The sequence below is a fragment of the Actinoplanes campanulatus genome (assembly GCF_014647795.1).
In the GTDB taxonomy this organism is placed as follows: domain Bacteria; phylum Actinomycetota; class Actinomycetes; order Mycobacteriales; family Micromonosporaceae; genus Actinoplanes; species Actinoplanes campanulatus.
In genome coordinates, this window is the sequence record NZ_BMPW01000015.1 from 173,014 (window position 1) to 271,277 (window position 98,264).

A 98,264-nucleotide genomic window follows, 5' to 3' on the forward strand; every position below is an offset into this window, starting at 1 on the left:
GTACAACAGCCCCGCCGTGCGGAACAGAAACATCTCCCAGTACAACAGCCCCGCCGTCCAGAACAGAAACATCTCCCGGTACGACGGCCGCGGCGCCCGGAACGGAAACGGCTTCGGGTGCGGCGGGTTCGGGGGTGATCTCGTCCAGCACGGAAGCGAGCGCGGCGACCGTACGACATCGGTAGACAACCGTGGGTCGCGGCAGTGAGGCCCGGTGTTCCGCCAGGCTCGCGAAAAGCTCGAGCACCCCGATCGAGTCGCCGCCGAGGGCGAAGAAGTCGTCGTCGCGGCCGACCGGTGTGACGCCGAGCTGCTTCTCCCAGAGGGACGCGAGCAGACGCTCGGTTTCGGTGACCGGCGGCGGGCTCGCCGTCCGGGCCAGCGACGCCCGGTCGATCTTGCCGGTCGCGGTCAGCGGCAGGTCGGCCATCACCTCGATCCGGGCCGGTACAAGGTACGCCGGAAGCAGCCCACCCAGATGGGAACGCAACTCGTCACCGGAGACCGTCGACCGCACCCAGGCGAGCAGGCGGCCGCCCTCGACCCGTACCGCCGCCCGGTCCACCGCCGGATGTGCCCGCAGCACCGCCTCGACCTCGCCCGGCTCGACCCGGTACCCGTGCAGTTTCACCTGGTCGTCGACCCGCCCGCGGAACCACAGCAGCCCGTCGGCGTCGCGGACCGCCCGGTCGCCGCTGCGGTACCAGCGCCGCCCGTCCCGCTCCACGAACACCGCGGCCGTCTGCTCCGGGTCGTCGAGATAGCCGTCGGCCAGCCCGATCCCGCCGATGTACAGCTCACCGACCACACCGTCGCGGCACGGCAGCCCGTCCTCGCCGATCACCTCGACGACCGCCCCGCCGACCGGCCGCCCGATCGGCAGATGGGTGGCGTCGCCGGCGGGCCGCGAAGTGATCGGATGCCAGGTGGCGTTGATCGTCGTCTCGGTGGGGCCGTACAGGTTGGTGATCCGCTGCCCCGGCCCGAACCGGTCGAACCATCGCCGCACGTGTGCCGGCGACAGCTCCTCACCGCCGACGTGCACCCAGCGCAGCCGCAGGTCGGCGGTGCTCTTCTCGGCGGCGGTCAGCAGCCGCTCCCACAGCGTCGGCACCGAGCTCCAGACCGTCACCCGGTCCCGGGCGAGCCGATCCACGAGCAGTTCGGGATCGCGGACCGTGTCCCGATCCCAGGCCACCACCGTCGCCCCGGTCAACAGCGGCGCGAGCAACTGTCGGACCGACGCGTCGAAGCAGATCGACGCGGTCTGCGCGAGCCTGTCACCCGCCCGGTAGCCGAAGGTCGCGATCGACCAGTCCAGGTAGTTCATCATCGAACGATGCGTGACGGCCACGCCCTTCGGGCGGCCGGTCGACCCCGAGGTGAAGATGACGTACGCGGTGTCGCCCGGCTCGACGTCCCGGCCCGGCGCCGATCCGCTCTCGCCGACGTCCACCAGCGTGAACGCGTACCCGTCGAGCATCGTCCGGTGCTCCGCGCCGCAGACCACGACGTCCGCCCCGGCCCGGGTGAGCTGGCCGGCCAGCCGGGCGGGCGGATGCGAGCCGTCCAACGGCACCCAGGCCGCACCGGCCTTGAGGATGCCGACCAGCCCGATCACGGTGTCCGCGCCAGGCCCGGTGAGCAGGCCGATCCGCCGCGCCCCGGTCTCCGCAAGCCGCCCGGCCAGCCGGTCCGACGCGAGGTCCAGCTCCCGATAGCTGAGCGGCGCGCCGTCACTCAACACGGCGATTCCCTCAGGGGTACGCGCGCACTGCGCCCGAATCCGCACCACGATCGACCCCGAGCCCGCAGCCACGTCAACTCCACCCGCGCCATCCACGTTGACTGCAGAGCCCGCGTTGACTGCAGAGCCCGCGTTGAGTGCACCGCCCGCGTTGCCTGCGGCGGTCGCATTGACTGCACCGCCCACATTGACCACGCCACCCGCGTTGACTGCACCACCCACGTTGACTGCACCGCCCACGTTCAGTACACCGCCCACATTGGCCGCGCTGCCCACGTTGACTGCACCGCCGACATTGAGTGCACCGCTCGCGTTGACTGCACCGCTCGCATTGAGCGCACCGCTCGCGTTGAGTGCACCGCTCATGTTGACTGCACCGCTCATGTTGACTGCACCGCTCGCATTGAGTGCACCGCTCGCATTGAGTGCACCGCTCATGTTGGGGGCATCGCCCACGTTGACTGCACCGCCCACGTTCAGTACACCGCTCGCATTGAGTGCACCGCTCATGTTGGGGGCATCGCCCACGTTGACTGCACCGCCCACGTTCAGTACACCGCCCACATTGGCCGCGCTGCCCATGTCGACTGTCGTCGCCGCAAGCTGCTTCCAGTCCTCAGCCGTCGCCGCCTCCGCTATGGCTGTGATCTCCGCCAGGTGCTCCGTGGCGAGGCGTTCCACGGTGGCCGCTTCGAACAGGGTCTCGGGGTAGTTCCAGGAGAAGTGCAGCGCGCCCCGCGACTCGAAGCAGACCAGGCCGAGCCGCGTGGCCGCCGATGCGCTGCCGGCCGTCACGGCGACCACGTTCGCTCCGGTGACGCCCGCGTTCGGGAACCGCGCGAAACTGAAACCGGCCGGGCTCGCCGTTCGTGGCCCGGCGCCGTCCGCCGTCAGCATCCGGGCCAGATCCACGGTTGACACCGATCCGTGCCGCTCGGCGTCGAGCCAGACGTCCCGCAGCCGCGCCGCCAGCCCGGCCGCCGACTCCCCGGCACGCACCTCGGCGAGCACCGGCAGGCTGTCCGCGAACGGTCCCACCATCCGCTCCACACCGGCCAGCCGCGCGGCCCGCCCGGCCCGCGCCACCGATACCGGAACCGCCGACTGCCCACTCCATCGCGCCAGACACCGGACATATCCGGCCAGGAGAAGATGAAAAACGGACACCCCGGCTTCCCGGGCCCGCGCGGTCAGGCGTCGGCTGAGTGCCTCTTCCAAGACCTTCTGGCGTACGGCGTAAGCACCCCGTGGCTCCCCATCCGCATCCCCGTCGAACGGCAGGGCCAGTCGCGGATACCCGGCGAGCGCGTCCCGCCAATAGGCGAGGTCCTCTCGGCTCGGTCCGTCCCGCCGTACCTCATGATCGGCGAAAGTGGCCGTCGGCGCCGGCGCGACCGCTCCCCCGCCGTAGAGTTCCCACAGCTCATCCCCGAGAACGGCAATGCTGTACCCATCCGCGGCCGCATGGTGCACCACCAGAATCACATGCGCCCGCTCCGCGCTCTCCACGGCGAGCACCGCCCGAACCGGCGCCTCCCGCCCCAGATCGAACGGCCGATTCCGCAGCTCGCCGTCAACCCTCTCCAGCGCCACCCGAAGTCCCGCCGCCGCGTCCCCACCACCGGCCATCACCTCTCCGCCGATGCCCGCGCCTGCGTCAAGTGCCGCTCCAGCGTCACCGCCGGTCCCGCTGCCTGCGCGAATCGTCGCTCCGGCCGCACCGCCCGCGTATAGGCCTGCGTCAACCGTCGACCCGAACTCGCCGCTGGCGCCTGCCCCGGTCGTCGCACCGGCACCACCGCCCGCATACAGACCTCCGTCAACCGTCGACCCGAACTCGCCGCTGGCGCCTGCGCCGGTCGTCTCCTCGGCACCGCCGCTGGTCTTGGAGAGGTTGGTGACCGTGAACCATTTCGGTCGCCCGGAGCCGGGTGTGGTGAAGCGCTGGCCGTCCGGCCCGAACCGCACCCGCAGCATCGGATGCCGCCGCTCCAACTCGGCGAAGGCCTGGCCCAGCCGCTCCACGTCGACCGGCCCGCGCAGGGTCTGCCGCACATATGCGTAGGCGGGCACCTCCGGATACAGCCGCCCGGTGGTGACGAAGGCTCGCTGCACCGGGCTGAACGGGAATTCGACCGGCCCCGCGAGTCGTGCCGTCAGTTCGTCGATGGTTCGGTTCTCGAAGAACAGGGTCGTGGACAGGGTCCGGCCAAGCCGCCGCTCCAACTCTTTGACCAGGTCGACGGCGGTGAGCGAGTCCAGGCCGAGCGCCAGGAACGGCTCATCGGTCCCGATCGTCTCCGGCTCCCGCCCCAGCGGCGCGGCCAGGAGCTCCCGCACCACCGCGACTAGTTCGTCCCGGCCCGGTCCGGTCACCCCGTTTTCCGCGCGCCCGGCTCCGAACGAGTCGCCGGACCGGACCCGTGCGCCTGTCGCGCCTCCGGTACCCGGCAACCCACCGCGCCACGGCAGAGCGTGCTCCGTGCCGTCGGCTGCCGGCATCTCGCCGCGCCAGGGTGGTGTGCTTTGGGCGTACCCCTCCTGGTTTTGCATTGATCCATGTGTGATCGGCTCGGTGCTGGTTGTCGGCGCCGGGGTGACCAGGACCTGGGCGGCGCCGAGTGCCATCGCCTCCCAGAGGGTTTCCGGGAGTTGCTCGATCGGCAGGCCGGCGCCGGCGGACAGGCCGTGGCTCGTGGCCAGACCGCCGCCGGTCAGCGGTGGGAGATTCACCGATACGAAACGCCGGCCGGCGGTCGTCTCGGCGGCGGCCAGGGCGTCCAGGTAGAGGTTGCCCGCGACGTAGTCGCCGAGTGCGCCGGCCAGCCCGGGAATCACCGCCGAGACCGAGGACAGGGCCACCACCGGCGGCCGGCGATCGCCCAGGGCTTGCAGGAGCAGGCGGGTACCGTCCATCTTGGCGGCCAGACCGGCGACCACCTCGTCCGGGGTCTTCGCGCGCAGGCTGCCCGGTTGGACCACCCCGGCCGCCTGCACGATCAGGTCGAACTCCCGCCCGGCTACCAGCTCGGCCACGTCGGTGGGGACGGTCAGGTCCGCTGTACGGTATTCGGCCCGCGCGCCGAGCCCCCGCAATTCGGCCAGCAGCGCCTGTGGCTCGGCGGACCGGCCCGCGAGGAGCAGCCTCGGCCCACGGCGTTCCCGATGTGCGGATCCGGTGGCCGGCCGCCGGGCCAGGTACCGGGCGATCTCCGCGCCGACCGCCCCGGCCCCACCGATGATGAGATAGCTTCCGTCCGGCGGTGGGATCAGCGGCTCGCCCGCCCGCGCCGGGGTGAACAACCTGGCCAGCCGCCGTCCACCCCGCCAGGCGACGATCTCCGCTGGCCCGGCGGCCGGTGGTGCGGCCGTCTCCCGGTCGATGGCGGCGCGCTGGGTTTGCGGCGGGTCGTCCGAGCAGAGGTCCACGATCCGGACCCCGGCGCGGGGGTTCTCGTCGGCGAACGCCATCGCCAGCCCGGCCCATACCGCGTGTTCCGGATTCGGGCGTTCCGCGCCGGTGGCGTAGAGGTCTCGGGTGATCAGAAGCAGACTCGCCGCGGAGGGGACGGCGGTGATCGCCCGCAGTGCGTCCGCTGCCGCTTCGCCTTCGGCTATGACGACCGTGACCCCGCCCGGGGTTCGATCGCCGGCCGGGCCGCTGGCACCTTCCGCGGCCCTGGCTGACTCTGAGGGCTGTCTCGTGGACGGCGAAACAGCACTGGTGGCCAGCTGCGGAGACGTGGCTCGGGTTGACGGCGGCTTCGGGGGTGAGGAGACAGCGCTGGGAGACGGCTGGGTGGGAGCGGCTGGCGGTGGGGCTGCGGTCCAGGCGGGGGTTGCGAGGGTGGGTGACGGTGGGTCGGCCACCCAGTAGCGGCGCCGCTGGAACGGGTAGGTGGGAAGGTCGACCCGGCGGGTTCCGGCGTCGAGGTGGGTGCGGTCGAGTGCGGCGCCGCGCAGCCACAACTGTCCGGCGGTGGTCAGGACGGCGGCCGCGTCAAGGCCAGCGTGCAGGACGGCGGCTGCGTCGAGACCGGCGTGCGGGAGGGCGGCTGCGGCGGGGGCGGCGTGTGGGGCGGCGTTTCTCCGTACGAAAGAAGAGAGAGTGACCGAAGCGCCCAGCTCGACCATGGTGTCGTAGCCGGCCGCGCGAAGCCGGCCGACCGCCGTCGCGAAACGCACCGGCCGCACCGCGTGATCCACCAGGTAGGCGGCGTCGAAGGCCGCGCCCCACTCCCCCGTCACCGTGCTGACCTGCGGGATCGTGGTCGGCCGGGCGCTCGGGGCGAGGCGGGCGAGCGGGGCGGTGACCGGTTCCATGGACGGCGAATGGAAGGCGTGCGAGACGGCGAGTCGGCGGGTGGTCACCCCGCGCGCAGCCAGGCCCGCCTCGGCCCGGTCGATGGCGTCGTGCGGTCCGGCCAGGACGATCCGGTCGGCGGCGTTCTCGGCGGCGACGACCACCCCCGAAGGCAGCGGCCCGATCGCTCCGGGAGACAGCGGCCCGATCACCCCGGGAGACAGCGACCCGATTGCCCCGGACGGCAGCGGCTCGACGTCGCCGGACAGCAGCGGTCCGATGTCGCCGGCGGCGGCTGCCACGGCCAGCATCGCGCCCGGCTCGGCCAGATCGGCGGTGAGGCGGCCGCGTTCGGCGGCCAGGACGACGGCCTCGACGGCGGTCAACCGGCCCGCGGAGACGGCCGCGGCGAACTCGCCGACGCTGTGGCCGGTGACCGCGTCCGGCCGGATCCCGTAGGCGGCGAGCTGGGCGGCCTGCGCCACGGCGAACGCGACGACCAGCGGTTGGGTGACCTCGGTGCGGGCGAGTTCGGCGGCGGGGACGTTCGGGTCGGTGCACCATTCGGTCAGGGTTCGGCCGGCGATCAGCCCGGCCGCGGCCGACACCTCGTCGAGGACGGCGCGGAAGACCGGGGCGGTCGCGTAGAGTTCCGCGCCCTGGCCGGGACGCTGCGTGCCCTGGCCGCCGAAGAGGAACGCCACCCGGGCGGGCCGGGCCAGCGGCGGGCCGGGCTCCACTGCGGCCAGTCGCTCGGCGAGATCACTTCCGGTCACCACCGCGATCCGGTACGCCCCCTCGTCCCGTGCGCTGGAAGCGGTGGCACAGACGTCGCCGAGGGGTAGCCCGGGATGCGCCCGTAGGTGGGCCGCGAGTTCGGCGGCCGCCGCCCGAAGCCCGGCCGCCGATCGCGCCGAGAGCGTCAGCAGCCGTGGCTCGGGGGCGGCGGGCGCGAGAGGGCGGGAGTGGTGCGGGATGGGGGCGGCGAGGATGACGTGGGCGTTCGTGCCGCCGAAGCCGAAACCGTTGACGCCGGCGACCAGCGGTCCGGTCCACGGGCGGCGGGTGGTGGCCACCTCGAAGCCGGCCGCGGACAGGTCGAAACGTGGGGACGGGCGGTCGTGGTGCAGTGCCGGGGGGATCTCCCGGTGCTGGAGGGCGAGGATCACCTTCACCAGCGCGGGCAGGCCCGCCACGTTGAGCAGGTGGCCGATGTTGGTCTTGACCGAGCCGACCAGGCGGGGACGGCCGTCGCCGCGGGGCGGGAAGGCGTGGGCGAGCGACCGGGCCTCGATCGGGTCGCCGACCGGGGTGCCGGTGCCGTGCGCCTCCACATAGGTGACGTCGGCCGGGTCGATGCCGCTGTGGCGGTAGGCGTCGGCGATCACCTCCTGCTGGAGCAGCGGGTTCGGGGCCATCAGGCTCAGTGAACGGCCGTCGTTGTTGACCGCGGTTCCGCACACGACGGCCAGGACCCGGTCGTCGTGTACGTCGGCGAGACGGGTCAGGACCAGCGCGGCACCGCCCTCGCCCGGCACGAACCCGTCGGCGTCCGCCGCGAACGCCCGGCACCGGCCGGTCGGCGACAGCGCCCGGGCGTCGCCGAGCAGGGTCTCGGCGGTGGCCGTCAGGTTGAGGTTGACGCCGCCGACCACGGCGATGTCGCAGTCGCCGGCGGCCAGGCTGAGGCGGGCCAGGTGCAGGGCGACCAGCGCCGAGGAACAGGCGGTGTCCACGGCGAGTGCGGGTCCGCGCAGGTCGAGCAGGTGGGAGACGCGGGCGGCGATCAGGTTGCGCAGGGTGCCGGTGAGCGCGTGCGGGCCGTCGGCGCCGGTCATGAGTTCGGGATAGCCACTCTCGCCGACGGCCGCGAAGACCCCGATCCGGCGTCCCCGGCGGCGCGGTCCGGCGTATCCGGCGCGTTCGAGTGCCTCGTGGGCCAGTTCCAGGAAGATCCGGGCGTGCGGGTCCAGCAGCCGCGCCTCCTGGTCGTCGATTCCGAAATATCCGGCGTCGAACAGGGCCGGATCGTCGAGGAACGCTCCGTGGCCGCCGCCGGCCCACCGGCTCACCGGGGTGACGCTGTCCCGTCCGTCGAGCAGGTTCGCCCAGAACTGCTCGGGCGTGTCCGCGTCCGGGAACCGGCACGCCATCCCGATCACCGCGAGCCGGTCCGCGTCGTGGGTGGTCGGCGCCGCTGGTCCGGCCTCGACCATGGAGTGCCGGAGCAGGCGGTCGGCGAGTGCGGGCACGGTGGCGCAGTCACGCAACGTCGCCGGGTCGAGGGTCCGGCCGAGCACGTCCTCCAGCCCGGCCAGCACCTCCATGGCCGCCAGCGAGGATCCGCCGATCGCCAGGAATCGGTCCTCCGGCCCGATGGTCTCCGCCGGGACACGCAGTACCCGAGCCCATACGGCACGGATGAGCGCCTCCATAGCCGGCCGCGACGAAGGAGCCGGCCCGGACGACGACGCCGACCCGGACGACGACGCCGGCCCGGACGACGGCACCGGCTTCGGTGGCGGGACCGGGTGTGAGGCAGGGGAGGCCGAGGCGGGCGCGGGTCGGGTGATGCGGTCGCGGAGGGCCTGGCGTCGCAGCTTTCCGCTGGTGGTGCGGGCGAAAGCGCCGTTCGGCACGACCTCCGCGCGAACGCCGTCGTAGGCCAGGGCCTCGGCCACCCGGGCCCGGACCTGGGCGGTGAGCGCGGCGTCGGCCCGGACGGACGGCGCGGACAGGAACACCACGACCTGCTCGCGGCCGTCGGCCGGGTCGGTCGCGCCGACGACGGCGATCGGGCCGGGTTTCAGACCGGGGGTCGCGGCCGCGACCTCCTCCAGGTCGGCGGCGTGGAAGGTCCGCCCGTTCACGAACAGCACGTCCTTGTGCCGCCCGGTGACGACGAGGCGCCCGCCGCGCAGGAAGCCGAGATCACCGGTACGCAGCCAGGATCCGTCACGCCCGGCCGCCGTGGCGTCCTCGTCCCGGTGGTAGCCACGGCTGACGTTCGGGCCGCGCGCCTGGACGTGGCCGACCAGGCATTCCTCCAGTTCGGCGCCCTCGTCGTCGACGATCCGCAGCTCGCATCCATGCATGGGGAACCCGACGTCCATCAGCTCGACGACGGTCCGCTTGCCGTCATCCGCCGTCGCGGCGGGTGGGTTGTCGGAGAGGGAAAGGGGAGGGGGGAGGGCGACGCCGCGGGAGAGGGCGGCCCGGCTGAGGCGCAGCGGGACGGCGGGGACGCCGAGGGGCGGGCAGGTGACGGCGACGGTGGCCTCGGCCAGGCCGTACACCGGTTGCATGGCTCCGGGGGCGAGGCCCGCCCGGCCGAGCCGCGCCGCGAAGGTGCTCCAGACGGCCGGGGAGATGGGTTCGGCGCCGACCATGAGCAGGCGGACGCTGCTCAGGTCGAGTTCGTCGAGGACGGAGTCCGGCACCCGGCGGTTGACCAGGGCCAGGGCGAAGTTGGCCGCGGACAGCACGGTGCCCCGGTGGCGGGCCGTCTCGCGCAGCCACGTCTCGGGGCGTTTCGCGAAGGCCAGCGGGCTGATCCGGATCTGGCGGCAGCGGGCGTGGAGCGGGGCCAGGTGGGTGCCGATCAGGCCCATGTCGTGGAAGTAGGGCATCCAGGTGACGACCACGTCGTCGGCGGTCACCGACCCGGCCCGGGTGGCCTGGGCGAGGTTGGCGACCACGTTGGCGTGGGTGAGTTCGACACCTTTCGGGGTGCCGGTGCTGCCGGAGGAGAACTGGAGGAAGGCGAGGTCGTCCGCGCGTACCGGAACGGGGGTGGAAAGCGGGGACGCGTCGCGGAGGTCGCGTGCGGAGAGCAGGGTCGCGCCGGGCGTGGCGACATCGCCCGCCAATGGCGGGCGGTCCAGGTGACGCCAGACGGCGGCCAGGCGGTGCGGTTCCGGCGGCAGAGGCACCGGTACGACGCCCGCGTACACCGCTCCCCAGAAGAGCCCGAGGAAGTCGGCGCTGTCGTCGGCGATCACCGGCAGTGGGTCGCCGGTGGTGAGCCCGGACGCGCGGAGGCCCCCGGCGATGCGGAGGGCGTCGGCGTGCAGTTCGGCGAACGCGGTGAACCGGTCGTCCTCGCCGACGTGGACGATGCCCTGATCGGGAGCTTCGGCCGCGGCCCGGACCAGTACATCGGTCAGCGTCATGATCGAACCCTACCGAGAGATGACATCTGTCATGGCGGACTGCTGACGGCGGCGACTGCCGTCGATCCGCGTGCTCGCGAACCATGGTGGACATGAGCACGCAGACACTGACCCACACCGATACCGCCGTCGAGGTGGCCGGACTGCGCCAGAGCTACGGCGAGTTCGAGGCGGTCAAGGGCATCGATTTCACCGTCCCGTCCGGGGGCCTGTTCGCGCTGCTCGGCACGAACGGGGCCGGCAAGACGACCACCATCGAGGTGCTGGAGGGGTTCCGGCCGGCAGCCGGGGGCACGGTGCGGTTGCTCGGGCTGGATCCGTACCGGTCGCGGAAGGCGCTGCGCCCCCGGGTCGGGATCATGCTCCAGGAGAGTGGCCTGATCGGCGATCTGACCGTGGCCGAGACCGTGGACCTGTGGCGCGACCTGCACGTCCGGCCGATGGAGCGGGTGGCGGCGCTGGCGCTGGTCGGGTTGACCGACAAGTCGGGCGTACGCGTGCGGCAGCTCTCCGGTGGCCAGAAGCGCCGCCTGGACCTGGCCCTGGCCGTGGTCGGCCGCCCCGAGGTGCTGTTCCTCGACGAGCCGACCACCGGCATGGACCCGGAGGCGCGGATCGCCACCTGGCGGCTGATCCAGGATCTGGTCGCGGCCGGCACCACGGTGCTGCTGACCACCCACTACCTGGAGGAGGCGGAACGCCTCGCCGACCGGGTCGCGATCATGCACCGGGGTGAGATCCGGATCGCCGGGACGGTGCCCGAGGTGGTGGCCGGTCACGGTGACCGGGTCGCGTTCCTGGTGCCGGCCGAGGCGCCGATCGACTCGCTGCCCCGGATCGACGGGGCCGCCCCGGAGATCGTGGTGGACGACGGACGGCCGACCGCCCGGTACACGGTGACCGGCGGCGAACCGGACGGCCGCGCCCACCGGACCGTGGCCACGCTGCTGGCCTGGGCCACCTCCCGCAACGTCACCCTGAACCGGCTGTCGGTCCGCCCGGCCTCGCTGGAGGACGTCTTCCTGACCATCGTGGAGGAGAACCGATGACCACCGACCTCAAGCACACCGTCCGGCTGGCCCGGGTCGACATCCTGCTGATCATGCGGAACCGGTCGGCGCTCACCAACGCCGTCCTGATGCCGCTGCTGGTCGCCGGTTTCCTGATCTTCACGGCCCGGGCGCAGGCCGCCGACCAGGTCCCGTTCATGCTGACCGGGCAGGTGGCCACGCTGGCGCTGTTCGCCCCGCTGGTCAACCTGGCCGGCTTCTACACCACCCGCCGGGAGGAGCTGATCCTGAAGCGGCTGCTCGGCGGCCCCGCCTCGGCGACCGCGATCCTGGGCGGCAGCGCGGCCGGCGCGACCGCCGTCTACCTGCTCCAGGTGGTCGCATTGTGCGTGGCCGCGGTGCCGCTCGGCGTCGGCCTGCCGGAGAATCCGCTGCTGCTCCTGGCCGGGGTGCTCGGCGCGGCGGCCCTGTTCAGCCTGGTCTCGATGGTGATCTCCGGGTTCAGCTCGACCGGGGAGCTGGCGCAGATCGCGACCGTGCCGTTCATGTTCCTCTGCCTGTTCCTGTCGCCGGCGATCGTGCCGTTGGACGCGCTGCCGGAGCAGCTCGGCCGGATCGCCGAGTACCTGCCGATGACCCCGGTGACCGAGCTGATCCGCACCGGTTTCCTGGGAGACGAAGGCGAGGGTGGCGGCGTGCTGCCGAACCTGGGCCTGCTGGCGGCATGGGTGGCGGTCGCCGCGGTGGTGGCCCGGCGCTGGTTCCGCTGGGATCCACGACGTGGCTGAAAGCTAGGGTGTCCGCCATGACCGCCGCAGTACACCGCGCCCGCCGGCTGACCATGTGGAGTCTGGCGTTCACCCTGGTGCTGGCCTGGTTCGGTGCTCTCGCCGGGGTCGTCCTGCACATCTCGGAGGGCCGGGCCGACCCGGTGCGGTTCGCCGTCGCCGGCGTCGCGCTGGTCGTCTTCAACTGGTACGTCTGGCGCTTCATCCGGGCGGTGTCGGTGGGCTGGCCGGAGGAGGCCCGGGAGAGCCGCCGCTACGCGCTGTACTCCGGTATCGCGGTCCTGGTGATCCTGCTGGTGCAGGACGCCGACCCGTCCGGCTTCGGCATGATCGCGATCGCCTGGGTGAGCGTGGTGACGGTCCGGGCCGGGCGGCTGGCGAGCATTCTGCTGGCGGCCGGCACCGCCGTGTTCTGTGTGCTCTGGCTGTCGCTGAACCCCGGCATCCAGGAGCTCCCGGTCGAGGTGGCGGCGATCGTCTACGGGATCATGTGCCTGACCGTGCCGTACGCGAACAAGCTCTGGATCTGGATCCTGGATCTGGGTGAACAGGCGCACGCCAGCAAGGACGCCGAGGCCCGGCTGGCGGTCACCGAGGAGCGGCTGCGGTTCGCCCGTGACCTGCATGATCTGGTCGGCCACAGCCTGTCGGTGATCGCCGTGAAGAGCGAGCTGGCCGGCAAGCTCACCACCATCGACGCGGCCCGCGCCGCGGAGGAGATGGCGGTGGTCCGCGGTCTGGCGCAGGACAGCCTGCGCCAGATCCGGGAGGCGGTCCGCGGTTACCGGGTCCTGGACCTGGCCTCCGAACTGGACAGTGTCCGCGCGATCCTGGAGGCCGACGGGGTGCGCTGCGAGATCGACCTGCCGCCGGGAGCCGTCGACCCGGAGACGGCCGCCCCGTTCGCCTGGGTGGTGCGCGAGAGCGCCACCAACATCCTGCGGCACAGCTCGGCCACCTGGTGCCGGGTGTCGTTGCGGGCGGCCGACGGCTCGGCGGTCCTCGAGGTGGTCAACGACGGCGCGACGACCGGTTCCGATCCGGCCGGCACCGGGCTGGCCGGGCTGGGCGAGCGCCTGGCCGCGATCGGCGGCTCGCTCACCGCACAGCCCACCGGCGACGGCCGTTTCCTGGTCCGCGCCACCGCCCCGACCGGAGTCGCCGCGTGATCCGTGTCCTGCTGGCCGATGATCAGCATCTGATCCGCGAGGCCCTGGCGATGATGCTGGAGTTCGAGGAGGACCTGACCGTGGTCGCCCAGTGCGGCCGCGGCGACGAGGTGCTCACCGCGGTCGACGCCCACGATCCGGACGTGCTCGTCCTGGACATCGAGATGCCCGGCCTCGACGGGCTCAGCGTCGCCGAGCGGCTGCCGGGCCGGGCCGTGCTCATCCTGAGCACCTTCGCCCGCCCCGGCCACCTGCGCCGGGCCATCGCGGCCGGGGTGCGCGGCTTCATCCCGAAGGACTCCTCCAGCGCCGAGCTGGCGGACGCCATCCGCCGCATCCACGCCGGTGGCCGCTACCTCGATCCGGAGCTGGCCGCCTCGGCCATGATGGCCGGCGAGAACCCGCTCACCGACCGGGAACGCGACGCCCTGGCCCTGGCCGCGGCGGGCGCCTCGGTCGCCGAGATCGCCGGGCGGCTGCATCTGAGCGAGGGCACGGTGCGGAACTACCTGTCCAACGCGATCACCAAGCTGGGCGCCGCCAACCGGATCACCGCGATCCGTCACGCTCAGCGGATGGGCTGGATCTAGGCCGGCTTCAGCTCGACCGGGATCCCGTTGAGGACGCTGTTCCCGGACAGCGGGTCGATCACCAGCTCGTCGGTGAGAAGGTTGGAGTTGACGCCGGGACGCTCGGCCGCGACCGCCATCCGGGTGCCCGGCAGGTCGTGCCCCCAGCCGTGCGGCAGGCTCACCACGCCGGGCATCACCCGGTCGGTGACCTCGGCGCGGGCCACCAGACCGCCGGCCCGGGAGGTGACCTGCACGGCCTCCCCGTCGGCGACCGCGAGCCGCTCGGCGTCGGCCGGATGGATCTGGAGCGTGCACCGGTCGCGCCCCTTCACCAGCGCCGGGACGTTGTGCATCCAGCTGTTGTTCGACCGCAGATGCCGCCGTCCGACCAGGACCAGCCCGCCGCGCTCCCGGTCGAGGGCCTTCCGCAGCCGTTCCGCCTCGGCGGCCAGCTCGGGCACGCACAGTTCGACCGTGCCGGAGGCGGTCCGCAGCGCGGCCGGGATCCGGGGCCGCAGCGGCCCGAGGTCGATGCCGTGGGGTGCGGCCTTCAGCCGGTCGAGGGTCAGCCCGTCCGGGTTCTCGCCGAAGCCGTCCCCGTACGCCCCGGCGCGCAACGCCACGTCGAGCAGCCGCTCGGCCGGATGGTCGCCGGTGACCAGGCCGTGCCGCTCCTCCGGGACCCGGCGCAGCGCCTGCCGCAGCAGCTCGTCGTGCACGACGGCGGGGTCTTCGCCATCTTGGCCGAGAACGATCAGCATGAGCCGGGCCAGGATGTCGCACTCGTCCGGGACGGCCGGGTCGGGCGGCAGCACCGGCGGCGAGTAGGCCGCGAAGTTGCGCACCGACAGCGCCAGGAAGCTGAAGTCGTAGTGGCCCTTGCGCACCGAGTCGGTCGGCGGCAGCACCACGTCGGCGTGCCGGGTCGTCTCGTTCAGGTACGGGTCCACGCTCACCATGAAGTCGAGCCCGGACAGTGCCCGGTCCAGGCGCCCGCTGTTCGGTGTGGACAGCACCGGGTTCCCGGCGATCGTGATCAGTGCCCGGACCTGCTCGTCGCCGGGTGTCTCGATCTCGTCGGCCAGGGTGGCGACCGGCAGCTCGCCCTTCACCTCGGGCAGCCCGCGGACCCGGCTGTGCCAGCGCCCGGTCCGGAATCCCTTCCCGGGCTTGGCGGCGCCGGACAGGTGCGGGGCGAGCGGGAACATCACGCCGCCCGGCCGGTCCAGGTTCCCGGTGAGGATGTTGACCACGTCGATCAGCCAGCTGGTGACCGTGCCGAACTCGACGGTGCAGGTGCCGATCCGCCCGTACACCGCGGCGGTCGGGGCGGCGGCCAGCTCCCGGGCCAGGCCGCGGATCCGCTCGGCCGGGATCCCGCAGACGTCGGCGACCCGCTCGGGCGGGAAATCCCCGGCCAGCTCACGGACCGGCTCGACGCGGCTCACGTACTCCGGGATCGTGGCCAGGTCCTCGGCGAAGAGCGTGTGCACGATGCCGAACAGCAGGTACGCGTCGGTGCCCGGCCGGATCCAGAGGTGCTCGTCGGCGTGCTCGGCGGTCCGTGTCCGCCGTGGATCCACCACCACGAACCGCCCGCCGCGCGCCTGGATCGCCTTGAGCCGTCCCGGGAAGTCGGCGGCCGTGGCGAGGCTGCCGTTGGACTCCCACGGGTTGGCGCCGAGCATCAGCAGGAAGTCGGTCCGGTCCAGGTCGGGCACCGGGATGGTCAGCGGATTGCCGAACAGGTAGCCGCAGGACACGTGCTTGGGCATCTGGTCGACGGTGCTCGCCGAGTAGACGTTGCGGCTGCCCAGCGACCGGATCAGCGGTGTCACGTAGAGGCCGCCGGACATGGTGTGGGCGTTCGGGTTGCCCAGGTAGAGGGCGACGGCCTGGGCGCCGTACCGCTCGATGATCGGCCGCAACCCGGCACGGACCGCGGCGAACGCCTCCGCCCAGCTCACCTCGACGCCCTTGACCAGGGGCCGGCGAAGCCGGTCGGGATCGTCGGTGAGCTGCCCGAACGTGGCGCCCTTGGGGCAGACGAAGCCGTGACTGAACACGTGCTCACGATCGCCGCGGGCCGCGACGACCCGGTCGGCGTCGATGGTGAGCTCCAGGCCGCAGGCGGCCTCACAGAGCGGGCAGGTCCGGTACGCGGTCCGCATGGCCGTCTCCCAACGCTGGGTTACTGGTCGGTATCCTGCCACGCCCGACCCCGGATCGGACAGGTTGAAAGACTGACCGGGCTGCCGGACATGTGCGGAGGTGGACCTCGTGAACTCCGACCCACGCCGGGCCCGGTTCGAGCGGCTGGCCCCCACGGTGATCGACGCCGTGCGCCGCTACCTGGCCCGGCGCACCGATCCGGCGACCGCCGACGACGTGCTCTCCGAGACGCTGCTGATCTGCTGGCGGCGCCTCGACGAGATGCCGGGGGAACACCTGCCCTGGGCGTACGCGGTGGCCCGCAACTGCCTCGCCAACGCCGAACGCGCGCACCGCCGCCGGTTCCGGCTGCTCGCCCGGATCTCCCGGCTCGACCCACCGCCGACCGTGGTCGACGGTCCCTCCCCACCCGACGGTGACCTGACCGGGGCGTTGTCCCGGATGCGCCCCGGGGACGCCGAACTGCTACGGCTCTGGGCCTGGGAGGACCTCACCCCGGCCGGGATCGCCGTGGTCCTCGGCATCACCGCGAACGCCGCGTCGATCCGCCTGCACCGGGCCCGGCAGCGGCTGCGCGACGAACTGACCGGAAAGACCGGCCCCGCCGCCGGACATGACAGGTCGACAGAGGGGAGCCGGACATGACCGACGACGATCTCCGGGAACGCCTGCGCCGCGCCGACCCGGCCGCGCGGCTGGAACCGTCCTCCCCCGCCCAGGTCGAGTACCTCGTGGAGGAAGCCATGTCCCGTATTCCCGTCCGCCGATGGGCGGCGCCCGTCGCCGCGGCCCTCGTGCTGCTCGCCGGCGGGACCGCCTGGGCGGCCCTGCGCCCGGACCCGAAGCCGCTGGTTTCTCCCGCGATCATCGCGGCCACGCCCGTCCCGTCGGTCCAGGTCCCGTCCGGTGGGCCGGCGAAGTGCGCCGAGCAGAAGCCGGAGCTGCTGGACGAGCAAGCCTTCTTCGCCTTCGCCGGCAAGGTGACGAAGATCGACGACGGCGACGTCACCATGAAGGTCACCCACAACTACCGGAATATGGAGGGCCCGGGCGTCACGATCCCGCAGCCTGAGGGCAGCTCCGAGACGATGCCCGGCAGTGGGCGGTTCGAGTTCGGCAAGGAGTACCTGGTGGCGGCCACCGGCAACGGAGACATGCTGCTCTGCGGCTACAGCGGCGAGGTCGACACGCCCGGCCTGCGCGAGCTCTACGAAGCGGCCTTCTGAGCCGGGTCGACCACGACCGGGTGACGCAGACCGGGGTGGTCCGCCGGCAGGCTGCGGCGGATCACCCACCAGCTCACCGCCAGACACCCGGCGATCAGCGGCCCGGACAGCCCGAGCCGGGCCGCGGCCAGCGCCTCGGTCCAGCCCGCCTGGTAGAGCGGCAGGAACACGGCGACCCGGATGACGTACTGCATCACCCACACCCAACTGCCCCGCGAATAGGCCCGCAGCAGCGCCGGATCCCGCCGCCAGCGCGTCCGCTGCCCCAGCACGGTGCCGACCACCAGCCCGAGCAGCGGCCACCGGATCACGATGCTGATGATCCAGGCGAGCGCGCTGGCCGCGTTGCTGAGCAACTGGAGCAGGAAGAAGTCCTCGGCCTTTCCGGTGTAGAGCGCGATCAGGGCGGCCACACACACCAGGAACAGCCCGATCAGCACGGCCCGCGGCTTGTCACCCTTGCGCAGCCGCCACCAGGACACGCCGATCGCCGACACCACGGCCGCGATCGCCCCGGCCCAGATCGACTCCCCGAAGACCAGCCACCCGGCCACGAACCCGACCGCGGGCAGCGACGCGTCGACCGCGGCCCGCCGCCCGTTGAGCAACTCCGCCAGCGATTCCGGCTGCGCCATCTCCACCCGCCCTGTGAGGTTAGGCCACCCTAACCCTTCGCCACCCCCAAACCGAACCCAGGGCGGGGTCTTCGCGCAGGCGATTCGCTCCACCCCGTACCCCTGAAGGTTTTATCGAAGGGTGAGCCTCGGCAGCTCATAGATCTGGCTGGGGTCGTTGAGTGGGTCCACGTGCCAGAGCAGCACGGGGATGGTCGGGTCGCGCAGGATTCCCTGGTCGACGGCGGCGCGCACCCCCGTGGCCATGGTCAGGCCGGGAAGCGAGAGACCGCCGAGATACTCGGCGGGCGGCCGGCCCGCGGCGCCGTCGAGCGGCACGAGCGCGTCGGCGAGCAGAACGGCATCCCAGGCCGGGACCAGGAATCCACCGAGGTCGTTGGGGTGGCAGGGTTGGCTGGTCATCTTGATCGCGGCGTCCAGGGTGCAGGCGTCGCGCAGCACGCCGCCGGACACCCCCGGGGCACGGTCGGCACAGCTGAACGTCTCGCCCTTCGCCAGCCCGGTCAGGTCGTGGAAGTGTTCGATCTGCCGGGTGAGGATCTCCACCGACGCGGGGGTGAGGGAGGAGCAGCCGGGGCCGCCCACGTAGTAGTCGACCGGCCAGTCCGCGGCGCTGACCGCGCGGAGCTGATAGTTGGCCATGAACCGGCTGACCGAGCCGTCGGCGATGACCAGATGCGGCCGGGAATGACCGCACACCTCCTTGATCCGCTGGACGAAGTCGGCGAACCGGGTCCAGCGGTCGGCGAAGAACACCACGGTCGGCTCAGGCGCACTCGCGCAGATCGACTCGTCCACGCGGTCGAGGGCGGCGACGTGCCGGGCGGAGGCGCCGTCGACCTTCCTTACCTCGGCGAGCAGATCGTTGAGGAGCGACGTCGTGTACTGGTCGGTGGGGCTCGGATGCTGGTAGACGTCGAGCCGGAAACCGTTCTCGAACAGCCGGCTCAACCGGTGCACCGTGTCGGCGGCGTAGGCCAGATTGGCCGGCGCGAGCTGGAGGTATCCGGCCCGGTCGACGAACGGGCGGCCGGGCGCGCCGAGGTCGGCCAGCAGGTTCGGGGCGAGGAACGGGATGCCGGCGTCGAGGATCCGATTGATCGCCCGCTGGGTGGTGTCCCGGCTGTCGCCACCGCCGACGACCGCGACCCGCGGCCCGAACGTCTCCCGCTTCTCGACGATCATCTTGGCGATGTCGTCGATGTGCGCGACGTCCTGGGTGGCGTCCGCGATCACCACGTGCAGCCGGTGTTCGGTGGTCTCGTCGATGTGCCGCTGAGCGAAGAGCAACGCCCGAAGCTGGTCACGCTCGGACGGGTAGTCACGCCCGTCGGCGCAGCGGGTCGCGTCCCCGGGCGCCGGATCACAGGAGAGCGCGCCCAGCCAGACCACGGTGAGGTCGCCGGGCCCGAGCGTCTCGTTGTTCCCCAGAATCTTGCGCTGGAGCGCCACGGTGTCCGGGTCCCGGCCGAACGCGGTGGCCGCGAAGACCCCGGCGTCGGCCGTGTCGAGCAGCCCGTAACACCGCTTGCCGTCGGCGGTGGCCCGCAGCATCGTGATACCGGTCGAGGTGGGCAGCGTGTAGCACTCGTGCATGACGCCGGGCAGCCAGTCGGCCCGGGTCCAGCCGAGAAAGCCGAGCAGCAGGGTGAGCACGGCGAGGCCGGCCTGGTGGGCGGTGGTCAGCGCCGGCTGCCGGAAAAGACCGACCAGCTTCTCCGAGACCAGCACCGGCAGCACCACGGCGGCCAGCGAGACGGCCAGCGCGCGGGCCTCGGAACTGCCCCGGAAGAACGTCGCCACGAAGACGGTGGCGGCCGCGAAGACCACCGCCGTGGTGCCGAGCACCAGCACGAGGCGGATGTTCGGGCTGAGCAGGGTGGCGATGGCGGCCAGCACGAGCGCCACCAGGATCGTCCAGATGCCGACGTACCCGGTGATCGCGGCGTGCACCACGAGCACCAGCAGCGCCAGCACCGCGGCGAGCCGGGAACGCGGCCGGTCGGCGACGAACGACGGCAGCCGGGCGCCCTCGGGGACCGCCCCGCTCAGCAGCCCCCGGGCCCGCGTGCCCAGCCGGACCGCCGCCCACAGCGCCGCCGCCGAGGCCAGGACCAGCGCGATCGACCCGAACCCGGCGGCGCCGGCGAACAGCACCCGGACCACGATCAGCACGGCCAGCGCGACGGCCGCCAGCCGGAGCAGCACGTCCGCGGTCAGCAGGGAACGCAGCAGACGACCGCGGTCGGACATCGACTCTCCTCGCTCTCATCGGTGAGCCCGATGGTAGGAGGGTCAGGCCAGGCGGGACCGCTCCGCCCCGATCGTGGTGTCCTCGCCGTGCCCGGTGTGCACCACCGTCCCGTCCGGCAGTGCGAACAGCTTCTCCCGGATCGACTCGACGATCAGCCCGGCGTCGGAGTAGGACCGGCCGGTGGCGCCGGGCCCCCCGTTGAACAGGGTGTCGCCGGTGAAGACGCAGTTCAGGTCGGGGACGTGGAGGCAGACGGCGCCGGGCGCGTGACCGGGCGTGTGCAGCACCTCCAGCACCGACCCGCCCACCTCGATCCGGGCGCCGTCGGCCAGGTCGATGTTCCACCACACGCCGTCGCCGTGGGTCAGCTCCCACAGCGGCCACTCGGCGGGATGCAGCAGGATCGGGGCGCCGGTGCGGTCGCGCAGCCCGGGGGCGACGCGGACGTGGTCGTCGTGGGCGTGCGTACAGATGATCGCCCGCACCTGCCGGTCCCCCACCACCGCGAGGATCGCCTCCACGTCGTGCGGCGCGTCGATCACCACGCACTCGTCGTCGTCGCCGACCACCCAGATGTTGTTGTCGACGTCGAAGGTCTGGCCGTCCAGGCTGAAGGTGCCCGTGACGACACCGTGATCCACTCGCAGCATCCTCGGATTGTCCGTGAAATTCCCGGGCGTCGCTAAGCACTCGCCGGACCGGGAGCGTTACAGGAGCATGACTTTCGAGGAGTTCGTGGTGGCACGGCTGGGTGCCCTGCTGCGCTATGCGACCGCGCTCACCTGCGATCCACACCAGGCCGACGACATCTCGGGGAGGTGATGGTCCGGGCCAACGGGCGGTGGCGGCGCATCGCGGCGATGGAACAACCCGAGGCGTACGTGAAACGCATGGTCCTCAACGAGTTCCTGTCCGTGCGGCGGCGCTGGGCCCGGGTTCACCGGCAGCGGCGAGGGCTGTTGGTGGCCGCCGCCGCGGTGGCCGGGACGACCGCGGGCCTGCGGCGCCGTCGTAGTGCCACCCCGTCAGCGCTACCTTGCGGCCGCTGCGGCGCAGCAGCGTGTCGTCGACGGCGATGACGATCGGCGCGTCAGCCGGGATGAGATGGGTGACGACCAGGCGAAACAGGGCCAGACCGACCTCGTCGGTGTTCCAGCGGGCCCGGCTGAGGAACCAGTGGGCCTTGGCGTGGTGCCATACCCCGGCCAGCCCGGCTGCGGTCAGCATCCCGCACACCGTGTGCCGGCCCGGCTGCGCGATCATCCCGGCCAGCAGCGCACTGAACGTGCGAAACGACGGTGCGGTGAAACACGACCGGAACGAGCGAAGCATCCCGGCCAGCGACGGCGGTAGGGTCTCGTACTGAAGCATCGGCGGTCCACACCTTCTGCCCGAAGATAGTGAACCGCCGATGCTTCATCTCTTCTGAGATCCCCTCACCGCGCCACGCCGCACACCCACGCTCAACCACCCAAAAGTGCGAAAGTCGAGCGGTGGTCAATCGTCCAAGATCTATGCGCGAGGGCAGCGGAGGCGCGCGATCAGCCGCGGGCGTGAGGTGCGACCGCGAGCTACGCCCGATCAGTCGTCGCCGCCGCCGTGATCGTCGCCAGCGTCGTCACGGCTCTTGTCGTCAACTCGATCGTCACGGCCACTGTCCTCACTCCGGGCACGGCCACTGTCGTCGGCGCGGCCCTTCTCGTCCCGGTCATCACCGGTTCGGTGGCGGGTGATCTCGCCAGTGGCGGCGTCCACCTCGATGTCGTGCTCGACGCCGCCGGCGATCACGTCGATCTCCCAGACGATCCGGCCGTGCTCCGTATCCCGCTCGACCGATTCGATGACGCCACCCGGGACGGCACGCAACGCGATGGCCCGGGCTTCACCGGCGGTGAAGCCCGGCACAGTGGAACTCACGGATCCGCTGGAACTGGGCAAATCGCTCGGGTCGACCGCCTCACTCGCCGTAACCGACGGCGAGGCGACCGCCCTCGGCCGTACGTCATCCGACCCCTCCGCCAGCGCGGCGCCCCCGAAACCCAGCACGACCAGCGATCCTGCGGCGACCATCGCCACGGTTACCTCTTGTTCACGGCTTCCCCTCCTGTCGGTCAGAACGGGTCAACCCTCCCGCGAAGATCACTATGGGCACGCTGTGTGAACGTTAAGGCCGGGATAAGGACGCGAAGTCAGGCGACGCCCTCCGCGACGAGCACCCCATCGACGTACGCATGGACCGGCTGATCCCGCAGCCCGGCGAAGAGCAACTTCCGATGGTGCTCGATCGTCACGAAGTGCTGTTCCCGCGTACCAACCACAAGGTTGTACCTTTTGACCAGCTTCAAAGAGGCTATCCGTACGGTGTTGACGACCTCGTAACCGTCCACCGTGATGGACAGGCCACCCCAGAACTTGTTGAACGAGAACACCACCGTGTGGCGCTCCTCGGCACCTACATCGAAGCTCATCCGCATCCCTGTCACTGTAGAAAGCTGTGTCACCGGCTGAGGGGTAAGCGGATCCGGCTCGCCGGCGCGTCCTGAAGATTGACGGAGCGAGCGACGGCGGGGAGTGCCAGTGCTGAGCGGGTTCGAGGAGTTCGTGCGGGATCGGGGTGACTCGCTGAGACGGTTCGCCTATCTGATCTGCGGCGATCGGCACCTCGGCGAGGATCTGGTGCAAGAGGTGCTGGTCAAGGCATATCGACGATGGCCAAAGATCGAAACAGACCAACCCGATCGGTACGTGCGGACCGCCATCGTTCGATCGCACGTCTCGTGGCTGCGCCGCCGGTCCAGCGGGGAGCGGCCGGGTGTCGTGCCGGACGCGCCCGTCGGCGGTGACTTCACCGAGGGTCAGGCACTGCGTGACGAGATCTGGTCCCGGCTCGGCACTCTCACCCGGGCTCAGCGGGCGGTCATGGTGCTGCGGTACTACGAGGATCTCGACGACCGGCAGATCGCTGAAGTGCTGCGCTGTTCGCCCAGCACGGTGCGGGTTCATGCCGCTCGTGCTCTGGCCCGGTTGCGGGCCGGCCTGGCGCAGGCCACGAAAGAGGATTCGAACCCATGAGTGAGAAGAGCACAGAGGTGCCGGCATGAGCTTCGAGGACGACCTTCGGATCACCCTGCGGGACCGGGCCTCGGAGACGATGCCGCCGGCCGATCTGCTGACCGAGACCAATAAAGGGGTACGACGTGATCAGCGCCGCCGTCGGTGGCTGGCGACCGGGGTTGCCGTGGTGGCGGCCGGGGCAATCCTCGCCGTACCGCTGGCGATCCGGGGCGACGGTGGTCTGTCGCCGCGTCTTCCGGCGGCGCCGGTCACCTCGCTGCCCGACGTGGCGGGTCTCGGGCCCTGGGAGCCGATAGTCACCTTCGATCTGCGACCAGGCTGGGTTCCGGATGGAGTGGGCCCGCCCACGCTGGAGCTGATGGGCCCCAACCAGGTCCTCCGGTACGAGAAGGACACTCAGATCCTGGCCGCCGAGTTCGGTCCACTCGAACCGGAGTGGGAGGTGGAGGCGACTGCCGAGAGTTCCACGACGATCGGTGACCGTCCCGCGATCGTGCACACCGCCGACGACTACGACGGCGCGGCTCCCGGTCACCGGTATGTGGCCGTTCGCTGGAAAACCGCCGAGGACAAGTGGGTTCAGGTGACGAGCCTCGCGCCGTACAGCGAGGAGGCGGTCCTCCGGTTCGCCCGGGAACTGGGCAGCGAGCCCGGCGTGGTTCCACCGGTGCCGCCCACGTTCACGTTCGCCGAGCACATGGCCGGCATGGCCCCGCAGTACGTGGGGCCGACCATGGTCTGCCAGGTTCCGCAGGAGATGTCCGGCAGGCAGCGGCAGCCCGAGGGGTTGTGCGTCTACACCCTGGAGGAGAAGTTCGCGCCCGGGCCACACGGGGAGCGGCTGCTCATCGGGGGTAGGCCGGCGTACCTGTATCTCGACGGCGGGATCTTCGACATCGACCTGAGTGGCGGTCGCACCCTGCGGATCGAGTGGGATCAGCAGACGATTCCGCTGGGCCGGGAGCGCATCCTGAGGTTTGCCGCGGGGATCACCTACCGGGGCTGACGCTGGCAGGATGATCAGGTGAGCACTCTGATCGAACCGTGGCCGCGCCCGGCGTTCCGCCCCACCGGCCGCCCGGCGTCGACCATGTTCGTCGCCTTCGCCGAACGGGACGTGCTGAGCGGCCTCGACCTCAAGGTCGGCGCCCCGCCGTCGGCGCCGCTCGCCGCGCTGGACCTGCGTCAGCACCGGTATTCCGACGACCCGGACTGGTTCGACGGCTGGCGTTCGGGGCCGCTGCGGCAGGTGGCCGCCCAGGAGCTGCCCGACCCGGAGCGCCTGGACGCCGCGACGTGGTGCTATTCGATCCGGCTGATCGTGGACGACCCGTCCGACCTGACCCATCTACAGCTCGGCTGGGCGGTGGCCGGGCTGCTGGCCGAGGCGGGGGCGTTCGCGGTGTTGGACGTGTACACGCACACCTGGCACCCGGGTGACGAGGTCGCCGGGCTGGACGCGCACCGGCCGTTCGTCATCCAGCGGGATGTCGGGCTGGTCGCGGAGACCGACAGCCGTCCCGGATTCGGGCATCCGGTGCACACCCGAGGCATGATCAAATTCGGTCGCCCGGATCTGATCTCCGGGGTCCCACCGGAGCGGATCGAGCAGACCGCCATGATCCTCAACCACCTGGCCCGAATGCTGGCCGAGGGCCACGCTTTCGAGATCGGCCAGCTCTTCCGTGTCGACGGCGAGCGAACCTTGCAGGTCGCCCCCTACGAGGGCGACCCCGACGTAGGCCTAATCGGCGACGGCCTACTACTGACCGACGTCTAACAACATCCACATCCCAACCACCACCCCCACACACCTCACACCCCTCGCGCCCCGCACACCTCGCACCCCGCACACCTCGCACCCCGCATACCTCGCGCATCTCGGGCACCTTGCGCCCCGCGCACCTCGCGCACCTCGCGCACCTCGCGCACCTCGCGCACCTCGCGCATCTCGGGCACCTTGCGCCCGCGCACCTCGCATCTAGCGCCCCGCGTCCCCGCGTCCCCGCGTCCCCGCGTCCCCGCGTCCCCGCGTCCCCGCGCACTCGCGCACTCTGCACCCCGCGCATCTCAAGCACTTGCGCCCCGCGCGCCCCGCGCATCTCGGGCACCTTGCGCCCCGCGGACACCTGGAGCACCTCGGGCACCTCGCCCCGCGGGCCCCGCGCCCTCGCGCCTCCGCGCCCCGCGCACTCGCGCACTCGCGCACTCGCGCACTCGCGCACTCGCGCACTCGCGCACTCGCGCACCTTGCACCCCGCGCACCTTGCCCCGCGGGCCCCGCGCACCTCGTGGCCTCGCACCCGCACCCGCTCCCGCTCCCGTCGAACGCACCGTCCCGTTCGGCTTCTACACCCAGACCATCGTCATCTGCTGGTACACCCTGCACGGCCACACCAGCTACACCGTCACCCAACGCCGCACCGCCGCACCCTGGTACCCGACCAAACCCAGCCGTCCTACCAAGACATGATCACCAAACTCCGCCGCACCCTCATCGCCACCCGAATTCTTGGCACATCCCCAGCTCAACCAACCGCCGAAGAACTCCACACCCCCCGACTGACCTGGGCCGAAGAAGCCGCCTAACACCCCACAACTACGAAAGTCGAGCGGTAAACCAACGCCCAAGATCCGCACGAGGTGCACAGTCCACCCCCGCAACGGCTCAGGCTCCTCCGATTGCGGCGACCTTGGACGCTTGCCCACCGATGGCGGTGGGCGAACGCCCAAGATCGGGACGAGGCATGGGAACAGGCACGAGGCACCAGTACGGGCGCGAGGGCGAGACGCCAGGACAAGACGTGAGGGCGAGACGTGAGGGCGGGTGACGGGGTGAGTGGGGTGGGTGGGGCGGGGCCGGAGAGGTGGCGGGGCGGGTGGGGTGGCTGAGGGGTTGGTGGTGCTCGTTACTCGTACCGGGGATGGGGTTTTATCCATCGGTGGAGCAGGACCGCGGCGAGCAGGCCCGCGCCGCCCACCGTGATCGCGGCGGCCGTCAGGGAGGCGATTGCGGTGACCGCGCCGATCAGGAGTGGGCCGCCGCCCTGGCCGATGTCGGAGCAGAGACGCCAAGCGCCGAGGAACTCGGCGCGCCCGGCCGCGGGGGACGCGTCCGCGCCGAGCGTCATGACGAGGCCCGCGCTGAGGCCGTTGCCGAGGCCCATGAGCAGCGCCGCCGCGGTGAGGCCGAACGCGCCCGTGGCCAGCGGCAGCAGGGCGTGTGCCGCACCGAGCAGGGCCATCGCGGGGACCGCGGCCCACCGCCGGCCGTAGCGGTCCATGAGTTTGCCGGCCGGATAGAACAGCAGCATGTCGATGCCGCCGGAGACGCCGTAGATCAGGCCGATGGTGGCCGGGTCGAGGCCGAGCGACACGCCCCACAGCGGGACGATGGTCTGGCGGGAGGCCCGCAGCGCGCCGACCAGCAGCACGCCGACGCCCAGGGTGCGCAGGGTGTGCCGGTTGGCGCGGATGACCGCCCACAGTCCGGGGCGTTCGGCCCCGGCCGGTACGGCGCGGTCGTGCGGGACCGGCGGTGACACGATCAGCACTACGGTGGCCAGGCCGACTCCGGTGATGGCGACCAGGTACGCCCCGTCGAGCCCGGCCAGGTGCATGGCGGCGGCGCCGAGGAACGGGCCGGTGAACGTGCCGATCCGGCCGACGCCGCCGAGGGTGGACATGGCGCGGGCGCGCAGTTCGGGGCGGACCGCCTCGGTGAGGTAGGCGTGGCGGGACAGCGCCCACGCCGAGCCGCACACTCCCAGGAGGGCGACCGCCGCTCCTAGGAGCAGCACGTTCGGGGCGAGCATGCAGCAGATCAGGGCGGGGATGGCGAACACGGCGGCGGTGAGCATGGTGCGCCGCTCCCCCACCCGGGAGATCAGCACGCCGGCCGGCAGGGAGCCGCTGATCTGGCCCAGGCCGAGCAGCCCGGCGACGATCGCGGCGACCGCGGGGGACGCGCCGAGGCCGGTGGCGGTCAGCACGATCACCGGAGCGACCGCCCCGATGCCGGTGGAGTAGACCGCCGACGGCAGGTAGACGGTCGGTCCGAGTTGGCGCAGCGTCTGGCCCTGGGCGGCGGTGGTCTCGGTCACCCGGGAACGGTAGCCCGCCCCCGGACACCGCCATGCGCGACACTTCGTAATATTTACAACCATGAAAAGCTGGCGAAGCAATCTCGCCCTTGCGCTGTCGGCCCTCAGTCTGCTGATCGTTCTCGGTCAGTTCGCCGAAGACTTCGCCACCGGCCTACAGTCCGAACCGGAACTCGCCACCGCCTCCCAGGTGGAGGCCGTCGCCCACGTCACGCTGCCGCCGGGGACGGTCCTGCTGTCCGCCGTCTACAGCAACGGCCTGGAGACGCGGCTGGTCGCGAAGTTCCGGATGCCGCGCGCCGCGCTCGACGGGTTCGTGGCGTCCGGGAAGTTCACCGCCCAGCCGGTCGACGGTCTGCGACCGGTAACGGACAAGGACGACCTCGGCGGCGGTGGCCTGTGGAAGCCGGAGGAGTCGATCAAGGTCGCCGGCATCGACGAGGCGGAGGCGCCCGGGCCCGATGGCACCTACCGCAGCGTCCTGTTCGGCCTCGACGACCCGGACAGTGTCCTGGTCCACCTGGCCGCGACCAAGAACTGAGGGCCGCCGGCCATCCGCGCACCCAACCCTTCCGGGTCGCCTCCACCCCGGCCTGGAACCGAGCACCAAGGCCATCTGGCTCTACAAGGGCAACGGCAGCTTCGAATTCGGCGAGCAGAAGGAGATCTGGACCGGCTGGGGCGTCTTCGACATGATCGTCTGACCCACCCAACGCGCACCACAAGCCGTCACCCGCTCACACCGAGCGGGTGACGGCAGCGTCGCGTCGGCGGGCACCGATAACCGGTTGAGCCCGATGCGACGATGGCGCCATGCAGAAGATCCCCACGCTGTTCCAGCGTGACCCGCAGGACCGTAAGCGCGTGCTGCCCGAGGCCAACCCCGTCTGCCAGTGGGTTCTCGACGGCGAGGGGATCGCCACCCGGAAATACGACGGCACCTGTGTGCTGCTCGACGCCGACGGCACGTGGTGGGCGCGCCGCGAGGTCCGCCCGAGCCGGACCCGTCCGCCGGGTTACCGGCCGGTGATGACCGACGAGGTCACCGGCAAGACGGTGGGCTGGGAGCCGATCGCCCAGTCGGCCTACGCGAGATATCACGCCGAGGCCGCCACGTCGTTCTCCGGCGATCCGGGCACCTACGAGCTGATCGGCGAGAAGATCAACGGCAACCCCGAGGGGGTACGCGGACACGCGCTCGTGGCGCACGCGAAGGCCGACCGGCTGGACGTGCCCCGCGACCTGGACGGGCTGCGCACCTGGCTGCTGGCGCACCCGAAGTTCGAGGGCATCGTCTGGCATCACCCGGACGGCCGCCGAGCCAAGATCAAGTACCGCGATTTCGCATAGGCCCGAAGAGAATCAGGCGAGGATCTGTTCGCGCAGGATGTCCGCGTGCCCGCAGTGCTGCGCGAACTCCCGCAGCACGTGCAGGTAGATCCAGCGCAGCGGCAGCGGCCCGCGCCGGTTGCCGGTCACCACGTCGTCCAACAGATGCGCCGCGGTCGCCTTCCGGGAGGCCTCGCAGGTCTCCCGATAGGCCGCCCGCACACTGTCGATGGTGTCCTCACCGGTCAGGATGAACGACTCGTCCGGTGTCGCCGGGATCCCGATCTCGTCCCGGGACCGCCCGGTGATCGCCTCGTCGAACCACACCTTCTCGACGAACGTGGCGTGCTTGACCAGCCCGAGCAGCGTGGTCCGGGACGGCACCAGGCTCCGCCGGGCCTGCTCCTCGGTGAGGCCGTCGAGGCAGTCGTGCAGCGCCGCCCGGTGTTCGTCGAGGAAGAACTCCCACTGCTCGCGCAGCGGCCTGTCGATCACGTCGTCCATCGAAGACATGCACTCACGCTATCCGGCGGATCGCCAGGTACGAGAGCCAGCCCAGGCCGATGATGAAGCCCAGCGTGATGAGCCGGTAGAGGACCACCGCGGCGATGGCGATCTCGGTGGTCATGCCGCCGGTGATCAGGCCGAGGATGAGAGCGCCGTCGATGATGCCGAGCCCGCCGGGCACGATCGGCAGGCTGCCGGCGGCCATCCCGGCACAGAACGCCAGCAGCAACTGTCCGGTGCTGATCGTGCCGCCACCGACCGCGACGCAGCACAGCCACAGGCAGAGCGCGTCGAGCAGCCAGTTGAGCAGGGCGAAGATGATCGCCGCGGCGCCGTGGCCGGGGGTGAGCCGGGCGACCCGCAGCTGTTCGAGGAAGTCCTGGACGCGGTCGCGGCCGTGGTCGGCGGGCCGCTGGCGCAGCCGGTTCACCACGGTGAGCAGCGCGGCCAGGCGGCCCGGGTGCCGGGCCAGCCGGCGCACCCCGAGGGTGGCCAGGACGACGGCCACGGCCAGGGCGGCCAGCGTGTGCCAGTCGGCGGTGTCGCCGGCGGTGGCCGTGCTGAACAGGGTGATCGCGGCGAGGGCGGCAGCGGAGAGGATGCCGGAGAGGGCGATGCACCAGGAGGCGATCGCCGGTGAGGCCCCGAAACGGCGCATCTGCCGGTAGTTGAGGGCGGTGGAGAAGGCCGGGCCGCCGGGCAGGCTCACGCTGAGCGAGTGGGCGGCGTAGGCGAGCGCGACGTGCCGCCGCAACGGCACCCGGACGCCGGCGGAGCGCAGCAGGCGGCGCTGCATCCGGGCGTAGGCCTGCATGGCGGCGGTCTCGGCGAGCAGCGCGGCGGCCAGCCAGCCGAGGTGCGGGGCGCGCAGGTGGGCGAGCGCGCCGAGCAGCGATTGCCAGCCCAGGAGCAGTTCGGCGCCGAGGATCGCGGCGACCACGGCGACGACTGTCCAGCCGGCGCCACGCCGTTTGGTCGGCACCTCGACGAGGGTGGTCATTCCTGCATCCGGCCTCTAGTAAACAACTGTTGACTTCAAAACCGTACCGGCGTACGGCATAGGGGTCAACAGCCGTTTTCGTCACAGGAGCAGGGTGGCTAAGCTGGCGTAACTGACCGGAAGGACCGCTGTGACCACAGGGGAGACCGCGACGCCGCCACGGCGCCGGGATGCCGCGAAGACCCGGCGGCTGCTGCTCGACGCGGCGATCCAGCGGTTCACCCGGGACGGTTATGCGGCCACCACGGTCCGCGACATCGCCGACGACGCGGGCGTCAACGTGGCGCTGATCAGCCGCTACTTCCGGTCCAAGGAGGGCCTCTTCGAGGCCTGCCTCACCAGCAGCGTCGACGAGCTGCGGCGCAACACCGGGGAGGCCCCCCTCAGCCGCACGCCGGAGGCGATCGCCCGGCAGATCGCCGGCCCGTGCGCGGACGGTCTGCCCTACCATCTCGTGCTGCTGCTGCGCTCGTCCGGCGACGAGGGAGCCGACCGGATCCGGCTCGGGCTGCTCCAGTCCTACAGCGAGCGGCTGGCCGCGGTGGCCGGCTGGTCACCCGGCTCCCCCGAAGGCGACGACCTGCTGTTGCGCGCCCAGGTGGTGCTGGCCGCCGCCGCCGGGATCGCGCTCCTGCGTACCAAGACCGGTCTGGGGCCGTTGGCTCAGGCCACCGAGGAGGACCTCGTCCCGCCGCTGCGCGACCTGGTCGAGGCCCTCCTCAAGAACGACTGACGAAGTGCGACCGGCTGGCTCTCAGTGCTGTTCAACGGCCTCGAGACAGCGCTGAGAGCCAGCCGTGAAGATCCGGTCAGGCGCGGCGCCGGGACGACGGCACGAGCAGGGACGCCAGCACGGCCAGCGCCGCGACCGCCGCGCAGATCCAGAAGCCCTTGGTGAAGGCGGCGTCCGACGGGATGCCCCGCGGCCCGGTCTCGGAGGCGATCACCGCGGCGATCACGGCCGTGCCGATGCTGCTGCCGACCGACCGGGCGATCGCGTTGACGCTGGTCGCCTCGCCGGTGTTGGCCGCCGGGACGGCCGCGATGATGGCGTTCGACATCGACGCGAAGGACAGCCCGATGCCCATGCCGGTGAGGCAGCCGGACGCCAGGATCTGCCAGATCTCGCCGTGCCCGACGGCCGGCAGCGCGAAGGCGGCGACGACCGCGACGGCACCGACCACCAGCGGGATCTTCGGGCCGTACTTCCGGTCCAGGAACCCGGCGAGCGGGCCGAAGACCAGCATCATGAGGGTGGTCGGCAGCAGGTAGAAGCCCGCCTCGGAGACCGTCTTGCCGAAGCCGTAGCCGAGGGCGGTGGGGAGCTGGAGCAGGATCGGGATCAGCAGGAAGCTGCCGAACATCGCGAAGCCCAGGATCAGCGCCACCAGGTCGGCGGTCCACACACCCCGCTTGGTGAGCAGCCGCATGTTGATCAGCGGCTCCGCCATGCGCAGCTCGACCAGGACGAACACCACGAGCGCGACCAGGCCGAAGCCGAGCAGGCCGAGCGTCTTGGCGGAGGTCCAGCCCCAGTCGTCGCCGTCGCTGATGGCCAGCAGGATCGAGACCAGCGAGACGGACAGGATGCCCGCGCCGAGCAGGTCGAGCCGGCCCGGGGTGCGGCTGGTCGACTCGGGCACTCCGAAGATCGCGCCGACCAGCGCGATCATGACGATGACCAGGGGGAACCAGAACAGCCAGTGCCAGGACAGGTGGTCGACGATCGGGCCGGCCGCGACGATGCCGACGCCCGCGCCGATGCCGAAGATCGCGGAGAGGCCGCCGACGGTCACGCTGACCTTCTCCGGCGGCAGCACGTCCCGGACGATGCCGATGGAGAGCGGCATGATCGCGCCGGCCGCGCCCTGCAGGGTCCGGGCCAGGATGAGCACGGTGAGGTTGGGCGCGAGCGCGGCGAGCAGGGTGCCGGCGGCGAGCAGCACCAGGACCGCGAGCAGGACCCTGCGCTTGCCGACCATGTCACCCAGCCGGCCCAGGATCGGGGTCAGGACCGAGGCGGAGAGCAGGTACGCGGTCAGGATCCAGCTGATCTCCCCGGTGTCGACCTGGAACTCCCGGGCGATCACCGGCAGCGCCGGCGCGACCAGCGACTGGAGCACGGCGAAGGCGAGCCCGCCCAGCGACAGGAAGAGCACCACGAGCGTGGTGTTCGCGTGCCTTCCCGGAGCGGCGCCGGACTTGACCGGCTCGGCGATGGTTTGCGTCATCAGATCCCCGGAAACAGAAGTAAACATTCGCTGACTTACCCAAGTTAGGGTCCACTCGCAGTCAGGTCAACGGACGTTTACATCACACGAGCTTCCCGGGGCTCACATAGGCGTACGAAAGCTAGGGTTTTGAAAGAAAGATCTCGTCGACGGCGCCGTGGAACTGGTCGTTGTCGCCGTGCGCGCTCTTGCCGCCGACGTTGAGGGACATGGCGTTGTCGACGCGCAGCGTCGCGGGGATGCGGACGGCGGCGTGCGGCGAGCCGTCGACGAACAGGATCAGATCGGTACGGGTCCGGCGGCACTCGAGCCGGTGCCAGGTCCCGTCGGCCACCCCGAACGGCGCGACGGCCACGTGGATGACGCGGGAGTCCTCGCCGCGGATGACGCAGCTCGGCTGCCCGGGCCGGCCGTCGATCTGGAGTTTGTACTGGCTGCCCTCGGCCGAGTAGCCCTTCTGGAGCACGTTCTGCCCGTCCGTGGTGTGCCGCGCGGCCAGCCGGACGGTGGCGCCGTAGCTGAACGGCGCGTCACCCGGGTTGAGGTCCGGGCGGCTGAGCGCGCGCAGGATGAGCCGTCGGCACGGCTCCCGCTCGCACGGCGGCGGGAACTGCACCGCCCGGCCGGCGTCGTGCGGGACGCTGCGGGGGCGGGCCCGGTTGCCGCCGAACGGGGTCAGATGGTGGCCGAACCGGGAGGCGTCGTCCCACGGCCGCGGACCGTCGAAGTCGTAGCGGGCCAGCATCAGCGGCGGCGGCGCCGGCGGTGACGTGGGGGTGACCCAGACGGCCGGCGCGGGGCCGGACGGGCGGAAGACGATCGCGGCGGCGAGGACGGCGAGCGGCACCAGCGCCAGCAGGGCGATCACCGCGGCTCGGCGGCGGGTCAGCGGTGAGGGCACATACCGTCAAACGCATCCGCAGGCCAGGGGTGGCGGTCACGGGTCATCCTGAGGTGGTGCGATTCATCCTCAACGTGCTGTGGTTCATCTTCGGCAGCGGCTTCCTCCTGGCCCTCGGCTACGGGCTGGCCGCACTCGTCTGCTTCCTGCTGATCGTCACGATCCCGTTCGGGGTGGCCGCGCTGCGGCTCGCCGTCTACGCGATGTGGCCGTTCGGGCGGACCGTGGTCAGCAGCCCGGGGGCGGGCGTCGGCTCCGGGCTCGCCAACATCCTCTGGGTGGTGCTGGCCGGCTGGTGGCTGGCGCTCACCCACCTGCTCGCCGGTGTCGCGCAGTGCGTCACGATCATCGGCATCCCGTTCGGGATCGCGAACTTCAAGCTGGTGCCGGTGGCGTTCTGGCCGCTGGGCCGGGAGATCGTGGATCTGGACTGACCCGCGACCACCCGGCCATGGACGGCTCCGGCGTCTACAGCGGCCCGGTGGGCAGCTCCCGGCGCACCAGCTTGCCGGTCGGGTTGCGCGGCAGGTCGTCGACGAAGACCACGTCCCGGGGCACCTTGTAGCGGGCCAGGTTGGCGCGGACGAACTCGCGGATCTCCTGCGGGTCCCGGGCGGAGTCCTCGGTCGGGACGATGAAGGCGCGCAGCCGGGTGCCGAAGTCCGGGTCGTCGACGCCGATGACCGCGGCGTCCATCACGTCGGCCCGTTCGGCGAGCAGGTTCTCCACCTCGAGCGGGTAGACGTTCTCCCCGCCCGAGATGATCATGTCGTCCTCGCGGCCGTCGATGTAGAGCAGGCCGTCGGCGTCGAAGTGCCCCTGGTCGCCGGTGGCCATGAAACCGTCGATGATCTGCTTGTGCTGGCCGTCGGTGTAGCCCTCGAACGGGATGCCGGTACGGACGAAGACCCGGCCCTTCGTGTCGGCGGCGGTGATCCGCTTGTCCTCGCCGTCGAAGAGCGCCACCTGGACCGTCACCGGCGGCCGGCCCACCGTTCCGGGCGATTTGCGCAGCTCGTGCGGCTGGGCCACGGACGCGACGGCCACCTCGGTGGAACCGTAGACGTTGTAGAGCACGTCGCCGAAGACGTCCTGGAAGCGGACGCACACGTCGGGCGGCAGGGCCGATCCGGCCAGGAAGACGGTCTTCAGCGAGGACGTGTCGTACTTGGCGATCACGTCCGGGCCGAGGGCGAGGATCCGGTTCAGCATGGTCGGGACGGCCACCAGCATGTGCGCCCGGTGCTCGGCGATCGCGGCGAGGATCTGCTCGGCCCCGAGGCGGCGCAGCAGCACGGCGTGGTTGGCCAGCGACAGCCCCACCGTCCAGGCGCCGAACCCGGTGGCGTGGAACAGCGGGGACGCGATCACCGCGGTGCCCTGGCGGGGGAAGTCGATCCGGTCCGCGATGACGGCGCTGGCCAGCGGCGACACCTTGGTCCGCGGGGCGCCCTTGGGCAGTCCGGTGGTGCCGCTGGTGAGGATGATGAACCCGCCCGGCTTCTCCGGGATCGGCTGCGGGATCGTGGTGGGCTCGGCGGCCGTGAACTCCTCCACGCTGAGCAGCCCCGGCGGCCGGTCGTAGCCGTCGTCCTCCCAGGTCAGGTAGCGGGGGATGTCGTCCGGCAGGGCATCGACGGCGTCGGCGAACTCGCTGTCGTACATCAGGAAGCGGACGTTCTCCCGCTTGATCACCTCAGCGAGCTGGGAGGCGGCGAGACCGGTGTTGAGCATCGCCAGCCGCAGCCCGGCGCGGGCCGTGCCGGTGATCGCCAGCGCCAGCCCACGATGGTCCCGGGCCAGCACCCCGATGATCGACTTCTCCGGCAGGCGCACCTTGCGCAGCGCGTGCGCGAGGGCGTTGGAACGCTGGAAGAACTGGAGGTAGGTCCAGGTGCCGCGCTCGTCGGTGAGCGCCGGCAGGTCGGGGAACTCGGTCGCGGCCTTCTCGGTGAGGGCCGCCTGCGGCCCGATCTTCGCGTTGTTGCCGGCGGCCTTGATCAGCCGGTCCGGGCGCAGAAGGTTGACGATGCCTATCTGGTGCATCCGCAGAACCGCGTGCAGCGTGCTCAACTATCAGCCCTTCCATATGGGGGTTCGGTTCTCGGCGTACGCGCGGATGCCCTCGACGGCGTCCGCGGACCCGATCACCTCGCCGGCGATGTCGGAGAGACGGTCGAAGGCCTCCGCGGCGCCCCAGTCGCGGTGTTCGTCGACGATGCGTTTCGAGAGCAGTACAGCCAGGGGCGCGTTGGCCGCGATGTCGTGGGCCAGTTCCAGGGCGGTATCGAGCGCCTTGCCCGGTGACGTGACGCGGTTGATCAAGCCCAGGTCGTGCAGCCGGCGGGCGGGCATCGGCTCGCCGGTGAGGGCCAGTTCCAGGGCGGTGCTGCGGGGCAGGCTCCGGGCGAGCCGGAGCACCCCGCCGGCGGCGGCGACCAGGCCGCGTTTGACCTCGGGGATGCCGAACGCGGCATCCTCCGCGGCGACGATCAGGTCGGCGGCGAGGGCGAGCTCGCACCCGCCGGCCAGGGCCGCCCCCTCGACCGCGGCGATCAGCGGTTTGGCGGGCGGTCTCGCGGTGATGCCGAGCAGTCCGCGGCCCTCGGTGACCGGGTACTCGCCACGGGCGGCGGCCTTGAGGTCCATGCCTGCGCTGAACACGGTGTCCGAGCCGGTGAGGACCGCGACCCGGGCCCGCGGGTCGGCCTCGAACGCGTCGACGGCCTTCTCCAGGGCGCGGGCGGTGGTCAGGTCGATGGCGTTGCGGACCGCGGGCCGGTTCAGTTTCCAGACGGTCACCGGGCCGTGCCACTCGACGATCAGCGGCGGCGGAGGTGGTGGCGGCAGCTCATGCCGGCCACGGTCGGTCACGGTGAAACCGGCGCCGTCCACCTCCAGCTTCCAGAATTCCGATATTTCAGAAATGTCGGAAGTACGGAGGACGACGCGGTCGCCCGCCGGGGTGATCGCGGTAACGATCATGGCAGCGGGCGAACCGTCCCGCTCGTAGGGGACGGTGTACGCCTCCACGACCGCCGGCCCACGGTAGGAGCTCAGCGCGCGACGGGCCGGCGGCCGCGGCAACCGGGGGTCGGCGTCGATGTCGACGAAGGCGGAGACCGGCGGCCGGGCGGACAGGACGGTCGCCGCGTGCTTGGTGAGGTACCAGCCCAGGGCGGTGGCCAGCCCGTAGCTGTCCGGCTCGGCACGCAGCAGCGGCACCAGGTTGGCGACCGCGTGGCTGGTGTAGTTGTTGCCCGGCCCGCCCGCGAAGGTCAGCCCGCCGGTCACGGTGAGCGGCCGCCCCGGGTCGTCGATCGGCAGCCCCAGCTCGCCCGCGGCGATCTGGACCGCGGACGGGAAGCAGGCGTACAGGTCGATGTGCTCGACGTCGTCGATGGCGAGTCCGCTGTGCCCGAGGACGGCGTCGCCGATCGCCCTGATCGCGGGTGAGGTGGCCAGATCGGCGCGCTCGGTGACGAACCACTCCTCGGTGGCGTGCGCCCCGGCGTGTACGAAGATCCAGTCGTCCTGGCCGATCCCGGCGGCCCGCGCTGCCGCCGCACTGCACACGACGATGCCGGTCCCCTGATTGACCTGGAGGTTCGCGGTCAGCAGCTTGGGGTAGGGCGCGGAGATCATCCGGTTCGCGGCGGTGGGAGCGGCCAGTTCCTCCGCGGTGTGCGGGACGCCCTGCCAGGCGGCCGGGTTGGCGGCGGCGACCTCCGAGTAGCTCGCCCAGAGCCGGGTGATCCGGTCCAGGTGCTCCTCCGGCGTGTTGCCGAGGCGCCCGCGGACGGCGGATTCGATCAGCGCGTAGAGGTAGATCGGCGCGACCAGGCCGGCGGCCGTCTCGGCGTCGTTGTTGGCCGGGGCGTCGCTGCCCAGTGTGCGGGTGGGCGCCGTGCCGTCCGGCTGGGCGGGCCAGTCCAGGGTGTGGCCGGAGCGTTCGGCGGCGGCCGCGGTGGCGGCCGATTCCGCGCCGCCGACCAGGGCGATCGAGGCCCGTCCGGCGGCGATCTCGGCGGCCGCGTCGTTGAGCAGCCGCAGCGAGCCGTCACCGCCGGCGATGGTGGTCTGCACGGTCTGCGCGGGTGTCGCGCCGACCGCCGCGGCGATCAGCGCGGCCCCGTCCGGGTACTGCCAGGACACGCTGGCCACGTAGCCGACGTAGTCCGCCTTCGCGAGCAGATCGGCCCCGGCGCCCTGCCGCAGCGCGCGCACGGCCAGCGACACCGGGTCCCCGCCGCCGGGCTCGGTGGACTTCTCGGAGAGCTGGCCGGCGCCGACGATCACCGGCGTCCACGCGTCGACATCCTGGCCGGTCCGCTCGTACCGGATCGGATCGGGCTTTTCGTCTGTCCTTCTCGCGGCCGTGACGGCAGGCGGCCGTGACGCGCTCGCCGCCGGAGCCAGCCGGCCCAGCTCGGCGAGGCTCTTGCGCATGGCGTCGGCCAGGTTCCGGGCGACCATCGGCCCGAGCGGCCCGTCCGTCGGCCCGCCCTCGACCCCGCCGTCGAAGCGGACCAGCGCACCGGCCGCGGACGGCGCCACCGACAGGTAGAAGCCGACCTCGATGCCCATCGGCGCGGTGCCCTCGAACCAGACGGCCCGGTCCGCGACGACCCCGGTGACCGTCCAGCGGACCTCGCTCGGCACGCCCATCAGCCTGATCCGCTGCCGGAAGCGCGCCCCGTCGGCGAACTCGGCGGGCGGCGCGTCGATCCATCCGGTGTGCTGGAGCACCCAGTCGGGCATCCGGGCCGGATCGGCGAGCACCGCGAACACCTGGCCGGGGCGGGCCGCCACCTCGACCGCGACGCTGCACGGGTAGGCGAAGACCCGGGGTGGTTCGACCGCCGGCGGCGTGTCCGGCTCGGGCCGGCGGCGGCTCAGGGCCGTGGTCGCGGCCGCCCGTGCGACAGCGAACATCCGGGCCAGGTTCCCAGCGGGCATCGACGCTCCCCTAACAGTCCGACCTGACGGTAAAGGGGTGACCTGGGTCACGGCAAGAGCAAGTGGATCACTGGGAAGAAGCTGTATGGACGCAACTAACCGTCAAGCCGTACGGTAAATCGGTGAAACGGACGCAGGCGCAGCGCAGTGCCGACACCAGGGCGAAGGTCCTGGAGGCCACCGTGCAGTGCCTTGTCGAGCGCGGCTACGCGGAGACCACCACCGCCGAGGTCCTGGCCCGCGCCGACGTGCCCCGGGGCACGCTGCTGCACCACTTCCCGACCAAGGTCGACCTGCTGGTCGGCGCGGTGCACCACGTGACCGGCCGCCGGGTGGAGTCGCTGACCGCCGAGCTCGCCGCGATCCCGCCGGAGGCGGACCGTCTCGACGCGCTGATCGACATCATCTGGCGGCACTTCTCCTCCCCGCTGTTCTGGGCCGCGCTCGAGCTGTGGAACGCCTGCCGCACCGACACCGAGCTGCGCGCCGCGCTGCTCCCGGTGGAGAAGGAGATCTTCACCGTCCTGCACGACCGGGCCCGCGATCTGCTCAGCGAGAGCTCGCCCGGTGATCCCCGCGTGCCGACCGTGGTCGAGTTCAGTTACGAGGTCCTCACCGGACTGGCCCTGACCGGCATCGTCAGCGGCGATCTGGGCCGCCGTGAGCTGCTCATCCGCCGCTGGAAACGGGCGGCCGCCATCCTGCTCGGCCACCGTGACCCGTCCACCCTCGTGGAACGTGCCCGCTCAAAGGAGAGTTGATGTTCGACACCCCGGAACGCCTCGCCCTCGCCGACGCCATGAAGCAGTTCGCCGCCCGGGAGATCCTCCCGAATCTGGCCGACTGGGAGCGGGCCGGTGAGATCCCCCGTGACGTGCACGCCCGCCTCGCCAAGGCCGGCCTGTACGGCATCGGCTTCGGGGAGGAGGTCGGCGGCGACGGCGGCGACACGGTCGACACGGTCGTCGCCACCGAGGCGTTCCTGGAGGCCGGCGGATCGTCCGGCGCGCACGCCTCGCTGTTCACGCACGGGATCGCGCTGCCGCACATCATCGCGTCCGGCGACAGCGGCCTGATCGACCGGTTCGTCCGCCCGACCCTGGCCGGGGAGATGGTCAGCGCGCTCGGCATCACCGAGCCGGAGGCCGGTTCGGACGTCGGCTCGCTGCGCACCACGGCGGTCCGTGACGGCGACTCCTACGTGGTGAACGGCGCCAAGATGTTCATCACCTCCGGGGTCCGGGCCGACTTCGTGACCACCGCGGTGCGCACCGGCGGCCCGGGCGCGTCCGGCATCAGCATGCTGGTGATCGAGAAGGGCACGCCCGGTTTCACGGTGTCCCGCAAGCTCGACAAGATGGGCTGGCTCTGCTCGGACACCGCCGAGCTGTCCTTCACCGACTGCCGGGTGCCGGCCGCCAACCTGGTCGGCCCGGAGAACTTCGGGTTCGCGCTGATCGGCCAGGCCTTCGTGTCCGAGCGCATCATCGCGGCGGTGCACGCCTACTCGGTGGCGCAGCGCTGCCTCGACCTGACGCTGGAGTACGCGCGGGCCCGCGAGACGTTCGGCCGTCCGCTGATCAGCCGCCAGGTGGTCCGGCACAAGCTGGTCCAGATGCGGCAGCGGATCGACGTGGCCCGCCAGTACACCCGGTGGCTGGCCGAACGGCACGCCGCCGGTGAGCCGATGATCGGCGAGGTCTGCCTGGCCAAGAACACCGCGGTGGAGGCCTGCAAGTACGTGGTGGACGAGGCCGTGCAGCTGCACGGCGGCATGGGCTACATGCGCGAGTCCGAGGTGGAGCGGCACTACCGGGACACCCGGATCCTCGGCATCGGCGCCGGGGCCAGCGAGATCATGACCGACCTGGCCGCCAAGATGTTCGGCTACCAGTGAGGTGATCCAGTTCGAGCACCGGCCGGGGATCCTCGACCTGTCGTGGGGGCATCCCCGGCCGGGCCTGCTGCCGGTCCGGGCCTGGGCGGAATCGGGCGCGAACCTGGACTGGCGAGCCCTCACCTACGGGTCCTCGGCCGGGCCGGATCCGCTGCTGGAGTGGCTCGGCGATCCGGGCCGCACCTTCGTGACCGGCGGGGCCTCGCACGCCCTGGCCCTGGTGACGCAGGTGCTCGCCCGGCCGGGCGACGTGGTGCTGGTCGACTCCCCCACCTATCACCTGGCGTTCCCGATCCTCGCCGACCGGGGACTGCGAATCGTCCAGGGCGGGTCGGTCCACCAGGTACGACCGAAACTGATCTACCTGGTGCCGACGTTCGGCAATCCCACCGGGGCCAGTCTCCCCGAAGAGAGGCGCGCCGGGCTGATCGAGGCGGCCCGGGAGGTCGGAGCGACGATCGTGGAGGACGACACCTACCGGGAGCTGTCCTACGACGGACCGGCCCCGGAGTCACTGTGGTCGATGGCCGGCGGTGACCCGGTCGTCCGGCTCGGGTCGTTCGCCAAGACGGTCGCGCCCGGTCTGCGGCTCGGCTGGATCAACGCCGAGCCGGAGATCATCGCGCGGTTGACCGGGCTCGGCTACGTGCACAGCGGCGGCGGGGTCAACCACACGACGGCCGTCACGATGGGTGCCTTCTGCGCGGGCGGGGGCTTCGAGCGGCACGTGGCAGGATTGCGCGCGAGTTACCGTACGCAAAGAAATGCCCTGGTGGACGCCTTGCGCAAGCATCTCCCCCAGCTTGATGTGCCGTCACCTGCCGGGGGTTGGTTCGTCTGGCTGCGGCTGCCCGCCGGGGTGACCGCCGAGGCGCTGCTGCCGGTCGCCGAGGAGCGTGGCGTCTCGTTCGTGCCGGGGCCGAGGTTCTGGGCCGACGGCAGCGGCGGCGCGGACCGGATCCGGCTCAGTTTCTCGCTCCTTTCGGCCGCCGAGCTGGAGGTCGCGGCCGCGCGGCTGGGCGAGGCCGTTGCCGTGATCGCTCACAACCGATAGACCTGCGTGCATGACTGATACGGATTGGGTGCCGGCCGGCATCGACACGAGCCGGCCGAGCACCGCCCGGGTGTACGACTATTTCCTCGGCGGCACCCACCACCTGCCGGTGGACCGGGAGCTGGCCGGGCAGATCGAGGCGATGACGCCGGACATCGGCGAGACGATGCGGGCCAACCGGATGTTCCTGCGGCGGGCGGTGCGGTTCCTGACCGGCGCCGGGGTGCGGCAGTTCCTGGACATCGGCTCGGGCATCCCGACGGCGGGCAACGTGCACGAGATCGCGCAGGCCGAGGCGCCCGGGTCGGCGGTGGTCTATGTGGATGTCGACCCGGTGGCGGTGGAGCACAGCCGGGCGATCCTGGCGGGCGTGGAGCGTACCGGGGTGATCTGCGCCGACGCCCGGGACACCGGCCTGATCCTGACCGAGACCGCCAGGTCGGGCCTGATCGATCTCGGGCAGCCGGTGGCCGTGCTGCTGGCCGGGGTGCTGCACTTCGTGCCGGACGCCGACGACCCGGCCGGACTGGTCGGCGCGCTGAGTGACGCGGTCGGGCCGGGCAGTTTCCTGGTGATCTCGCACGCCACCTCGGACGGGCAGCCGCCGGAGGTACTCGAGGCGCAGCGGCTGTCGGCGCGGACCGGCACCGGGATCGTGCTGCGGCCGCACGCCGAGATCGCCGCCTGGTTCGAGGATTTCCCGCTGGTCGAGCCGGGTCTGGTGCACCTGCCGCTGTGGCGTCCCGAGCCGGGCGAGCCGGTGGACAACCCGGAGCGGTACGGCGCCTACGCCGGGGTCGGGGCGGCCTGAACCAGCGCGTCGATGAGCTTCTCGATGGCCCCGGGGAAGGCCGAGTTGTACATCGACGGGAGGTGCTCGCGAACCAGGTGCACGTTCGGGTACCCGTCGGCGGGCAGTGAGGTGTAGACCCGGGACCACGCCTCCTGCTCGGCCGCCTCCTGCTCCTCGGTGAGCTCGGCCGCGTCGACCGCCGCCACGGCGAGCACGGTGTCGACGAAGTCGCGGTAGTGCCGGACCGCGTCGGCCGGGGCGAACCCGGCGCTCAGCATGATCCCGATGCCGGTGTCGACGACCCGCATCTCGTGCGGGCCGGCGGTGACCCGGATGGCCCGCAGGTGGGCGAGCCGCGGGTGCTGCCGCATCGAGCGGCGCAGCGAGTGGGCGAGGTCCCGCAGCGAGTCGACCCAGTTGTCCCGGGGGACGAAAGCCGCGAAGGCGTCACCGATCAGCCGGTCCGCGACGGCGAGCAGCAGCGCGTCCAGGTCCCGGAAGTACCGGTACACCGCCGTCGGGTCGGCGCCCAGCTCGGCGCCGAGGCGGCGGACGCTGAGACGGTCGCCACTCGGCGACTCGATGAGCCGCAGCGCCGCGTCGACGATCAGATCCTCGGTCAGCACCACTCCGCTGCGGGTCTTGCGTCGACGGGCGCCGACACTGCGTACGCGCTCCGCTCCTGGCACGTCACCACCATAGAGGGGCGCTTACGTCAACGCATTGACATAAGAGTGGGGACATCGGCATCCTCGGTTCACGAGATCTCCCCCGGTTCACACCCGGGCGGTCTCGAGAGTTGGAAGGGACTCCCCATGGCGGCCACACCCCCCGCTTACGATCAGGACATCCGTACCGACGAGCAGCGCATCCGCAGGGCGCTGGGCGGCGCGGTCCGCACCCCCTTCTGGCTGGAAGACCCCGGCCGGCCCGCTCCCGAGCCGGCGCTCAACGGCTCGGCCGAGGCCGACCTGCTGGTCATCGGCGGCGGCTACTGCGGTCTGTGGACCGCGCTGATCGCCAAGGAGGCCGACCCGTCCGGGGAGGTCGTGCTCGTCGAGGGCAACGAGATCGCGTGGGCGGCCAGCGGGCGCAACGGCGGCTTCGTCGAGGCCAGCCTCACCCACGGCACCGAGAACGGGCGCCGGCACTTCGCCGACGAACTGCCGATCCTGGACAGTCTGGCCGCGGAGAACTTCGCGGCCTTCGAGGAGACCCTGGTCCGGCACGGCATCGAGGCCGAGTTCGTGAAAGAGGGCGTGCTGGCCGTCGCCACCGAGCCGCACCAGGTCGAGGAGCTGCGCGCGGCGACCACCGCGGCGACCACCTTCTACGACCGCGAGCGGCTGGCCGGGCTGGTGCGCTCCCCGCTCTACCGGGCCGGGCTCATGCAGCACGAGGGCGCCGCGCTGGTGCACCCCGCCAAGCTGGCCTGGGGCCTGAAGGCCGCCTGCCTGCGGCTCGGCGTGCGGATCTTCGAGAACACCCCGGTCACCGACATCAAGGACGAGGGCGCCACGATCCGGGCGGCGACCTGGGCCGGCAGTGTCCGGGCCGGCAAGGTGGCGCTGGCCACCAACGGCTTCCCGTCGCTGCTCAAGCGCAACCGCCTGCTGACCGTGCCGGTCTACGACTACGCGCTGATGACCGAGCCGCTCACCGGCGCCCAGGTCGAGGCGATCGGCTGGACCCGGCGGTTCGGCATCTCGGACGCCTCCCGGCAGTTCCACTACTACCGGATGACCTCGGACAACCGGATCCTGTGGGGCGGCTACGACGTCGTCTACCACAGGGGCGGCACGATCCGGCCCGAGCACGACCAGAACCCGGAGACCTTCGCCCGGCTCGCCGACCACTTCCTGCGGACGTTCCCGCAGCTCGGCGACATCCGGTTCAGCCACGCCTGGGGCGGCATGATCGACATGTGCACCCAGCTGGCCGCGTTCCAGGGCCGGGCGATGGGCGGCAAGGTGGCCTACAGCAGCGGCTTCACCGGTCTCGGCGTAGCCGCCACACGGTACGGCGCGACCGTGATGCTGGACCTGCTCGACGGTCGCGACACCGCTCGTACCCGGCTGAAGATGGCCCGCCGCAAGCCGCTGCCGGTCCCGCCGGAGCCGGTGCTCTACCCGGCCGTGCAGATCATCCGGAACGCGATCGCCCGCGCCGACCGCAGCGGCCGGGACGGCTTCATCCTGAAGGCGGCCAACGCCGTCGGCTTCTCGTTCGACTCCTGACGGCTGGGCCGGTCTTCACAGGCCGGCCCTCACGCCCGGTATCCGGGCTCCACCTCGCGCACGCAGTGCTCGGCCTCGCCTGCGGGGACCCCGAGTGCCAGCAGCCCCGCCATCACCTCGCCCGGTTTGGCGCCGCCGTCGACGACACTCATCCCACCGGCGCCGCGAACCAGATGAATCCGGTAGCGCGCCCCGGTCCACTCGACACGTACCGCGGTGACCGGACCCTCAGCTGGATCGTCCATGCCGATCATCCTAGGCACCCATTTCCGATCTCTTGCACCGAGTCACCCGTTGTGAACGGTGGGTGAAGGTCGGCCGAACGACTCGATTGCGGCGAGGATCATCCGTCCACGCCGGCCCCCGCAGGCCGACCCATCCATGCTGATATAACCCATATCTTGTACGCCTACGCGCGGCCCTGGCGGCGCGGTCGCGATCATCTGCCACGCCAGGCCGTAGCGCCCGCGTCCGGGCGTGAGTGGTGGGTCACGGTCAACCCTCAGTCGTACAGCAGAGCGGTGAGCAGGCCGCGCAGCGTACGGTCGAAAAGATCCGGACGCCGCACCCCGGGATCAGCGAAAGCCGCGACGAGATGGGGATAGACCGTCAGGTCGAGCCCGGTGAAGGCGGGCGGCGGCGCGGCGCTCTCGGTGCGGGCGAAGAGCGTCACCACGCCGGTCATCATGGCCAGCGCCTCGAACTTGGCGGCCGACCCGCACGGCACCGGCGCCAGCGCCCCGAGACAGTGGTCGAACCAGGCCAGGGCCTCCGGCCCGATCCCGGTCGGGCGGTGCAGCAGGTCGATCACCCAGGGATGCCGGCGGTAGAGGGCCAACTGCCGCCCGGCCAGGACGATCAGCGAGTCCACCGGCTCCCCGGCGGGCTCCGGAAATGGCCGTAACCCGGCCGCCACCCGGTCGGTCATCAGGTCGAGCAGGTCGTCACGGGACGACAGGTAGCGGTAGAGCGACCCGGCGCCGGTGTGCAGCGCGGTGGCCACCGCCCGCATCGAGACGGCCGCCAGGCCCTCCGCATCGGCCAGGGCGATCGCGGCTTCGACGATCTCGTCCCGGCTGTGGGTGGGCTGGGGCCCGCGGGCGCCCCGGGCCGGGCGGATCCAGATGGGGGATGCGTCGCTCACCCGCACCACTGTAAACTGCGAACGACGTTCGCGGTTTCTCTTCCAGCTAAGGCAGGGTCAGATGGTTCAGATCCACTCCACCGGCAACGGGCCGGGCATCGTGGTGGTGCACGGCGGCGGGGTCACCGCCGGCATCTACCGGCGACTGGCCGGGAAACTGGCCGACCGGTTCACCGTGCACCTCTACGACCGGCGGGGGCGCGGCGACGCACCGGCCCGGTCCCTGCCCTACGACGTCCAGGAGGACGTCGACGACCTGCTCACGGTGCTGCGGCAGACCGGCTCGCACAACGTCCTCGGGCACAGCGGCGGCGGCATCGTCGCCCTGCTGGCCGCACGGCAGGGCGCGGTCGAGCGGCTGGCCCTCTACGACGGGGTGGTCCCGGTCGACGACCTCTTCCCGACCGCCTGGGTGGACCCGGCCCGGGCGGCGGCACGAGCCGGCGACATCCCCCGCGCGCTCGCCCTGACCAGCGCCGGGATCAACACGCACACCGCGGCCAGCCGGCTGCCGCTCGCCGTGCAGACGGCGATCTGCCGGCTGTTCCTGCGCACCCCGATCGGCCGCGAGATGGGCGAGCTGCTGCCGATGACGCTGGACGAGGTGGACGGGATCCGGGCCTTCACCGGGCCGGCCGAGCAGTGGGCCGGGATCGGCTGCGAGGTGCTGCTGGCCTGCGGCGCGGACGGACCGTCCTACTATCCGCGGCTCAACGAGGCGCTGGCCGCGGTGCTGCCGCACGCCCGCACCCTGCTGGTGCCGCGCGCCGCGCACGACGCCGTCAACCGGGCGCCCGCCCGGGTGGTCGAGCCGCTCGCGGAGTTCTTCGCCGCACCCGCCCGGGTGAGCTGACCTTCTTCTCAGTGCCGCGGCCTTGTCAGTGCGGCGGGGTGGGCTGACCTCAGTTCGGGGCGGCGGCCAGCCAGTCGTCGCCCACGCAGCCCTCGTCGTAGTCCCACCAGCCGTCGCGGGCGCCGGCGCGCAGCACCCGCTGGACGGCGGCCAGGTCGGCGTCCGGCGGCACGTCCAGGGCGGCCAGGCGGTACTGACGGATGCCCTCACCGGTCACCCCGAACGGCTCGAACGCGTCCAGCACCCGCTGCACCGAACCGCGCAGCGGGCCGCTGCCGAACGGCACGACCCGGATCGTGCAGCGCCCGGACCACTCCACCTGCTCGGTGGCCCAGTGGACGCCGTCCTCGTCCCGCCGCACCCGGATCAGATCACCGTTGGCGACACCGCGGACGAACCAGGGCGCGTTGCTGAGCCGGACCACGTCGTCACCGACCGGTTCGGCCCAGAGACTCTCGACCGACACGGGCGGCCAGTCGTCGCTCGTCCTCGGCAGGTCGAAGTGGACTTTGACCGCGTCCACGACGGTCACCAAGCGGCTTTCGTCATGCCGGACCCCCTTGCACAGCCGCGCGGAGACGTAGTCTCCCAGAAGATCGACCGGCTCAGCACAGGCCCACCTCCCGCAGACCGGTGGCGGCCCGGACCCGGTAACCGCAGCGGTCCAGGGCCTGCCGGATCCGCGCGGCGCCGACCGGATTGGCGGAGTGCACGCTGATCAGGTCGATCTCGATGGGCCGCCCCTCGAAGGCGGCACGCTCCAACACCTCGACGACCGGCCAGATGGTGTCCTCGCCGCCGAGATCGTGGTCCAGCCACAGCTCGTCGATCCGCCGGCCCCGGTGGGCCTCCAGCAGCGCCACCCCCTCGGCGCTTGTCCGGGCCACCTCGGCGGGCCGCCCGTCGGCGAACGACCGCAGATCGTCGACCAGGATCACCAGACGCTGCGCGGCACGCCATTCGGCACGGGTGATCGCGTACTCCACCTCGCCCTCGCCGGAGCCCGGGATCGGCGGACAGTCCGGGAAGAAGGTCCGCACGTACCGCAGCCCGCACTTCTCCATCACCCGCCGGGAGCCGGAGTTCACCGCCATGGTCTGCGCGATGATCCGCTCCCGGCCGGACGTCGCGAAGCCGTGCCGCAGCAGCGCGACGGCGCCCTCCGTGGCCAGGCCCCGCCGCCAGTACTTCCGCAGCAGCCGGTAGCCCAGCTCGGCCTCCCCCGGCCGCTCCGCCGGCGGCAGCATCATCACGCCGACGAACTCGCCGGTCTTCTCGGTCGCCAGCCAGTAGCCCAGCCCGTCCACCCGCCGGCCCAGCTCCATGCGCTGCGCGTGATAGCCGGCCACCTCCGCACGGGTGCGGGCCCGGCCTTCGATGTAGCGCAGCACCTCGGGATCGGAGTCGAGCTCCACCTCGTACTCGAGATGCTCATCGGTCAGCGGGATCAGCACCATCCGCTCGGTGTACAGCGTCGGTTGCGGCATCCGCCCACGATCACACAGCAACCTCGCCCACGCGACGACGTTTCAGGCCGGCGGGTCCTCGCCCACCAGGCCGTCGATCGACTCCCGGATCAGGTCGACGTGCCCCAGGTGCCGGGCGTACTCCTCGATCATGTCGATCAGAACCCGGCGCAGGCTCGGCGAACGCCCGTCCGGCCAGGTGAACGGAATGGTCCCGTCGAGGCCACCGGCGGCCAGGGCGGCGGCCAGGTGGGCGCGCGACCGTTCCACCGAATCCCGCCAGAGCGTGTAGAGCGTCTCCGGGCTGTCGCCGGCCGCGGTCCGCCACTCCCAGTCCGGGTCGGCGTCGAAGTCGACGTCACGCCACAGGTCCGCGGGCGGCCGGTCCAGGCGTACCGAGAAATAGACGTCCTCGACCAGGGCGAGATGCTTCAGCAGGCCGCCGATCGTCATGCTGCTCGCGCCCACGGTCGCCCGCAGCCCCGGCGCATCGAGCCCGCCGGTCTTCCAGGCGAAGAGGCGGCGCTGTCGCTCCAGCGAACCGATCAGCGTCTCGGTCTCGGTGCCCGCGGCCGGCGGCCCGAGCGGGATGGTCTCCGTCATGGCCGCACGCTAACCTCCGTTCCGGACGTTCTGCTTCCGGATCATTGAGGGGTACGCCGATGCCGAGCCCGACCGCACGGGCGCTGATGGCCTACGAGGCCGTCCAGGGCGCTCCCGGGATCACCGCGGACCGGATCGCCGAACGGCTCGGCATCTCCGACCGGGCGGCCCGGCGCTACATCGCGATCCTGCGCGAGGCCGGGCTCCCGATCGAGTCCGTCCGCGGGCCCTACGGCGGATACAAGGTCGGTCGCGGCGCCCGGCCGGCCCCGCTGATCTTCACGCAGGCGGAGGCGCTCGGCCTGGTCATGGCGGTCCTCGACGGCCACCATGCGGCCGGTGACACGGCCGATCCGGTCGGCAGCGCCCTCGGCAAGATCGTCCGGGTGCTGCCGGAGAGCCTGGGCGCGCAGGTCGAGGCCGTCCGGCGGACCGCCGCACCGGCGCCCGACCGCGGCGCCGCGCGGCCCGACCTCGAGATCACCAGCGGCCTGGTGCGGGCGTGCGCTCAGAATCTCCGGGTACGGGTGGGCTACCGCACCGAGGCCGGTTCGGAGTGGACGGCCGAAGTGGACCCGTGGGCCATCGTGGTGCGGCACGGCCGGTGGTATCTGCTGTGCCACTCCCATGCGGCGGGCGCGCGACGGGCGTACCGGATCGACCGGGTCACCGCCGTGGAGGTCCTCCCCACCGCATTCCGGCCGCCCGCCGACCTGGACCCGGTGGCCGTCCTCGACGCGCACCTGGCCGTCGGCTGGGAATTCCGCGCCGAGATCCTGATCGAGGCCCCGATGGCCGACATCCCCGCCTGGCTGAGCCCCGCCCTGGGCGCGCTGACCCCCGGCCCGGAGCCGGACACCACCATCCTTACCGGCAGCACCAGCAACCCCGATTGGTACGCCCAGCAGCTCACCGTCATCCCCGCCGACTACCGCATCCTCGACAGCCCGGAGATCCGCGACGCCGCCCGCCGGATCGCGGAACGCCTGCTCGCGGCCGCGCGGCCGAAAAGTGTCGGGGGTGCCGCGTAGGGTCCGCGGCATACCGGTCCCCCGCTCTGAATCGAGGAACCATGGCCGTTCTCGAGTTGGCCCGCTTCACCATCGCCGAGGGCGCCGAGGAACAACTGATCGCCGAGCGCCCCGCCATGCTGGCGGCGCTACGCCGCGGTTTTCCCGGCTGCCTGGCCGCCTATCTGAGTCGGGAGGAGGACGGCGGCTGGCTGGACGTCCTGGTCTGGCGCTCCCGGGAGGAGGCGGAGGCGTCGGCCCGCGAGATCACCTCGATCCCCGAGTGCGCCGCCTGGTTCCGGCACATCACCGAGTCGGGCGGCATCCGCCACGCCGAGGTCGTCTCCGCCTGGCCCCCACCCGCCTGACCCGGCCTACCGGACGGCCCGCCCGGCAGGCGCCGGCCACTGCGGAGGCTCAGCTCCGCCCGGCCGTCCCGACTCCCACTCGTCTCCCGAGTCTCCATCCCCGCGCGACCCAGACCCTGGGACCGCACCCCACCACTCGGGCTCCCGCCCAACAGCCGCACCCGCCTGCCCACCAGCCTCCCGCTCGACGGCCGCGGGTCCGCGACCTCGTGTATCGGGGACTGCGGTTCTGCCACGCTGGGGTGGGGTCGGCTGGTGACCCGCAGCCTGCCATCCATGCGAAGGACGAGGGGCGGGGACGGCAGTTTCACGCCGCCGCGAAGAGCTAGTGCCGGGATCCTTGCGCCACGCGCCCGGATCCGCGGGCACGCGGCTGGAGTCCCTGGTCCGCCGCGCGGGGCTCTCGCTGCGCGGGACGGCGCTCTCGCTCCGCAGGCCCGGATACCTACTCCGCAGGCCCGGATACTCGCTCCGCCGGCCCGCATTCTCACTCTGCTGGCCGGGATACTCGCTCGGCGGGTCCAAGTCGAGGAGGCCCGCGCCGCGGCGGTGGGAGAGGCGTGGGTCGGAGACCGGGGCTTGGGGGTCGGCGAGGCGGCCGCTGAACCAGGCGGTGAAACCGGCCAGCGCCAGACCGGCGGCTTCGAGGGCGATGAGGCCGCCGTCGGCGGAACGGTCGTGGCCCCGGACCCGCATCAGGGTGAGGACCGCGAAGACGATCAGCACACCGACGTCGAGGAGGAGGGCGAGGAAGAAGATCCGGGCGGCGGCGGGGTCCGAGGCGCCGAAAGCATCGACCGCGGCGGCCAGTGCGGCGAGCAGGCCACCGATGAGGCCGGCCACCAGGTTCCAGAAAGCGACCGTTCCGATCAGAGGGGGCGCGCCGAGCGTGGTTGCCAGGTCGAAGACGAACGCCATCCAGAACAGCCCGAGCGGGAACATCAGCAGTAGCGGCTGCACGCCTGACCCGGCAAGCCGGAGCCGGCTCTGGGTATGGCGTCTCCCTGTCATACGCGCCTCTGTCACGCGGACCCCCTCCGCCCGGGTCGTGACCGGGCTGCGGCCGTGGCGGCCGGAGATCCGTATCTCCGGCCGGGAAATGGACCTTCCTCAGCCTGAGCGGGATTCGACCGGACCGGACCCTCCCTTGCGGGTGATTCGGGCTGCGGGCGGTAAAACCCCACGAGCCGGGCAGTGGGTGCTCCAGGTGGGAAAGCGGCTGTGGGGCCCCTCAGGCCAAATCCTCCCAAACGCCGCGACTCAAGCGGCCGATGATCACCCGGCCGTGGCATGCCGAGATCTGCAACCGGCGAGAGGCACAGCGCCCGGAAGCCAGAAACGGCCGGAAGGAGGAAGGCCAAACGAAAGGCGCGAGCCAACGAGCCTGCTTCTCGGTTGCGGGTGGCCACGACGTCACATCGCGCATTCGGATGGCTGCGGTGTCACCCCGACTGGCCGGCGACCTTGGTCGATTACAACTTTCGGGCCGATCTTGGTTCCTGGTCGCCGGGCGGTAGATCATCGCCCATGATCCATTTCCCCTGGAGGACCTTGGGTCATCAGATAAGTCCAGGCAGCAAGACGCCCAAGATCACCAAAACGCTCAAGAGCCCGGCGGACACCACCCCGGACGCGCCCCCACGACCCGCGCGATCTTGGACGATTGGCCACCGCAAACGGTAGGAAAACGCCCAAGATCGCGGGGCGGCGCCTGCAGCCGCCGCCCGGGCGGTGGGAGACGCGGAAGGGCGAGCGCGGAAGGGCGAGCGGAAGGCTCATGTGGGGGTGGGGTGGGCCGATGGGACCCCGGTCGGGAGCCAGCCGGGGGAGGTGACGCGTGGGCAGGCGCAATTCCCTGGGGACCGGGCAACGGTCGCGACGGCAGTCGCTGCGGGCCTCCACCGTGTACGGCGCGGTGCCCGCGGTGCTGGCCGGGGCCTACGCGATCGGCACCTGGAACGACGGCGGCCGTGGGCCGATGCTGCTGCTGGCGGCCGTGATGACCGGGTTCGCGCTGGCCGGCTGGGCGCTGGCCGGGCGGATCGCGCGGACCCGCTGGTGGATCGTGATCCAGACGGCGGCGGCGATCGTCAATCTGGCGGGGGCCGCGGCTCTCGGGCTGTTGGACGGTGGGGTGGCCGGGCCGCTGGGCACGTTCGTGCCGTTGTCGGTGGTGCTGCTGGCGATCGTCGTGCCGCCACGGGCGTTTCTGCTGCCCGCCGCGGCCGGTGCTCTCGCGTACGCCTCGCTCGTGATCTTTGGTGAGACGCCGCCGGCGGCGGGTTATCCGCTGGTCCATGCACTGGGTTTCGCCTGTGTGGCGGTGTTGTGCCTGCGGCATTCGGCGGTGCTGGCGTCGCTGCGGCGGCGGCTGGCCGACAGTTCCCGCGCCGATCCGCTGACCGGCTGCCTGAACCGGCGCGGCTTCGACGAGCGGGCGGCCGCCGCGCTGACCGAGGCGGAGCGCACCGGTCGCCCGCTCACCGTGATTTTGCTCGACCTGGACCGTTTCAAGGAGGTCAACGACACGCTGGGTCACCGGGCCGGCGACGAGTTGCTGGCCTGGACGGGGCAGGAGTTGCGCGCCGAGTTGCGGGCGCACGACGTGGTGAGCCGGCAGGGCGGTGACGAGTTCGCGGTGCTGCTGCCGAACACCGGTGCGGAGGCCGGAGCCCTGGTGGTGGACCGGCTCCGGGAGCGGCTGCGGACGTGCGCGCCGGCCAGCCTGGGTCACGCCACCTTCCCGGCCGACGCCACCAGCCTGACCGGCCTGGTGCACGTCGCCGACCAGCGGCTCTACCGGGACAAGGCATCCCGGGACCGGCGTGCGCCGAGTGCCGAGGCGGTGGCCGGGGCGCGTACCGGAGTCCGGTCGGCGAGCCCGGCCCGGTCGGTGGCGGCGCTGGAGCGCCGCCGCCATTCGATCGCCGATCCGGGCTGGATGTCGATCACTCAGACCTGTGTGGCGATGCTCTACATCGCCCTGTTCGCGAACGACCACCCGCACCGTGCCGGCATGGTGGCGCTGTCGGTGTGGGGTTTCCTGACCGGGCTCGCCGTGGTGGCCCGCGCCGACTGGCTGAGCCGGTCGCGGCTGGCCCGGCCGCTGATGCTGGCGTTCGCGGCGAGTTCCTTCCTGAGCTGTGCGGCGATCGCCACCCTGGACGGCGGCGTGGATCACCCGCTCGGTGTCGGCGTGCTGCTGTCCATCCCGTTGCTGGTGCTGGGGATGCGCCCGGAGGTGACCGGCCCGATCGCGATCGTGGCGGGGGCCGTGTGGATGCTGGTCGGCGTGCTCGTCGGCGATCCGGGCGGGTGGTATCTGGCGATTCAGCTGCTGGGCACGGCGACGGCCGCGGTGGCGTGTGCGGTGCAGGGCCGGGCGGCGGCCCGGCAGCGACGGATGCTCACCCGGCTGTCCCGGGTGGATGTGCTGACCGAGGTGCTGAACCGGCGCGGGTTCGACGAACGCTTCACCGCGGAGGTGGCCGACGCCCGCCGGACCGGCCGGGGCGCCGCGCTCCTGGTCCTGGACCTGGACGACTTCAAGACGGTCAATGACACGCAGGGGCACGCGGCCGGCGATCAGCTGCTGCGCTGGGTGGCCCTCACGCTGCGGGCCGACGTCGACGCGGTCGGCCGGCTGGGTGGTGACGAATTCGTGGCCCTCGTGGACGACGGCACGGACCCGTTCGCCGTGGCCGACCGGCTGCGGATGCGGCTGGCCGCCCGGACCGGCGCCAGCATCGGCGTCGCCGTCCTCGACGTGGACGGCGACGACTTCGACTCGCTCTATGCGGTCGCCGACGCACGCCTCTACCAGCAGAAGAAGCCGCGGAAGAGGTACGCCCACCGCTGAGCACCGCTACCGTCCCGCACCCCGCGACGACCGGAGAGGTCACCCGTCCCGATCACAGAATGGTTTTCCTTCGATCGGAACGGATCCCTCTCATGAAGCGTGTTCTCGTCCTGTTCGCAGCGGTGTCGTCGATGTTGGTGGCCCAGCCCGGGGTGGCGCTGGCCGCCGCCGGGAGCGCCCGGTCGTACGCGTTCATGAGCCAGTCCAACGGCGACCGCCTGATCGCCCGCTGGAATCCGTGTGACGGCGCCATCACCTACCGGGTGAACCTGGCCCGCGCGCCGAAGAACTCGCTCGCCGAGGTGAAGACCGCGTTCGCCCGGGTCACCGCGGCCACCGGGCTGACCTTCCGGTACGCCGGGACGACCTCGGTGATCCCGCAGGCGAAGAAGGGGTTCAACGGGAAGTACCCGTCAGGCACCGAGATCGTGATCGCCTGGGCCACCCCCGGGAAGCACAGCACCTGGCTGCCGGCCCGCTCCACGTCGCTGGGCATGGGCGGCGGCTCGTGGCAGACCGCCTACACGTCGTCCGGCGGTAACGCGCTGATGATGGTCCAGGGCGCCGTGGTGCTCAACGCGACCGGTCTGAAGGGGATGGCCCGCGGTTTCGGGGCGCACCGCGGCGGCACCACCGGGGCGGTGCTGATGCACGAGATCGGGCACGCGATCGGCCTGGCCCATCCGAAGCAGAACGACCGCAGCCAGATCATGTACCACACGGTGACGTCGAAGAAGGCGGTCTGGGGCGCCGGCGACCTGGCCGGCCTGCGCAAGGTCGGGAAGTCGTCCGGCTGCCTGGTCACCCAGAAGCGGAGCTGAGCCAGGCCTCCACGTCGGCGGCGGTGCGCGGCATCGCCGCCGACAGGTTCTCGTGGCCGTCCTCGGTGACCAGCACGTTGTCCTCGATCCGGACGCCGATGCCGCGGAACTCCGCGGGCGCGAGCAGGTCGTCGGCCTTGAAGTAGAGACCGGGCTCGACGGTGAGGATCATGCCGGGCCGCAGTTCGCCGCCCACGTAGTCCTCGCGGCGCAGCTGGGCGCAGTCGTGCACGTCCATGCCGAGGTGGTGTGAGGTGCCGTGGACCATCCAGCGGCGGTGCCAGCCGCCGGACTCCGGGTCCAGCGTCTGGTCGACGGTCACCCCGGCGGGCAGCAGACCCCACCCGTGTACGCGTTCGGCGATCACCCGGGTGGCGGCCGCGTGGATGTCCCGGAACCGGTTGCCCGGCCGGACGGCGGCCAGCCCGGCCTCCTGCGCGTCGAGGACGGCCTGGTAGATCTCCCGCTGCGGGCCGCTGAACCGGCCGCCGGCCGGCAGGGTGCGGGTGATGTCGGCGGTGAACAGCGAGTCCAGCTCGACGCCGGCGTCGATCAGGATCAGGTCGTCCGGGCGGACCTCTCCGGTGTTGCGGATCCAGTGGATGGTGTTGGCGTGGTCGCCGGCCGCGCAGATCGAGTCGTACCCGATTCCGTTGCCCTGGTGGCGGGCGTGCAGCCCGAAGATCCCCTCGATCCAGCGCTCGCCGTGGCCGTTCGCGATCGCCTCGGGCAGGGCCGCGATGATCGCGTCGAAGCCGCGGTGGGTGGCGGCGATCGCGGCGCGCATCTCGCCGATCTCCCACTCGTCCTTGACCAGCCGCATCTCGGACAGGTGCCGGTCCAGTTCGTCGTCGGCGCCGGGCAGGACGGCCGGGCCGTCCACCCGTAGTTTGTCGACGAGCCGCGCCACCGCCGGGTCGGCCGACCGGACCACCCGCAGCCGGGCCGGGTCGGCGTCCTTGGCGAGCGCGTCCGGGAGGGCGTCGAGGTGGGCCGCGGCGATGCCGTAGCGGGACTCGATCTCCTCGATGGTGGGCCGCGGGCCGACCCAGAACTCGCCGTACCGCATGTCGGCGTAGAACTCGCTGCTGTCGCGCGGGGCGAGCGGCCGGAAGTAGAGGGTGGCCCGCCCGTCGTCGAGGACCAGCACGCTGTCCGGTTCGGCGGCCGCGCCCAGCCCGGTGAGGTGGGCGAAAGCGGTGTGCGGCCGGTACGGGTAGTCGGTGTCGTTGCTGCGCACCTTGAGCCCACCGGCCGGGATGACCAGCCGCTCGCCGGGGAATCCCTCGGCCAGTGCGGCGCGGCGCCCGGCCGCCCGGTCGGCGACGTCGGCCCGGGATGCCGGGGTGGTTTCGCGGGGCGCCCACCCGGAGGCGATGAACGCGCGGAAAGCTTCGGCCGTCATGGGTCGAAATAGTGCCATGCGCCGCTGTTATCGCGGGGGTTTGCCAATTGTGAACAAGTGATTACCGTCGATACATGCGGGCCTTCTTCGTGACACTCCTGCTGGTCATGGCCGGTGTGGTGGCTCCGGCGCAACCCGCCGCGGCCGCCGTTCCGGCGTTCACCGACGCGTACGGCCGGGAAATCGTGCTCCGCGGCTTCAACGTCTCCGGCAGCACCAAGCTGTACGAGAACGGCCTGCTGCCCTTCCGTGACACCGCCGGCGCGGCCGCCGCGGCCACCGCGATGCGCGACCTCACCGGCGCCAACGCGATCCGCTTCCTGATCAGCTGGGAGGGCGTGCAGCCGGCCCGGGACCGGATCGACACCGCCTACCTGGCCCGGGCCGCCGCGCAGATGCGGGAGTTCACCGACCGCGGCATCCGGGTGCTGATCGACTACCACCAGGACCTCTGGTCGGCGCACCTGTTCGACCCGGACAGCTGGTACACCGGTGACGGCGCCCCGAAGTGGGTGATCGACGCCGGGACCTATCCGGACGAGTCGTGCGGCATCTGCATCCTGTGGGGGCAGAACATGCTCACCAACGGTGCGGTCCGGGCGGCCGCCCACGATTTCTGGCACAACCGTTACGGGGTGCAGGACGCCTACCTGGCGCAGGCGCGGGCCGCTCTCACCTACTTCCGCGCCAATGTGGACCACACCATGGTGCTGGGCGTCGACCCGTTCAACGAGCCGTTCGACGGCGGCCTCGACGGCGCGTCCGGCGCGACCTGGGAGGCGACCCTGCTGATGCCGTTCTACCAGCGGTTCCGTGCCGTGATGGACGAGACCGGCTGGGCCGCGCGGCCGCTGTACGCCGAGCCGCTGGTGTTCTGGAACACCCAGTTCGGCGAGGCGGGCGGGTTCACCACGATCCCGCCGCTCGGGCCGCGGTACGTGTTCAACAGCCACTACTACGACGGCGGCCGGATGACGCTGGACCCGACCGCGGCCGGCGACGGGACGTACAGCGCCGCCATGAACCGGATCCGGGACCGGGCGACCGCGCTGGGCGCCACGCCGTTCGTGTCCGAGTTCGGCAACGCGCTCTCCGGAACGGGCAGCAGTGGCCGTACCCCGTGGATGGTCCGCGCCATGTATCAGGGCCTCGACTCCCGGCTGTCCGGCGCCTCGTTCTGGAACAGCACGACCGGCTCCGGGCCGGTGTTGTCGGCGACGCAGTGGCACTGGGACGTCTACAGCGGCCGGCACAGCGAGGCGATGAACGGCAACCCCGACAAGATCCAGACCACCGGGGACGCCTGGAACGGCGAGGACCATTCGGTGTACGCGAACGGAGCACTCCGGTTGGACCGGCGCGTGCTGGACCGCCTCTTCCCCAGTGCCGTGGCCGGGAGCACGATCGCGTTCGCCTACGAGGACCTGGCCCGCGACGGGTACGCGGGCGCCGGCCGTCAGCAGGCGTGGCTGACCGTCCCGTCCCGGCTGCCCACGATCGCCGGGCTGGTGGCGGGCCGCCAGTACGGCGTACTGGTGTGGCGCGGCCCGTCCGCCCCGCTCGGCGCGCCGACCGAGTTGCACCTGCCCGGCTCGTTCCCGTCGGCCCGCACCGTGGTGGTCTCCGACCTGGGCACCCGGAGCGGGCTGACGGCGAGCGGCCCGATCGCGGTCGCGGGCGAGACCGGCGCGACCACGGCCCGGCGGCTGCTGCTCGACGGGGACGGCTCGGTGCACGTGGCGCTCGTCGTCAACGCGTCCGACACGGCCTCGATCCCGGCCGCCACCCTGACGGCGGCGCGGACCGAACTCCTCGGCTGGGTGGCCGGCATCCGGGTCTAACGGACCAGCGTCACCAGCCCGGAGTCCAGGTCGTAGCGGGCTCCGACCACCATCGTCGCCCCGCTCTCCACCGCCTCGTGGACGATCTCGCTCTGCTCGACGAGCGCCTCGGCCTGGGCGCGCACGTTGGCCCGGACCGCCTTCTCGACCCCGTAGGAGTCGTCCACATAGGGCTCGACGATCGGGCGCAGCGCGTCCACGACGGCCGCGATGTGGCCGGGGACCTCGGCGCCGGTGCGGATCGCGTCCAGGGTGGCCGAGATCGCCCCGCAGCGCTCGTGCCCGAGAACCATGATCACCGGCGGGACGAACTCCTCCACCGCGTACTCGATGCTGCCGAGCAGGATGTCGTCGACCAGGTTGCCGGCGACCCGATTGTCGAAGAGGTCACCGATCCCCTGATCGAAGAGGATCTCCGGGGTGAGCCGGGAGTCCGCGCAGCCCAGGATGACGGCGAACGGATGCTGCCCGGCGGCGACCTCGCGCACCCGGGCGGGACCCTGGCGAGGGTGCCGGGCGCGTCCGGCGGCGAAACGCCGGTTTCCGGCCAGCAGCGACGCCAGCGGATCCGACGAGAGGTGGGTGTCCGCCGAGGCGGCGTGCGGGAGCGCCATCGATCCGGCGATGGCGCCACCGGCGGTGAGCAGGGTGCGACGGTGGAGCGTAAGCATCAGACGTCTCCTAACTCGCGAGAGGGACGCCGGTCATCGTGCTCTCGCGAGCAGCCCCCGCCAAGCCTCCGTCGTGATCAGGACACGTCGATCTGATGATGGTTCAAAAGACCGAGCAAAGGCTCCGGTACGTCAGACGGGCAGCTCGAAGATCATGCAGCTGGACGTGGCGTGGGCGATGAGACGCCCGGCCGCGTCGGTGATCCGGGCCTCGGCGAGCGCGGTCCGCCGGCCGCGCTGGAGCACGGTGCCGGCGCAGGTGAGCTTGCCGGACGCGATGGTGGCCGGGCGCAGGAACTTCACGTTGAGATCCATGCTGGTGTAGCCGACCCCGGCCGGGAGGGTGCTGTGCACCGAGCAGGCGGCCGCGGTGTCGAGGAGCGTCGACAGGATCCCGCCGTGCACGCTGCCGAGCGGATTGTAGTGGAACTCCCGCGGCTCCAGCGTGAGGGTCACGGCGCCCTCCTCGACCTGCATGCCCTCGCCGTCGATGAGGTGCATGACCGGCGGCGGCGGGAGCTCGCCGGTGGCCATGGCCCGCAGAATCTCCAGCCCGCTGCGCCGGCCCAGCAGATGCGCGTGCTCCGCGGGGTCGGTCCAGCCGAACGTACGGGTACGGGTGGCATCCTGGGTCTGCGTCATGGATGCAGGCTGGCAGAGGCTTGCTGCGTCTGTCAACGAGACTTAGCCTGGCTCACATGACTGCGCCCTCCCCGCTGGACTGGTCGTTCGACAACTGCACCATCGAGCGGGCGATGGGCGTGCTCGGCGAGAAGTGGACCCTCGTGGTGCTGCGCGAGATCTTCACCGGGGTCCGCCGGTTCGAGGACATGCGCACCCGCACCGGCATCCCCCGCCAGGTGCTCACCAACCGGCTGGCCGGCCTGGTGGAGAACGGGGTGCTCCGGCGCGAGCCCTACCAGGAGCCGGGCGCCCGGGTCCGGCACGAGTACCGGCTCACCCCCAAGGGCTTCGACCTCTACCCGGTGCTGATCGCCCTGGCCGAGTGGGGCAACCGCTACCTGGCCGACCCGGAGGGCCCGCCGATCCGCTACGCCCACCGCGACTGCGGCGCCGACCTGCACCTGGAGGCGCACTGCACAGACGGCCACCACCTCACCGACCACCGCGAGATCCAGCCCCGCCCGGGGCCGGGCGCCCGGTTACGCCCGTGACTCCAGCCAGGCCTCGTGGGCCCGGGTGGCCGAGGCCCACAGGATCGCCCGGTCCTCGGCGGGCAGGGTGATGCCGAACACCTCGTCCAGGGCGCCGAAGTAGTCGTCCTCGGTGGCCAGTGGAGTGTGGACCGGCTCGGCCTCGGTCCGGGTCAGGGTGCGGGCGCGCAGCACGTCGAAGCCGGTGGCGTCACGCCGGCAGACCGCCGGGGTGCGGACGAAACCGGACTCCGGCGAGGTGGACAGCTCCTCGTGCTTCGCCCGGAACTCCGACATCCGGGCCGGTTCCGCGCGGAAGTCCATGCCGAGGAAGCTGCCGCGCGGATCGTGGTCGAACCGCCAGCCGCCCGGCTCGGCCCCGGACGGGCGCAGCGCGTACCGGAACGGGCCGTCCGCGTGCTCGCCCGCGATCAGCGGAAGCGGGCCGTGCAGGCCGTCGCCCATGCCCAGGTCGGCCAGCCAGACGCCGTCCGGGCAGGCGTCCGAGGGCAGGCCGGAGACGGTGAGCACCAGGTGGTTGGCGGACGCCCCGGCTGGCAGCGTCTTATTGCCCTGCACGCCGCCGACATGCCGGGTGACCTGGTAGCCGAGCGCCCGCAGCAGCGCCGAGAACGCCCCGTTGAGGTGGAAGCAGTAGCCGCCGCGACCGGCCACGATCCGGGCCGCCGACTCGGCCGGGCAGACCGTGGTGGGCCGCCCGATGTGGATCTCCAGACACTCGTAGGGCACCCGCTCGGCGTGCGCCCGGTGCAGGGCGTCGAGCGCCGCCACGCCCGGCTCGTGACCGGCCAGCTCGGACAGGCCCAGCCGGGCCAGGTAACCGGGTACGTCGATGCTGTCAGGCATGCCGACACGTTAGCCGCTTACGATCCGCGGGTGACGCTCACCGACACCGCCCGGCGCCGCCCACTCATCACGCTGCTGGTCGTCTGCCAGAGCACGATCGGGCTGATCTTCGGCGGGATCGGGCTGTTCCTGCCGCTGATCCGCACCGACCTGGGCCTGAGCTTCACCGAGGCCGGCACTCTGGCCGCCGCGAGCAACCTCACCTACGCCCTGATGCAGGTGCCGTCCGGATACCTGGCCGACCGGTTCACCCCGCGCCGGCTGTTCCTCATCGGGCTGCTCGGCCTGAACGTCCTGTCGGCCCTGTTCGCGGTGCTCGACACGTACCCCCTGCTGTTGATCGACCAGGCGCTGGCCGGCTTCTTCCGCGCCCTGGTCTTCACCCCCGGCATGCTGCTGATGACCCGGCTGTTCCCGCCGGGCCGGCGGGCCACCGCCATGGGCCTGTACGTGGTCGGCGGCTTCTCCTCGAACGTGCTGCTCAGCGCGGTCGGGCCGCTCGGATGGCGGCTGCTGTTCCTGCTGTTCTCCGGGTTCGGGCTGCTGGCCCTGGCGCTGTACCGGTTCCTGGCCGGGCCGGCGCCGCGGCGGGAGCCCGGTGACCCGGTCCGGTTCGCCGACCTGCCCGGGCTGATCCGGCAGCGGATCATCCAGCTCACCGGGGTCATCCAGTTCACCCGGCTCGCCGTGGCGCAGGGCTTCACGTTCTGGCTGCCCACCTATCTGGTGGTCGACCGCGGGCAGTCGCTGGCCACCGCCGGCCTGGTCGCGGCGCTGGCCTCGGCGATCAGCGCGCCGGTCAACTACCTGGGCGGCTACCTGTCCGACCGGATCAACCGGCCGCTGCTGGTGATCGGCGGTTCGCTGACCGTCCTGACCGCCGGCCTGACGCTGCTCACCTACGTGCCCGGCATGCTCGGGGTGCTCGGCGTGGTGGCGCTGATCTCGATGGCGATCCAGGTCTACTTCGGACCGCTGTTCGCCCTGCCGCTGCAGGTGCTCGGGTCCAGCGGCGCCGGGCTGATCAGCGGTTTCGGCAACTTCTGCGCCAACCTGGGCAGCTTCGCCTTCGTGTACGCGCTGGGCGCCGTCAAGGACGCCACCGGCTCGTTCCGGGCCGGGTTCCTGAGTCTGGCCGCGCTCTGCGTGGTGGCCCTGATCGCGACCCGGCTCACCCGGCCGCTGCTTCGAAGAGCCGGCTAGGCACGGCGGCGGCCAGGGCGGCGTGCCCGCGCGGGTTCAGGTGCAGGTGGTCGCCGGCGTCGAAGACCGGGAGCAGCCGCCAGGGCGCGACCGGATCGCGTACCGCCGCGTCGAAGTCCACCCAGCCGTCGAACAGGCCGGCCCGGATCGCGGCGTTCACCTGCTGGCGGGCGGACTCCCGTACGCCCGCCTTGTCGTCGTAGATGTTGCCGCCGAAAGGCGTGAGCGTGGCGCCGAAGATCCGCAGGCCGCACGCCTGCGCGCGCAGCGCGATCTGCTGGTAGGCGCCGATCAGCCCGGCCACGACGCGGCGTTGCGCCAGCTCGGTGGCGGCCGTCATGCCCAGGTCGTTGACGCCCTCGAAGACGAGCAGCCACCGGGCGCCGCTGACCGTCAGCACGTCGCGGTCCAGCCGGGCCAGGGCGTTCGGGCCGAGGCCGTCGCACAGCACCCGGTTGCCGCGGGCCGCCTGGTTGAGCACCGCGAGGCCGGGGCGGCGCAGCCGGATGAGCAGTTGGTCGGGCCAGCGGTCGTTGCCGTTGAGGGTGGAGCCGCGGCCGTCGCTCAGCGCGTCGCCGAGCACCACCAGCCCGGCCGCGCCGGTCGCGGTGACCTCGACCGCGCTGAGCAGGTACCAGTGGTTGACCGGCACGGCCCCCGGCAGCTCCGGGTCCGCGAGCCGGTCCCCCTCGATCAGCCAGGAGGTGGTACGCGAGCCCGGATGCGAGGTGAGCGCCGACCCGTCCTGCCCGTCCCGCAGGTGGACGGTGACCGTCAGGTTCTGCGCCGCGACGACCGGCAGATCGACCGGGTCGGAGATCATCTGCGCGCCCGGCGGCACGGTCACGCCGTCCCGGCCGCCGAACGTCAGCCGCCGCGAGCTGCCCGGCTGGATGCCCGGCGCCCCGGCCCGGCCGTCCCGCGGCAGAGCCACGGCGGCCGCGGTGATCGGCAGGTCGGTCGTGCCGAACGCGTTGGAGAACCGGACCCGCAGCCGCCGCCCGCCCAGGGACAGGCGCACGGTCTGGCGCAGGGTGGTGTTCACCAGCATGGCGCGGTCGCCGGTGAACGGCTCCGGCGGCAGGTCGTACGGTTCGGTGAGCTGTGGAGCGGCGGTCCAGGTGTGGGTCCAGCGGGGGCGTGGGGGCGGGTGGGGATCGAACAGAAGCAGCGGGGAGGCGGCTCCCAGCAGGGTGCGTCGCCGCAGGGGCACATCCCGAAACGTATAGCCGTGGATCTATACAGTCAATGGGCTCGCGGTGCGTTTGGGAGCGCTCCAAGATAAGCTTCCGCCATGCTGATGGCCCTGCTGCTCGACATCGCGAACATCGTCGGCGGGCTGCTGCTCGCCATTCCCCTGCTCGGCCGCTTCCCGGTCGTCGCCAGGGTCACCGCGCGGATCGCCCCGTGGCGCTGGCTGGTCGGGATCGTCGCCCTGGTCGCGGGCGGCTACTTCCTCATCGTGCACCTGGTCTCCGGGCCGCACCTGTTCCACTTCGAGGTGGTCGGGATCGCGGTCGGCGTCCTGCTGGCCTGGGAGCGCCTGACCGGCCGTAGGCCACTGGTCCCGGCCACCCCCGTGACCACCCCGGCCGCTCCGTCGCCCTCCTCTTCGCCCGAGCCGGCGACGGTCGCGGTCGCTCCGGCCGATCTCGCCGGCCCGGCGCTGCTGGTCGCGGTCTTCGGCATCATCGCGATCATCGTGGGCCTGCAGGGCCTTTTCACCCCCAACTGACCTTTCTTGTACGCGTGACGCCATCCCCGACGGGCAGGCGCACACGGAAGGCACTGCGCGTGCGCCTGCCGAGCTCATAGGCCACGTGGGCGCCCACAGATCCAGGATGGCGTGCACCCACCCCGCCCGGGAGCGGCGCTTGCCGGGCGGGGTGAGCGGCGGCAAGGGCTGGAGTGGGCAGGGGCCGGCCCGCGGGACCACCGAGCTCAGCCCGGCGGGCGCGGCAAAGGCGGGAGTGGGCAGGAAGATCGCGGGGCTGGGCGGGACGGGTCCGATGTGGTTGGGAGCGGCGTCACGCGTACCGGGAACGGGGTTGATCTAAGGGCCGGGCGGCAGCTCCTGCTGGGGTGCCTGCGGGGCCGGGCCACCGATGCCCTGGAGCTCGGGCGGCGGCACGAAGCCGGGCGGCCACGGCTTGCCGAACATCGCCCCGCACAGGGTGACGGTCGCCCAGGGCACCCACGGCCCGCGCAGCATGATCGGGTAGGAGCCCTCGAAGTGCAGGGCCACCGAGTACTGCATCGGGCTCGGCTCGATCATCAGCAGGTGCTCTAGCTCGAAGCTGGACCACTGCTCGATCATCAGCAGCACCCGCCGGTTCGTGATGATCGCCGGGAACCGGCCCCACGGCCGCCACTGCGGGCGGGACGCCTCCTCGGCCTTGCGCCGCTGGTTCGCGTGGTAGGCGGCGCCGGCGGCCATCGCGGCGGCGGTGAACAGCAGGCCACCGGAGGCGAAGGTGCCGCCCGAGTACGAGTAGTCGGCGCCGCAGTAGAGGCTCACGTCCGCGGGCAGCGTGCCGTACTGTTCCTCGCCCGGCCGGCACATGATCGTCGGTTGCACCGGCTGGACCGGCCGGCCCGCGCTCAGGTGCTCGATCATCCCGACCATCGACTTCCAGCCGGCGGCGATCTGCTCCGCCTCCTGCTGCTGAATCTCCCGGAATCCAGGCATTGCATCCCCCTTGCTCGGCCGCCAGCCTGGCAGGTACAGAGTGGCCTGAACAGGGGCAGACCACGTCCGAGTGCCGAAACTGTCCGTTGTGGGTCTTCGGTGTGGACGATGTCCTGAGTGCACATCGCTTGATCGGGTACTGACGGACAGAACATCCGTCGATAGCGTGGGACCGTGTCTGACGAGCGGGAACGGTTCAGGGAGGATCGGCGCGGCGCCGCCGACCGGGAGCGGGCTCTGGCCCGGGGCGCCGACAAACGTGGCGAAGGCCGGCCGGTTCCGGTGCACCGGCCGGGTGAGATCGAGTTCTTTCCGGCGGTCGACCCCGACGAGGCGTGGAACCGGCTGAACCCGGAGGTCCGCGGTGTGCTCGCCCGGCGGGCCGGGCAGCCGCTGGAGCGCTGGGCACGGGTCGACGACGGCCTGGTCACCGCCATGCTGCTGGGTGATCGGGCGCTGGTGAAGGCCACCCCGAACGGGCGTAGCCACGAGTTCACCGAGCTGATCCTCGTGAGCCCGGAGACCGCCCTCCTGAAGGAGATCACCGAGACTTCCGGTGGAAGCAGTCCCGCCAGGACCGGGGTGGAGCGGATGCCCGGCTCCCCCGTGCTGGACCGGATGTCCCAGGAACTGCGGGACTTCCTCGGCCACCTGCCCGAACAGGCGCAACGGCTGATGCAGAAACCGTTCCGGGACGCGGCCGAGCCACCCCGCGGCGAGCGGGAGATCTTCCAGTGGGAGACGGCCACCCAGCGCGACTGGAAGGTGTTCGGCTACCTGCACGACGATCGGTGGGCGACGGTCGTGGCCGGTTCCGGGGTGCTGCGCGGCGAGGCGGCCAGTTGGCGGCTGAACTGCCGCCGGTTCCGGGTCCGGAAGTGACCGGCCGGTTCCGGGATCTGCACGGGCACGACCCCTACCGGGTGCTCGGCGTGGCTCCGACCGCGACCCGGCAGGAGATCAGCCGGGCCCGGCGGGACCGCCAGCGCGAGGCGCACCCGGACGGCGGGGCGGGTGACGGCGACCGGGCCAAGCTGATCAACACGGCGGCGGACATCCTGCTCGACGACACACTGCGGCGGGAGTACGACAACTCGCGTGTCCCGGGGCCGCCGCCGCCCACGTACACGTCGCCGTACCACTACCACGTGCCGCCGCCGTCCGGTGGCGGCACACTCCGGGCCGTGCTGATCACCCTCGCCGTCGTGACCCTCGTATGCTTCGTCGGCTGCCTGCTCGGGCTCATGGGGGCCGGCCGCTGAACTGTCCGGTTGACGCCACTCATCCAACGATGACGGCGAATGAGGGGAGCCTGGGTCGTCATGGACGTACTTGTGGTGGGTGGCGGCATCGCCGGCCTGGCCACGGCCCGGGCGCTGCGCCGCCGGGACGTGCCGGTCACCGTCGCCGAGCGTGGCGACACCGACGCCGGCGGCCTGGCGATCAACCTGCCCGGCAACGCCGTGACCGGTTTCGCCGCCCTCGGCCTCGCCGACGGTCTCCAGAAGCTCGGCCGCACCACGCGCCGCCGGGAGTACCGCTCGGCCCGCGACCGGCTGCTCTTCGCCGTCGACGAGGACGCGTTCTGGGGCCCGGAGGCGCGGCCCCGCTGCGTGCGGCGCTCCGATCTGCTCGCCCTGCTGGCCGACGGCCTGGACGCCACGGTTCGCCGGCCACTCGCGGTGACCGGCGTGCGCCCGTCCGCCGACGGCGCTGAGGTCACCTTCGGTGACGGCACCGTCAAGACGTTCGACTTCGTCGTGGGCGCCGACGGCGTCCACTCGATCGTCCGGGCCACCGCGATCGACGGCCCGGCACCCTCCGCCGGCGAGCCCGGCTCGGCGGGCGGCCGCTCCGGCACACAGTCGGCGCTGCTCAGTGCCGCGAGCTGGCGTTTCATGGCGCCCAACCCGGGTGTCGACTGCTGGACGGTCTGGTCCGGCAAGGGCGGCGCGTTCCTGCTGATCCCGGTCGACGACGACACCGTCTACGGTTACGCATCGGCCACCGGTGGCGGCACGGTGAGCGCGGACGCCGGCTGGCTCCGGAACACGTTCGGTGACTATCCGGCCCCGGTCCGCCGGGTTCTGGACGGGCTGACCGATCTCTACCACTCCCCGGTCGAGGAGGTCCGCACCGGCACGTGGGCCGCCGGCAACTGCGTGCTGGTCGGCGACGCGGCCCACGCCACCGCCCCCGTCTGGGCGCAGGGCGCGGCGCTGGCCGTCGAGGACGGTCTGGTCCTGGCGGACCTGCTCGCCGACGGCGACTGGGACGGCGCGGGCGCCCGCTACGAACAACTGCGCCGGGGCCGGGTCACCCACGTACAGGCCGCCACCGACCGCTTCTCCCGGGCCGCCGCCCTGCCGGTCTGGCTCCGTGACCTGCTGCTCCCCCGGATCGGCCCGCGCACCTACCGCACCACCTACGACCCGCTCCGCCACCCTTTCCCCACCCCTTGAAACCTTTCCGGGTACGGGCTGCAAGGTCCCCAACCGCATCCAGAGGGTCCCGTAGCGCACCGCGATCCCGTGGGTGGTCCCGCCCGCGAGGCGCCGCCGGGCGAAGATCGGTGGTCCGGCCGGCCCCAGCCGGGTGGCCGGGCGGAGCCCCGGCCGGGGCGTCGGTCAGCCGGCCGTGGTGAGGTAACCCGCCGTGAGTGCGGCGACGACCAGCGGCACCGCGATCCGCCACGCCCCGTCCTGGCAGAGCCAGCGCAATCCGGCCGCGATCACCATGAGCACGATGAGGCCGACGGCCGACGCGACGCCGAGGACCGGGACGGCCAGTCCGGCGGCCACACCGATGCTGCCGGCGATGAGCAGGGCGGAGAACTTCCGGTACTCCCCCAGCGAGACTCCGAAGTGGTACGCCGCGGCGAGCTGCTCCTCGCGTGCGGCGGCGAGGCGGGCCAGGCCCTGAACGCCGAAGAAGACGATGACGATGCCGGCGAGCACGGTGTTCACGAGGTCACTCCGAACGGACGGCGACAAACTGCACAGGCACGTGCAGGTTAGGCCGGGCGCCGGACGGGACGCAACGGGTTGTGACGCGGCTCGCGGGCCGGGCCTCAGACGGGGTGGTTGAGCGGCTCGCGGGCCCGGCGGATGGCCTCCTCGGCGGCCGCCGGGGTGAGCCCGGCGGCGACCAGGAGCCCGACCGTGGAGCGAGTGCCGTCGTCGGCCCACAGCCCGTCGTTGACCGCCCGCATCATGGCCAGCGTCATGGCCTGGAGCGCGACGCTGAGCACCGGCAGCGGCAGGTGGGTGGCGAACCGGCCCCGCTCCCGGCCCCGGACCAGCAGCTGATAGCTCTGTTCGGCGATCGGGTGGAGCAGCTCGCGCAGCCCGGCCATGCCGAGGCCGGTCTCGGCCAGGGAGATCAGCAGGCGGTACTGCTCGCCGGCCGCCCACACGGTGAGGGCGAAGTCGGCGAGCGCCACCTCCGGTTCGAGGGCGGCCCGGTCGGTGACCGCGAGCGCGTCCAGCAGGTCGGTCGCGCAGCGGTCGGCGAGCCCGGCCAGCAGGGCGTCCCGGTTGGGGAAGTGGGCGTAGACGGTACGGCGGACCACGCCGGCGGCCTGGGCGAGGTCGTCCATACTGGCCGCGGGCTGGCGGGCGAGCAGTGTCCGGGCCGCCCGCAGGATCCGGTCCCGGTTCTCCTCGGCGTCGCGCCGCCGGCCTCTCTCACTCACTGCCGGACTATCGCACATCGACTCTTGACGTTCCCGCTGTGAGCGCTAACACTCTGGCAACACCCCCGTTACGTTGCTGTCCTCAGCAAGGAGAGACATGCACTCGAGGCTTCTGTTAGCGCCCCTTGCCGGCCTGGCGCTGCTGGCCGGAACCCTGGTCGCCCCCGCGCCCGCGGCCGCCGCCACCGACGGCCTGGTCCTCTGGTACCGGCTGGACGAGTCCACCGGGGCGGTCGCCACCGACTCGTCCGGCAACGGCCGGGACGGCGCCGTGCTCGGCACCCCGTCCTGGTCCGGCGACCAGGGCCTGGGTCTCAACGGCACCGACACCTACATCAAGGCGCCCGACCACCTGCTGCGCGATATGGACTCGATCAGCGTCTCCTTCGACGTCAAGATCGACAGTGCCCAGCCGACGCCCTACTTCCTCTACGGCTTCGGCAACACCGACACCACGACCGGGTACGGCAACGGCTACCTGTTCGCCACCGGCAACTCGTTCCGGAACGCGATCTCGCTGGGCAACTGGTCCGGCGAGCAGAACACCCGGCCCGCGACCGGCTACAACCTGGCCCGTAACGCCTGGAAGACGGTCACCTACACGCAGACCGGCACGACCGGCACGCTCTACGAGGACGGCGTCGCGGTGGCCACCAACACCGCGGTCGGTGTCCTGCCGAGCGCGATCGGCGGCGGTTCGACGACCGCCAACTACTTCGGCCGCTCGGTCTACACCGGCGACCGCTATCTCAAGGGCGGTCTGCGCGACGTGCGGGTCTACGACCGGGCGCTGTCCGCGGCCGAGGTGGAGACCCTGGCCGCGCCGGCCAACACCGAGTCGGTCGCGGCCGACCTGGCCGCTCTGAACCTGGGCGACACCAGCGGGGTCACCGCCGACCTGACCCTGCCGGCGACCGCGCCGAACGGCTCGAGGGTGACCTGGAGCAGCGACGACTCCGGCGTGATCACCGACGGCGGGCGGATCACCCGGCCGGCCGCCGGGGAGCCGGACGCGCACGCCACGCTCACCGCGACGCTGAGCCGGGGCGGCGCCTCGGCCACCAAGACGTTCGAGGTGACGGTCGAGGCCGCGTTCGACGACGCGGCCAACGCGGCTGCCGCGGCCGCGGCTCTCGTCGTGCACGACGTCGACGACGTACGCGGAAACCTCGCCCTCCCCTCGAACGCGACCTGGGCCTCCAGCGACCCGGCGGTCATCTCGGCCACCGGCGAGGTGCACCGCCCCGCCACGGGTTCGGCCGCGAGGACGGTCACGCTGACCGCGACGGTCACCTACGGCACGGCGACGGCGACCCGGGAGTTCACCGCGACCGTTCCGCCGCTGCCGGCCGCGGCGCCGTACGAGGGCTACCTGTTCAGCTACTTCACCGGGGAGGGCTACGCGAACGGGGAGCAGATCTACAACGCGCTGAGCAACGGGAACAACCCGCTGAGCTGGCGCGAGATCAACGCCGGCAACCCGGTGCTGACCTCGACGAAGGGCACCACCGGACTGCGCGACCCGTTCATCATCCGCTCGCCGGAGGGCGACAAGTTCTACCAGATCGCCACCGACCTCAAGATCTACGGCAACGGGGACTGGGACGCCTCGCAGCGCTCCGGCAGTAAGTCGATCATGGTGTGGGAGTCGACCGACCTGGTCAACTGGACCGACCAGCGGCTGGTGAAGGTCTCCCCGGACACGGCCGGCAACACCTGGGCGCCGGAGGCGTTCTACTCGAGGGAGCTCGGGGCGTACGTGGTCTTCTGGGCCTCGAAGCTCTACGCCGAGGACGACCCGAACCACACCGGCAGCACCTACAACCGGATGATGTACGCGACCACCCGCGACTTCCACACGTTCAGCGAGCCGAAGGTGTGGAAGGACCCCGGCTACTCGGTGATCGACTCCACGATCGTCGAGCACGAGGGCGTCTACCACCGGATCACCAAGGACGAGCGGAACAACTCCTCGTCGTCGCCGTGCAGCAAGTTCCTGATCCAGGAGAGGGCAGCCGACCTGCTGGACCTGGAGTGGGACTTCGTGGCCGAGTGCATCGGCTCCGGCGCACTGTCCCGCGGCGAGGGCCCGCTGGTGTTCAAGTCGAACACCGAGGACAGGTGGTACCTGTTCATCGACGAGTACGGCGGCCGCGGCTACGTCCCGTTCTCCACCACCGACCTCGACTCGGGCGTGTGGACGCCGGAGCCCACCTACAGCCTGCCGTCGCGCCCGCGGCACGGCACGGTCCTGCCGGTGACCAGGGCCGAGTACGACCGGATCTCCGCGAAGTACGAGGAGCCGCCCACCCCGGCGATCGGTCTGCGGCTGCGCTACCAGTTCGACGAGACGAGCGGCACGGTCGCCCGGGACACCTCCGGCAACGACTTCAACGGCACCTACGTGCGCACTCCGGCGTGGGGCGCCGGTGTGCAGGACGGCTCGTTCAAGATGGCCGGGGGCGCCAGCTCGCCGTACGTCACCATCCCGAACGGCGTGCTCAAGGGCGCTCAGGCGGCGACCGTCTCGGTGTGGGCCAAGTGGACCGCGTCCACCACGATCAACCAGTGGATCTACGCCCTCGGGCCGGACAGCAACAGGTACCTGTTCACCGGACCGCGCAACGGCGGCAACGTCCTCTACTCCGCGATCACCACGGGGAGCTGGTCGGCGGAGTCGAAGCTGGCGCACAACGCGGCCCTGCCGGGCGGCGCCTGGCAGCACATCGCGGTGACGATCGACGGGGCGAACGCGGCCATGTACCTCAACGGCACGCGCGTCGCCTCCGCGACCGGGGTCACGGTCAAACCCGCTGATCTGTACGACGCGACGAAGGCGTACAGCGGTTATGTCGGGCGGTCGCTCTACGCGGCGGACCCGTACTACGCGGGCGAGGTCGACGACTTCCGGATCTACGACACCGCCCTGTCGCCGTCGGAGATCCTGGAGCTCGCCGGGCGTACCACATCGGTCGGTGATGTTGATCTTGAGGCTTTGAAGGTCGACGCGATCATCGATGACGCGGCGTCGACGGTGACGCTGCCGGTCAAGCCCGGAACCGACGTCACCTCGCTGTCCCCGGCCTTCACCCTCGCGCGGGGAAGCACCGTCACCCCGGCCGGCGCCCGGGACTTCACCTCGCCGGTGACCTACACGGTGACCGCCGCTGACGGGACCTCACGTGCGTGGACGGTCAAGGCGCTGGTCATGAAGTCGCCGGTCATCCCCGGGCTGTACGCCGACCCGAACATCTCGGTCTTCGGCGACACGTTCTGGATCCACGCCACCACCGACGGGTTCGCCGGGTGGTCCGGCACCCAGTTCCACGCGTTCTCCTCGAAGAACCTGGTCGACTGGACCGACCACGGGGTGATCCTGGACCTCGGGCCGGACGTGACCTGGGCCGACAACAGCGCGTGGGCGCCGACGATCGCCCAGCGGGACGGGAAGTACTACCTCTACTTCTCGGGCGGCATGGCCACCGGCAACACGGCCAAGCACCTGGGCGTGGCGGTGGCCGACTCCCCCGCCGGGCCGTTCACCGACGCGCTCGGCAAACCGCTGGTCGCGGCCGGCGCCTACAGCGGGCAGATGATCGACCCGGCGGTGTTCACCGACGACGACGGGAAGTCCTACCTGTACTGGGGCAACGGCAACTCGTACCAGGTGCCGCTGAACGACGACATGGTGTCGTTCGACTCCGCCGCGGTCCGGACCTACCGGCCCACGAACTACAACGAGGGCAGCTTCGTCATCAAGCGGGACGGCGTCTACTACTTCATGTGGTCGGAGAACGACACCCGTAGTGCGGACTACCGGGTGGCGTACGCGACCGGCTCGTCCCCGCTCGGGCCGTGGAGCGACCGGGTCGGCGTGATCCTGTCGAAGGACGCGTCGCTGGGCATCCTCGGGACCGGCCACCACTCGGTGGTCCGCGTCCCCGGCACCGGCGACTGGTACACCGCCTACCACCGGTTCGCGATGCCGGGCGGCGACGGCACGCACCGGGAGACCACGATCGACCGGCTGGAGTTCACCGCGGACGGGGCGATCAAACCGGTCGTGCCGACGCTGACGAGCATCGACCCGGTGACCATCGTGTCGGCCGGGCCGGACGCCGGCGGGGTCGAGGGCAGCGCCGTCACCCTGAGCGGGACGGTCTCCAACGACGCCAACCGGGCGACGTGGACCGCCGACTCCGACGGCTGCGTCTTCGCCGACCCGCACGCGGCGGCGACCACGGTGACCTGCGCCGACGAGGGCGACTACACGGTCACGCTGACCGCCGGCCGTAGCCACGACTCGGCGACGATCACCATCGTCAACGCAGCGCCGGTGGTCACCGTGCCGGGCGGACGTCCCGCCCCGGACGCGCCGGTCGCCGTGAAGACCGAGGTGGTCCGGACCCTCCCGGTCAGCGACCCGGGCAGCGGCGACACCCTCACCTGCACGGCGACGTGGGGCGACGGCAGCATGTCGGAGGGCACGATCGCCGGGGGCGTGTGCACGGTGCGGCACCGGTACACCGCCGCCGGGGTCTACCGGCCGTCGGTCACGGTGCGCGACGACAGCGGCGCCCCGGCCACCGGGGTCCTGCCGTTCGTGACGGTGCACCAGCCGCGCGCCGGGCAGGTGGCCGGCAGCGGCTGGAGCGGGACCACGGACTTCGCGTTCGTGGCCAAGCGCGGTGGCGGGACCGCGTGGATCAGCACCCCCCAGGGGGTCTTCACGTCGTCGAGCCTCACCCCGGCGCTGATCCTCGGCCCGACCGCCACCTTCTTCGGCAGCGGCGCGGGCTTCACGATGCAGGTCACCGTGATCGACGGGAAGAGGGACCGGATCCTGATCCGGATCTGGGACACCCGTACCGGCAAGCTCGTGCACGAGGTGCGGGACGCTCACCTGGACGGCGGCGGCGTCACCGTCTGACGTTTCAGCGGGCCAGGGCCATGCCCTGGCCCGCCCTCGTTGACATTCAGAATCACAAATGTTTACGTAAACATCCCCGTACGCAAGGACTGCGATGAAGATTCGAGCGCTTTTCGCGGCCACGGTTCTGGCCGCCGCACCCCTGGCCGCGCCACCGGCGGCCACCGCCGCCGCGGCCACCACGACGATCACCATCGACCCGAGCTACCGGGGACCCGAGTGGGAGGGCTGGGGCACCAGCCTCGCCTGGCTCGCCCACGCCACCGGCGGCTACCCCGACGAGATCCGCGACCGGCTCGCCGACCTGCTCTACGGCGAGGACGGCCTGAACCTCAACATCGCCCGCTACAACATCGGCGGCGGCAACGCCCCGACCGTACCGTCCTACCTGCGCCCCGGCGGCGACGTGCCGGGCTGGTGGAACGCGCCGGCCACCTACGGGCCCGGCGACAAGGACTGGTGGGACCCGGAGAACCCGGAGCACTGGAACTGGGACGCCGACCCGAACCAGCGCTGGTGGGTGGACCGGATCAAGGACCGGGTCACCTCCTGGGAGACGTTCAGCAACTCGCCGCCCTGGTTCCAGACCGTCAGCGGGTACGTCAGCGGCGGCTTCGACGCGAACACCGACCAGATCCGCGCCGACACGCTCGACGACTTCGCCACCTACCTGGTCCGGGTCACCGAGCACCTGGAGCGGGCGCACGGCATCACGGTCGACACCATCGAGCCGCTCAACGAGCCGAACACGGACTACTGGCGTACCACTCTGGGGTCTGACGGCCAGCCCACCGGCGGGCGCCAGGAGGGCGCGCACGCCGGACCCGCGTCGCAGGCCGCGGTGATCGAGGCGCTGCGGCGCGCCGCGCCGGACCGCGCGATCGCGGCTCCGGACGAGACCAACCCGGGACGGCTCATCACCGACTGGTACGGCCTGACGCCGGCCGCCCGGGACGCCGTCGACCGGATCAACGTGCACACGTACGGGACCGGGCAGCGGACCGCCGTACGGGACATCGCCAAGGCCGAGCGGCGGCCGCTGTGGATGAGCGAGGTCGAGGGCAGCTGGGGCAGGGACTTCACCAGCATGGACTCGGGCCTCGGGATGGCTCAGCGGATCATCGACGACCTGCGGGAGCTGGAGCCGTCGGCGTGGGTGCTGTGGCAGCCGGTCGAGGACGCGAAGAACATGGTGGCCGAGGGGAATCTGCAATGGGGCAGCATTCATATCCCCTTTAATTGCGACATTTCGGATACTCTGGAGACTTGCCCGATAAAGACGAACACCAAGTTCGACACGATCCGGAACTTCACCCACTACATCCGCCCCGGCGACCGGTTCGTCAAGGTCAGCGATACGCGTAGTGTGGCGGCGGTCAATGCCACCGGCGTCACGGTCGTCCACTCGAACCCCGGCACGGCCGAGGAGAACGTAACCCTCGACCTGTCCGGATTTAAGCTGTCAAATCGGTCGACGGTTACTCCGGTCGTGACCAGCGCCGACGGCAAGCTGGTTCGGGGCACGCCGGTGCGGGTGAGCGGCCGCCAGGCCACCCTCACTGTTCCGGCCCAGTCGGTCACCACGTTCCTCGTCGACCGGGTCAGCGCCGCCGACACCGCCCACCTGCGGGCCGACCGCGTCTACCGGTTCGAGGGCGTGGCCGGCAAACGGTCGCTGACCCCGTCCGGTGCCGGGCTCGTCATCCGGACCAACGACGCGGCCGCGGCCGACCAGCTGTGGACGGCGCGCAACGTCGAGGGCGAACGCTACGAGCTGATCAACGCGGGCACCGGGCAACGGCTCGCCGTCCGGGACGGCAAGGCGGTCACCGAAACCGCCGGGACCGTCGACGACGGTGCGCTGTGGACCGTCTCGACCACCGGCGACGGGACGTACACGCTGGTCAACCTGGGTGCACGGCGGCTCCTCGAGGTGAGCGGGGAGGCCACCGCGGACGGGTCGCCGGTCGGCGTCTGGCAGCCCAGCTCCGGAGCCCACCAGCGGTGGACACTCAAGGACGAGACCGTCGGGCGTACCGAAGTCGCTCTGACCCACACCGTGCCCGGCCGTGTGCCGGACCTGCCCGCCACGGTGACCACCGTCCTGCCCAGCGGCGAGAGCCGCGCCCTGCCGGCCACCTGGACCCTGCCCGCCGCCTCGAAATGGCGGAAGCCGGGCACCGTGCTCGTTCACGGCACGGCCGTCGACGCCCTCGGCAAGCCGGTCCCGGCCGTCGCGCACGTCGCGGTCGACGTGTGGACCGGCACCGAACCGGGACGGGCCAAGGCGTACGCCGGCGGCGCCCCGGCCATGCCCGCCACCGTCGTCGCCACCGGACGGCACGGCGGACGGGCCACCCTGCCGGTGACCTGGGAGCCGGGAACCTTCGAGACGACCGGTGTGGTCACGGTGGCCGGCACCGCGACGGTCGTCCCCGGCCAGACCCTGCCGGCGACCGCACGGGTCCAGGTCACCGCGCCGTCCGAGGGCCTGGTCGACGGCCTCACGGTGACCGCCTCCTACACCGAGGGCGGCTACTCGACAGCCGGGCTCACCAACGGGAACACCACCGACAAGGCCTGGTCCAACTGGAAGCCGTCGGGGCGCAACCCGGCCGAGACGCTCACCGTCACCCTTCCGGCCGGGGCGTCGGCCGGGCGCGCGGTGCTGCACCTCTATCGGGACAGCGCCTCCGGCGGCGGCATCGCCACCACGGTCCAGGCCGGCACGCCGTCGGCGTCCGGGGCCTGCGAGGTGACCGGGTCACCCGTCGCGGTCTCCTCGCTCGCCGTCGACATCCCGCTCACCCCCGGCCGCACCGGCCCCTTCTGCCTTCGGCTGACGCCCACGCCCGACGGTTACCTCACCGTCTCCGAGCTTCAGGTGTACGCGAAAGCGCCCGGCCTGGGCACCGAAGCGTCGGTGGCCGCGCTCCTGGTGGACGGAAAACCGGTCCCGAACTTCGACCCGTCGGTGACCTCCTACCGGGTCCCGGTCCGAGACCCGTCCCGCGCATGCGTGACAGCGACCGCCACCGACCCGTACGCGGTCGTCGCCGTCACCCGCTCCGGCCGCACCCACACCGTCACCACCACCAGTGAGGACGGCGCGAACCACACCACCTACCGGGTGGAACCGATCCGCCGCCGCTGACCGTCCCGGCGCCTCATCCCGGCTGTTCCTCGGACAGGCGGGCCAGCAGTTCGCGGGCCTGGGCGGCGGAATCCGGAACGCCGGCCTCCTCGGCGGCGGCGAGGGTGTCGTCCAGGACCCGGCGGGCCGCGTCGGGCTCACCGGCCGCGATGATCATCCGGCCCAGCATCGGCCCGACCCGCGCCATGCCCAACGGCACGCCGAGTCGCCGGAAGCTCAGGAACACGTCGGCCAGCTCGTCGAAGGCGGTCTGCACCTCGTCGAGCATCAGGTGGATGGCAGCCAGGTCCGCCCGGGCCCAGGTGGCCGCCCGCGGATTCCGCACCTTCTGGAAGAGGCGCAGACGCCTCAGCTGCCAGGTCAGGGCTTCGTCGTACTTCTTCTGCACACAGAGGTCGTCGCCGATCTGACCACAGGTCACGGCCTCCGATTCGAAGTCGCCCTGCCGCTCGTAGACCGGTAGTTCCCGCTCCCGGCGGATCTCCAGCGCCTCGTCGATCTCACCGCGCTGCTCCTTGATGTCGGCGATCCGGCCCCAGCAGAGGGCGACGGAACGGGCGCTCCCGAGCCGTTCGTGGACCGGCATCTCGTCCTCGTGGAGGATCCGCAAGGCCTCGTCGTACTCGCCGCGTTCGGCCAGGATGCCGGCGATCTTCCCCCAGCACAGCGCGACCGAACGCACGTCACCGAGTGCCTGGTGGACCGGCAGCACGACGTCCCGGCGGATCCGCAGCACCTCGTCGAGCTCACCGCGATGTTCCAGGACGTCGGCAATCTCGCCCCAGCACAGCGCGACGGAACGGCCGTCACCGAGTCGTTCGTAGATCGGCAGCTCGACCTCACGGCGGATCCGCAGCACCTCGTCGAACTCGTCCTGCCGGTACAGAATGTCGGCGATCTTGCCCCAGCAGACGGCGGTCGAGTAGACGTCACCGAGCCTCTCGTAGACCGGCAGCACGACATCCCGGCGAATGTGCAGGCTCTCCCCGTAGTCACCGCGCATGTACTCGACATCGGCGATCCGGCCCCAGGTCACCGCGACCCCGTGGTCGTCACCCAGGCGCTCGTGGATCGGCATCACGATCTCGTGGCAGATCCGCAGAGCCTCGTCGAACTCACCCCGCAGATACAGGACGTCGGTGATCTTGCTCCAACAGGCCGCCACCGAGCTCAGCTCACCGCTGCGCTCGTGCACCGGCAGGACGATGTCCCGAAGGATCCGCAGAACCTCGTCGAACTCACCACGCCGGTGCAGGATGTCGGAGATCGTCCCCTGACAGACCGCGGCCTCATGCTCGTTGTCCACCGCGACGAACAGCTGATATGCGCGGTTCAGCAACTCGGCCGCCTCATCCAGTTCGCCACGGCCGATCAGGTAGGTGCCGTACTCCGCCAGGACCCGGGCCTGACCCACCAGCATGTCCTCGTCGGCACCGCCGTCGCGTGTCTGCTCGACGGCACGGGTCAGCAGCCGGCCGGCAGCCTCGCCGTCGCCACTGACACGGGCGGCATCAGCGGTGAACCGGAGCAGATTCACCGGCACGGGGTGTCGGTGCCGGTCCAGCAGATCGATCGCGGCCTCCCCGAATTCGAACGCCTCCACGGCCGGCCCGGTGCGGAGCACGTGAATGGCGTTGGCCGCACAGCACCCGGTGACCCGCGGATCGTCCGCTCGAAGTGCGAGCACGGCCAGTTGCAGCTCGAGATCGAGGTGACGCCGGACCGCGCCGTCGGCCCCACCCCAGGCCGTGAACAGCGGCTCGACGACGATCCGGGCCAGCTCGGCGCTCTCGGCGTCGGTGAGTGGGTCGAGTCGGCCGGCGGTCAGCGCGTTGGCGGCGACCGCAACCTTCCGCGGGTCGAAGAGATCCGGTGCCGCGTCCACCAGGCCCAGCCCGAGAAGCCGGGCCGCCGACCCGCCGGAGCGCCGGGCCAGGACCGTCACGGCCGCCTTCGGCACCGGAACCTGAAAGACGGTGAGATCCCGCAGCAGTGCTCGGTGCCGCGGGCCGGCCTGTTCCAGGAGCGCGTCGAGGGCCAGGTTCTCCAGGAAGCCTCGAACCTCCGCCTCCTTCGGCAGCTCGCCCTGGTTCAGGTAGACCTCCATCTCGGCGACCACCGCCTCGGCCCGCGCCAGGTCGACCCCGTCGTTGAGGACCAGGCGTGATCCGATGAGGTCCTGCAACCCGGGATTGCCCCGGCTGACCGCCACCGCCCGCTCGGCGAGCACGGACCGCTCCGCCCACCGCTCCGGGCTGGTCCGCGCCTGCTGCCGGCCGAGCAGCTTGTGCTGGGCGACCGTCGACAGAGGCCGCAGCGACACCGCCTTGAGCCGCTCCTCCAGACCGCCCAGAGCGAACCGGAACCGGCTGGTCAGCAGCAGGCGGCTGTCGGTCCCGGCCGGGTCGAAGGCCCGCAGCACGGCGGCCAGGACCGGCGCCGCCTCTCGATCGACCGTCGGCAGGCCCGATTCGCCGACCTGGAGCAACCGCTCCAGGTCGTCAATGATCAAGAGCAGTGGGCAGCCGTCCCCGGCCTGCGCGCACGGCCCGGCCAACAGGTCGGTGAGCAGCGCCTCCAACGCCTCCGGGCGCTCCGTGGCGAGTTCCCGCCGGGAGGCGACCATCGACCGGGCGGCCGGATCGGTACGGACGGCTTCGGCCACCGCGTCCAGGATCGCGGCCGCCGAATAGTCACCGAAGACGACGGCCGGGACCAGGTCGGGGCGCCGGTCCGCGATCCGGGCCGCCAGGCTGGACTTGCCGAGCCGGCCCTGCCCGTGCAGCAGCACCCCGGCGTGCTGTCCGGACCGCAGGGCCCGCAGCGCCCGTTGCAGCTCCGGGCGACGGCCCACGAACATCTCCGGGGCGGTTACCGGGATGTGCCGTTTCCGGTCCAGGAACACTCTCGTGCCGTGCACCGGAGACACCCGGGAACGCCGTCTCGTACCGGACACCAGACGGCCACCGCCGGACGGCCCCAACCACAGGCGAGCCAGGTGCCAGTCGGGGCGGACCGTGTCGTCGGGCGAGTTCAGCAGGGCGCGGACGGCGTCGCCGACGGCCGGCGCCAAGTCGGTGTGGTCGCTCAGCCGGGCGTACAGGTGCCTCGCGAACAGGGTCGCTGACCGGTCGCCGACCGAACCGTCCCAGCCGAGCACCGCCGGCACGCCCGCGGACACCAGCGCCGTGGCCATCGAGTGGGCGAGCAGCCCGCCCGGACCGCCGACGTGGTCCTCGGAACGGCGGCCGGCGCCACCCGGCAGGTGCCCCGACTCGGTCGCCGCCGTGGCCGTGAGGCACGCCGACACGAACAGCAGCCGCGGCATCCGGCTCAGCGACCCGGCCAGAACCGCGGCGGTGACCGGCAGATCGTCGCCGACCTCGTCCTCCATGAGCAGCACCGGCGCCCCGGCATCGCCCGGATGCCGGTTCGTGCCGTGGCAGGACAGGTGCACCACGGGCAGCCCACCCAGGTCGGCGAGCCGGCGGCCGAGCTGCACCGGGTTGCCGGTGTCCTCGACCACGAGATCGACCCGGGTCTCGTCGATCGCATCGAGGATCGCCGCCTCCTCCGCCTCGAAATCGAGCTCGTCATGGCGTCGCGGCGACGACGCCATGAACGCCAGGCCCAGCCGGAAACCATCCGGCTCCGGCAGGGGGTCCGGCCGCCCGAGCCGCCGCACCACACAGAACCGGGACAACGGGTTCGCGGCGAGGAACCCCTCGACCGGATGCGCCAGCAGCTCGAACGGCGCCCGCAGCACGGCCCACGCCCGCGCCGACGGGCTCCGCGGGCCGCGGACCTCGAAGATCAGCGGTGCCGCCGCCTGGTCCAGCAACGCGATGAGCTGGGCCTCGTCGCCGTCCAGCCAGGACCACAGCTCACGGCCGAGCGTGGTGAAGACATCGTGACCCGAGCCGGCCCGCACCGCCCGCACATATCGCTCGCCGAGATCCGCGAGCAGCACCTCGTCCGCCGTGCCGATCTCGCGGCGCGGCCCGATCCGCGCGCCGGCGGCCAGCACCTCGAAGTGCGTGTCGTCGACCACCAGGCCGGTATCCATGCCCGACCATATCCGCCCACCGCCCGCGAGTGTGCACACCGGACGTGCGCCGAAGCCGATCATCCGGGAGGGATCGGCCGAACCGGTGAGAGGTGCGCCGTGACATCGATCGGCACACTCGCATGCGTGCGTACTCCCCGGGTGAGGTTCTTTCTCGGTCTCGGCTTCTATCTGGCGGCGGCATCGACGGCCGCGCTCGTCCCGTTCCTCACGCTGTCCGGCTATCCGGCGCTGATCGGCCCGATCCTGGCCTGCGGCGGCGCGATGGCGCTCAACGCCTGGGTGGTCCGGCCACGGCACGGCCCCGCGGTGGCGGCGGCGCTGGCGGCGGTCCTGCTCTGCGTCGTCGCCGGTGACACCTCGCAGAAGACGGTCCTGGTGGCGGGCGGGCGGGAGACCACCGCGGTGGTCATGGACATCGCGGAGGCCGAACTGGACGGCTACCGCTGGTATCGGCTCACCGAGGTGGGCAGCCTCGACGATCTGGGCCGGTGGGCCGGGCCGGAGGATCGGCTGGGCCCGGGCGAGACGCTGTGGGTGGTCGCCGACCCGGCCGGGCGGGTGGGACCGATGCCGTCGGCGGATGTCGATTTCATCGCCTTCGAGTGGACGGCGACCGTTATCGGCCTGTCCCTGCTCGGGCTTTTCTGCTGGCTGGCGGTTCGCCCACGCCGCAAGGGCCTGGCCATCGACGCTCGTGTCTTCTAACGTGATCCTGGTTCCAAAAAGGACAGGGGGAGCAGATAGATGAGTCACGACGACGTGACGCCAACCCGGCGTCGATCGTTCCGAGTCATCAGCGCGGCGGCCGTCGCCACCGTACTGACCGTCGCCCCGGCCACCGCCGCGTCGGCGGGCGGTCACGGGCATGGCGACCGGTGCGACAAGAACGCCAACGACACGTACGCCGAGGTGCTCAAGTGCGTGACGGTGGACGGCGTGCTGGACCACCTGAAGGTGTTCCAGAAGATCGCTGACCGGAACGACGACGTGTACTACCCGGGCAGCCGTGCCGCGGGCACCGAGGGGTATGCGAACAGCGTCCGCTACGTGTCGGCGCTGCTTCGCAAGGCCGGTTACAAGGTGACTCTGGACCCGTTCGAGTTCACCTTCAACTACCCGGCACTGCTCGAGCAGCTCACCCCGGTGAGCGCGGAGTACGCGACCGGCGCCTTCACCAACAGCCAGTCCGGTGAGGTCACCGGCACGGTCATCCCGGTGGACGTCAACCTGACCGGCGACCGGGCCACCACCAGTGGCTGCTCGGCCGACGACTTCACCGGCCTGAACTTCACCGGGGCGAACGACATCGCCCTGATCCAGCGCGGTGGCACCACCCCGGAGGGCGCGGCGTGCAGCTTCGCCGTCAAGGCGCAGAACGCGCAGGCGGCCGGCGCGGAGGCCGTGATCATCTTCAACCAGGGCAACGACCCGACCCGTGAGGGCCTGATCGTCGGCACCCTGGGCGTGGACCACGGCGTCACCATCCCGGTTGTCGGCGCCAGCTTCGCCGACGGTTCGGCGCTGGCCGCGGCCGGCTCGACCGCGCACGTGCGGGTGCTGCCGTCGGAGACCCGGACCGACTACAACGTGATCGCCGACCTGCCCGGCCGGAACAAGAACAACATCGTGTTCGCCGGCTCGCACCTGGACAGCGTGACCGAGGGCCCGGGCATCAACGACAACGGCTCCGGCTCGGCCGCGATCCTGGAGACCGCGCTGACCCTGGCCAAGAGCAAGCCGCAGAACAGCCTGCGGTTCGCTTTCTGGGGCGCCGAGGAGGAGGGCCTGATCGGTTCCACGGCGTACGTCGAGGAGCTGCCGCAGGCCGAGAAGGACAAGATCGCGCTCTACCTGAACTACGACATGGTCGGCTCGCCGAACTACATCTTCCAGGTGTACGACGCGGACCAGTCGTCGTTCCCGGCGCCGGTCGTGGTGCCGGAGGGCTCGACCGCGCTCGAGGACCTCTTCGAGTCGTACTACACCTGGAAGGGCCAGCCCTACGACGACGCCGAGTTCTCCGGTCGTTCCGACTACCAGGCGTTCATCGAGGCGGGCATCGCGTCGGGTGGCCTCTTCACCGGCGCCGAGGTCGTCAAGACCGAGCAGCAGGCGGCGATCTGGGGTGGCACGGCCGGCGCGTCGTTCGACCCGAACTATCACCAGCCCGGCGACAAGATCGACAACCTGAACCTGAAGGCGCTGGAGATCAACAGCGACCTGATCGCCTTCGCCCAGCTCACCTACGCCTTCTCGACCGAGTCGGTGAACGGTGTGAAGGGTAAGCCGGTCCCCGGTAAGCCGATCAAGCTGCCGGCCCCGGCCGGTCCGCAGGGCACCTTCAACACCGGTGACGGTGGCGACGAGCACGTCCACCGCCCGGCGGCGTGACGCACTGAACGAGGAAGGCCCGCCCCGGCATCGGGGCGGGCCTTCTCCGTTCGGCTGTCAGATGTCGCGGCCGCCCGGCTCGGGCGCCGCGGTCAGGTCCATCAGCTGCTGCTGGACGTGGTTGGTCAGCGCCTCCTGGTAGCTGGTGGCGAGCTGAGCCAGCCGCTCGATCTCGTCGAGCGCGGCGGCCCGCTTCTCCACCAGGCTGTCCATGGCCTCGGTGTGGTTGCGGCGGGCGTCCGACTCGATGGTGGCCGCCTTGATCTGCGCCTCGCTGGTGAGCTGGTCGGCCTTGTCGCGGGCGTTGGTGATCACCGTCTCCGACTCGCGCTGCGCGTCGCGCATGTGCTCGTCGGCGGTCCGCTGAGCCATCATCAGCACCCGCGAGTTGCGGTCGTCGTCGCCGGCGATGGTCGGCATCGCACCGGACGGGGCGGCCTGGCTGCGCGCCCGCTCGAGCTGGGACTGCATGTTCCGCGCGTTCTGCTCGGCGCGGGCCCGGGCCTCCTGGAGCCGCTCCAGCTGGGCGGCCAGGTCGGCGAACTCGTTGTTGAGGACCATGGTCGCGGCCGGGTTGCCGCCGCCCCCGCCCCCGCCGCGCGCGAGCGTGTCCTTCAGGGCGCCGTTCTCCTCCAGGAGGCGGGTCAGCTCCCCCTCCACCTCGTCCAGGAAGGCGTCGACCTCTTCCTCGTCGTATCCGCGCTTCCCGATCGGCGGCTTCTTGAACGCCACGTTGTGAATGTCAGCTGGAGTGAGCGGCATCGTGCTCCTCGGTTCCCCTCGTTTGGGTCGTGCGGCCCGAAATCCTACGCAACGGCCCTGTGCCCCTGCCGTGGGCATGATCAAGCAGGCTGGGGCCCCGCGAAATCCCACCGAGACTACCGGCGCCCGAAGCGGCGCGCACGTCCCGGACGTCCGCATCACACTGGAGTTCGCGGGCGCTGAGCAGACTCGCACGTTACCCCACATCGGCGGCGCGAACGTGATAAAGGCGGATCGCCGGATCCGGCGGACACGGCCCGGCTCCCGGCGTAGATTCCCGAAGATGAGGGCAAGACGATTCGGAATCGTGTTCTGCCTGATCACGGCCCTGCTGAGCCCGGTCGCGCCGGCCACCGCCGCCGCGCCGCCCGGTGGGCGTGAGTTCCGGCAGGGATACAAGGACGGCTTCGCGTACGGGCTGGAGTTCGCCCGGACCGATTGCAAGAAACCGATCCGGGCGCAGAGCATCAAGGACAACGACTACTGGCGCGGTTACGCGGTGGGGTTGGACCGCGGGTTCGACGCCGGTTACAAGCTGTACTGCTAAAGCTCAGTGCCAGAAGACCGCGACGGCCGCGTTCACCAGGGTGAGCGTGATGATGCCGATGAAGTGGCCTTTGTTGACCTCGTCGCGCTTACGCGGGATGAAGACCATGATGAAGATCATCACGGCGAGGAGCAGCTTCACGCCGAGCTTGACCGGATCGGGCTCATCGTCGCCGCCGCCACGCAGCGGCGCGGAGAGCGCGATGCCGCTTGCCAGCTGGATGATGGAGCCCCACAGGATCGCCGGGTTGATCCGGAACTTGCCGGACAGGAACTGCGTGATGGCGCCGCCGAGCAGCAGCGCGAACCCGACCAGGTGTATGAAGAGAAGAATCAGCCGCAATGCTTCCACGACTCGGAAGCTTGCCAGGGCGCTCACCTGCGGATCGTCACCGGGGTCCGGCGGGCGATCACCGGCTCGGCCGCGAAGAGCAGCAGCGCCAGCAGGGCGAGCAGTCCGCCGGCCAGCGCGGTCGCCCGGGCGCCCGGCCCGCTGAGCACCGCCGCGCCGAGCAGCGAGCCGCCCGCGATGCCGACGTTGAACGCCACCGAGTTGCCGGCCGAGGCCATGTCGGTGCTGCCGGGCGCCACCTCGAGGACCCGGTTCTGCAGGGCCGGGGTGAGCGCGCCGATGCCGAAACCGGTGACCGCCAGCAGGACCGCGGTCACCGGGCGGGACTCGCCGACCGCGTACTGGGCGATCAGGGCGGCCGCCACCAGCAGCACCGATCCGGTGACGGCGCCGCGCTGCCAGCGGTCACTGGCGTAGCCGCCCGCCGCGATGCCCGCGAAATCGGCGAGACCGCGGGCCAACAGCAGGGGTGCGACGGCTGCGGCCGCGAACCCGGTCACCGCCGTCAGGAACACTTCGGTGTACGTGAAAGCCGTGTACAGCCCGGCAACCGACAGGGTGGTCACCGCGACGACGACGGCGTACCGGCGGGCGTCCGGACTGGTGCCGGTGGCCGCGTGGGTCTCCGCGACCCGCACGTCCGGCATGCCGGCCAGCAGGGCGATGAAGGCGGCCAGCGCGAGCCCGGTCAGGGCCAGGAACGCGGACCGCCAGCCGTACTGCTGGCCGAGCCAGGCGCCGGCCGGGACACCGAGCATCGGGCCGAGCGACGCGCCCGCGAACACCACGGCGCTGACCCGGCCGCGGACGGTCACGTCGAACATGGCGGCGACGACCGGGGCCACCACGGCCCAGAAGATCGCCTGGGAGAGGGCGGCGCACAGCCGGGCGGCGAGCAGCACCCCGTAGGTGGGCGCCAGGGCGGACAGCAGGTTCGCCACGGTCAGGGCGAACAGCAGGGCGACGAGCAGCCGGCGGCGCGGGATGTTTCGGGTGCCGTAGGTCAGGGGGATCGTCACGATCGCGACCGTCACGGCGTACCCGGTGATGAGAAGACCCACGGCCGCGCGCGAGACGCCCAGGTCTCCGGCGATCAGCGAAAGGATGCCGATGGGCATCGTCTCGGTGGCCACGTAGCAGAAGGCCGACGCGGCGAGGGCCGACATCGCGATGATCCGGGTGCGCACCGGCCCACCGTAGCGAAACGCTTCGATGTCATGGGGGTACATCGATCGACAGACCCCCACGGAACCCGTATGTTAGTCCCGGTTCTCGTCCGGACGACTTACGGAGTTCACAGCGGTGCACGACCGGGACGATGAGGGACCCAGCCGGCTGCGGATCGGCGGTTGGCTCGCCTCGGGTGGCCGGCCGCCCGCCGGCGCCCGGGCACTGCCCGGCCGCCCGGCACGCCGGGCACTGCCCGCCGCGCCACCGTCGAAGGAGCTCGTGCTCGCGAAACCCGGCGGGACCACGGACGGAATCCACATCGGGCGGCACCGCTCCGGCCGCCGCTGGTGGCGTCTCGCCGCCGCCTCGGCCGCCGGCACCCTCGTGGTGATCGGCATCGTCCAGATGGCCGGCGCCGGCGACCCGGCCACCACGCCCGCGGCCGCCCCGCCGGCGCCGCTGCCGGCCGACCTGCCCGACGGCTACTGGTCCCTGACGACCCCGTCGGCGGAACCGGAGGTGCCGGTCTCGATCGCACCCCCGCCCTCGTTCTCGGCCGGCCCGGTGCACACCCGCGTCCCGACCACCGCCCCGCGCTCCCCCTCCGCGACGCCGGCGCCGGTCACCCCCCCGGTGTCGGTCACCGCGGGCACGATCCCGTCGGTGGTCGACCTGAGCGCCGAGGGCTCCCGCGACTGGGTGCACTGGGGCCTCACCGGCGCCGACTCGGTGAACCGCCGCAGCGGCACCGCCCAGATCGAGGACCTGGGTGGCAGCCCGCGCGGCCGCTACGACAACAATCCGCAGCTCTACCGCTGGTCCGGCGGCACCCCGACCGGCTCGGCCGGCCGCACCCCGACCGGCGTCTACGCCTGCGGCCAGGGCGCCACCATCACGCTGCGGGCCCCGGCCGGGCCGGCGACCCGCACGCTGCGTGTCTACGCCGGCGTGTGGATGGCCGCCGGCCGCCTCACCGTCACCGTGGACGGCGCGAGCGCCACCCGCACGCTGGAGAACCGCGAGGCGATCAGCACCCGGCGCTTCGAGATCCGCTACCGCGCCAAGGCCGGCTCCAGGCTGACCGTCACCTGGACCGCCACCGCCGTCCACCACCCCACGTGCGGAAACGTCGACCTCCAAGCCGCCACCCTCAGCTGATCAGGGCAGCGGCAGCCGCTATCCCCCGCACGGCTGGTGACTAAGATGGCGGTGTGAGCGCTGAGGCAATCGGCAGGCAGATGCCAGCAGTCGTGTCGCTCGACGATCTTGCGGCGATGAATGAGGCCGACACGCATGGCCACCGCTACGAACTCAGCCCCGAGGGAGCGTTGTCGGTCATGCCACCGGCCGATTCAGAGCACGCCGCGATCGCAAGCCGCCTGTTGATCTGGTTGGCGCTGGCCGGCTGGCCGGGTGATCAAATCCTGCAGGCGGTGGGCATCAAACTCACAGGGCCGGCAGGTGACGGCGGCCGGATACCGGACCTGACCCTCTGGTCGGCTGCTCAGCACCGCGGTGTGTGGCTGCCGATCAGCGACCTGCTGCTGGCCGTCGAGATCGTCTCGCCGGGATCAGCCGCGATGGACCGGACCATCAAGGTGCAGGAGTATGCCGCCGCGGGGATCCCGAGGTACTGGCTGGTCGACCGGGACGCCGCGCAGACGGTCACGTTGCACTCGATCGGCGCCGACGGCGCCTACGAGGTGACGGCGACGATGCCCCTCGCCTGGCTGCTCCAGACCACGCCCGCCGACCACGGGCTGGGCGCCTGACGGCTACGCGCCCGGGTAGGCGGCCAGGGGGTTGGCGAAGGCGGCCGGGATGTTCTCCGGCTCCAGCGGGCGGCACAGGTGGTAGCCCTGGCCGTAGTCGCAGCCCAGCTCCCGCATAGCGCGGTGCTGCTCCTCGGTCTCGACACCCTCGACGACGGTGCGCAGCTTGAGAGTGCGGGCCAGTTCGACGACGGTGCGGATCACGGCGAGGTCGGCGACGGTGGGTTCGGCGCGGCTGATGAACGTACGGTCGATCTTCAGTTCGTCGACCGGGAGCCGTTGCAGGTAGGACAGTGACGAGTAGCCGGTGCCGAAGTCGTCGACGGCCAGGCCGACCCCGAGGTCGCGCAGGTCTCCGAGGCAGGCGATGGCCGTACGCGGATCGCTCATCAGCACCGACTCGGTGAGTTCGAGGGTGACCGCGGCGGCCGGCAGCCCGCACTCGGCGAGGGTCCGCTCCACGTCGCCGGTGAACCGCGGGTCGGTGAGCTGGCGCCCGGAGACGTTGACGTTCAGGGTCATCTCGGGGATGGTCCGCCGCCACCGGGCGGCCTGCTCCCCGGCGGCCCGCAGCACCCACCGGCCGATGTCGGTGATCAGCCCGTTCTCCTCGGCGAGCGGCAGGAAGTCGGCCGGCGGCACGTAGCCGCGACCCGGCCGGGACCAGCGGACCAGCGCCTCCACACCGGTGGCGGCGCCGGTCTCCAGCCGGATCAGCGGCTGGTAGAGCAGGCGGAACTCGTCGAGTTCCAGGGCGCGCCGCAGCTCGCCGCCGAGGGTGAGCCGGGCCAGCGCCTCGGCGTGCATCCGCGGCTCGAAGAGGATCACCTTGCCGGGGCCGTCCTTCTTGGCCCGGTACATCGCCACGTCGGCGTTGCCGAGCAGCTCATCGGGGTCGGTGCCGGCGGTGCCGGTGGCGATGCCGATGCTGGCGCCGATGAAGACGTCGCGCCCGGCGATCCGGAACGGCCGCCGCAGCGCCTCGATGATCCGCCAGGCCACCGGGACCGCGTTCTCCGTGGTGGAGCCGCCGAGCAGCACGGCGAATTCGTCGCCGCCGAGCCGGGCGCCGGTGCCGGCCGTGCCGAGGCAGTCCCGGATCCGGCCGGCCACGTGCCCGAGCAGGTCGTCACCGGCCCGGTGGCCGAGGCTGTCGTTGACCGCCTTGAACCGGTCCAGGTCGATGAAGAGGACGCTGACCGGGCCGCCCCCGTCCAGCTTCTCGCCGAGGATCTCCAGGAACAGCACCCGGGTCGGTAGCCCGGTCAGCGAGTCGTGCCGGGCCTCGCGTAGCGACTCGACGAGGGCCAGCCGCTCGGCGGCCTCCCGCTCGCGTTCCTCTCGCAGCCGCCGTTCCGCGGTGAGCAGGGCGATGTTGTGCAGCGCGAGGCCCAGGGTCTGTCCCATGGCCTGGAGAAGCTGCCGTTCCGCCGGGGCGAGGGGCTCGCCGGCCCGGGCCACCAGCAGTGTCCCGCGCGGCTCGGAACCGAACCGGGCGACGCTCAGGTGCAGCTCGCCCAGGCCGGGCAGGGCGAGGACGCCGGGTGACGCGCCGTCCGGCAGGGCGCCTTCCAACAGGTCCCGGTCGACGCCGCGGACCACCTCGACGCCGTCACCGGACAGCATGGCCGCGACCTCGGCCTCCAGGACCTCGGCGGCCCGTTCGACGGCCACGGTGATCGCGGCCTGTTCGTCGCGGGGCTCACAGACCGCCGCGAAGAACTCGGTGAGCTGGTACGTGGACCAGTGGTTCACAGGTTCTCCCTCAGGCCAGCGCCAGCGTGACCACGGTGAAGTGGTGCATGCCGAGGGCGCCGCGGACCCGGGCGAACTCGCCGTTGGTGTAGAACCCGGCGAACGGCACGTCCGGCAGCGCCTCGAGCAGCCCGTCGCGCTCCCGGCCGACGCCGTCCTCGCCGAGGGTGACCCGGCGGGCCGAACAGTCGAAGACCAGGCTGCCCAGAGCCGAACGGCCGGCGAGCATGTCCAGCGCCTGCCGTCCGGACTGGCCGGCCGCGGCGGCGAGCGCGCCCGGGTCGGTCTCCATGAGCCAGGCGAGCGCGCCCTCCGGCACGTCGGCCAGGCAGATCACGGAGCGGTCCGACCGGTCGCCGTCGTGGATCACCCGGATGTCCTCGCCGCTGCGGCGGGACAGGCCCAGCGGGTGCGGGAACGTCGCCTGCCGGAACGCGTCCGGGTCGTCGAGGATCGACTCCTCCAGGCCGAACAGTCGCAGCAGCACGTCGAGCGCCGGTTCGCCGTCCAGCTCGTGGACCCGGCCGCCCCGGCTGCGGGTGACGATCATCGCCGAGCCGGTCTTGCGCCAGCCGTGGGCGATGCCCACCCCGAGCGGCGCGTCCGAGCCGATCGCGACGCCGACCAGCGCGTCGGACAGGATCTCCACGCCGTCGCGGCCACCGTGGAACTGGTAGGTGCGCGTGAAGGTCAGCTGGTCGCCGGCGCAGCCGCCGACCAGGGGGACGGCCGCGCCGGCCACCGAGAAAGCGCCGCGCACGATCTCGTGATGGTTGCCGGCCAGGCCGTCGCCGAGCATCAGCAGCGCCCGGTGCGGGTGGTCTACCGCGCCGAGGCACGACGCGGCCTCGACGCCGGAGTCGCGCAGGCGGTTCGAGATGTCGCGGGAGACATGGGTACGGACGGCGAAGCCGGTCCCGCCCCAGGCCGCCACGACCACACCGTCCTTGCTGGTGGCGCCGCCGCTCAGCTGTCCCGAGGTGCTGCATCCGACGATCACGGTGTCCGCGGCGACCCGCTCGCGGACAGCGTCGAGCATCTCCGCCGTGTGGTGGCCGACCGAGCAGAACACGAACACCACTACCGGGTCGTTTCCGGTGATCGCGGCCGCGGCCGCCTCGGCTCCCGCGGCGCCCGGGTCAGTGAGCGTGCTGTGCCCTGTACCGAACCAGCGGCCGTCCCGGTGAGTGCTGACACTGCGATCCATGTCGCAGTCAATCGGCAGGGGGCCGCCGGGCCTGAGAAAGATCGTGGGGTCAGGCGGCGGGGGCGTGGTAGCGGTCGCGGACGAAGCGGCCCAGGCGGGCGGCGAAGCGGCCGATCGTGGTGGCGGCCGCATGGCGAGAGTCCCAGACGGCGACCAGCCGGATGGAGAGCCGGTGGCCGTTCACCTCCGCCACGAAATAGCGCAGGTGCCGCAACTCCATCATGCCTCCCAGGCATAGGTGGGCTGCCCAGATGGTAATGGACGGGCATGGCGTCCGGTTCGAGACTGGACCGCGTGACCCTCTTCCCCGTGGTCGACCCGGCCACCTTGCAGACCATCACCGAGGTCCCCGATCAGGGTGCCGCCGACGCGCGGGCCGCCGTCGACGCGGCCTCGGCGGCGTTCCGGAGCTGGGCGGGGACCGCGCCCCGGCGGCGCTCGGAGATCCTTTACCGGGCCTTCGAGCTGATGCTGCGCGACCGTGACGAGCTGGCCGCCCTGATCCGGCGGGAGAACGGCAAGTCGCTGTCCGACGCGCTCGGCGAGGTGACGTACGCGGCCGAGTTCTTCCGGTGGTTCGCCGAGGAGGCGGTCCGGCCCGGCGGCGACTTCGGCGAGTCCCCGGCGGGCGGTACCCGTACCCTGGTCACCCACCGCCCGGTGGGCGTGGCCGCGCTGGTCACGCCGTGGAACTTCCCGGCCGCGATGATCACCCGCAAGATCGGCCCGGCGCTCGCCGCGGGCTGCACCGCAGTGGTCAAGCCGGCCGCCGAGACCCCGCTGACCGCGCTCGCCATCGGAGCGCTGCTGCGCGAGGCCGGGCTGCCGGACGGGGTGGTCACCGTGGTCACCACCACCGACGCCGCCGGTGTGGTCGGGGCGTGGCTGAACGACCAGCGGGTCCGGAAGATCTCCTTCACCGGCAGCACGGCGGTGGGCCGGGTGCTGCTGCGGCACGCCGCCGACCGGGTGGTCAACTCGTCGATGGAGCTGGGCGGCAACGCGCCGTTCATCGTGGCCGACGACGCCGACCTGGACGCCGCGGTGGCCGGGGCCATGATCGCCAAGTTCCGCAACGGCGGGCAGGCGTGCACCGCGGCGAACCGGTTCTACGTGCACGCCGCGGTGGCCGGGGAGTTCACGGCCCGGTTCGGCGCGGCCGTCGAGAAGATGCCGGCCGACGCCATCGGGCCACTGATCAGCGCGGCAGCGCTGCGGCGCGTCACCCGCACCGTGGCGGAGGCCGTCGCGGCGGGCGCCCGGATCAGCCACCGCGCCGCCGTCCCGGACGGGCCGGGCTGGTTCTACCCGCCGACCGTGCTGACCGGCGTGCCGGCGGACGCGGAGATCCTCAAGGAGGAGATCTTCGGCCCGGTGGCCGCGATCACCACCTGGACCGGCGAGGACGAGCTGCTCGACCTGGTCAACGACAGCGAGTACGGCCTGGCCGCGTACGTCTTCTCCGGAGATCTGGCCCGTGCCCTGCGTCTCGGTGAGGCGATCGACGCGGGCATGGTGGGCGTCAACCGCGGGCTGGTGTCCGACCCGTCGGCGCCGTTCGGCGGGGTGAAGCAGAGCGGCCTGGGCCGCGAGGGCGCCCGTGAGGGCCTGCGCGAGTTCCAGGAGACGCGGTACCTGAGCGTCGACTGGCAGTGATTCTCCTCGCTCCCTGACGGCTCGTGGAGCGGCCCGGCGATCGGATAGCGTCGGTCCGTTCCACGGCACGGGAGAAGACACATGAAGCGTTACGTAGCGATCGGCGACAGCTTCACCGAAGGCCTCGGTGACACGCTTCCGGACGGCACCGAGCGTGGCTGGGCCGACCTGGTCGCCGCCGGTCTGGCCGCCGACGGTCCGGTGGAGTATGCGAACCTCGCCATCCGCGGCCGCCTCCTGGAGCCGATCGTCCGGGATCAGCTCGAGGCCGCCCTGGCCCTGTCCCCCGCGCCGACGCTGGTGTCCTTCAACGGCGGCGGCAACGACATGCTGCGCCGTGGCGCCTCGGTGGAGCGCCTGATCGACCTCACCCGGCAGGCCATCCGGCGCTGCGCGGAGGCCGGGGTGCCGCTGCTGCTGCTGAGCGGCGCCGACCCGTCCGACCACCTGCCGTTCGGCAGCACCTTCCGGCAGCGGGGCGAGCAGCTCACCGCGGCCGTCGAGGCGCTGATGCCGCTGGACGGGGTCACCTTCGTCGACTGCTTCCGCGACCGGGAGCTGCGCCGCCGTGTCTACTGGTCGGCCGACCGGCTGCACCTCAACGCGGCCGGGCACCGCCGGGTCGCCTCGCTGATCCTGGCCGCGCTGGGCCGGCCGGTGCCGCCGCACGTGCTCGACCCGGGGCCGGCGCCCGCGTTCCGGCCGCTCTCCGAGGCGCGCTACTACGGCGAGCACGTGCTGCCCTGGATCGGGCGGCGGCTGCGCGGGCGCTCGTCCGGCGACGACCGGGCCCCAAAATACTCCGACTGGACGCTGATCACCGCCTGATCTCACCGAAATGCCGCTCTTGCTCGGATCTGGGGCTAATTAAGACGGATGACGCCTATAAAAGGGAGGTAGGAAAAGCCGCATGCGCAGGTGAGGAGCGTGCATGACTACCGTCGCCCCGAGGCCGGTGCCGATCCGGCCTCAACCGGTTCGCCGGCAGGTGAGAGGGACTGCGCTGGCCCGGATCCTGCGGACCACGGACGCGAAGCAGATCGGGATCATGTACATGATCACGTCGATCGTGTTCTACATGGTCGGCGGGGTGATGGCCCTGCTGATGCGCGCCGAGCTCGCCCAACCGGGCATGCAGATCCTGTCGCCGGAACAGTTCAACCAGCTGTTCACCATGCACGGCACGGCCATGCTGCTGTTCTTCGCCACCCCGATCGTGTTCGCCTTCGCCAACTACGTGGTGCCCATCCAGATCGGAGCGCCGGACGTGGCGTTCCCACGGCTGAACGCCTTCGCCTACTGGCTGTACCTGTTCGGCACGCTGACCGCCATGAGCGGATTCTTCACCCCCAGCGGGGCGGCGGACTTCGGCTGGTTCGCGTACACGCCGCTGAGCAGCTCGCTGCACTCGCCGGGCATCGGCGGCAACGCCTGGGTGGTCGGCCTGGCGATCGGTGGTCTGGGCTCGATCCTCGGCGCGGTCAACCTGATCACCACGATCCTGTGCCTGCGGGCGCCCGGGATGACCATGTTCCGGATGCCGATCCTCACCTGGAACATGCTCGTCACCAGCCTGCTCGTGATCCTGATCTTCCCGTTCCTGGCGGCCGCGCTGTTCGCCCTGGCCGCCGACCGGATGCTCGGCGCGCAGGTCTTCAACGTGGAGACCGGCGGGCCGATGCTCTGGCAGCACCTGTTCTGGTTCTTCGGGCACCCCGAGGTGTACGTCATCGCGTTGCCGTTCTTCGGCATCATCACCGAGGTCGTCCCGGTGTTCAGCCGCAAGCCGGTGTTCGGCTACAAGGGCCTGGTCGCGGCCACCCTGCTGATCGGCGCGCTGTCGATGTCGGTGTGGGCGCACCACATGTTCGCCACCGGCCAGGTGCTGCTGCCGTTCTTCAGTCTGCTGAGCTTCTTCATCGCGGTGCCGACCGGCATGAAGTTCTTCGTCTGGATCGGCACCATGTGGCGCGGCCAGATCAGCTTCGAGTCGCCGATGCTCTGGGCGGTCGGCTTCATGGTGACGTTCCTGTTCGGCGGCCTCTCCGGCGTTCTGCTCGCCTCGCCGCCGATCGACTTCCACGTCTCCGACTCGTACTTCGTGATCGCCCACTTCCACTACGTGCTCTTCGGCACGATCGTGTTCGCGGTGTTCGCCGGCATCTATTTCTGGTTCCCGAAGATGTTCGGCCGGATGCTCGACGAACGCCTCGCCAAGGTGCACTTCTGGCTCACGATGATCGGCTTCCACGGCACGTTCCTGGTGCAGCACTGGCTCGGCACCCAGGGCATGCCCCGCCGGTACGCCGACTACCTGCCGAGCGACGGGTTCACCTTCCTCAACACGTTCTCCACGATCTTCTCCTTCATCCTGGGCATCGCCACACTGCCGTTCGTCTACAACGTGTGGAAGTCGTACAAGATCGGCAAGGTGGTCACGGCCGACGACCCGTGGGGTCACGGCAACTCGCTCGAGTGGGCCACCAGCACCCCGCCGCCGCTGCGTAACTTCGACCGCATGCCGCGGATCCGCTCCGAGCGGCCCGCCTTCGACCTGAAGTTCCCGCACCTGGCCGCCGGCGAACAGTCGCTGGCCGGCCCGCCCGAGGGCGGCGCCCGCCCACTCCACAAGGAGTCCGACGGCGGCGCGACCTACAGCGAGGACATCGCCAGCGACGTAGACCGCTGACCGTCACGGCCCGCACGCCGGCGCGTGCGGGCCGTCCGTCCACATCGACGGCGATGGGTACGGTCGGCGGATGGATTGGCTGTCACCAGAGCGATACGCGTCCGAACTACCGGCGGAGGCCGCAAGACTCGCCACCGCGGCGTGCCGGCGGGAGCCCACGGCCGTGGTGCCCACCTGCCCCGACTGGACGGTGCGCGACCTGGTCACCCACGTCGGCACCGGTCATCGATACGCGGCCGGCGTCATCGAGCGAGCCGCGACCGAGCCGGTGCCCTACCGGCTCGAGGAGGCGCCGGCGGACCAGGCGGCCTGGGGCGAGTGGCTCGCCACCGGGGCCCGGCGGCTCACCGGCGCCGTCCAGGAGCGCGGCTTCGAGAGCCCGGCGTGGACCTTCCTTCCCGCCCACCAGACCGCCGGCTTCTGGCTCCGCCGGATGCTGCACGACGAGATCATCCACCGGTTCGACGCGGAGCCGGCCGGCGAAGTGGCGCCCGATCTGGCCGCCGACGGGATATCGGACCTGCTGCTCGTCTTCGCGGCGGCGACCGGCCAGGCGAGCACCGACCCCCGGTGGCGGCAGTTGACCGGCAGCGGCGAGTCACTGCTGTTCAGCGCCACCGACACCACCGATCGCTGGCACATCTCCCTGACCCCGTCCGGCATCGCCTGGCGCGCCGCCGAGGCGCCCGCCGACGTGACCTGCCGCGCCCCGGTCGCCGAACTGCTGCTCATCCTCAACCGCCGTCGCCCGCCCACCCCGGACCAGATCCACGGCGACCGCACCCTGCTCGACCGCTGGCTGGCCCTGACCCGCTTCTGAACCGGCCGCCTCCCGGAGCTGACCCTGCTGGTCATTTGGTCCGCTGTCCGTTCCTCCGGCTCGTTGCGCCGACCAGCGCACACGAAACGGCTTGCGTGGTCGCCCGGCCGCGTCATGGCGGCAGGCCGGGCACACGAACGGCACGACGTGAGCACCCGCCGGGCCCGACAGCGCGGGCGGCCGGGTGGGGTCAGGCCTGGGGAAGTACTCGGGCGATCTTGATCGTGGTGTTCGAGCCGGCGGCGGCCGGGTAGGCGGCGCTGCCGTCGCTGTACGGCTTGAAGGCCTGGTAGGCGTGGTCCTTCACGGCGATCGACAGGCGCCCGCCGACCGCCTTGCCGGTCCCGGCGTCGTAGACCTGCGCGCCCATCGACGAGCCGGACTGCCAGGAGAGGAGCATCCGGTTCGGGCCGTAGGAGACCAGGTGCGGGTGGGCCGACGAGATCCCGGTCCGGACGGTGCTCGTGGACCTGCCGGTGGTGAACTTCTCGAGGCGGACGCCGCCGCCCTGGCTCCACGCGGTCCAGTAGCCCTTGGACTTCGCGAGGACCAGGTCGCCGCCGAAGAGGGTGCCGTCGCAGGTGCCTGCGGCCACCGTGCGGTAGGGGTCGGGCTGGGCGATCCGGCAGGCGTTGTCGGTGGCGCAGACCGTGACGAACCGTTTGGTACGCGGGTCCCAGACGATCCGGGACGTCCAGGCGTGGCTGCACCCGACCTCGAAGGCGTCCTTGTGCCCGCTGACCAGCTTGCCGGCCTTGGTGACCACCTGCATCCGGTCGCCCTCGTGCACGTCGACGCAGTTGCCGTTCTTGACGGTGATCGCCACCCCGAAGTAGGCCGCCCAGTCGGAGCCGTTAGTGGCGAGGCGGCCGTGGTGCTGGTACCACCAGATGAAGCGGGCGCCGTCGTCGTACCCGGTGCGGCCGCTGGTCAGGTTGGTGACCTGGCGTTCCCAGACCAGCTTGCCGTTGTTGTCGAAGCGGATCATGTGCATGGTGTTGCACGGGCTGGACTCGCCGCCGCAGAGCGGGCCGCTGCCGCAGGCGCCCTTGCGGGTGAGCAGGATGACCCCGCCGTTCGCGTCGGCTTGGACGTCCTGGAGGTCGATGCCGGTGAAGCTGGTGGTGGCGCCGGTCAGCTTGTCGTCGCAGCCGAGCCGGCCGAGGTGGACCCTGCCGTCGGTGCCGAGCCAGGCGAGCCAGGAGCCGCCGTCGGGGCGGGCCGCGATGGCCATCGGCAGCTTCTCGGTGTCGCCCTCGCCGCCGTAACCGACCACCTTGGCGGGCAGCCTGATCGGGGTGACGGTGGCGACCGGCTTGGCGGAGACCTTCCGGGCGCAGGCGCCGGCGGTCTTCACCGTGGCGCTCGGGGCGGCCGAGGGCGCGGATGCCGAGGTGGCCGGCGCGGAGGGCGCGGCCGACGCGGTCGCGGGGGCGCCGGCGGAGGCGGGGGACGGCTCCGGAGCCGAAGAGCAGGCACCGACCGCGAGGACGGCCACGATCGCGGTTGTGACCGCTATCAGGCGACGGTTGAGCATGTCCTTTTCCTCGATTGTTTTAAGTTTTTCTTAGGGGCGTCTTAATTGCACGCCAATGCGGCGCGCCGAGAGACATTACCCGTTTTTCGCCCTCGATCAAAGGCGCACCTACCTGCTCATATAGATGCGACTTAATAGGAAGGAAAGCGACTCAGGACAGCCCGAGCGCCGGCTTGCCCGGAACACTGGTCCCGGCGTGCAATTCGGCGAGGGCCCGGCGGGCGTCGACGGCGCCGTCCGCGGTGAGGCGATAGAACCGGCGCGCCGGGCGGCCCTGCTCGGCCGGGTCGATCTCCTCCCACCGGGCCTCGACCCAGCCGGCCTCCTGGAGGCGGTGCAGGATCGGGTAGAGGCTGCCACTGGCCAGCCCGGTGACCTGCATGAGCTCCAGACCGTACCGGTCGGCGCCCGGGTCGGCGAGCAGCGCGGCGAGGATCCGCGCGGTCGGAATCGTGATCCGCATCCGGTCACTCTATCGAAACTCTACATAGGGTCAAGCGCCGCCCTTCTGAACCCTGCGGTGATCGCTCACGTAACCAGTCCCATCGGCAGCCTCATCCCCCGCCCGCGACGCCCGAAGGAGTGCATCGTGAGCTTCGACCAGCACATCTCCGTCTTCGACCTGTTCTCGGTGGGCATCGGCCCCTCCAGTTCGCACACCGTCGGCCCGATGCGGGCGGCCCGTCTCTTCGCCGGCCGCCTGGCCGACGTTCCGGACGTTCCGGACGTTCGGAGCGTCCGCGCCGAGATGTTCGGCTCGCTCGGCGCGACCGGCCACGGGCACGGGACACCGAAGGCGGTTCTCCTGGGCCTGGAAGGCGACACCCCCGAGACGGTGGACGTGATCTCGGCGGACGCGCGGGCCGCCCGGATCCGCGCCGACGGCCGGCTGCGGCTGCTGCGGGAGCGGGAGATCGACGTCGAGCTGGTCCTGCACCGCCGCCGGACCCTTCCCGGTCACCCCAACGCCATGCGCTTCACCGCCTTCGGCGCCGACGGCGCGGAGCTGCTCGCCGAGACCTTCTTCTCGATCGGCGGCGGCTTCGTGGTTCAGGAAAACCATGCGGCGGTACGGGAGACGCGCGGCCCGGTCCCGTACCCGTTCTCCTCGGCGGCCGAACTCCTGGCGCTCACCCGGACCACCGGCCTGTCCATCCCCCGGCTGATGCTGGCGAACGAGGAGACGCTGCGCACCGAGTCGGAGATCAGGTCGGGCCTGCTGGACATCTGGCAGGTGATGCGGGACTGCGTCGACGCGGGCCTGGACGCCGAGGGCGTGCTGCCCGGCGGCCTCAAGGTGCGCCGCCGTGCCGCCACCACGGCCCGTCAGCTGCGGGTGGCCGGTGAGCCGGCCGAGGTCGCGATGGAGTGGCTGACCGTCTACGCCATGGCGGTGAACGAGGAGAACGCGGCCGGCGGCCGGGTGGTGACCGCCCCCACCAACGGCGCGGCCGGCATCATCCCCGCCGTGCTGCGCTACTACCTGGACTTCGTGCCCGGCGCGGACAAGGAGGGCGTGGTCCGGTACCTGCTGACGGCCGGCGCGATCGGCCTGCTGTTCAAGCGCAACGCCAGCATCTCCGGCGCCGAGGTGGGCTGTCAGGGCGAGGTGGGCTCGGCGTGCGCGATGGCGGCGGCCGGGCTGGCCGAGGTGCTCGGCGGCACCCCGGAG

82 protein-coding genes and 1 pseudogene (1 of these 83 running past the window's edge) are annotated in these 98,264 nt (G+C 71.7%); 43 read left to right on the forward strand and 40 right to left on the reverse strand.

Annotated elements, in window-relative coordinates; genetic code table 11:
* Positions 1-10,222, reverse strand: the 5' portion of a protein-coding gene (locus IEZ13_RS27545) for a non-ribosomal peptide synthetase/type I polyketide synthase (protein WP_189285756.1). The gene continues 3,170 nt to the left of window position 1, outside the view; the window shows 10,222 of its 13,392 coding nt (coding positions 1-10,222); its start codon is at positions 10,220-10,222; the stop codon falls past the left edge of the window.
* Positions 10,223-10,314: 92 nt separating this feature from the next.
* On the opposite strand from IEZ13_RS27545, the gene IEZ13_RS27550 reads away from it, so the two are divergent.
* The 4 genes from IEZ13_RS27550 to IEZ13_RS27565 are packed head-to-tail and all read left to right on the forward strand — an operon-like array spanning position 10,315 to position 13,779.
* A complete protein-coding gene (locus IEZ13_RS27550) occupies positions 10,315-11,271 on the forward strand; it encodes an ABC transporter ATP-binding protein (protein ID WP_183218087.1) in 957 nt (318 codons plus the stop codon).
* Complete coding sequence (locus IEZ13_RS27555) at positions 11,268-12,020, forward strand: ABC transporter permease (protein WP_183218085.1); 753 nt, start codon at positions 11,268-11,270, stop codon at positions 12,018-12,020. The genes IEZ13_RS27550 and IEZ13_RS27555 overlap by 4 nt, the downstream gene beginning before the upstream one ends.
* 17 nt (positions 12,021-12,037) lie before the next feature.
* Positions 12,038-13,189 (forward strand): sensor histidine kinase, encoded by a 1,152-nt coding sequence (locus IEZ13_RS27560; RefSeq protein WP_183218083.1) that lies wholly within the window; start codon positions 12,038-12,040, stop codon positions 13,187-13,189.
* Positions 13,186-13,779 carry a response regulator transcription factor gene (locus IEZ13_RS27565; RefSeq protein ID WP_183218081.1) on the forward strand — a complete coding sequence of 198 codons (594 nt, stop codon included), beginning with the start codon at positions 13,186-13,188 and terminating at the stop codon, positions 13,777-13,779. The genes IEZ13_RS27560 and IEZ13_RS27565 overlap by 4 nt, the downstream gene beginning before the upstream one ends.
* Here the strand turns inward: IEZ13_RS27565 and IEZ13_RS27570 are convergent.
* Complete coding sequence (locus IEZ13_RS27570) at positions 13,776-15,932, reverse strand: molybdopterin oxidoreductase family protein (protein WP_183218079.1); 2,157 nt, start codon at positions 15,930-15,932, stop codon at positions 13,776-13,778. The genes IEZ13_RS27565 and IEZ13_RS27570 overlap by 4 nt on opposite strands.
* Positions 15,933-16,041: 109 nt before the next feature.
* Here IEZ13_RS27570 and IEZ13_RS27575 point away from each other — a divergent pair, with 109 nt between their 5' ends.
* Together IEZ13_RS27575 and IEZ13_RS27580 are read left to right on the forward strand one after the other, a co-directional pair.
* Entirely contained in the window at positions 16,042-16,578 is a 537-nt protein-coding gene (locus IEZ13_RS27575; RefSeq protein WP_183218076.1) for an RNA polymerase sigma factor, read from the forward strand.
* Positions 16,575-17,159, forward strand: a complete 585-nt coding sequence (locus tag IEZ13_RS27580; RefSeq protein WP_183218074.1) for a hypothetical protein — start codon at positions 16,575-16,577, stop codon at positions 17,157-17,159. Before IEZ13_RS27575 ends, IEZ13_RS27580 begins: the two co-directional genes overlap by 4 nt.
* Here IEZ13_RS27580 and IEZ13_RS27585 read toward each other — a convergent pair.
* From IEZ13_RS27585 to IEZ13_RS27610, 6 genes are all read right to left on the reverse strand, one after another.
* Positions 17,141-17,794, reverse strand: coding sequence for a DUF3159 domain-containing protein (locus IEZ13_RS27585; protein WP_183218071.1), 654 nt, complete (start codon positions 17,792-17,794; stop codon positions 17,141-17,143). The two genes, IEZ13_RS27580 and IEZ13_RS27585, sit on opposite strands and share 19 nt — an antisense overlap.
* 111 nt (positions 17,795-17,905) lie before the next feature.
* Positions 17,906-20,047 (reverse strand): hypothetical protein, encoded by a 2,142-nt coding sequence (locus IEZ13_RS27590; protein WP_183218069.1) that lies wholly within the window; start codon positions 20,045-20,047, stop codon positions 17,906-17,908.
* Between the two features lie 42 nt (positions 20,048-20,089).
* Positions 20,090-20,698, reverse strand: coding sequence for an MBL fold metallo-hydrolase (locus IEZ13_RS27595; RefSeq protein ID WP_183218067.1), 609 nt, complete (start codon positions 20,696-20,698; stop codon positions 20,090-20,092).
* A gap of 247 nt (positions 20,699-20,945) precedes the next feature.
* Complete coding sequence (locus IEZ13_RS27600) at positions 20,946-21,419, reverse strand: transposase (RefSeq protein WP_183218064.1); 474 nt, start codon at positions 21,417-21,419, stop codon at positions 20,946-20,948.
* Between the two features lie 210 nt (positions 21,420-21,629).
* Positions 21,630-21,965, reverse strand: coding sequence for a PepSY domain-containing protein (locus IEZ13_RS27605; RefSeq protein WP_183218062.1), 336 nt, complete (start codon positions 21,963-21,965; stop codon positions 21,630-21,632).
* A gap of 272 nt (positions 21,966-22,237) precedes the next feature.
* Positions 22,238-22,522, reverse strand: a complete 285-nt coding sequence (locus tag IEZ13_RS27610; protein ID WP_183218060.1) for a hypothetical protein — start codon at positions 22,520-22,522, stop codon at positions 22,238-22,240.
* A 103-nt stretch (positions 22,523-22,625) separates the two neighbouring features.
* On the opposite strand from IEZ13_RS27610, the gene IEZ13_RS27615 reads away from it, so the two are divergent.
* The 3 genes from IEZ13_RS27615 to IEZ13_RS27625 are packed head-to-tail and all read left to right on the forward strand — an operon-like array spanning position 22,626 to position 24,903.
* A complete protein-coding gene (locus IEZ13_RS27615) occupies positions 22,626-23,120 on the forward strand; it encodes a SigE family RNA polymerase sigma factor (RefSeq protein ID WP_183218058.1) in 495 nt (164 codons plus the stop codon).
* Between the two features lie 25 nt (positions 23,121-23,145).
* On the forward strand, positions 23,146-24,129 hold the full coding sequence (locus IEZ13_RS27620) for a hypothetical protein (protein WP_183218056.1): 984 nt from the start codon (positions 23,146-23,148) through the stop codon (positions 24,127-24,129).
* A gap of 18 nt (positions 24,130-24,147) precedes the next feature.
* Positions 24,148-24,903 carry a hypothetical protein gene (locus IEZ13_RS27625; RefSeq protein ID WP_183218054.1) on the forward strand — a complete coding sequence of 252 codons (756 nt, stop codon included), beginning with the start codon at positions 24,148-24,150 and terminating at the stop codon, positions 24,901-24,903.
* 1,129 nt (positions 24,904-26,032) lie between these two features.
* Here IEZ13_RS27625 and IEZ13_RS27630 read toward each other — a convergent pair.
* A complete protein-coding gene (locus tag IEZ13_RS27630) occupies positions 26,033-27,226 on the reverse strand; it encodes an MFS transporter (RefSeq protein ID WP_203833886.1) in 1,194 nt (397 codons plus the stop codon).
* Between the two features lie 61 nt (positions 27,227-27,287).
* Here IEZ13_RS27630 and IEZ13_RS27635 point away from each other — a divergent pair, with 61 nt between their 5' ends.
* From IEZ13_RS27635 to IEZ13_RS27645, 3 genes are all read left to right on the forward strand, one after another.
* On the forward strand, positions 27,288-27,767 hold the full coding sequence (locus tag IEZ13_RS27635) for a hypothetical protein (protein ID WP_183218051.1): 480 nt from the start codon (positions 27,288-27,290) through the stop codon (positions 27,765-27,767).
* On the forward strand, positions 27,733-27,930 hold the full coding sequence (locus tag IEZ13_RS27640) for a hypothetical protein (protein ID WP_183218049.1): 198 nt from the start codon (positions 27,733-27,735) through the stop codon (positions 27,928-27,930). Before IEZ13_RS27635 ends, IEZ13_RS27640 begins: the two co-directional genes overlap by 35 nt.
* 109 nt (positions 27,931-28,039) lie before the next feature.
* A complete protein-coding gene (locus IEZ13_RS27645) occupies positions 28,040-28,576 on the forward strand; it encodes a DUF5565 family protein (protein WP_183218047.1) in 537 nt (178 codons plus the stop codon).
* A 12-nt stretch (positions 28,577-28,588) separates the two neighbouring features.
* Here IEZ13_RS27645 and IEZ13_RS27650 read toward each other — a convergent pair whose 3' ends face one another.
* Entirely contained in the window at positions 28,589-29,068 is a 480-nt protein-coding gene (locus tag IEZ13_RS27650; protein WP_183218045.1) for a DinB family protein, read from the reverse strand.
* A gap of 4 nt (positions 29,069-29,072) precedes the next feature.
* On the reverse strand, positions 29,073-30,062 hold the full coding sequence (locus tag IEZ13_RS27655) for a lysylphosphatidylglycerol synthase transmembrane domain-containing protein (RefSeq protein WP_183218043.1): 990 nt from the start codon (positions 30,060-30,062) through the stop codon (positions 29,073-29,075).
* A 130-nt stretch (positions 30,063-30,192) separates the two neighbouring features.
* On the opposite strand from IEZ13_RS27655, the gene IEZ13_RS27660 reads away from it, so the two are divergent.
* Positions 30,193-30,795: a TetR/AcrR family transcriptional regulator gene (locus IEZ13_RS27660; protein WP_229795091.1), complete on the forward strand. Its 603-nt coding sequence runs from the start codon at positions 30,193-30,195 to the stop codon at positions 30,793-30,795.
* A 76-nt stretch (positions 30,796-30,871) separates the two neighbouring features.
* Here the strand turns inward: IEZ13_RS27660 and IEZ13_RS27665 are convergent, their stop codons facing one another.
* Positions 30,872-32,293: an MFS transporter gene (locus IEZ13_RS27665; protein WP_183218042.1), complete on the reverse strand. Its 1,422-nt coding sequence runs from the start codon at positions 32,291-32,293 to the stop codon at positions 30,872-30,874.
* 121 nt (positions 32,294-32,414) lie between these two features.
* The gene (locus IEZ13_RS27670; protein WP_183218040.1) at positions 32,415-33,194 is read right to left on the reverse strand and encodes a LamG domain-containing protein; all 780 of its coding nucleotides are present in this window, start codon (positions 33,192-33,194) and stop codon (positions 32,415-32,417) included.
* Between the two features lie 53 nt (positions 33,195-33,247).
* Between IEZ13_RS27670 and IEZ13_RS27675 the strand changes: the two genes are divergently transcribed.
* Positions 33,248-33,628, forward strand: a complete 381-nt coding sequence (locus IEZ13_RS27675) for a YccF domain-containing protein (RefSeq protein ID WP_183218038.1) — start codon at positions 33,248-33,250, stop codon at positions 33,626-33,628.
* Positions 33,629-33,662: 34 nt separating this feature from the next.
* Here the strand turns inward: IEZ13_RS27675 and IEZ13_RS27680 are convergent, their stop codons facing one another.
* Together IEZ13_RS27680 and IEZ13_RS27685 are read right to left on the reverse strand one after the other, a co-directional pair.
* The gene (locus IEZ13_RS27680; protein ID WP_183218036.1) at positions 33,663-35,267 is read right to left on the reverse strand and encodes an AMP-binding protein; all 1,605 of its coding nucleotides are present in this window, start codon (positions 35,265-35,267) and stop codon (positions 33,663-33,665) included.
* Between the two features lie 3 nt (positions 35,268-35,270).
* Complete coding sequence (locus IEZ13_RS27685; protein ID WP_183218034.1) at positions 35,271-38,153, reverse strand: type II toxin-antitoxin system Rv0910 family toxin; 2,883 nt, start codon at positions 38,151-38,153, stop codon at positions 35,271-35,273.
* 122 nt (positions 38,154-38,275) lie between these two features.
* Between IEZ13_RS27685 and IEZ13_RS27690 the strand changes: the two genes are divergently transcribed.
* From IEZ13_RS27690 to IEZ13_RS27705, 4 genes are read left to right on the forward strand one after another with little or no spacing between them, the layout of a single operon-like run.
* Positions 38,276-38,914, forward strand: a complete 639-nt coding sequence (locus IEZ13_RS27690) for a TetR/AcrR family transcriptional regulator (RefSeq protein ID WP_183218032.1) — start codon at positions 38,276-38,278, stop codon at positions 38,912-38,914.
* Positions 38,914-40,050, forward strand: a complete 1,137-nt coding sequence (locus IEZ13_RS27695; protein ID WP_183218030.1) for an acyl-CoA dehydrogenase family protein — start codon at positions 38,914-38,916, stop codon at positions 40,048-40,050. Before IEZ13_RS27690 ends, IEZ13_RS27695 begins: the two co-directional genes overlap by 1 nt.
* A gap of 1 nt (position 40,051) precedes the next feature.
* Entirely contained in the window at positions 40,052-41,104 is a 1,053-nt protein-coding gene (locus tag IEZ13_RS27700) for an aminotransferase-like domain-containing protein (protein WP_183218028.1), read from the forward strand.
* Positions 41,105-41,114: 10 nt separating this feature from the next.
* The gene (locus IEZ13_RS27705) at positions 41,115-41,915 is read left to right on the forward strand and encodes an SAM-dependent methyltransferase (protein WP_183218026.1); all 801 of its coding nucleotides are present in this window, start codon (positions 41,115-41,117) and stop codon (positions 41,913-41,915) included.
* Here IEZ13_RS27705 and IEZ13_RS27710 read toward each other — a convergent pair.
* Positions 41,891-42,586, reverse strand: coding sequence for a TetR/AcrR family transcriptional regulator (locus tag IEZ13_RS27710; RefSeq protein ID WP_183218025.1), 696 nt, complete (start codon positions 42,584-42,586; stop codon positions 41,891-41,893). The genes IEZ13_RS27705 and IEZ13_RS27710 overlap by 25 nt on opposite strands.
* Before the next feature lie 126 nt (positions 42,587-42,712).
* Between IEZ13_RS27710 and IEZ13_RS27715 the strand changes: the two genes are divergently transcribed.
* Positions 42,713-44,134 (forward strand): NAD(P)/FAD-dependent oxidoreductase, encoded by a 1,422-nt coding sequence (locus tag IEZ13_RS27715; RefSeq protein ID WP_183218023.1) that lies wholly within the window; start codon positions 42,713-42,715, stop codon positions 44,132-44,134.
* A 29-nt stretch (positions 44,135-44,163) separates the two neighbouring features.
* Here the strand turns inward: IEZ13_RS27715 and IEZ13_RS27720 are convergent, their stop codons facing one another.
* Both IEZ13_RS27720 and IEZ13_RS27725 read right to left on the reverse strand, forming a co-directional pair.
* Complete coding sequence (locus IEZ13_RS27720) at positions 44,164-44,379, reverse strand: hypothetical protein (protein ID WP_183218021.1); 216 nt, start codon at positions 44,377-44,379, stop codon at positions 44,164-44,166.
* A gap of 257 nt (positions 44,380-44,636) precedes the next feature.
* Entirely contained in the window at positions 44,637-45,278 is a 642-nt protein-coding gene (locus tag IEZ13_RS27725; RefSeq protein WP_203833887.1) for a TetR/AcrR family transcriptional regulator, read from the reverse strand.
* Between the two features lie 61 nt (positions 45,279-45,339).
* Here IEZ13_RS27725 and IEZ13_RS27730 point away from each other — a divergent pair, with 61 nt between their 5' ends.
* A complete protein-coding gene (locus IEZ13_RS27730; RefSeq protein ID WP_183218019.1) occupies positions 45,340-46,131 on the forward strand; it encodes an alpha/beta fold hydrolase in 792 nt (263 codons plus the stop codon).
* Positions 46,132-46,180: 49 nt separating this feature from the next.
* On the opposite strand, the gene IEZ13_RS27735 is transcribed toward IEZ13_RS27730, so the two are convergent.
* The 4 genes and pseudogenes from IEZ13_RS27735 to IEZ13_RS27745 form a co-directional block, all read right to left on the reverse strand.
* Entirely contained in the window at positions 46,181-46,654 is a 474-nt protein-coding gene (locus IEZ13_RS27735; protein ID WP_203833888.1) for a DUF4265 domain-containing protein, read from the reverse strand.
* Between the two features lie 82 nt (positions 46,655-46,736).
* Entirely contained in the window at positions 46,737-47,105 is a 369-nt protein-coding gene (locus IEZ13_RS46845) for a cyclic-phosphate processing receiver domain-containing protein (protein WP_229795108.1), read from the reverse strand.
* Between the two features lie 81 nt (positions 47,106-47,186).
* Positions 47,187-47,618, reverse strand: a pseudogene (locus tag IEZ13_RS46850) (GNAT family N-acetyltransferase); the annotation flags it as partial.
* Positions 47,619-47,660: 42 nt separating this feature from the next.
* Positions 47,661-48,200, reverse strand: coding sequence for a DinB family protein (locus IEZ13_RS27745; RefSeq protein ID WP_183218013.1), 540 nt, complete (start codon positions 48,198-48,200; stop codon positions 47,661-47,663).
* A gap of 59 nt (positions 48,201-48,259) precedes the next feature.
* Between IEZ13_RS27745 and IEZ13_RS27750 the strand changes: the two genes are divergently transcribed.
* Together IEZ13_RS27750 and IEZ13_RS27755 are read left to right on the forward strand one after the other, a co-directional pair.
* Positions 48,260-49,231 carry a helix-turn-helix transcriptional regulator gene (locus IEZ13_RS27750; protein ID WP_183218011.1) on the forward strand — a complete coding sequence of 324 codons (972 nt, stop codon included), beginning with the start codon at positions 48,260-48,262 and terminating at the stop codon, positions 49,229-49,231.
* 41 nt (positions 49,232-49,272) lie between these two features.
* A complete protein-coding gene (locus IEZ13_RS27755; protein WP_183218009.1) occupies positions 49,273-49,578 on the forward strand; it encodes an antibiotic biosynthesis monooxygenase in 306 nt (101 codons plus the stop codon).
* A 6-nt stretch (positions 49,579-49,584) separates the two neighbouring features.
* Here the strand turns inward: IEZ13_RS27755 and IEZ13_RS47750 are convergent, their stop codons facing one another.
* Positions 49,585-50,589 carry a DUF2231 domain-containing protein gene (locus tag IEZ13_RS47750; RefSeq protein ID WP_183218008.1) on the reverse strand — a complete coding sequence of 335 codons (1,005 nt, stop codon included), beginning with the start codon at positions 50,587-50,589 and terminating at the stop codon, positions 49,585-49,587.
* Between the two features lie 826 nt (positions 50,590-51,415).
* Here IEZ13_RS47750 and IEZ13_RS27765 point away from each other — a divergent pair.
* Positions 51,416-53,437: a GGDEF domain-containing protein gene (locus tag IEZ13_RS27765; protein ID WP_183218007.1), complete on the forward strand. Its 2,022-nt coding sequence runs from the start codon at positions 51,416-51,418 to the stop codon at positions 53,435-53,437.
* Between the two features lie 92 nt (positions 53,438-53,529).
* Positions 53,530-54,258, forward strand: a complete 729-nt coding sequence (locus IEZ13_RS27770) for a matrixin family metalloprotease (RefSeq protein ID WP_183218005.1) — start codon at positions 53,530-53,532, stop codon at positions 54,256-54,258.
* On the opposite strand, the gene IEZ13_RS27775 is transcribed toward IEZ13_RS27770, so the two are convergent.
* Positions 54,239-55,663: an aminopeptidase P family protein gene (locus IEZ13_RS27775; RefSeq protein ID WP_229795093.1), complete on the reverse strand. Its 1,425-nt coding sequence runs from the start codon at positions 55,661-55,663 to the stop codon at positions 54,239-54,241. The two genes, IEZ13_RS27770 and IEZ13_RS27775, sit on opposite strands and share 20 nt — an antisense overlap.
* Before the next feature lie 74 nt (positions 55,664-55,737).
* Here IEZ13_RS27775 and IEZ13_RS27780 point away from each other — a divergent pair, with 74 nt between their 5' ends.
* Positions 55,738-57,504 carry a cellulase family glycosylhydrolase gene (locus tag IEZ13_RS27780; protein WP_183218001.1) on the forward strand — a complete coding sequence of 589 codons (1,767 nt, stop codon included), beginning with the start codon at positions 55,738-55,740 and terminating at the stop codon, positions 57,502-57,504.
* On the opposite strand, the gene IEZ13_RS27785 is transcribed toward IEZ13_RS27780, so the two are convergent.
* Positions 57,501-58,175: a carbonic anhydrase gene (locus tag IEZ13_RS27785; protein ID WP_183217999.1), complete on the reverse strand. Its 675-nt coding sequence runs from the start codon at positions 58,173-58,175 to the stop codon at positions 57,501-57,503. The genes IEZ13_RS27780 and IEZ13_RS27785 overlap by 4 nt on opposite strands.
* A gap of 132 nt (positions 58,176-58,307) precedes the next feature.
* Positions 58,308-58,817 carry a PaaI family thioesterase gene (locus IEZ13_RS27790; RefSeq protein ID WP_183217997.1) on the reverse strand — a complete coding sequence of 170 codons (510 nt, stop codon included), beginning with the start codon at positions 58,815-58,817 and terminating at the stop codon, positions 58,308-58,310.
* Between the two features lie 56 nt (positions 58,818-58,873).
* On the opposite strand from IEZ13_RS27790, the gene IEZ13_RS27795 reads away from it, so the two are divergent.
* The gene (locus IEZ13_RS27795; protein WP_183217995.1) at positions 58,874-59,350 is read left to right on the forward strand and encodes a winged helix-turn-helix transcriptional regulator; all 477 of its coding nucleotides are present in this window, start codon (positions 58,874-58,876) and stop codon (positions 59,348-59,350) included.
* Here IEZ13_RS27795 and IEZ13_RS27800 read toward each other — a convergent pair.
* Complete coding sequence (locus tag IEZ13_RS27800) at positions 59,339-60,196, reverse strand: arylamine N-acetyltransferase family protein (protein ID WP_183217993.1); 858 nt, start codon at positions 60,194-60,196, stop codon at positions 59,339-59,341. The two genes, IEZ13_RS27795 and IEZ13_RS27800, sit on opposite strands and share 12 nt — an antisense overlap.
* A gap of 30 nt (positions 60,197-60,226) precedes the next feature.
* Here IEZ13_RS27800 and IEZ13_RS27805 point away from each other — a divergent pair, with 30 nt between their 5' ends.
* On the forward strand, positions 60,227-61,399 hold the full coding sequence (locus IEZ13_RS27805) for an MFS transporter (RefSeq protein WP_183217991.1): 1,173 nt from the start codon (positions 60,227-60,229) through the stop codon (positions 61,397-61,399).
* On the opposite strand, the gene IEZ13_RS27810 is transcribed toward IEZ13_RS27805, so the two are convergent.
* Entirely contained in the window at positions 61,368-62,612 is a 1,245-nt protein-coding gene (locus IEZ13_RS27810; RefSeq protein ID WP_229795095.1) for an SGNH/GDSL hydrolase family protein, read from the reverse strand. The two genes, IEZ13_RS27805 and IEZ13_RS27810, sit on opposite strands and share 32 nt — an antisense overlap.
* An 81-nt stretch (positions 62,613-62,693) precedes the next feature.
* On the opposite strand from IEZ13_RS27810, the gene IEZ13_RS27815 reads away from it, so the two are divergent.
* The gene (locus IEZ13_RS27815) at positions 62,694-63,134 is read left to right on the forward strand and encodes a hypothetical protein (protein ID WP_183217989.1); all 441 of its coding nucleotides are present in this window, start codon (positions 62,694-62,696) and stop codon (positions 63,132-63,134) included.
* A 318-nt stretch (positions 63,135-63,452) separates the two neighbouring features.
* Here the strand turns inward: IEZ13_RS27815 and IEZ13_RS27820 are convergent, their stop codons facing one another.
* The gene (locus tag IEZ13_RS27820; protein WP_183217987.1) at positions 63,453-64,088 is read right to left on the reverse strand and encodes a hypothetical protein; all 636 of its coding nucleotides are present in this window, start codon (positions 64,086-64,088) and stop codon (positions 63,453-63,455) included.
* Positions 64,089-64,262: 174 nt separating this feature from the next.
* On the opposite strand from IEZ13_RS27820, the gene IEZ13_RS27825 reads away from it, so the two are divergent.
* From IEZ13_RS27825 to IEZ13_RS27835, 3 genes are read left to right on the forward strand one after another with little or no spacing between them, the layout of a single operon-like run.
* Entirely contained in the window at positions 64,263-64,970 is a 708-nt protein-coding gene (locus IEZ13_RS27825) for a hypothetical protein (protein ID WP_183217985.1), read from the forward strand.
* A complete protein-coding gene (locus tag IEZ13_RS27830) occupies positions 64,967-65,350 on the forward strand; it encodes a J domain-containing protein (RefSeq protein WP_183217984.1) in 384 nt (127 codons plus the stop codon). Before IEZ13_RS27825 ends, IEZ13_RS27830 begins: the two co-directional genes overlap by 4 nt.
* 60 nt (positions 65,351-65,410) lie before the next feature.
* Positions 65,411-66,550: an FAD-dependent oxidoreductase gene (locus IEZ13_RS27835; protein ID WP_183217982.1), complete on the forward strand. Its 1,140-nt coding sequence runs from the start codon at positions 65,411-65,413 to the stop codon at positions 66,548-66,550.
* A 165-nt stretch (positions 66,551-66,715) separates the two neighbouring features.
* On the opposite strand, the gene IEZ13_RS27840 is transcribed toward IEZ13_RS27835, so the two are convergent.
* Together IEZ13_RS27840 and IEZ13_RS27845 are read right to left on the reverse strand one after the other, a co-directional pair.
* Positions 66,716-67,054 carry a DoxX family protein gene (locus tag IEZ13_RS27840; protein WP_183217980.1) on the reverse strand — a complete coding sequence of 113 codons (339 nt, stop codon included), beginning with the start codon at positions 67,052-67,054 and terminating at the stop codon, positions 66,716-66,718.
* Positions 67,055-67,158: 104 nt separating this feature from the next.
* On the reverse strand, positions 67,159-67,782 hold the full coding sequence (locus IEZ13_RS27845; RefSeq protein ID WP_229795097.1) for a TetR/AcrR family transcriptional regulator: 624 nt from the start codon (positions 67,780-67,782) through the stop codon (positions 67,159-67,161).
* 97 nt (positions 67,783-67,879) lie between these two features.
* Here IEZ13_RS27845 and IEZ13_RS27850 point away from each other — a divergent pair, with 97 nt between their 5' ends.
* Both IEZ13_RS27850 and IEZ13_RS27855 read left to right on the forward strand, forming a co-directional pair.
* A complete protein-coding gene (locus tag IEZ13_RS27850) occupies positions 67,880-72,712 on the forward strand; it encodes a family 43 glycosylhydrolase (RefSeq protein WP_183217976.1) in 4,833 nt (1,610 codons plus the stop codon).
* Between the two features lie 94 nt (positions 72,713-72,806).
* On the forward strand, positions 72,807-75,866 hold the full coding sequence (locus tag IEZ13_RS27855) for an RICIN domain-containing protein (RefSeq protein ID WP_183217974.1): 3,060 nt from the start codon (positions 72,807-72,809) through the stop codon (positions 75,864-75,866).
* A 13-nt stretch (positions 75,867-75,879) separates the two neighbouring features.
* Here IEZ13_RS27855 and IEZ13_RS27860 read toward each other — a convergent pair whose 3' ends face one another.
* Positions 75,880-79,932 carry a CHAT domain-containing protein gene (locus tag IEZ13_RS27860; RefSeq protein ID WP_183217971.1) on the reverse strand — a complete coding sequence of 1,351 codons (4,053 nt, stop codon included), beginning with the start codon at positions 79,930-79,932 and terminating at the stop codon, positions 75,880-75,882.
* A 126-nt stretch (positions 79,933-80,058) separates the two neighbouring features.
* Between IEZ13_RS27860 and IEZ13_RS27865 the strand changes: the two genes are divergently transcribed.
* A complete protein-coding gene (locus tag IEZ13_RS27865) occupies positions 80,059-80,640 on the forward strand; it encodes a hypothetical protein (protein WP_183217970.1) in 582 nt (193 codons plus the stop codon).
* 39 nt (positions 80,641-80,679) lie between these two features.
* Positions 80,680-82,326 carry a M28 family metallopeptidase gene (locus IEZ13_RS27870; protein ID WP_183217968.1) on the forward strand — a complete coding sequence of 549 codons (1,647 nt, stop codon included), beginning with the start codon at positions 80,680-80,682 and terminating at the stop codon, positions 82,324-82,326.
* A gap of 57 nt (positions 82,327-82,383) precedes the next feature.
* On the opposite strand, the gene IEZ13_RS47755 is transcribed toward IEZ13_RS27870, so the two are convergent.
* A complete protein-coding gene (locus IEZ13_RS47755; RefSeq protein WP_183217966.1) occupies positions 82,384-83,088 on the reverse strand; it encodes a DivIVA domain-containing protein in 705 nt (234 codons plus the stop codon).
* Between the two features lie 283 nt (positions 83,089-83,371).
* Here IEZ13_RS47755 and IEZ13_RS27880 point away from each other — a divergent pair, with 283 nt between their 5' ends.
* Complete coding sequence (locus IEZ13_RS27880) at positions 83,372-83,635, forward strand: hypothetical protein (protein WP_183217964.1); 264 nt, start codon at positions 83,372-83,374, stop codon at positions 83,633-83,635.
* Positions 83,636-83,638: 3 nt separating this feature from the next.
* Here the strand turns inward: IEZ13_RS27880 and IEZ13_RS27885 are convergent, their stop codons facing one another.
* Together IEZ13_RS27885 and IEZ13_RS27890 are read right to left on the reverse strand one after the other, a co-directional pair.
* The gene (locus IEZ13_RS27885) at positions 83,639-83,986 is read right to left on the reverse strand and encodes a hypothetical protein (RefSeq protein WP_183218401.1); all 348 of its coding nucleotides are present in this window, start codon (positions 83,984-83,986) and stop codon (positions 83,639-83,641) included.
* A 23-nt stretch (positions 83,987-84,009) separates the two neighbouring features.
* Complete coding sequence (locus tag IEZ13_RS27890; protein ID WP_183217962.1) at positions 84,010-85,173, reverse strand: MFS transporter; 1,164 nt, start codon at positions 85,171-85,173, stop codon at positions 84,010-84,012.
* 115 nt (positions 85,174-85,288) lie between these two features.
* Between IEZ13_RS27890 and IEZ13_RS27895 the strand changes: the two genes are divergently transcribed.
* Together IEZ13_RS27895 and IEZ13_RS27900 are read left to right on the forward strand one after the other, a co-directional pair.
* Entirely contained in the window at positions 85,289-86,314 is a 1,026-nt protein-coding gene (locus tag IEZ13_RS27895; protein WP_183217960.1) for a hypothetical protein, read from the forward strand.
* Positions 86,315-86,406: 92 nt separating this feature from the next.
* Positions 86,407-86,928 carry a Uma2 family endonuclease gene (locus IEZ13_RS27900; protein WP_229795099.1) on the forward strand — a complete coding sequence of 174 codons (522 nt, stop codon included), beginning with the start codon at positions 86,407-86,409 and terminating at the stop codon, positions 86,926-86,928.
* Between the two features lie 3 nt (positions 86,929-86,931).
* On the opposite strand, the gene IEZ13_RS27905 is transcribed toward IEZ13_RS27900, so the two are convergent.
* The 3 genes from IEZ13_RS27905 to IEZ13_RS27915 are packed head-to-tail and all read right to left on the reverse strand — an operon-like array spanning position 86,932 to position 90,113.
* Positions 86,932-88,683 (reverse strand): putative bifunctional diguanylate cyclase/phosphodiesterase, encoded by a 1,752-nt coding sequence (locus tag IEZ13_RS27905; RefSeq protein WP_183217958.1) that lies wholly within the window; start codon positions 88,681-88,683, stop codon positions 86,932-86,934.
* 10 nt (positions 88,684-88,693) lie between these two features.
* Positions 88,694-89,890, reverse strand: a complete 1,197-nt coding sequence (locus IEZ13_RS27910) for an FIST signal transduction protein (RefSeq protein WP_183217956.1) — start codon at positions 89,888-89,890, stop codon at positions 88,694-88,696.
* A 49-nt stretch (positions 89,891-89,939) separates the two neighbouring features.
* Positions 89,940-90,113, reverse strand: coding sequence for a hypothetical protein (locus tag IEZ13_RS27915; protein WP_229795100.1), 174 nt, complete (start codon positions 90,111-90,113; stop codon positions 89,940-89,942).
* Between the two features lie 71 nt (positions 90,114-90,184).
* On the opposite strand from IEZ13_RS27915, the gene IEZ13_RS27920 reads away from it, so the two are divergent.
* The 4 genes from IEZ13_RS27920 (at position 90,185) to IEZ13_RS27935 (ending at position 95,055) form a co-directional block, all read left to right on the forward strand.
* The gene (locus tag IEZ13_RS27920; RefSeq protein ID WP_229795102.1) at positions 90,185-91,546 is read left to right on the forward strand and encodes an NAD-dependent succinate-semialdehyde dehydrogenase; all 1,362 of its coding nucleotides are present in this window, start codon (positions 90,185-90,187) and stop codon (positions 91,544-91,546) included.
* Positions 91,547-91,627: 81 nt separating this feature from the next.
* Complete coding sequence (locus IEZ13_RS27925) at positions 91,628-92,374, forward strand: SGNH/GDSL hydrolase family protein (RefSeq protein WP_183217953.1); 747 nt, start codon at positions 91,628-91,630, stop codon at positions 92,372-92,374.
* A 103-nt stretch (positions 92,375-92,477) separates the two neighbouring features.
* Complete coding sequence (ctaD, locus tag IEZ13_RS27930; protein WP_183217951.1) at positions 92,478-94,235, forward strand: aa3-type cytochrome oxidase subunit I; 1,758 nt, start codon at positions 92,478-92,480, stop codon at positions 94,233-94,235.
* A 70-nt stretch (positions 94,236-94,305) separates the two neighbouring features.
* Complete coding sequence (locus IEZ13_RS27935; RefSeq protein WP_183217949.1) at positions 94,306-95,055, forward strand: maleylpyruvate isomerase family mycothiol-dependent enzyme; 750 nt, start codon at positions 94,306-94,308, stop codon at positions 95,053-95,055.
* A 190-nt stretch (positions 95,056-95,245) separates the two neighbouring features.
* Here IEZ13_RS27935 and IEZ13_RS27940 read toward each other — a convergent pair whose 3' ends face one another.
* Together IEZ13_RS27940 and IEZ13_RS27945 are read right to left on the reverse strand one after the other, a co-directional pair.
* On the reverse strand, positions 95,246-96,592 hold the full coding sequence (locus IEZ13_RS27940) for a hypothetical protein (RefSeq protein ID WP_183217947.1): 1,347 nt from the start codon (positions 96,590-96,592) through the stop codon (positions 95,246-95,248).
* A gap of 151 nt (positions 96,593-96,743) precedes the next feature.
* Positions 96,744-97,055: a PadR family transcriptional regulator gene (locus IEZ13_RS27945; protein ID WP_183217945.1), complete on the reverse strand. Its 312-nt coding sequence runs from the start codon at positions 97,053-97,055 to the stop codon at positions 96,744-96,746.
* Between the two features lie 126 nt (positions 97,056-97,181).
* On the opposite strand from IEZ13_RS27945, the gene IEZ13_RS27950 reads away from it, so the two are divergent.
* Positions 97,182-98,264: L-serine ammonia-lyase (locus tag IEZ13_RS27950; RefSeq protein WP_229795104.1), on the forward strand; the 1,083-nt coding region annotated here is incomplete at its 3' end.

Excerpts from the sequence above, each read along its gene's own strand:
- IEZ13_RS47755 (WP_183217966.1), bottom strand. The coding sequence starts at position 83,088 with ATGCCGCTCACTCCAGCTGACATTCACAACGTGGCGTTCAAGAAGCCG.
- IEZ13_RS27580 (WP_183218074.1), top strand. The coding sequence starts at position 16,575 with ATGACCGACGACGATCTCCGGGAACGCCTGCGCCGCGCCGACCCGGCC.
- IEZ13_RS47750 (WP_183218008.1), bottom strand. The coding sequence starts at position 50,589 with ATGACAGGGAGACGCCATACCCAGAGCCGGCTCCGGCTTGCCGGGTCA.
- IEZ13_RS27705 (WP_183218026.1), top strand. The coding sequence starts at position 41,115 with ATGACTGATACGGATTGGGTGCCGGCCGGCATCGACACGAGCCGGCCG.
- IEZ13_RS27600 (WP_183218064.1), bottom strand. The coding sequence starts at position 21,419 with ATGCTTCAGTACGAGACCCTACCGCCGTCGCTGGCCGGGATGCTTCGC.
- IEZ13_RS27815 (WP_183217989.1), top strand. The coding sequence starts at position 62,694 with ATGCTGATGGCCCTGCTGCTCGACATCGCGAACATCGTCGGCGGGCTG.
- IEZ13_RS27935 (WP_183217949.1), top strand. The coding sequence starts at position 94,306 with ATGGATTGGCTGTCACCAGAGCGATACGCGTCCGAACTACCGGCGGAG.
- IEZ13_RS27750 (WP_183218011.1), top strand. The coding sequence starts at position 48,260 with ATGCCGAGCCCGACCGCACGGGCGCTGATGGCCTACGAGGCCGTCCAG.
- IEZ13_RS27665 (WP_183218042.1), bottom strand. The coding sequence starts at position 32,293 with ATGACGCAAACCATCGCCGAGCCGGTCAAGTCCGGCGCCGCTCCGGGA.
- IEZ13_RS27715 (WP_183218023.1), top strand. The coding sequence starts at position 42,713 with ATGGCGGCCACACCCCCCGCTTACGATCAGGACATCCGTACCGACGAG.
- IEZ13_RS27745 (WP_183218013.1), bottom strand. The coding sequence starts at position 48,200 with ATGACGGAGACCATCCCGCTCGGGCCGCCGGCCGCGGGCACCGAGACC.
- IEZ13_RS27635 (WP_183218051.1), top strand. The coding sequence starts at position 27,288 with ATGAAAAGCTGGCGAAGCAATCTCGCCCTTGCGCTGTCGGCCCTCAGT.
- IEZ13_RS27790 (WP_183217997.1), bottom strand. The coding sequence starts at position 58,817 with ATGACGCAGACCCAGGATGCCACCCGTACCCGTACGTTCGGCTGGACC.
- IEZ13_RS27880 (WP_183217964.1), top strand. The coding sequence starts at position 83,372 with ATGAGGGCAAGACGATTCGGAATCGTGTTCTGCCTGATCACGGCCCTG.
- ctaD (WP_183217951.1), top strand. The coding sequence starts at position 92,478 with ATGACTACCGTCGCCCCGAGGCCGGTGCCGATCCGGCCTCAACCGGTT.
- IEZ13_RS27695 (WP_183218030.1), top strand. The coding sequence starts at position 38,914 with ATGTTCGACACCCCGGAACGCCTCGCCCTCGCCGACGCCATGAAGCAG.
- IEZ13_RS27620 (WP_183218056.1), top strand. The coding sequence starts at position 23,146 with ATGAGCTTCGAGGACGACCTTCGGATCACCCTGCGGGACCGGGCCTCG.
- IEZ13_RS27560 (WP_183218083.1), top strand. The coding sequence starts at position 12,038 with ATGACCGCCGCAGTACACCGCGCCCGCCGGCTGACCATGTGGAGTCTG.
- IEZ13_RS27860 (WP_183217971.1), bottom strand. The coding sequence starts at position 79,932 with ATGGATACCGGCCTGGTGGTCGACGACACGCACTTCGAGGTGCTGGCC.
- IEZ13_RS27940 (WP_183217947.1), bottom strand. The coding sequence starts at position 96,592 with ATGCTCAACCGTCGCCTGATAGCGGTCACAACCGCGATCGTGGCCGTC.
- IEZ13_RS27590 (WP_183218069.1), bottom strand. The coding sequence starts at position 20,047 with ATGTCCGACCGCGGTCGTCTGCTGCGTTCCCTGCTGACCGCGGACGTG.
- IEZ13_RS27550 (WP_183218087.1), top strand. The coding sequence starts at position 10,315 with ATGAGCACGCAGACACTGACCCACACCGATACCGCCGTCGAGGTGGCC.
- IEZ13_RS27945 (WP_183217945.1), bottom strand. The coding sequence starts at position 97,055 with ATGCGGATCACGATTCCGACCGCGCGGATCCTCGCCGCGCTGCTCGCC.
- IEZ13_RS27685 (WP_183218034.1), bottom strand. The coding sequence starts at position 38,153 with ATGCCCGCTGGGAACCTGGCCCGGATGTTCGCTGTCGCACGGGCGGCC.
- IEZ13_RS27850 (WP_183217976.1), top strand. The coding sequence starts at position 67,880 with ATGCACTCGAGGCTTCTGTTAGCGCCCCTTGCCGGCCTGGCGCTGCTG.
- IEZ13_RS27650 (WP_183218045.1), bottom strand. The coding sequence starts at position 29,068 with ATGTCTTCGATGGACGACGTGATCGACAGGCCGCTGCGCGAGCAGTGG.
- IEZ13_RS27910 (WP_183217956.1), bottom strand. The coding sequence starts at position 89,890 with ATGGATCGCAGTGTCAGCACTCACCGGGACGGCCGCTGGTTCGGTACA.
- IEZ13_RS27775 (WP_229795093.1), bottom strand. The coding sequence starts at position 55,663 with ATGACGGCCGAAGCTTTCCGCGCGTTCATCGCCTCCGGGTGGGCGCCC.
- IEZ13_RS27855 (WP_183217974.1), top strand. The coding sequence starts at position 72,807 with ATGAAGATTCGAGCGCTTTTCGCGGCCACGGTTCTGGCCGCCGCACCC.
- IEZ13_RS27595 (WP_183218067.1), bottom strand. The coding sequence starts at position 20,698 with ATGCTGCGAGTGGATCACGGTGTCGTCACGGGCACCTTCAGCCTGGAC.
- IEZ13_RS27610 (WP_183218060.1), bottom strand. The coding sequence starts at position 22,522 with ATGCGGATGAGCTTCGATGTAGGTGCCGAGGAGCGCCACACGGTGGTG.
- IEZ13_RS27785 (WP_183217999.1), bottom strand. The coding sequence starts at position 58,175 with ATGCTTACGCTCCACCGTCGCACCCTGCTCACCGCCGGTGGCGCCATC.
- IEZ13_RS27755 (WP_183218009.1), top strand. The coding sequence starts at position 49,273 with ATGGCCGTTCTCGAGTTGGCCCGCTTCACCATCGCCGAGGGCGCCGAG.
- IEZ13_RS27835 (WP_183217982.1), top strand. The coding sequence starts at position 65,411 with ATGGACGTACTTGTGGTGGGTGGCGGCATCGCCGGCCTGGCCACGGCC.
- IEZ13_RS27555 (WP_183218085.1), top strand. The coding sequence starts at position 11,268 with ATGACCACCGACCTCAAGCACACCGTCCGGCTGGCCCGGGTCGACATC.
- IEZ13_RS27570 (WP_183218079.1), bottom strand. The coding sequence starts at position 15,932 with ATGCGGACCGCGTACCGGACCTGCCCGCTCTGTGAGGCCGCCTGCGGC.
- IEZ13_RS27645 (WP_183218047.1), top strand. The coding sequence starts at position 28,040 with ATGCAGAAGATCCCCACGCTGTTCCAGCGTGACCCGCAGGACCGTAAG.
- IEZ13_RS27585 (WP_183218071.1), bottom strand. The coding sequence starts at position 17,794 with ATGGCGCAGCCGGAATCGCTGGCGGAGTTGCTCAACGGGCGGCGGGCC.
- IEZ13_RS27780 (WP_183218001.1), top strand. The coding sequence starts at position 55,738 with ATGCGGGCCTTCTTCGTGACACTCCTGCTGGTCATGGCCGGTGTGGTG.
- IEZ13_RS27730 (WP_183218019.1), top strand. The coding sequence starts at position 45,340 with ATGGTTCAGATCCACTCCACCGGCAACGGGCCGGGCATCGTGGTGGTG.
- IEZ13_RS27915 (WP_229795100.1), bottom strand. The coding sequence starts at position 90,113 with ATGATGGAGTTGCGGCACCTGCGCTATTTCGTGGCGGAGGTGAACGGC.
- IEZ13_RS27770 (WP_183218005.1), top strand. The coding sequence starts at position 53,530 with ATGAAGCGTGTTCTCGTCCTGTTCGCAGCGGTGTCGTCGATGTTGGTG.
- IEZ13_RS27925 (WP_183217953.1), top strand. The coding sequence starts at position 91,628 with ATGAAGCGTTACGTAGCGATCGGCGACAGCTTCACCGAAGGCCTCGGT.
- IEZ13_RS27655 (WP_183218043.1), bottom strand. The coding sequence starts at position 30,062 with ATGACCACCCTCGTCGAGGTGCCGACCAAACGGCGTGGCGCCGGCTGG.
- IEZ13_RS27795 (WP_183217995.1), top strand. The coding sequence starts at position 58,874 with ATGACTGCGCCCTCCCCGCTGGACTGGTCGTTCGACAACTGCACCATC.
- IEZ13_RS27720 (WP_183218021.1), bottom strand. The coding sequence starts at position 44,379 with ATGGACGATCCAGCTGAGGGTCCGGTCACCGCGGTACGTGTCGAGTGG.
- IEZ13_RS27820 (WP_183217987.1), bottom strand. The coding sequence starts at position 64,088 with ATGCCTGGATTCCGGGAGATTCAGCAGCAGGAGGCGGAGCAGATCGCC.
- IEZ13_RS27800 (WP_183217993.1), bottom strand. The coding sequence starts at position 60,196 with ATGCCTGACAGCATCGACGTACCCGGTTACCTGGCCCGGCTGGGCCTG.
- IEZ13_RS27870 (WP_183217968.1), top strand. The coding sequence starts at position 80,680 with ATGAGTCACGACGACGTGACGCCAACCCGGCGTCGATCGTTCCGAGTC.